The 115,343-nt window shown below is 42.7% G+C and carries 100 protein-coding genes, 1 other RNA gene and 1 riboswitch (1 of these 102 cut by a window edge); of the genes, 41 read left to right on the top strand and 60 right to left on the bottom strand.

Annotated features, from left to right (window positions below; genetic code table 11):
• The 13 genes from AAFF35_RS09345 to metE form a co-directional block, all read right to left on the bottom strand.
• Positions 1–225: the beginning of a transporter gene (locus tag AAFF35_RS09345; RefSeq protein ID WP_342332172.1), read on the bottom strand. 699 nt of this gene lie to the left of the window's left edge; only the first 225 of its 924 coding nucleotides appear in the window; the start codon lies at positions 223–225; its stop codon lies beyond the left edge, outside the window.
• A gap of 38 nt (positions 226–263) precedes the next feature.
• Positions 264–1,325, bottom strand: a complete 1,062-nt coding sequence (locus AAFF35_RS09340; protein ID WP_342332171.1) for a cytochrome c peroxidase — start codon at positions 1,323–1,325, stop codon at positions 264–266.
• Positions 1,326–1,330: 5 nt separating this feature from the next.
• A complete protein-coding gene (locus tag AAFF35_RS09335) occupies positions 1,331–2,182 on the bottom strand; it encodes an MbnP family protein (RefSeq protein ID WP_342332170.1) in 852 nt (283 codons plus the stop codon).
• A 53-nt stretch (positions 2,183–2,235) separates the two neighbouring features.
• Positions 2,236–3,312, bottom strand: a complete 1,077-nt coding sequence (locus AAFF35_RS09330) for a cytochrome c peroxidase (RefSeq protein ID WP_342332169.1) — start codon at positions 3,310–3,312, stop codon at positions 2,236–2,238.
• Between the two features lie 5 nt (positions 3,313–3,317).
• On the bottom strand, positions 3,318–4,118 hold the full coding sequence (locus AAFF35_RS09325; RefSeq protein WP_342332168.1) for an MbnP family protein: 801 nt from the start codon (positions 4,116–4,118) through the stop codon (positions 3,318–3,320).
• Between the two features lie 201 nt (positions 4,119–4,319).
• The gene (locus AAFF35_RS09320) at positions 4,320–4,685 is read right to left on the bottom strand and encodes a hypothetical protein (RefSeq protein WP_342332167.1); all 366 of its coding nucleotides are present in this window, start codon (positions 4,683–4,685) and stop codon (positions 4,320–4,322) included.
• 39 nt (positions 4,686–4,724) lie between these two features.
• Complete coding sequence (locus AAFF35_RS09315) at positions 4,725–4,985, bottom strand: YHS domain-containing protein (protein WP_342332166.1); 261 nt, start codon at positions 4,983–4,985, stop codon at positions 4,725–4,727.
• A complete protein-coding gene (locus AAFF35_RS09310) occupies positions 4,982–5,620 on the bottom strand; it encodes an SCO family protein (protein WP_342332165.1) in 639 nt (212 codons plus the stop codon). The genes AAFF35_RS09315 and AAFF35_RS09310 overlap by 4 nt, the downstream gene beginning before the upstream one ends.
• A complete protein-coding gene (locus AAFF35_RS09305) occupies positions 5,620–6,054 on the bottom strand; it encodes a hypothetical protein (RefSeq protein ID WP_342332163.1) in 435 nt (144 codons plus the stop codon). The genes AAFF35_RS09310 and AAFF35_RS09305 overlap by 1 nt, the downstream gene beginning before the upstream one ends.
• Before the next feature lie 147 nt (positions 6,055–6,201).
• The gene (locus tag AAFF35_RS09300) at positions 6,202–6,576 is read right to left on the bottom strand and encodes a hypothetical protein (protein WP_342332162.1); all 375 of its coding nucleotides are present in this window, start codon (positions 6,574–6,576) and stop codon (positions 6,202–6,204) included.
• 82 nt (positions 6,577–6,658) lie between these two features.
• Positions 6,659–7,045 (bottom strand): acyl-CoA thioesterase, encoded by a 387-nt coding sequence (locus AAFF35_RS09295; protein WP_073234650.1) that lies wholly within the window; start codon positions 7,043–7,045, stop codon positions 6,659–6,661.
• A gap of 35 nt (positions 7,046–7,080) precedes the next feature.
• The gene (locus AAFF35_RS09290) at positions 7,081–8,085 is read right to left on the bottom strand and encodes a beta-ketoacyl-ACP synthase III (RefSeq protein ID WP_342332160.1); all 1,005 of its coding nucleotides are present in this window, start codon (positions 8,083–8,085) and stop codon (positions 7,081–7,083) included.
• 58 nt (positions 8,086–8,143) lie between these two features.
• Positions 8,144–10,462, bottom strand: coding sequence for a 5-methyltetrahydropteroyltriglutamate--homocysteine S-methyltransferase (gene metE / locus AAFF35_RS09285; RefSeq protein WP_342332159.1), 2,319 nt, complete (start codon positions 10,460–10,462; stop codon positions 8,144–8,146).
• A 165-nt stretch (positions 10,463–10,627) separates the two neighbouring features.
• Positions 10,628–10,820: riboswitch (cobalamin riboswitch) on the bottom strand.
• Between the two features lie 282 nt (positions 10,821–11,102).
• Here metE and AAFF35_RS09280 point away from each other — a divergent pair.
• Positions 11,103–11,999, top strand: coding sequence for a DMT family transporter (locus AAFF35_RS09280; RefSeq protein ID WP_342332158.1), 897 nt, complete (start codon positions 11,103–11,105; stop codon positions 11,997–11,999).
• A 74-nt stretch (positions 12,000–12,073) separates the two neighbouring features.
• Here AAFF35_RS09280 and AAFF35_RS09275 read toward each other — a convergent pair whose 3' ends face one another.
• The 10 genes from AAFF35_RS09275 to AAFF35_RS09230 form a co-directional block, all read right to left on the bottom strand.
• On the bottom strand, positions 12,074–13,834 hold the full coding sequence (locus AAFF35_RS09275) for an ATP-binding protein (RefSeq protein WP_342332157.1): 1,761 nt from the start codon (positions 13,832–13,834) through the stop codon (positions 12,074–12,076).
• A 76-nt stretch (positions 13,835–13,910) separates the two neighbouring features.
• Positions 13,911–15,038, bottom strand: coding sequence for a sensor protein KdpD (locus AAFF35_RS09270; protein WP_342332156.1), 1,128 nt, complete (start codon positions 15,036–15,038; stop codon positions 13,911–13,913).
• Between the two features lie 262 nt (positions 15,039–15,300).
• Positions 15,301–16,371 (bottom strand): porin, encoded by a 1,071-nt coding sequence (locus tag AAFF35_RS09265; RefSeq protein ID WP_074610709.1) that lies wholly within the window; start codon positions 16,369–16,371, stop codon positions 15,301–15,303.
• 159 nt (positions 16,372–16,530) lie between these two features.
• A complete protein-coding gene (locus tag AAFF35_RS09260; RefSeq protein ID WP_342332155.1) occupies positions 16,531–17,097 on the bottom strand; it encodes a K(+)-transporting ATPase subunit C in 567 nt (188 codons plus the stop codon).
• 46 nt (positions 17,098–17,143) lie between these two features.
• Entirely contained in the window at positions 17,144–19,177 is a 2,034-nt protein-coding gene (gene kdpB, locus AAFF35_RS09255; protein WP_143010512.1) for a potassium-transporting ATPase subunit KdpB, read from the bottom strand.
• An 84-nt stretch (positions 19,178–19,261) separates the two neighbouring features.
• Positions 19,262–20,980 (bottom strand): potassium-transporting ATPase subunit KdpA, encoded by a 1,719-nt coding sequence (kdpA, locus tag AAFF35_RS09250; protein WP_342332154.1) that lies wholly within the window; start codon positions 20,978–20,980, stop codon positions 19,262–19,264.
• A 10-nt stretch (positions 20,981–20,990) separates the two neighbouring features.
• Complete coding sequence (locus AAFF35_RS09245) at positions 20,991–21,068, bottom strand: potassium-transporting ATPase subunit F (protein WP_073235656.1); 78 nt, start codon at positions 21,066–21,068, stop codon at positions 20,991–20,993.
• A gap of 269 nt (positions 21,069–21,337) precedes the next feature.
• Positions 21,338–22,669 carry a sigma-54 dependent transcriptional regulator gene (locus tag AAFF35_RS09240; protein ID WP_342332153.1) on the bottom strand — a complete coding sequence of 444 codons (1,332 nt, stop codon included), beginning with the start codon at positions 22,667–22,669 and terminating at the stop codon, positions 21,338–21,340.
• A gap of 20 nt (positions 22,670–22,689) precedes the next feature.
• The gene (locus AAFF35_RS09235) at positions 22,690–23,832 is read right to left on the bottom strand and encodes a M20/M25/M40 family metallo-hydrolase (protein ID WP_342332152.1); all 1,143 of its coding nucleotides are present in this window, start codon (positions 23,830–23,832) and stop codon (positions 22,690–22,692) included.
• 169 nt (positions 23,833–24,001) lie between these two features.
• Positions 24,002–24,610, bottom strand: coding sequence for a GNAT family N-acetyltransferase (locus tag AAFF35_RS09230; protein WP_342332151.1), 609 nt, complete (start codon positions 24,608–24,610; stop codon positions 24,002–24,004).
• A gap of 194 nt (positions 24,611–24,804) precedes the next feature.
• Here AAFF35_RS09230 and AAFF35_RS09225 point away from each other — a divergent pair, with 194 nt between their 5' ends.
• From AAFF35_RS09225 to AAFF35_RS09195, 7 genes are all read left to right on the top strand, one after another.
• Complete coding sequence (locus AAFF35_RS09225) at positions 24,805–25,458, top strand: SCO family protein (RefSeq protein ID WP_342332150.1); 654 nt, start codon at positions 24,805–24,807, stop codon at positions 25,456–25,458.
• Between the two features lie 2 nt (positions 25,459–25,460).
• The gene (locus tag AAFF35_RS09220; RefSeq protein WP_342332149.1) at positions 25,461–25,883 is read left to right on the top strand and encodes a cytochrome c; all 423 of its coding nucleotides are present in this window, start codon (positions 25,461–25,463) and stop codon (positions 25,881–25,883) included.
• Positions 25,884–26,199: 316 nt separating this feature from the next.
• Positions 26,200–26,844 carry a hypothetical protein gene (locus AAFF35_RS09215; RefSeq protein ID WP_342332147.1) on the top strand — a complete coding sequence of 215 codons (645 nt, stop codon included), beginning with the start codon at positions 26,200–26,202 and terminating at the stop codon, positions 26,842–26,844.
• A gap of 143 nt (positions 26,845–26,987) precedes the next feature.
• The gene (locus AAFF35_RS09210) at positions 26,988–27,617 is read left to right on the top strand and encodes a hypothetical protein (protein WP_342332146.1); all 630 of its coding nucleotides are present in this window, start codon (positions 26,988–26,990) and stop codon (positions 27,615–27,617) included.
• Between the two features lie 84 nt (positions 27,618–27,701).
• Positions 27,702–28,340, top strand: coding sequence for a hypothetical protein (locus AAFF35_RS09205; protein ID WP_342332145.1), 639 nt, complete (start codon positions 27,702–27,704; stop codon positions 28,338–28,340).
• A gap of 32 nt (positions 28,341–28,372) precedes the next feature.
• An RNA gene (gene rnpB, locus AAFF35_RS09200) (RNase P RNA component class A) lies at positions 28,373–28,747 on the top strand.
• Positions 28,748–28,811: 64 nt separating this feature from the next.
• Positions 28,812–30,215 carry a sigma-54 dependent transcriptional regulator gene (locus AAFF35_RS09195; protein ID WP_342332144.1) on the top strand — a complete coding sequence of 468 codons (1,404 nt, stop codon included), beginning with the start codon at positions 28,812–28,814 and terminating at the stop codon, positions 30,213–30,215.
• 71 nt (positions 30,216–30,286) lie between these two features.
• Here the strand turns inward: AAFF35_RS09195 and AAFF35_RS09190 are convergent, their stop codons facing one another.
• The 15 genes from AAFF35_RS09190 to AAFF35_RS09120 all read right to left on the bottom strand — a co-directional run bounded on the left by AAFF35_RS09190 (position 30,287) and on the right by AAFF35_RS09120 (position 45,918).
• Positions 30,287–32,080 carry a chloride channel protein gene (locus AAFF35_RS09190; protein ID WP_342332143.1) on the bottom strand — a complete coding sequence of 598 codons (1,794 nt, stop codon included), beginning with the start codon at positions 32,078–32,080 and terminating at the stop codon, positions 30,287–30,289.
• Between the two features lie 10 nt (positions 32,081–32,090).
• A complete protein-coding gene (locus tag AAFF35_RS09185; protein ID WP_124577345.1) occupies positions 32,091–32,813 on the bottom strand; it encodes an RluA family pseudouridine synthase in 723 nt (240 codons plus the stop codon).
• A 29-nt stretch (positions 32,814–32,842) separates the two neighbouring features.
• Complete coding sequence (locus AAFF35_RS09180; RefSeq protein WP_069380689.1) at positions 32,843–33,532, bottom strand: response regulator transcription factor; 690 nt, start codon at positions 33,530–33,532, stop codon at positions 32,843–32,845.
• Between the two features lie 105 nt (positions 33,533–33,637).
• The gene (locus AAFF35_RS09175; protein ID WP_342332142.1) at positions 33,638–34,744 is read right to left on the bottom strand and encodes a TlpA disulfide reductase family protein; all 1,107 of its coding nucleotides are present in this window, start codon (positions 34,742–34,744) and stop codon (positions 33,638–33,640) included.
• Positions 34,745–34,748: 4 nt separating this feature from the next.
• Entirely contained in the window at positions 34,749–36,212 is a 1,464-nt protein-coding gene (gene gatB / locus AAFF35_RS09170; protein ID WP_342332141.1) for an Asp-tRNA(Asn)/Glu-tRNA(Gln) amidotransferase subunit GatB, read from the bottom strand.
• A gap of 108 nt (positions 36,213–36,320) precedes the next feature.
• Entirely contained in the window at positions 36,321–37,319 is a 999-nt protein-coding gene (locus AAFF35_RS09165; protein ID WP_342332140.1) for an AraC family transcriptional regulator, read from the bottom strand.
• An 8-nt stretch (positions 37,320–37,327) separates the two neighbouring features.
• Positions 37,328–37,648, bottom strand: a complete 321-nt coding sequence (locus AAFF35_RS09160; RefSeq protein ID WP_342332139.1) for a DUF6686 family protein — start codon at positions 37,646–37,648, stop codon at positions 37,328–37,330.
• A gap of 19 nt (positions 37,649–37,667) precedes the next feature.
• Positions 37,668–39,218: a S41 family peptidase gene (locus AAFF35_RS09155; protein ID WP_342332138.1), complete on the bottom strand. Its 1,551-nt coding sequence runs from the start codon at positions 39,216–39,218 to the stop codon at positions 37,668–37,670.
• A 35-nt stretch (positions 39,219–39,253) separates the two neighbouring features.
• Complete coding sequence (locus AAFF35_RS09150; RefSeq protein ID WP_342332137.1) at positions 39,254–39,967, bottom strand: HmuY family protein; 714 nt, start codon at positions 39,965–39,967, stop codon at positions 39,254–39,256.
• 81 nt (positions 39,968–40,048) lie between these two features.
• Entirely contained in the window at positions 40,049–40,897 is an 849-nt protein-coding gene (locus AAFF35_RS09145; protein WP_342332136.1) for a hypothetical protein, read from the bottom strand.
• Between the two features lie 36 nt (positions 40,898–40,933).
• A complete protein-coding gene (locus AAFF35_RS09140) occupies positions 40,934–41,143 on the bottom strand; it encodes a hypothetical protein (protein ID WP_342332135.1) in 210 nt (69 codons plus the stop codon).
• Positions 41,144–41,170: 27 nt separating this feature from the next.
• Positions 41,171–42,001 carry a hypothetical protein gene (locus AAFF35_RS09135; protein ID WP_342332134.1) on the bottom strand — a complete coding sequence of 277 codons (831 nt, stop codon included), beginning with the start codon at positions 41,999–42,001 and terminating at the stop codon, positions 41,171–41,173.
• Positions 42,002–42,005: 4 nt separating this feature from the next.
• On the bottom strand, positions 42,006–42,845 hold the full coding sequence (locus tag AAFF35_RS09130; RefSeq protein WP_342332133.1) for an HmuY family protein: 840 nt from the start codon (positions 42,843–42,845) through the stop codon (positions 42,006–42,008).
• Positions 42,846–42,856: 11 nt separating this feature from the next.
• The gene (locus tag AAFF35_RS09125; RefSeq protein WP_342332131.1) at positions 42,857–43,540 is read right to left on the bottom strand and encodes an HmuY family protein; all 684 of its coding nucleotides are present in this window, start codon (positions 43,538–43,540) and stop codon (positions 42,857–42,859) included.
• 11 nt (positions 43,541–43,551) lie between these two features.
• On the bottom strand, positions 43,552–45,918 hold the full coding sequence (locus tag AAFF35_RS09120; RefSeq protein ID WP_342332129.1) for a TonB-dependent receptor: 2,367 nt from the start codon (positions 45,916–45,918) through the stop codon (positions 43,552–43,554).
• Between the two features lie 357 nt (positions 45,919–46,275).
• Between AAFF35_RS09120 and AAFF35_RS09115 the strand changes: the two genes are divergently transcribed.
• From AAFF35_RS09115 to AAFF35_RS09100, 4 genes are read left to right on the top strand one after another with little or no spacing between them, the layout of a single operon-like run.
• Positions 46,276–47,106, top strand: a complete 831-nt coding sequence (locus AAFF35_RS09115) for an ABC transporter substrate-binding protein (protein WP_342332128.1) — start codon at positions 46,276–46,278, stop codon at positions 47,104–47,106.
• Positions 47,100–48,146 (top strand): iron ABC transporter permease, encoded by a 1,047-nt coding sequence (locus AAFF35_RS09110; RefSeq protein WP_342332127.1) that lies wholly within the window; start codon positions 47,100–47,102, stop codon positions 48,144–48,146. The genes AAFF35_RS09115 and AAFF35_RS09110 overlap by 7 nt, the downstream gene beginning before the upstream one ends.
• On the top strand, positions 48,146–48,946 hold the full coding sequence (locus tag AAFF35_RS09105) for a heme ABC transporter ATP-binding protein (RefSeq protein WP_342332126.1): 801 nt from the start codon (positions 48,146–48,148) through the stop codon (positions 48,944–48,946). Before AAFF35_RS09110 ends, AAFF35_RS09105 begins: the two co-directional genes overlap by 1 nt.
• A gap of 11 nt (positions 48,947–48,957) precedes the next feature.
• Positions 48,958–49,983 (top strand): ChuX/HutX family heme-like substrate-binding protein, encoded by a 1,026-nt coding sequence (locus AAFF35_RS09100; RefSeq protein ID WP_342332125.1) that lies wholly within the window; start codon positions 48,958–48,960, stop codon positions 49,981–49,983.
• A gap of 190 nt (positions 49,984–50,173) precedes the next feature.
• On the opposite strand, the gene AAFF35_RS09095 is transcribed toward AAFF35_RS09100, so the two are convergent.
• Together AAFF35_RS09095 and alaS are read right to left on the bottom strand one after the other, a co-directional pair.
• A complete protein-coding gene (locus AAFF35_RS09095; RefSeq protein ID WP_342332124.1) occupies positions 50,174–50,611 on the bottom strand; it encodes a hypothetical protein in 438 nt (145 codons plus the stop codon).
• Between the two features lie 181 nt (positions 50,612–50,792).
• Complete coding sequence (gene alaS / locus AAFF35_RS09090) at positions 50,793–53,498, bottom strand: alanine--tRNA ligase (protein ID WP_342332123.1); 2,706 nt, start codon at positions 53,496–53,498, stop codon at positions 50,793–50,795.
• Positions 53,499–53,616: 118 nt separating this feature from the next.
• Here alaS and AAFF35_RS09085 point away from each other — a divergent pair, with 118 nt between their 5' ends.
• The 3 genes from AAFF35_RS09085 to AAFF35_RS09075 are packed head-to-tail and all read left to right on the top strand — an operon-like array spanning position 53,617 to position 57,857.
• Positions 53,617–53,952, top strand: coding sequence for a MerR family transcriptional regulator (locus AAFF35_RS09085; RefSeq protein ID WP_069380672.1), 336 nt, complete (start codon positions 53,617–53,619; stop codon positions 53,950–53,952).
• A 53-nt stretch (positions 53,953–54,005) separates the two neighbouring features.
• The gene (locus AAFF35_RS09080; RefSeq protein WP_342332121.1) at positions 54,006–56,045 is read left to right on the top strand and encodes a helix-hairpin-helix domain-containing protein; all 2,040 of its coding nucleotides are present in this window, start codon (positions 54,006–54,008) and stop codon (positions 56,043–56,045) included.
• A gap of 3 nt (positions 56,046–56,048) precedes the next feature.
• Positions 56,049–57,857: a ComEC/Rec2 family competence protein gene (locus tag AAFF35_RS09075; protein ID WP_342332120.1), complete on the top strand. Its 1,809-nt coding sequence runs from the start codon at positions 56,049–56,051 to the stop codon at positions 57,855–57,857.
• 271 nt (positions 57,858–58,128) lie between these two features.
• On the opposite strand, the gene AAFF35_RS09070 is transcribed toward AAFF35_RS09075, so the two are convergent.
• Positions 58,129–59,064, bottom strand: a complete 936-nt coding sequence (locus tag AAFF35_RS09070; RefSeq protein ID WP_342328044.1) for an IS3 family transposase — start codon at positions 59,062–59,064, stop codon at positions 58,129–58,131.
• Complete coding sequence (locus AAFF35_RS09065; RefSeq protein ID WP_342328045.1) at positions 59,061–59,603, bottom strand: hypothetical protein; 543 nt, start codon at positions 59,601–59,603, stop codon at positions 59,061–59,063. The genes AAFF35_RS09070 and AAFF35_RS09065 overlap by 4 nt, the downstream gene beginning before the upstream one ends.
• Before the next feature lie 321 nt (positions 59,604–59,924).
• Here AAFF35_RS09065 and AAFF35_RS09060 point away from each other — a divergent pair, with 321 nt between their 5' ends.
• The 7 genes from AAFF35_RS09060 (at position 59,925) to AAFF35_RS09030 (ending at position 68,235) form a co-directional block, all read left to right on the top strand.
• Positions 59,925–60,704: an enoyl-CoA hydratase-related protein gene (locus AAFF35_RS09060; protein WP_342332119.1), complete on the top strand. Its 780-nt coding sequence runs from the start codon at positions 59,925–59,927 to the stop codon at positions 60,702–60,704.
• Positions 60,705–60,730: 26 nt separating this feature from the next.
• Positions 60,731–61,408 carry a hypothetical protein gene (locus AAFF35_RS09055; protein ID WP_342332118.1) on the top strand — a complete coding sequence of 226 codons (678 nt, stop codon included), beginning with the start codon at positions 60,731–60,733 and terminating at the stop codon, positions 61,406–61,408.
• 116 nt (positions 61,409–61,524) lie between these two features.
• Positions 61,525–63,285: a sulfatase-like hydrolase/transferase gene (locus AAFF35_RS09050; protein ID WP_342332117.1), complete on the top strand. Its 1,761-nt coding sequence runs from the start codon at positions 61,525–61,527 to the stop codon at positions 63,283–63,285.
• Between the two features lie 2 nt (positions 63,286–63,287).
• A complete protein-coding gene (locus AAFF35_RS09045) occupies positions 63,288–65,462 on the top strand; it encodes a S9 family peptidase (RefSeq protein ID WP_342332116.1) in 2,175 nt (724 codons plus the stop codon).
• A gap of 178 nt (positions 65,463–65,640) precedes the next feature.
• Positions 65,641–66,450: an ABC transporter permease gene (locus AAFF35_RS09040; RefSeq protein ID WP_342332115.1), complete on the top strand. Its 810-nt coding sequence runs from the start codon at positions 65,641–65,643 to the stop codon at positions 66,448–66,450.
• An 11-nt stretch (positions 66,451–66,461) separates the two neighbouring features.
• Entirely contained in the window at positions 66,462–67,235 is a 774-nt protein-coding gene (locus tag AAFF35_RS09035; RefSeq protein WP_342332114.1) for an ATP-binding cassette domain-containing protein, read from the top strand.
• 4 nt (positions 67,236–67,239) lie between these two features.
• Entirely contained in the window at positions 67,240–68,235 is a 996-nt protein-coding gene (locus AAFF35_RS09030) for an MlaD family protein (RefSeq protein WP_342332113.1), read from the top strand.
• Positions 68,236–68,377: 142 nt separating this feature from the next.
• Here AAFF35_RS09030 and AAFF35_RS09025 read toward each other — a convergent pair whose 3' ends face one another.
• Positions 68,378–68,842, bottom strand: coding sequence for an Lrp/AsnC family transcriptional regulator (locus tag AAFF35_RS09025; RefSeq protein WP_342332112.1), 465 nt, complete (start codon positions 68,840–68,842; stop codon positions 68,378–68,380).
• A 178-nt stretch (positions 68,843–69,020) separates the two neighbouring features.
• Here AAFF35_RS09025 and AAFF35_RS09020 point away from each other — a divergent pair, with 178 nt between their 5' ends.
• Genes AAFF35_RS09020 through AAFF35_RS09010 form a run of 3 tightly spaced genes read left to right on the top strand, consistent with a single transcriptional unit; the run spans position 69,021 to position 72,280 of the window.
• Positions 69,021–70,070 carry a PLP-dependent cysteine synthase family protein gene (locus AAFF35_RS09020; RefSeq protein WP_342332111.1) on the top strand — a complete coding sequence of 350 codons (1,050 nt, stop codon included), beginning with the start codon at positions 69,021–69,023 and terminating at the stop codon, positions 70,068–70,070.
• A 27-nt stretch (positions 70,071–70,097) separates the two neighbouring features.
• Positions 70,098–70,550, top strand: a complete 453-nt coding sequence (locus AAFF35_RS09015) for a protein-disulfide reductase DsbD N-terminal domain-containing protein (RefSeq protein WP_342332110.1) — start codon at positions 70,098–70,100, stop codon at positions 70,548–70,550.
• 5 nt (positions 70,551–70,555) lie between these two features.
• A complete protein-coding gene (locus tag AAFF35_RS09010) occupies positions 70,556–72,280 on the top strand; it encodes a cytochrome c biogenesis protein CcdA (protein WP_342332109.1) in 1,725 nt (574 codons plus the stop codon).
• A 77-nt stretch (positions 72,281–72,357) separates the two neighbouring features.
• Here AAFF35_RS09010 and AAFF35_RS09005 read toward each other — a convergent pair whose 3' ends face one another.
• Positions 72,358–73,260, bottom strand: coding sequence for a hypothetical protein (locus tag AAFF35_RS09005; RefSeq protein ID WP_342332108.1), 903 nt, complete (start codon positions 73,258–73,260; stop codon positions 72,358–72,360).
• A 157-nt stretch (positions 73,261–73,417) separates the two neighbouring features.
• Here AAFF35_RS09005 and AAFF35_RS09000 point away from each other — a divergent pair, with 157 nt between their 5' ends.
• The 3 genes from AAFF35_RS09000 to AAFF35_RS08990 all read left to right on the top strand — a co-directional run bounded on the left by AAFF35_RS09000 (position 73,418) and on the right by AAFF35_RS08990 (position 78,270).
• Positions 73,418–75,331 (top strand): SPFH domain-containing protein, encoded by a 1,914-nt coding sequence (locus AAFF35_RS09000; RefSeq protein WP_342332107.1) that lies wholly within the window; start codon positions 73,418–73,420, stop codon positions 75,329–75,331.
• Positions 75,332–75,336: 5 nt separating this feature from the next.
• The gene (locus AAFF35_RS08995; RefSeq protein ID WP_342332106.1) at positions 75,337–75,957 is read left to right on the top strand and encodes a carbonic anhydrase; all 621 of its coding nucleotides are present in this window, start codon (positions 75,337–75,339) and stop codon (positions 75,955–75,957) included.
• 135 nt (positions 75,958–76,092) lie between these two features.
• Positions 76,093–78,270 (top strand): outer membrane beta-barrel family protein, encoded by a 2,178-nt coding sequence (locus AAFF35_RS08990; RefSeq protein WP_342332105.1) that lies wholly within the window; start codon positions 76,093–76,095, stop codon positions 78,268–78,270.
• 55 nt (positions 78,271–78,325) lie between these two features.
• On the opposite strand, the gene AAFF35_RS08985 is transcribed toward AAFF35_RS08990, so the two are convergent.
• The 5 genes from AAFF35_RS08985 to AAFF35_RS08965 form a co-directional block, all read right to left on the bottom strand.
• Positions 78,326–78,700, bottom strand: coding sequence for a hypothetical protein (locus AAFF35_RS08985; RefSeq protein ID WP_342332104.1), 375 nt, complete (start codon positions 78,698–78,700; stop codon positions 78,326–78,328).
• A gap of 94 nt (positions 78,701–78,794) precedes the next feature.
• On the bottom strand, positions 78,795–80,312 hold the full coding sequence (locus AAFF35_RS08980; RefSeq protein WP_342332103.1) for a SusD/RagB family nutrient-binding outer membrane lipoprotein: 1,518 nt from the start codon (positions 80,310–80,312) through the stop codon (positions 78,795–78,797).
• A 10-nt stretch (positions 80,313–80,322) separates the two neighbouring features.
• Positions 80,323–83,763, bottom strand: coding sequence for a SusC/RagA family TonB-linked outer membrane protein (locus tag AAFF35_RS08975; protein WP_342332102.1), 3,441 nt, complete (start codon positions 83,761–83,763; stop codon positions 80,323–80,325).
• A gap of 49 nt (positions 83,764–83,812) precedes the next feature.
• Complete coding sequence (locus AAFF35_RS08970; RefSeq protein ID WP_342332101.1) at positions 83,813–84,595, bottom strand: RNA polymerase sigma-70 factor; 783 nt, start codon at positions 84,593–84,595, stop codon at positions 83,813–83,815.
• Between the two features lie 96 nt (positions 84,596–84,691).
• The gene (locus AAFF35_RS08965) at positions 84,692–85,837 is read right to left on the bottom strand and encodes a FecR domain-containing protein (protein ID WP_342332100.1); all 1,146 of its coding nucleotides are present in this window, start codon (positions 85,835–85,837) and stop codon (positions 84,692–84,694) included.
• A gap of 158 nt (positions 85,838–85,995) precedes the next feature.
• Here AAFF35_RS08965 and AAFF35_RS08960 point away from each other — a divergent pair, with 158 nt between their 5' ends.
• The 8 genes from AAFF35_RS08960 to AAFF35_RS08925 all read left to right on the top strand — a co-directional run bounded on the left by AAFF35_RS08960 (position 85,996) and on the right by AAFF35_RS08925 (position 95,304).
• Entirely contained in the window at positions 85,996–86,193 is a 198-nt protein-coding gene (locus AAFF35_RS08960; protein WP_342332099.1) for a YtxH domain-containing protein, read from the top strand.
• Positions 86,194–86,455: 262 nt separating this feature from the next.
• Complete coding sequence (locus tag AAFF35_RS08955) at positions 86,456–87,025, top strand: porin family protein (protein ID WP_342332098.1); 570 nt, start codon at positions 86,456–86,458, stop codon at positions 87,023–87,025.
• 80 nt (positions 87,026–87,105) lie between these two features.
• Positions 87,106–87,444 (top strand): hypothetical protein, encoded by a 339-nt coding sequence (locus tag AAFF35_RS08950; RefSeq protein WP_342332097.1) that lies wholly within the window; start codon positions 87,106–87,108, stop codon positions 87,442–87,444.
• A 32-nt stretch (positions 87,445–87,476) separates the two neighbouring features.
• Positions 87,477–88,571, top strand: coding sequence for a histidine kinase (locus AAFF35_RS08945; protein WP_342332096.1), 1,095 nt, complete (start codon positions 87,477–87,479; stop codon positions 88,569–88,571).
• Positions 88,572–88,610: 39 nt separating this feature from the next.
• On the top strand, positions 88,611–89,369 hold the full coding sequence (locus tag AAFF35_RS08940; RefSeq protein WP_342332095.1) for a LytTR family DNA-binding domain-containing protein: 759 nt from the start codon (positions 88,611–88,613) through the stop codon (positions 89,367–89,369).
• Between the two features lie 146 nt (positions 89,370–89,515).
• Positions 89,516–90,703, top strand: coding sequence for an efflux RND transporter periplasmic adaptor subunit (locus AAFF35_RS08935; protein WP_342332094.1), 1,188 nt, complete (start codon positions 89,516–89,518; stop codon positions 90,701–90,703).
• A gap of 24 nt (positions 90,704–90,727) precedes the next feature.
• Positions 90,728–93,883 carry an efflux RND transporter permease subunit gene (locus AAFF35_RS08930; RefSeq protein ID WP_342332093.1) on the top strand — a complete coding sequence of 1,052 codons (3,156 nt, stop codon included), beginning with the start codon at positions 90,728–90,730 and terminating at the stop codon, positions 93,881–93,883.
• 2 nt (positions 93,884–93,885) lie between these two features.
• Complete coding sequence (locus tag AAFF35_RS08925) at positions 93,886–95,304, top strand: efflux transporter outer membrane subunit (protein ID WP_342332092.1); 1,419 nt, start codon at positions 93,886–93,888, stop codon at positions 95,302–95,304.
• Between the two features lie 48 nt (positions 95,305–95,352).
• Here the strand turns inward: AAFF35_RS08925 and AAFF35_RS08920 are convergent, their stop codons facing one another.
• Positions 95,353–97,740, bottom strand: a complete 2,388-nt coding sequence (locus AAFF35_RS08920; protein ID WP_342332091.1) for a PAS domain S-box protein — start codon at positions 97,738–97,740, stop codon at positions 95,353–95,355.
• Positions 97,741–97,765: 25 nt separating this feature from the next.
• On the opposite strand from AAFF35_RS08920, the gene AAFF35_RS08915 reads away from it, so the two are divergent.
• Entirely contained in the window at positions 97,766–98,632 is an 867-nt protein-coding gene (locus tag AAFF35_RS08915; RefSeq protein ID WP_342332089.1) for an aldose 1-epimerase family protein, read from the top strand.
• Here the strand turns inward: AAFF35_RS08915 and AAFF35_RS08910 are convergent.
• From AAFF35_RS08910 to AAFF35_RS08885, 6 genes are all read right to left on the bottom strand, one after another.
• Positions 98,629–99,837, bottom strand: a complete 1,209-nt coding sequence (locus AAFF35_RS08910) for a GAF domain-containing sensor histidine kinase (RefSeq protein ID WP_342332088.1) — start codon at positions 99,835–99,837, stop codon at positions 98,629–98,631. The genes AAFF35_RS08915 and AAFF35_RS08910 overlap by 4 nt on opposite strands.
• A gap of 126 nt (positions 99,838–99,963) precedes the next feature.
• Positions 99,964–100,803 carry an oxidoreductase gene (locus AAFF35_RS08905; RefSeq protein WP_342332087.1) on the bottom strand — a complete coding sequence of 280 codons (840 nt, stop codon included), beginning with the start codon at positions 100,801–100,803 and terminating at the stop codon, positions 99,964–99,966.
• A gap of 82 nt (positions 100,804–100,885) precedes the next feature.
• Positions 100,886–101,788 carry a helix-turn-helix transcriptional regulator gene (locus AAFF35_RS08900; protein ID WP_342332086.1) on the bottom strand — a complete coding sequence of 301 codons (903 nt, stop codon included), beginning with the start codon at positions 101,786–101,788 and terminating at the stop codon, positions 100,886–100,888.
• 38 nt (positions 101,789–101,826) lie between these two features.
• Complete coding sequence (locus tag AAFF35_RS08895) at positions 101,827–102,735, bottom strand: NAD(P)/FAD-dependent oxidoreductase (RefSeq protein ID WP_342332085.1); 909 nt, start codon at positions 102,733–102,735, stop codon at positions 101,827–101,829.
• A gap of 109 nt (positions 102,736–102,844) precedes the next feature.
• Positions 102,845–103,654 carry a DUF4249 domain-containing protein gene (locus AAFF35_RS08890; protein WP_342332084.1) on the bottom strand — a complete coding sequence of 270 codons (810 nt, stop codon included), beginning with the start codon at positions 103,652–103,654 and terminating at the stop codon, positions 102,845–102,847.
• 23 nt (positions 103,655–103,677) lie between these two features.
• Positions 103,678–106,005: a TonB-dependent receptor gene (locus AAFF35_RS08885; protein ID WP_342332083.1), complete on the bottom strand. Its 2,328-nt coding sequence runs from the start codon at positions 106,003–106,005 to the stop codon at positions 103,678–103,680.
• 114 nt (positions 106,006–106,119) lie between these two features.
• Here AAFF35_RS08885 and AAFF35_RS08880 point away from each other — a divergent pair, with 114 nt between their 5' ends.
• Genes AAFF35_RS08880 through pdeM form a run of 4 tightly spaced genes read left to right on the top strand, consistent with a single transcriptional unit; the run spans position 106,120 to position 111,909 of the window.
• A complete protein-coding gene (locus tag AAFF35_RS08880) occupies positions 106,120–107,160 on the top strand; it encodes a ligase-associated DNA damage response exonuclease (RefSeq protein ID WP_342332082.1) in 1,041 nt (346 codons plus the stop codon).
• Positions 107,157–108,749 carry an ATP-dependent DNA ligase gene (locus AAFF35_RS08875; RefSeq protein ID WP_342332081.1) on the top strand — a complete coding sequence of 531 codons (1,593 nt, stop codon included), beginning with the start codon at positions 107,157–107,159 and terminating at the stop codon, positions 108,747–108,749. The genes AAFF35_RS08880 and AAFF35_RS08875 overlap by 4 nt, the downstream gene beginning before the upstream one ends.
• Positions 108,750–111,290, top strand: a complete 2,541-nt coding sequence (locus AAFF35_RS08870; RefSeq protein WP_342332080.1) for a ligase-associated DNA damage response DEXH box helicase — start codon at positions 108,750–108,752, stop codon at positions 111,288–111,290.
• A complete protein-coding gene (gene pdeM / locus AAFF35_RS08865; protein ID WP_342332079.1) occupies positions 111,274–111,909 on the top strand; it encodes a ligase-associated DNA damage response endonuclease PdeM in 636 nt (211 codons plus the stop codon). The genes AAFF35_RS08870 and pdeM overlap by 17 nt, the downstream gene beginning before the upstream one ends.
• Positions 111,910–111,922: 13 nt before the next feature.
• Here pdeM and AAFF35_RS08860 read toward each other — a convergent pair whose 3' ends face one another.
• Genes AAFF35_RS08860 through AAFF35_RS08845 form a run of 4 tightly spaced genes read right to left on the bottom strand, consistent with a single transcriptional unit; the run spans position 111,923 to position 115,176 of the window.
• Positions 111,923–112,552, bottom strand: a complete 630-nt coding sequence (locus AAFF35_RS08860; RefSeq protein ID WP_342332078.1) for a hypothetical protein — start codon at positions 112,550–112,552, stop codon at positions 111,923–111,925.
• 1 nt (position 112,553) lies between these two features.
• Positions 112,554–113,822, bottom strand: a complete 1,269-nt coding sequence (gene bioA / locus AAFF35_RS08855; protein ID WP_342332077.1) for an adenosylmethionine--8-amino-7-oxononanoate transaminase — start codon at positions 113,820–113,822, stop codon at positions 112,554–112,556.
• Positions 113,819–114,259 carry an NUDIX hydrolase gene (locus AAFF35_RS08850; RefSeq protein ID WP_342332075.1) on the bottom strand — a complete coding sequence of 147 codons (441 nt, stop codon included), beginning with the start codon at positions 114,257–114,259 and terminating at the stop codon, positions 113,819–113,821. The genes bioA and AAFF35_RS08850 overlap by 4 nt, the downstream gene beginning before the upstream one ends.
• On the bottom strand, positions 114,256–115,176 hold the full coding sequence (locus AAFF35_RS08845; protein ID WP_342333358.1) for a cation diffusion facilitator family transporter: 921 nt from the start codon (positions 115,174–115,176) through the stop codon (positions 114,256–114,258). Before AAFF35_RS08845 ends, AAFF35_RS08850 begins: the two co-directional genes overlap by 4 nt.
• Positions 115,177–115,343: the final 167 nt, after the last annotated feature.

The raw sequence follows: 115,343 nt of genomic DNA, 5'->3' as shown, positions 1-115,343 counted from the left end.
GGCACTCTGGTAAGTTTCATCGGCAGTGATCGGCGTCCTTTGTCCCAACGGCCCCAGATGAGTCTGTAAGCTCTTATGCTGATACCTCAACCCTATAAATCTTTTATTAAACTCGGGCAGGATCCCCAGGTAATAACTTCCTACGCCACAACCGCAAATGTCGCAGGCAAAGCTGGCAAATGTAGTGGAGCACAACAGCATCAAGCTAATTATTATTCTCTTCATCATCATTATCATTGTTGTTTGATCGTTATAAAACCTTGTTATTGTTCAGACAAAAGTTTGTTATTGATAAACTCTTCGTCATTTAAAGTGGATAAGAAAGCAGTTAGCTTTGTCTTATCATTTTCTGTTAAAGTGATTCCCCGGCGGTCTCCCTGCTGGAGTAAGGGATCCAGATTGGGGGTTGCCTGCACTTCCGAATTGTAATGTTCCAGCACGCCGCCCAGGCTCAAAAACCGCCCGTCGTGCATGTAAGGAGCGGTATAGCGCAGGTTCCTCAAAGAAGGCACCTTAAACTTATACTTATCCGTACTGATGAGGGTAGCGAGGTATAAACCCTGGTCGTTGATCGGGCTTGGCCCCAAGCCATTGTTCCGGAAAGTGCCATCGGTAAACAGGGGTTCGCTATGGCAGGAAGCACATTTCTGCTTAAACAAAGTATATCCCTCCTGTTCATCGGCTGTAAAAACAGCATTCCCCTCTTTTCTCATTACCTTATCATATTTTGAATTACTACTGACACATAGGAGCATGAACTGCGACAAAGCCTTCATAAACCTCGCAGTGCTGATCTCTTCGCTTCCAAAAGCACGCTTAAACATTTCCGTATACTTCGGCAGCTGCCGGAGTTTATTGAATACATTTTCCAGCTTCTCGTCCATTTCCTCATGCGTGGTAATGGGTGCAATGGGCTGTAAATCCAGGTCGTAAATTCCACCTCCCCACATGAACGATTTGTTCCAGGCCAGGTTCATAATCGGCGGGGAATTGCGCGTTCCCAGGCGGTCGTCTATCCCATGGCTCACGTCATGTCCGTGCTGCGTGAAAGCAGAAGATTGAATGTGACAGGAACCACAGGTGATGGTATTGTTCCGGGAGAGCCGGGGCTCATAAAACAAGGCCCTTCCCAATTCAAAGCCCTCTTTAGTGATCTTATTGTTGGCAAAATTATAGACTGGCTCCGGGAAGTTTGCAGGCTGCCGAAAGCCCAGAAAATCTGCAATCTTATCGATCACAAGGTTGTCTTTGAGGACCACATCCTTCTTACAGGCCAGAATAAAAATGCCCATCAGAAAAAGCGTTATCCAGTGTTTTTTATTCATGGCGACTAATTTTCGGTATGGTCATGTCTGAACATTTCGCTCAGGTTATTGGCAATGTTCGCACTAAAGTCACCAAACATGACGTTCGGATGCGCCGCGATACTAAAGGCATTTTTTCCGTTAAAGACTTTCATCAGGTCTACAAAGAGGTGCACATTGCTCTGACGGTCCTTCCTCACCTTCGCAATTCCGGCCGCTTTCAGGTCCAAAGTGACTGTCCTGATGTTGTTTAATGTTGGGGCATTATAACCGCCAAAACCACCAATATGGTATTTGAACTGCTTTTTACCGGAAGGGTCGCCACTTTGATCGTCAGAGATCACCGCAGAATTCCCTTCGAATTTGAAAAAGATATAGCCGTTTTGCCAGCCCCAATACATCCCACCTGAATCATGGCCACCACCATAGGCAGGATCCAGGATTCCGGTCCGCTTTTCCACCGGCATGGTACTTCTTAAACTGTCTACCCCTACGGTAAAGGTTAAGCGGGTATAATCTCCCTCCGGAACATTGACCTTGGCAAAACGGGTCGTTTTATCGGCACCATTGATCAGGAAATAGCTATCGTCCTGTTTTACGGTGTATTCCTGACCGGAAGCAGTCGCCACCTTAATGTTGCTGATGAAATATTGCAGAAAAGAAATAGAAAACTTCTCTCCTGCAGCATTGGTATATGGACTTCCGGTATTGTTAATAGAAAAAGTCCGTTCTCCGACAATATTATCAAACTCTACGGAAAAGGGGGCCAGATTTGCGGCTACAAATTCCGGAGCAGCATCTTCCTTTTTAGAACAGGCAGATAAGATCAGAAAGATACCGCCCAGCAGTATCGATTTAAAGTTTTTTAGGTTGTTCATCTTTGTTTTTTTATCATTAGAAAACCAATTTGAGGCCATTAATGGCAAGCGTATCAAAATGGATTTTCCTGTTTTTTATTGGTTATAAATGATTCGTCAGTTAATGTTCCCAGAAAAGCAATCAGCTCCTCTTTCTCGGTTTCGGTAAGCGGAATACCTATTGTCCCATGGTCCTGATAAAGGATGGGATCAACAGTCGGAGTAGCTTTTATTCCGGAATTGTAATGCTCCAGCACTTCTGCTATCGTATTGAACCTTCCATCGTGCATGTATGGTGCAGTAAGCAAGACGTTTCTCAGGGAAGGGGTTTTGAATTTTCCCAGATCGGCAGGGTTAAAACTCACCCTGAAATGACCCTGATAAATCCCCTCCTTTTCATCGCCGAAAACGACATCAAGGCCATTGTTATGGAAAGCCTGATCGGTAAATAATGCGCCCTTATGACAAGCGCTACATTTTTCGCGGTACAGGTTCATGCCATTCAGCTCTGGTATGGAAAGCATTACCTCTTTACGCAGGTATTGATCGTAGCGTGAGTTGGCAGAGATCAGCGTCCGTTGAAATTGCGACAAAGCTTTTACCACATCTGTTGACCGGATTTCTTGCTTAAAGACCCGTTTAAACCGATTCACATAATCCGGTACCGCCTTCAGTTCTGCTTCCAGTTCATAGAGGTCCTGATGCATTTCATCCTCAGCTGTAAGCGGGCCAAAAGCCTGAGATTCCAGGTTTTTAGCTCCTCCATCCCAGAAAAGTCCCTGATTTGCCCATGCCAGATTAAACAATACCGGGGCATGCCGCAACAGCGGACGTCCGGAAAAACCTTTATTGCTCAGGACTAAGCCATCCGAAAAGGCCAGTTCCTGCCGGTGACAGGAAGCACAGGAAATCCGGTTGTTACCAGATAACCTGGTGTCGTAAAAAAGCCTTCTCCCCAGCTCAATTCCTTCTTCCGTTAAAGGGTTGTCGGGATCTGTCTCGATTGGAGGAAATTCCTTTGGCAGCTGGAGCTGAACTTCATGAAGCCGTACAGGATTTTCTTCCTGCGGCGTCTCCTTTTTACAGGAAATCAGCACCGCACAGAAGAAAAGTCCGGCAGCAATACGTAGAAAAGCAGAATTGCTGGTCATGCGTTTTAGTTCAGCGATTTGATACTGAATACTTTCGTCGCATAGTTTCCTGCTACCGCAGTCATTGCAGTGGCTTGCGCCGCTCCCACGACAGGAGTCGTCATGACATCCAGTCCGTCGAGTGCTTTGGCCACATCTACATTAAGAACGAGACGACTTGATGTTGCGGCGCTGATGCTTAATGTTCTCGGCAGATCCAACGCAACAGTTTTGTAATTGGCATTGAGCCCCGTTTCTATTTTCAGTGTTTTCGAATTCTCCCCTTCCGTAACTTTACCCGTTACAGAAGTAAAAATATAGCTCGTCAGCCACATCCAGGAAACGTTCGTCATCCCGTTTAAAGGAGACAATTCTCCGGAAAGCATGCTCAGGTTATCATTGTATTTAGAATCTACACCTACCGAGAATTTTATGGCTTTATAATCCCCGGCAGGAATGTCTTTCAGCACGATATCTTCTCTTTTCGTAGCGGGATAAACGGTAGTAGGGAGGTCATTGTTAACCCCTTTCAGGTTGATCACCCCTGTTTCTTCGAGTAAATAATAAGATCCCGGAACTTTAAATTCTGCGCCTGTATTGTTTACCAGTACCACATTGCTGATCCAATACCTGAATTTATTGAAATTATAGATTTTTCCGGAAGCAGTAAAGTCGGTATTAAGGGCAAAGTCCTGATTCCCAAAGACCGCATCAAAGGTCAGGGTAGTTTTTCCATTTGCATCGATGGCATTGATGGGATCTTTATCTTTTGAGCAGGCGGTAAATAAGAGTACTGATAAGCTAAGGATGGTTAATATTTTCTTCATTTTATTTAAAAATTATGGGTCATACCGCTCCCATTCCATGGGAATGAGCTCGCAGGCAGGATTAAAAAAATTGAAAATTTTGTTTACAGCCAGTCCTCCGGTGTTGTGAAACACCAGGACATTTCCATATACAGATGATGGTCCGAAATAACGGTTATTCGCCGAAATGACGGTGATTTTCCTGATGATGAAAAAAGAAAACTAGGCTGTTAAATAAGCGGAAATGAAGAAAGCCGCGGGTGGAGGATGAAGAATTTCAGTGATACTTTCCGGCAGGTGGAAAGGTCTTTCTTTTGAAAAATCTTTCCTGATAAACCAGGCAGGAAAAACAAGCAATACATTTGACTTCATGAAGAAGGTATCTCCTGCATTTTTCTTTTGTGCTTCTCTTTCCTGCCTTTTCTCTTTTTCTTCTGCCTGTCTGAGTTTATTGGTCAGGTAACATTTACCATTGCAATGCATTTCTGGTTTGTCCCTGTTCTCGCAAAGCGTATTGGCAATGTATTGCTGATTGAGTTCAAAACCCGCATAAATGAAGACCCTGCTAAACTGAGTCAGCAGTATCATGGTCAACAAAAACATAGCGGTAAAACTCCTGAACATCATTTATTTCTTAAGGTATTTGTCCGGATTGTTTACGAAACTTTTTTTACAGCCTGCACTGCAAAAGCCATACACCACCTTATTATGTGTGTGGGTAAGGGTGCTTCCCTTTTTCACTTTCATTCCGCAAACCGGATCTCTGGCATCGGTTTTCAGGGTATCTGCCTGGGCTTGCGGAGCAGAAAACAGCTCCGGATTTCCGGAGGATTTAAAGGCCGCGCTGCTGAGTAAAAGCAGCAAGATGCAGGTGGTCAGTTTTCTCATTTCTTATACTCATTTAATAAAATATCCATGTCCTCCATGAGCTTTTTGACTTCTTTATCCAGAGTCCCATCATAGGCACCCCGAATGCGTTTTTCTTTGTCTACCAGGATGAGGTATCCCTGGTGCATAAAACCGCCGGGCGCTTTACTATCTTCCTTTGCTGCAACGATATAATTACGTTCCGCAAGGGCATAAATCTCTTCCTTAGCTCCCCAAAGGTATTCCCATTGGGTTCCTTTAACACCTAGTTTATCTGCGTATGCTTTCATTCTCGAAGGAACATCATACTTCACATCAATGGTATGAGAAGCCAGTTTCACTTCCGGATTGCCTTCATACTTTTTGTACACCTTCAATAAATTTCGGTGCATGGTCGGACAAATGGTTGGACAAGAGGTAAAAAAGAAATCCGCCACATAGATCGCTCCATTGAAGTCTTTATCCGTTACGGCCACACTATCCTGATTTAAGAGTTTAAATGCGGGAATCGTTCTAAAAACAGTATCTATCACTGTTTTACCATCAACAACCTTCTCCTGTTGTTCCATTTGCAGAAATGGCAGCCGTTTTGGCTTTTCTTTACAGCTAAAAAGAAACAAAAGAAAAAAGGAAAGACAGGTGATATTTAATCTCATTATTTTTTGAATTTACTGAGGTAAGCTTCGGACGATTTGATTTCTTTTTTGTAGAGGCTGTCGACGCGTTGAATCTTCGCTTTTTCTTCCTTGAAATATTTGACAGATTCTTCGTTTGACTTACCTGTTACATCAGGTTCAAACTTGTGCATCCAATCGTTCATGCTGTCTTCGGCCGTAGTCAGGTCCTGCAACAAGGCCTTCATCGATTCTTTTTCTTTTAAGGTATCGAGCTCAGGATATTTTGCTTTAAGCCCTTTCAGGTCTTTCAATAAGGTATCCAGCTTCATCTGGTAGTTAACGATGGCCGTTTGATCACCCATTACCAGGTCATGAAACTTCATCACTTCATCGCGTTCTTTTTTGTAATCTGCGTTTTGCGTACATGCAGCTGCTCCAAGAGCCAGCAGCACTATTCCAACTAATTTCTTCATCTTAATTTTTAAAAATATTCGGGTATGGTTAGCCATCAAATTTCCAATATGCGGCATAAGGGCAATTCAAGGGATATCAATACCCCCTTCCCTTGCCAGACATAAAAAAAATGGATGGTCTGACCCGGAGGGCCAGCAACTTCGGGACTATACGCTCAACTGCGGAGGGTGGAAAATCGCATTCAAAATAGATTGCGGCATTCCCGTAGACAGCGGAATATGAAAATGAATTTCCGCGAAGGCATATTGTTTAAATTCCAGGGCGTTGACTACGATGGCGTCCTGAATGGGTGTTTTCTGTGCTTGTCTTTCCTGTTTCTGTTCTTTGTCCTGCGCCTGCTTTAACTTATTCATTAAATAGCACTTTCCATTACAGTGAAGCTGAGGTTTATCTTTATTCACACAAAGCTCGGCAGCGATGTATTTCTCGTTCATTTCAAAACCAACGAACACAAAAGCGTTGGAGAAGTTTACCGTAAGTAAACTCAACAAAAGCAATATGGCTGTTGGTTTGATTAACATTGGCGCAAAGATAGGGAACAATTATCGGGATTTACCAGATAAAGCATAAAAAAAAGCAGGCCTGAGCCTGCTTTTCCATATATTATTTCAATATTTTTATTGGTTTCTTGTGTTCGTCAATGGCCACAAAAGAAAACTCTCCTGTAACGGCCTTTTCCCGGTCTTCAGAATACATTTGTTCAATGTAAATCTCCACTCTTACTTTCAGACTGGTATTTCCGATATGACTTACTGTGCCGATGAGCTCTACAATTGTTCCTGCAGGGATCGGTTTTTTAAAATCAATCCGGTCACTACTAACAGTTACCATGATTTGTCTGCTGAAACGGGTGGCCGTAATAAAGGCAACTTCATCCATCATGTGCATGGCTGTCCCGCCAAATAAGGTATCGTAATGATTGGTGGTATTGGGAAACACGGCTTTAAAAATGCGTGTTTCCGACGCTTTAATTTTATCTTCTACTGTCATTTATTTTTCTTTAATCACTCATTCCAGGGGAAAATCTATTTCCCTCTCAGTTTGCCCCATTTTAAATAGGTAGCACCCCATGAGAATCCTGCTCCAAAAGCCGTTAATAAAAGTTTATCACCGTATTTGAAGTCATCTTTAAAATCCCATAAGCACAATGGAATCGTTGCTGCGGTGGTATTTCCGTACCTGCCGATGTTCACTTTCACCTGTGATTCTGTAAGGTTCAATTGCTCCCCTACGGCCTGAATGATCCTTAAATTTGCCTGGTGAGGAATCAGATAGTTGATTTGTTTAATGTCAAGGTCATTTGCCCTCAGGATCTCTCTGCAAGTATCCGTCATGCCTTGAATCGCTGCTTTAAATACCACGCGGCCATCCTGACGAACATAATGCAAGTTCTGATCCAATGTATCCTGCGATGCAGGATATTTGGAACCTCCGGCAGTAACGATCAGGTTTTCCTTCCCGCTGCCATCTGTTCTGAAATAACTATCTATTAATCCTACTTCTTCTTCTGTTTGTTCCAATAAAACTGCTCCGGCACCATCTCCAAAAAGAATACAGGTATTGCGGTCTTTATAGTTGACGATCGAGCTGTTTTTATCAGCACCAATCACGACTACACGTTTGCAACGTCCGCTTTCGATCATGCTTGCCCCAAGAGTCAAAGCATAAAGGAAACCGCTGCAGGCAGCATTGGTATCTATTCCCCAGGCATTCTTTAATCCTGCTTTTTCACACACCATACTTCCGGTAGAGACCATTACATAGTCTGGCGTAGAAGTGGATACAATCACACAGTCAATTTCGTCAGGGTGTACATTTCCATCTTCAAGCAATCTTTTCAAGGCATTTGTTGCCAGGTCAGAAGTGGCCACATTGGCATCGTTCACGATTCTTCTCTCCCTGATCCCGGTTCTGGAAACGATCCATTCATCATTCGTTTCCACCATTTTTTCCAGGTCCTTGTTGCTCAAAACAGTTTCCGGAACATAACCACCAACTCCGGTTATCACCGCATTTTTACGTATTCTCATTCTGTGTGCTGTATCTATTAAAACAGGCAAGCGTACCACTTGCCTGTTTGATTTTTTTTTACAAAGTTACAGCTTCTTCAACATATTCCCGCAGTACTTTTGCAGCAGCGACCATTTCTGTCAATGCTTTTTTTGTTTCGTCCCAATGTCTGGTCTTCAAACCGCAATCCGGATTTACCCAAAGTTGTGCCGAAGGGATCACTGAGCGTGCCTTTTCCAACAGAAAAACCATCTCTTCTTTGGCTGGAACACGAGGCGAATGAATGTCGTAAACCCCTGGTCCTATTTCATTTGGATATTTGAAGTCCGCAAAAGCATCCAGCAATTCCATTTGTGAACGGGAACATTCAATCGTGATGACATCCGCATCCATGTCTGCGATATTTTGAATAATGTCATTAAATTCAGAATAGCACATATGGGTATGAATTTGTGTTTCATCCTGTACGCCACTGGCAGAAATGCGGAAAGCACGTACTGCCCAGCGCAAATAATTCTGCCAATCGGCCTTTCTCAAAGGCAAACCTTCGCGAATTGCAGGCTCATCAATCTGAATAATTTTTATTCCTGCGCTTTCCAGATCCAGCACCTCATCTCTGATGGCCAATGCAATCTGGGTACAGGTTTCGGAACGTGGCTGATCATTGCGCACAAAAGACCATTGCAAAATCGTAACCGGTCCGGTTAACATGCCTTTCACCCATTTCTCCGTCAGCGATTGCGCAAAAGACGACCACCTGATGGTCATTGGTGCAGGGCGATGAACGTCTCCATAAATGATAGGCGGTTTCACACACCTGCTTCCATAACTTTGGACCCATCCATTTTTAGTAAACGTAAATCCAGCCAGCTGCTCACCGAAGTATTCCACCATGTCATTGCGTTCAAATTCTCCATGAACAAGTACATCAATCCCTGTTTCTTCCTGGAAAAGGATTGTTTCTTTGGTTTCCTTTTCAATCAATGCATCATATTCTTCCTGGCTCAGTTCTCCTTTTTTGAACTTTGCCCTCCAGCTTCTTACTTCTGCAGTTTGCGGAAAGGAACCGATGGTAGTGGTTGGGAAGGAAGGTAATTTCAAGGCTTCTTTTTGAGCAACACTTCTTAGTGCATAGGGATTTAAGCGCTGCTCATCTTTTTCAGTAACCCCTGATACCCTTTGCTTTACGCCAGGGTTATGGATCAAAGTAGATGTTTTCCTGTTGCTATTGGCTTGTACATTACTTTCCAGCTGTGTCTGGGCCTGGGCATCGCCTTCTGCCAATTGCTTTAAAATCACCAGCTCTTCTACCTTCTGCTTCGCAAAAGATAGCCATTGTTTGATCTCCGGCGTTAGTGTAGCCTCATTCGTTTCCAGATCAAGGTCACATGGTGAATGGATCAGAGAACAAGAAGGACTAATGATCAGACGGTTTACACCAATCTTCTCTTTTGCGGTTTCAATCAATTGCAAGGATGCACGAAAATCATTTTTCCAGATGTTCCGGCCATCAACCACACCGATAGAAAGGACAAGCCTAGCAGGAATTACGGCTAAAACAGTCGACAATTGTTCCGGATTTCTCACAAGATCGATATGTAAAGCATGTACAGGAAGTCCAACCGCCAGTTCTGTATTGTCTTTTAAAGCTTCGAAATAAGTAGCCAGAAGCGTTTTAAGTCTGGGAAACTGTTTTTTGATTTCAGCATACACATATTTAAATGCCGCTTTATCTTTCTCTGTCAGGTCTAAAGAAAGAAAGGGCTCATCAAACTGTACCCATTCTACCTGTTGTTCTTCCAGTTTTTTAAGAATCTCTATGTAGACTGGCAACAGGTTTTTGATCAGGTCAATCCGATCAAACCCAGCTTCTTTCTCTTTACCTAACAATAAATAAGATACCGGGCCAATCAGCACTGGCTTGGTTTGAATGCCCAGTCTTTTGCTCTCCTGATATTCATCCAGTAATTTAGTGGAGAACAGTTTGAACTGTTGATCTTTGGTAAATTCCGGTACGATATAATGGTAATTGGTATCAAACCATTTGGTCATTTCCATGGCAGTGATGTCCAGTCCTTCTTTTTGATAACCTCTGGCCATCGCAAAGTAAAGGTCCAGCTCTGTATTTGACTTGTTGAGAATCACCTCATGGTAGCGCTTAGGAATGGCACCTACGGTAAGGGACAAATCCAATACCTGATCATAAAATGAGAAGTCGTTGGAAGGAATCAAGTCGATTCCTTTCTCTTTTTGCAGCTCCCAGTTCTGCTGGCGGATGTTTTTCCCTACCTGTACCAGATTTTGAATGGTACTTTTCCCTGCCCAAAATTGCTCACAGGCTTTTTTGAGTTCTCTGTTACTACCTATACGCGGGTAGCCTAGATTGTTTGTTAGCATTGTCTTGCTTTTTAATTGATGAAAAGATCAGTTAAAAGTTCTTTGCTGAAATCGCAATGCTGACGGAAAGAAGGAAAAGGAAAAATAAATGTACAGACACACGCCTTCCGAAGAAGGTATGTATTGGATATACACCTACCTGACCCATGCTTCAGATCGCGAAAGCAATGTCAATTCGGTAAAGGCAGGTCTCCTGACTTGTAACATTTTTACCATCCTTCCCATTCCTGGATTGGAACAGTGGATATTCTTGGGTAAAAACCTTTTTGTGTTACTTACAGTTGCGCGACAGCTCGTGATTTACACACGATTCCCTATTAATCTACAGCTAAGTAAAACCTCTTCCGGTTGATGATGAAATAAAGTAAAGAACTTATCAGAACAAAGGTAAGGAAAAATCCAGCTCCCCTGGTATACCTTAACGGGAGCATCGGATTTCCAGATATTTTATTTATTTTTATCAAAATCGATCATATGAATAGAAAGAGCTGTCTTCCTCCCCCTAGATATTAATATTTAACCTACAAGGTATCCTTTGATTTTGCCAATGAAATAACTGGCACTCTTCGGTATACCTACGTGTTTTCAGTTTATTTATTAATATTTATTTCCTGTGTTAGAACAGGAAGACAATTCTTTTATGAAAAAATCATATTTGTTATTACACTTTGCGGTAATACTTGCCGGCTTCACCGGTATATTCGGTAAACTCATTTCCCTGAACGAAGGGCTTCTGGTTTGGTACAGAGTATTTTTCTCTTCGATTATTCTGTTTTTGATCCTGAAACTTTTCAAAGTCCGGGACTGCAACACTTCAAAAGAAAAATTTGATATTGCTAAAATTGGGCTCTTTATAACCATTCATTGGGTATTCTTCTACGCCAGTATAAAATATTCGAATATTTCAATCGGTGTCGTATGTTATTGTTTAACCAGTTTTTTTACTGCAGTATTCAGTCCGCTGATTAACCGCCAGCGATTCAATATAAGCGAGCTGTTGTTAAGCTTGCTAACGCTTATCGGCATTGCATTAATCTTCCATTTCGACGCTTCCTATCAGCTGGGAATCATACTCGGTGTCATATCCTCGGCTTTCGCCGCCCTCTACACCATTTACAACGAGCGGATTGTAAGAAAATACGACAGCAGGATCATCAATTACTACCAGATGATTGGAGGTACAGTTGCTTTGGGTGTCTTTCTCCCGCTCTATCTCCATTATTTCCCTGCACCATCGCTTATTCCGGATTTGAAAGATACCGGATATCTGATCCTGCTGGCTTCGTTTTGCACCGTAGGACTTTATATTATTTTTGCGGAATCATTAAAGCGCATATCTGCATTTACTGTAAACTTAAGTTTTAATCTTGAACCAGTATATGCCATCATCATTGCCTTTCTTTTCTTCAACGAAAGTAAAGAGCTCAACTTTTCCTTTTATATAGGTCTGCTTTTTGTAATGTCGTCCGTAGTTTTACAGACCATATTTTCGTTGAAACCATCCAATAAGCAGACCGATGTTTTAGCGTCTGATTGAATCAGTTATAAGATTTAAAAGAGATGAAAAGGGTCGTAAGAAGTGATTACACTTCTGCGGCCCATTTCGAACAATTAACCATTGACATCAATAGGCAAGGAAAAACAGAATTTACTGCCTTCACCCAATGCGCTTTCTACCCAGATCTTTCCACTTTCTGCTTCAATAAAATCTTTAGAAATGGCCAGTCCCAATCCCGATCCGGACTTGTTATTGCCATCTGTAGGAACCTGAAAATACTTATCAAATAATCTCTTTTGATAAATCTCCTCGATTCCTTTTCCAAAATCGCGCACAGAAAACTCGATGTCTTCTGCATTTTCGATCACCTGAATCACGACTTTCGATTTCTCCGCACTGTAACGAAGTGCATTAGAGAGGAAATTTACCAGGACCCATGCTGTTTTTTCTACATCTACATTCACCTTAGGCAAATTATTCCTGCTGATCAGTTCCAATTCAATATTTTTCTGCTCTGCCTGAAAGCGGACAGAATCCATGGCATAGATCGCAATCTTTCGGGGGTCGGATTTCACGAAATTCAGCTGAAGGTTTCCCGTTTCTACCTGTGCAAGGTCCAGCAATTCACTCGTGATCTTTAGCAGGCGGCCACAATCTTCGCGGATGTGCTGCACCAGTTCTTTCTGTTCTACATTCATCATGCCTACCCGTTCATCGTCCATTAGCTTTAAACTCATTTTAATGGAAGAAATCGGGGTTTTCAATTCATGGGATACCGTAGCGATAAAATTGGTCTTCGCTTCATCCAGCTCTTTAAACTGCGTGATATTTTTTAAGATGTAGACCTCTCCTGCAGCTTTTGCCGTCTGGTTCATGGCCACATCTGTCTGTCCTTCGTAAACAGGAACCGTGATTTCCCGTTTTTCCAGCTGGAAATAAGATTCTTTATTGTCTGCATAGATCTTCATGGCTTTCTCCGTCTGTTTGCCCTGGAGAATGCGGTTCAGCAAATCGTTCTTTTTCATTAATACTTCTGCATTCTGGCCGATCACCGCTTCTCCATTCAGGTTCAACAGTTCTCCTGCAACCTTATTAAAAAAGAGAATTTCTTTACGCTCATTCAAACCGATAATCGCATCCTGCATTTGCTCAATGATCGCTTCAATCCTTAATTTCTCCGATTGAATCTTAGAAAGGTTGCTGTTTTCCCATTTATTGAGCTCGTGGGCCATCGCATTGAAAGACACGGCGAGCTCCGCGAATTCATCAGAACCATTAAATTCCAGGCGTTGTTTATAGTTTTTGCGACTGATCTCGCGGATCGCTTCCGAAAACTCCCTTAATGGATTGGCCACGAAACCAGGAAAATTAACGATAAAAGAAAACAAGATCAGAAAACAAATTGAAGCGGCAAAGATCACATACATGGCCGCTTTTTCTATCGCCTTTTGCGCGGTGTCATTTTTACGGACGATGGCATCCATATTCAATTTATCGATGATCCGGAGCTCTGACCTCAGCTTAGTCACTGCAGCCTGCATATCAGACAGGCTCGCAGCAGGGTTGTTTATATTTTCATAAGCTTTGCGCAAGGCCGCAACCGCCTCCCCCTCTCCTTTTTCCGTCACGTTCTTTCCTTCCAGTTCCAGGTAGTTTTCAAAATCTTTCTTTGCAGCAACAGAAAGGGGCAGTTGATGTTCATCCAATACTGCACGCATATTGCTCGTATAGTTCAGTGTTTCATAATTGTCTTTCAGGATCACTTTGGAACTCAGCGAGATTTTATTCATGTAAAACAAAGAAATTGCTCCAAAGAAGATAACCACCACAAACAGGAATCCGAATCCGAGGCGGAGTTTGGTTTTGATTTTCATGACACTATTTTTTTTAATACTTGTTTTTATATTTTTAAAGGGATAACCCTCGTGTTTTCTGATGTTAACTGACCGGTTATGATAAAATCACCAGGTCCGTTTCTGTGGTGGAAATATGCTTCAGCAACTGGTTAAAAATTGCCGTTCGCATGATCACCTGAAAAAGGTTTAAATGCGGTTTTCCAATACATATTGTCGTAATTTCTTTTTCATCTGCCATCCTCGTAATCGTGCCGGTAACGTCATCACTTTTCACTTTGATCACTTCTGCACCCAGCTCTGTTGCAAGCTTAAAATTATTGATCAGATGGCGTTGCAAATCTAATTTAATTCTATCACCACTTTCCTTACTATTCTGCACATATAACACAATCCATGGAGAACGGTAATAGGAAGCCAGCCTTGCTGTTTTACGGATCACAATTTTAGCAGTTTTATTGTTCGTGGAAATGCAGGCCATAAAGCGTTCCTGACGCAGTTTGATCTGTTTGGGAATTTCAATGCTGATCTTTCTTTCCACATGATGAGCCACTTCTTTTAGTGCCATTTCCCGCAATTGCAGGATCTTTTCCGATTGAAAAAAATTATCTAAGGCCCTGGAAATTTTGCTCTCATCATAGATCTTTCCGGCTTTCAGGCGGTCGATCAATTCATCGGCAGTTAAATCGATGTTTACAATTTCATCTGCCAGCTCTAATATCTTATCCGGAATCCTTTCTGTGATTGGAATTCCGGTGATCTTTTCGATCTCTTCATTCATGCTTTCCAGGTGCTGGATATTTACGGCAGAGATCACACTGATCCCAGCTTCTAAAATATCTACGACATCCTGCCAGCGTTTGGTGTTTTTACTTCCTTCTATATTTGTATGGGCCAGTTCATCCACAATCACCACTTCCGGATGAATGTTGATGATGCCCTGCACATCCATTTCTTCCAGTTCTTTGCCTTTATAAAAGATCTTTCTTCTCGGAATCACCGGAACACCAGCCAATAGCGCATGGGTTTCCAGCCTGTTGTGTGTTTCGATATAGCCAATCTGCAGGTCTATTCCATTTTTTAAGAGTGCATGGGATTCCTGCAGCATTCTGTAGGTCTTGCCCACTCCTGCACTCATGCCGATGTACACCTTAAATTTCCCTCTCCTTGACCGTTTCACCAGATCAAGAAAATCTTTTACAGAACCTGACTTATTATCTTCCATTGCTGTTTACCATTTAAGAATCACATAATCCTTACTCACCAAATACCACAGTACCATAAGCAGCACTAAACCAACACTTAACAAGGGAATAAGTTTAATTGAACGTGTATTGTAGTTTCTCTTTTCCATGAGTTATTCCGTTTTTAGAAGAGCTACCTGTCATCCCAGGCTGTTCCTGATTGCGTCATTTTTTTCATCATGTCCCGTTCGCTTTCTGGTTCAGCACACCGGTCCGGGATGACGGGTATCTCTTTATTTATTGTTAGAACGATACTGCAATACTTGCTGTCATTGCCGCATTGTAATTTACTGCGCTTTGTTCACGAACAAAGATTTTATCCTTGCTGTCGTATACTTTTCCTTCCAGTCTGACTACCGCATTTGGAAATGGTGCATAATCTACATTCAGCGAATAACCCGTGGTTTTAAATCCATTCGTTGTTCCTGTTGCAATAAAAACACCATTTTTATCCTGGTAATGTTCTACCCTACCTGCCAGCGCCCAATTGCTGTTAAACCGATACTGAGCAATAGCGACAGGTGAAAACACTTCATTCTTCGCGGAACTTCCTTTGGCTTTTTGTTGCGTTCCGTAATCAATTCCAAGCGTTACACCAAAATGATCTGTGACCTGGAAAATTCCATATACATTATGGTAAAAACGGCGGACACGAACAGAATCTGCTCCCTCAGTTCCTAAGAAATTACTGTAATTCACGGTAATTTTATCGGTAGGTTTCCAGGTCAACTGAACACCTCCCGCAGGCTGGCTGTTTGCATTCTGACGGTTGATGCGTTGCCATCCATTCAGGTAGAGCGCTGTTGCTGTAAATTTCCCGTCATTAGTGCCATAAGTAAGTTTAGCTCCGGATTCGTAATATGGTGTGTTTTCCGAAGAGATGTTTCGGGTCAGTACCCAGCAATCTTTTGATACGGCACTTTCAAAACCGATATGAGAAGAGAAAATCCCGGCATCGATCCAAAGGTTTGCGGTTTTAGAAATTTTAATCCCAGCGTTTGCTTCCAGTACATTTTTCAATACACCTGGTTCGGCCGCTAAATTCGCATTCGAATAGGTTCCTGCCATCAATGCCACATTCGCTCTGATGTTTCCATTGTCGTAACTGCCTTTGATAAATCCCAGGTTTAAGTTCACTTCGTTATGACGGTTATGGGAATAGATAAATCCCGGTCTGTTGTTATCTGATGGTTTATTAAAGTCGTATCCATAGTAAGTTTCCAGGTAACCTGTTACTTTAATTTTAGATTCTTCCTGTCCGTAAGAGCATAATGCAGTACCTAATACCGCTGATAATGTAAGTAGTTTCTTCATGTCAATTTTTATTCTTTCGTATCTTTTCGAAGCGATCATCAACACCTTCATTTTTTTAGCAAAGGCTGATGATCGTTTCCTTTTTTATTTCCCGTTTAGCTGCCTTTTCCAGATTCGGCAAACGCATCTGGATTGGGCAGCACCATCGGGCGGGGGGAATTATTTCTTTAATTCGTCAAGGGCAACATTGAGTTTCAGCACGTTCACTTTTGAAGGGCCAAATAAGCCGAACAAGGGGCCTTCGGTGTTTTTCACTACCGCTTCAGCAACCACTCTTTCGTCAAGTTTGCGGTATGCCGCAACTCTTTTGATTTGCATGATTGCTCCTGCTTCTGAAATGTTAGGATCAAGACCACTACCGGAAGCGGTCACCATATCCGCAGGGATATCAGATTTTTTCAGGTAAGGGTGGTATTTTAGCAGCGTATCAATTCTTCCGGAAACCTCTTTCAGGTACTCCGCATTTGATGGTCCTTTGTTAGAACCTCCTGAACCTGCTGCGTTGTAGCCTACGGCTGATGGCCTTCCCCAGAAATATTCCGGTTTGGTAAAAGACTGACCGATTAGTGCATAACCGACTACTTTACCATTTTTGGTTACTTTTTCACCACTTCCTTCACCTGGGGTAAATTTTCCGGCATAAGCGATGGCTAATGGATAGATGACACATAACAGTACCATAAGTACGCCTGTTAATCTCAACGATTGTATGATGTATTTTTTCATAACTTTTTTTATTTATTTCAATGATCTCTTTCTATGAATCCGGCGACTATGCCATCAAAGAAATCAACATATCAATTAATTTTATTCCGATAAATGGAGCAATTACCCCTCCTATTCCATAAATAAGCAGGTTTCTACGCAATAAGGCGCTCGCACCAATTGGCTTATAAGACACCCCGCGTAAGGCAACCGGAATCAACAATGGAATCACGAGTGCATTGAAAATAACTGCCGACAGGATCGCTGTTTCCGGGCTGTGCAGGTTCATGATGTTCAGGCTGCGCAATGCCGGGATGGAGACGATAAATAAAGCCGGAACGATGGCGAAATATTTGGCCACGTCATTGGCAATGGAAAAGGTAGTCAGCGTTCCTCTGGTGATCAGCAACTGTTTTCCGATCTCTACAATCTCAATCAGCTTAGTTGGATCATTGTCCAGGTCGACCATATTACCCGCCTCTTTAGCGGCTTGTGTACCACTGTTCATAGCCACACCCACATCTGCCTGTGCAAGCGCTGGTGCATCATTTGTACCATCACCCATCATCGCTACCAGCTTACCCTGTGCCTGTTCTTCTTTGATATAGTTCATTTTATCCTCAGGCTTAGCCTCAGCAATAAAATCATCTACACCTGCTTTCTGAGCAATAAACTTAGCAGTCAAAGGATTATCTCCGGTTACCATCACCGTTTTCACACCCATTTTACGAAGGCGTTCAAAACGTTCACTGATGCCCGGTTTGATGATGTCCTGCAGCTCAATTACGCCTAATGCTTTTTCATTTTCGGCCACTACGAGCGGCGTACCACCATTGCTGGCGATTCTTTTCACCTGCTCTTCGATGTCCATTGGAAAAGGATTTCCTGCAGTCAGCACAATGTTGCGGATGGAATCAAAAGCACCTTTTCTGATTCTTCTGCCATCTGCAGTATCTAAACCGCTGGACCTGGTTTCTGCGGTAAACTTGATAAATTTAGAACCTTCAGGTGCTGTGGTCATCAGTTTATCGTCTTGCGAAGCGGCCAGTTCAATGATCGATTTACCTTCAGGCGTTTCATCGGCTAAAGAGCTCAAAACACAAGCATCAGTAAAGCTTTTGATGATGATGCCTGCCGTAGGGTAAAAGTTGGTGGCTTTACGGTTACCGATGGTGATCGTTCCTGTTTTATCCAGCAACAATACATCAATATCTCCGGCAGTTTCTACCGCTTTACCTGATTTAGTGATCACGTTGGCCCTTAATGCCCTGTCCATTCCGGCAATACCAATGGCAGAAAGTAAACCTCCGATGGTGGTTGGAATCAGGCAGACAAATAAAGAGATGAATGCAGCAATCGTAATTGGTGTATTTGAATAATCTGCAAAAGGTTTTAAGGTGATACATACAATGATGAAAACCAGGGTAAAACCAGCCAACAGGATCGTTAAAGCGATCTCATTTGGTGTTTTCTGACGGGAAGCACCTTCTACCAGCGCGATCATTTTATCCAGGAAGCTTTCACCCGGCTGAGTGGTCACCTGAACTTTAATCTGATCTGAAAGCACTTTTGTGCCGCCTGTTACCGAAGATTTATCACCGCCGGATTCGCGGATCACAGGAGCAGATTCTCCGGTAATGGCCGATTCATCAATCGTTGCAATCCCTTCAATAATCTCTCCGTCAGTAGGAATGGTATCTCCGGTTTCGCAGATAAACACATCTCCTTTTTTCAATTGATTAGAAGAACGGACTTCAATCTTTCCATTGCTCAACACTACTTTTGCAGGTGTCTCTTCCCTGGTTTTACGTAAACTGTCTGCCTGTGCTTTACCTCTTGCCTCTGCAATTGCTTCCGCGAAGTTGGCAAATAAGACAGTTAGCAAAAGTACGATAAACACAATGAGGTTATATCCGAACGAACCCTGACTGCTGTTGCTTATAGAGTAAAGCGTAACGAACAGCATCACGAATGTTCCGATCTCCACGGTAAACATCACCGGATTGCGGATCATCAAACGTGGATCAAGTTTGATAAACGATTGCTTTAACGCAGTATTCACTAAAGCAGGTTCAAATAATATATTAGATTTATTTTTCATGTTTTCTTATTCTATTGATTTTGCATCTTTTGATCCATTGCAGCTATTTCTGCGATATTTCTTTTGATGCAGCGCTTCATTCCGTTATTTAATAAGGGTAAAATATTCAGCTACCGGACCTAAAGTCAATGCAGGGAAAAACGCAAGTGCAGCGATGATCACAATGACTACAAACGTCATCATTCCAAAGGTTAACGTATCCGTTTTTAGGGTTCCTGCTGATTCCGGAATGTATTTTTTCGAAGCCAGTAATCCAGCGATTGCCACAGGGCCGATGATCGGAAGGAAACGTCCAAGGATCAGCACAAAACCTGTCAACACGTTCCAGAAGGTATTGTTATCGCCAAGTCCTTCAAAGCCTGAACCGTTATTCGCAGCTGCCGAAGTGTTTTCATATAACATTTCAGAGAAGCCATGGAAGCCCGGATTGTTTAACCAGCTGGCCGGTTTCACTGCCCAGCTTGCATCCGGAAAATAAGTAATGGTATAAGCAGCCAATGCAGTTCCGACCAGGATAATAAAAGGATGCAGTAAGGCAATGATCGAAGCGATCTTCACTTCTCTTGCTTCAACTTTATGTCCTAGGAATTCTGGTGTTCGCCCAACCATCAGTCCGGAAATAAAGACCGCGATAATGATAAAGATGAAGTAGTTCAGAATCCCTACCCCACAACCTCCGTAGAAACAGTTCATCATCATGGCAATCAATTGATACATTCCAGTCAATGGCATTGCACTGTCGTGCATCGAATTAACAGAACCTGTAGAAATGATCGTGGTGACCGTGCTCCAATAGGCAGTAGCAGTGGGGCCAAACCTGACCTCTTTCCCTTCCATTGCTCCCGTTAACTGGGAAACACCCATTTTTGCAATCGCAGGACTGCCTCCGGTTTCACTGATAACGGTAGGAACAAGTAGGAGCATCATTCCCAGGGTCATGATCCCAAAGATCACCCAGGCCATTTTCTTCCTGCGTATAAAGTATCCAAAGGCAAAGATCATCGCCACGGGAATGATTACCTGAGAGATGGCTTCTGTCATATTGGTCAGGTAACTTGGGTTTTCCAATGGATGTGAGCTGTTTACTCCAAACCAACCACCACCATTGGTACCAAGGTGTTTAATGGCTACGAAAGCAGCAGCAGGACCTCTGGAAACGCCTACCGTATCTCCCTGAAGAGAAACGTATTGGTCTTTACCTTCATAACTTGTTGTGGTACCATTAAAGGCTAAAATAATCGCTACCACTACAGATAGCGGCAATAATAAGCGGGTGATAGAACGGGTAAAGAATACCCAGAAGTTACCAAGGCTGGTCGTTGTTTTATCCCTGAAGGCTTTAAATAAGACCACTGCAGCAGCGATTCCTGTAGCCGCACTTACAAATTGTAAGAACATGAATACGAAGTGCTGCGTGAAGTAAGTTGCTCCGCTTTCTCCTGAATAGTGTTGTAAATTACAGTTGACCACAAAGCTGATGATACTGTTAAAGGCAAGATCCGGCGACTGACCCAGGTTTCCGTCCGGGTTTAAGGGAAGTTTATCCTGATAAATCAGGGCAAAGAATCCGTATACCAACCAAACCATATTAATGGTCAACAGCGCTTTCATGTGCTGTTTCCAGTTCATCGACTCTTCCGGATTAATTCCGGATAATTTATAAATACCCTTTTCAAGGGGTTTTAGAAAGTCTGTCCAGACTTTCTCACCTGCAAACATCTTTGCCAGGTAAATACCTAGTGGTATTCCAATCAGCAAGGTCAGTCCATAGGTGGCAATAATGCCAAGTAATTCAGTGTTCATAATAAATTAATTAAAATTTTTCAGGTTTAATCAGCACGTATACCATGTAGATAAATACTGCGATTGCGATAAGAAATAATGCGATCATAATTGTTAGATTTTTTCGAACCAGTCGATTGATTTGTAGAATACCCAGCACATCAGTAGCAGGGCGAGAAGTAGTGCGATTGTTAACATAAATTAGCTATTTTAGATAGCCATAGCCAATTGGCATACCAGAGAAAGGATCAAAGTGCTAAAACACTGATTACAAGCCAATAAATCAACAAAACCGGTAAATGCCAAAAATCGTAAACGAAAAAACCCTTCCAAAATGGAAGGGTTTTTTATCATAATGAACGGTATTGGTTTTCTGGCTTAGCTGATCTTATACTCTTCCATTTTACGGTATAGGGTGGTCAGACCAATCCCCAATAACCTGGCGGTTTCCGTTTTATTACCCCGGGTATGTTTCAATACCTTATTGATGTGTTGCTTTTCGATTACCTGCATCTTCATAGAATCTCCCTCCTGTGTTTCCGCATGAAACTCATAGGGCAGCAAACTGGGGGTCACTATATTTCCATCGGCAAGGATCACCACCCTTTCCATTACATTTTTCAGTTCCCGGATGTTTCCCTTCCATACATGCTTCATCAGCAGTTCAGAAAAACCATCATCCATTACAAAATCAGGCTTATTCACTTTGAAGGCAAATTCTTTCAAATAATGCTTTGCAATCATGAGGATATCCGTTTTCCGCTGGGAAAGGTTGGGCAGTTCAATGGAAAACACGGAGAGCCTGAAATAAAGGTCCAACCTGAACCTTCCTGCTTCCGCTTCTTCTTTAAGGTTCCTGTTGGTTGCCGCAATGATCCTGACATTGACTTTACTTGTATGCGTATCCCCGACCTTAATAAAGGTTTGATTTTCCAGGACCCGCAAAAGCTTAGCCTGAAGGTCAAGGTTCATCTCGCCGATCTCATCCAGGAAAAGGGTCCCTTCATTCGCTTCTTCCAGTAAACCTCTTTTGTCTTTCATGGCCCCTGTAAAAGCACCCTGTTTGTATCCAAAAAGCTCACTTTCCAAAAGCTCAGGATTGAAGCCGCTACAGTTCAGGGCAACAAAAGGTTTCATCTTCCTGGGACTTTCATAATGAATCGCCTGGGCAAAAACTTCTTTTCCCGTTCCGGTCTCTCCCAGTAACAATACCGTAGTATCCGTTGCAGAAACTTTCTGTGCCAGGTCCAGGGCCTCTTTCATCGCCTTGGACTGACCGAGAATGCTACTGAAACTGTGTTTTTTGATGATCTTATTTTCCAGCTCATAAACCCTGCGCTGGAGTTTTACCTTGTCCATTGCCTTATAGACCAATGGAATGATTTTATCGTTGTCGTCACCTTTGGTGATGTAATCAAAAGCACCGTTCCTCATCGCCATGACCCCATCCGAAATGGTTCCAAAAGCCGTGAGGTTGATCACTTCCACATAAGGTTTGATCTTTTTGATTTCTTTTACCAGCTCCACGCCATTGATATCGGGTAGTTTTACATCGCTGATCACTACATCGACCTCCTGCATGGTCAGGGTCTTCAGTCCTTCCTTTCCGGTATTTGCCTGAAACACCTTAAATCCCTCCAGTTCTATAATCCTCGCCAGGAGGCTACAGATTTTCTTTTCGTCGTCTATTATGAGGACCGTATCTTGCATAGCTGATAATTTAGACAATATTAATAATTATCTGAGACAAGTAAGTTTTTCTTCCTTCCATGATTGCTAAATAAAGTCTCCAGCAACCAGATATAGGTGGCAATACCTTCCCTGATCTCATCCACAAAGATAAACTCATCTGCCATATGTGACCTTGCCGAGTCGCCGGGTCCCATTTTCATAGAAGGAACTTCCAGCCAGCCCTGGTCAGAACTGGTGGGCGAACAATAGGTGGTCTTTCCGATCTCTTTTCCAGCCATGACCAAAGGGTGATGTCCGTCAATAAAAGAAGGGTTCATAATGTTTGGCCTTACGCTGATTTTACAGGTGGTATGGTTGTAAATGGTCGTTAATATTTCTTTGGGTGTCCAGGCATGCGTAAAACGAATGTCCACGGTAAAATTGCATTCTCCAGGAACGATATTGTGCTGAATTCCTGCGTTTACTTCTGTAACGGTCATCTTTACCGGACTTTGCAAATCTCCTTCAATCGGGAAGATAAATTCGGAAAACCATTGCATATCGGCAAAGGCTTTATAGATCGCATTGTCGCCCTCTTCCCTTGCTGCATGTCCGGGCTTGCCAAAACTGGTACAATCCAGGACCATTGACCCCTTTTCAGCAACAGCCATTTCCATTTTTGTCGGCTCTCCGACGATGGCAAAGGCAATGTTCTGAAGTTCCGGCAGGATACATTTGAGCCCTTTCTCTCCGGAGGTTTCTTCTTCCGCTGTGGCGGCCAGACAAAGGTTATAGGGAAGATCCGTAAAATCATGAAAATGAAGAAAAACAGCAGTTAAAGAAACCAGACATCCCCCGGCATCATTGCTGCCAAGTCCATGCAGTTTCCCATCTTTTATAAAAGGATGAAAAGGATCATGCTGATAAGCTTTTGAGGGCCTAACGGTATCGTGATGGGAGTTTAGTAAAAGGGTGGGTTTGGAGGGGTCGAAATTTTTGTTGTAACACCAGATGTTATTGAATTTTCTGAAGGTAAACACATCATGGTGATTCAGGAAGGACTCAATCTGGTCGGCAGTATTGATTTCTTCGCCGCTGAAGGAAGGGATGGCTATTAATTTTCTTAACAACTGGACCGGGTCTTCAGCTAAAGTATACAGGTCGGGAAGACTGCCGGCACTTTTTTCGGAATTGGGATTCATATGCTTTTGATTTGATGATTCGATTTTAGGATTTGATTTAATAACTCGATTTTAGGATTCGATAATTTAAATTTGATGACTCGGTAATTCGATTTTAGAGTTCGATGATTTGATGTTAAGATTTTAAAATTTGAGCAAACACCTTCCTGCTAAAAGTATTGCCGACCACCTAATTGGTTTTGGACAGATACCGCTGAAAAGATTCCAATGGCATGGCCGGCTGTTGTTCCTGTTTAACTTTTAAAGGATCGAACAGCATCGCCGTACACAGGCAATTGCACTTTTTCTTGCCTTCCAGAATGTCGTAGTTGACACAGCTTTTACAGCCTTCCCAAAAGGAGGGATCATGGGTGATCTCGGCAAAGGTGACTGGTTCAAAGCCGAGTTGGGTATTCATTTTCATGATGGCTATACCCGAGGTAATGCTGAAAATTTTTGCATCCGGATACCGGCGGCGCGAGATTCTGAAGACCCTGTCCTTAATGGCTTTGGCCACTCCGGAATTGCGGAATTTCGGAGAGACAATCAGTCCGGAGTTGGAAATGAACTTACCGTTCTCCCAGGTTTCAAAATAAGCAAAGCCGACCCATTCTCCGGCAGTGGTTACGGCAATAACGGCCTTCTCGTCCCTCATTTTCTGAGCTAAAGATTCCGGACTTCTTTTTGAAATCCCCGATCCTCTTGCAATGGCAGAGGATTCCGTTTCCTGAATTATTTCATCGACGTATTTTATATCATTTATGGTAGCAATACGCACAAAGATCATTGGATTTTCCATTATTAAATTATTTTACCAGAGCTCTGGTCAAACCGGGTGCCCAATCGTGCCAGAAAGAACAAAAGCAGCTTTGAAGATTAATTGGGGGTTGAATAATAATTTCATGACGCTATTGTGGCAATAGTGGACCTTATCAAAATGGCAGGGTTAATTTCATTTTAGCTACCTTTGGCGGATTCAATAATAATAAAATTATGAAGCTGAACTTTTCCCTCCCGTTATCGTTTTTATTTGCGCTCGCAATCTTTATCTCTTCTTGTCAGGACACCAAAAAATTACCTATCCTTGGCCCCAGAGAAGCGGTATCTGTTAAAAATGAAGATGGCTCCATGGGCGTAGACACCGTATATCAGACCATTCCTGCATTTCGTTTCTTAAACCAGGACAGTGTTTACATTACCAACGATCAGTTCAAAGACAAAATCTATATCGCGGACTTCTTTTTCACTTCCTGCACCACCATCTGCCCAACGATGCACAGGAATATGAAAACCATATTTGAAAAATATAAAGACAATCCAGAGGTGATGTACCTTTCACATACCATCGATTTTAAATATGATAAACCTTCAGTATTGAAAAAATACGCACAGAAACTAGGTGTAGATGGCAATAAATGGCAATTTGTATACGGGTCAAAAGACAGCGTCTATAAACTGGCAGAGCGCAATTACCTGGTTGCCGTGATGGAAGATACCACAGCAAGAGATGGTTATATTCACCAGGGATGGTTGGTGCTGATTGACAAGCAAAAACGCATTCGCGGTGCCTATGATGGAACGGATCCAAAACAGGTAGAACAACTGACGAAAGATATTCCTGTGTTACTTGCTGAAGACAAAAAATAACCATGCGAAAATTACTCATCAGTACCATTGTCTTATTTACCCTGCTTACGATGATCTACTCTTGTCAGAGTGCAGATCAGGTAAAACAAGACATCTATTATACCAATGGCCGGGACTATTACATCAAATATTGCCAGAATTGCCATGGCGCCAAAGGTGAAGGCCTGGGCGCTTTAGCCCCTCCCCTTACCGATAGTGTCTTTTTAAAAGAAAACAAACAGAAACTAGCCTGTTATATCAAAAACGGAATGAGTGAGGCCATCACCATTCATGGTCAGAAATATGAAGGCAAAATGCCCGATTTTCAAACCCTTGCTGCGATAGATATCGCACAGATTGTCGTTTACATTACCAACTCCTTCGGGAATAAACAAGGGATGTATACTTTAGAACAAACCTCCAACGATCTGAAGAACTGCAAATAATTCTTGCTTTAAAAGCAAACCAAACTCAGCTTATGGGGGCTAATCTAGCCCCCTCAGCAAGCCTCTGCTGAATTTCACTAAAATATTACAAATGCCAATCTCCCGAAAAACAGAGTTTTTTCAGGGATAATAACGTTTTAGCATTTCATCTCCCTTAAAAATTAGCTACCTAAAATTCCATAGTGTTTATTTATTTCATAATAATGTAAAAAATTCTACATAATATTGTTTACACACACAAATGAAATCATGATGAGTTCCTCCTCCATTAACCCCGGACTAAAAACACATTGATGATTTTTTAAAAATCTATCAAATGAAAAAAACATTGTTATTATTTGTAGCGATGGTGACTGGTATGGCCGCCAATGCTCAGTACGAAAATGCCAAACAGGTATTCAGTAGTCCAAAACTGCAGGAAGCAGTAAAAACCCACAAATTGGTCGCTATTTTACCTTTTGAGGTAAAGATGACCTACAAAAAGCAACCCCGGGATTTCGATATAGAAACCAACCGGGAGAAGGAAAGAGAAAAGGCTTATTCTATTCAGTCCAGCATCTATACTTTTTTGCTTCGTAAAGCCTCAAAATATACGGTAGAATTCCAGGACGTGGAAAAAACCAATGTGCTGTTAAAGAAAGCAGGAATGACCGACAAATTGGGAGAATTTACCAAAGATGAAATCGCGAAGGCCCTGAATGTAGACGCAGTCATTGCGGGTAAATTTGAAGCCGAACAGTCGAAATCTGAAGCAGGAGCCATCGTAACCACCGTATTGTTTGGTGGTGCAGGAAGCAAGACCGGTTCCGGAGCATTGACAATGATGGTAAATGATGGTCCTACCGGAGATTTATTATGGAGGTTTTACAAAAGCATGAACGACGATGTCTTCAGCTCCAGCGATGAACTTATCGACCGGATGATGAGAAAAGTTTCTAGAAACTTCCCTTATACCAGATAATTATTTTGATACCCCTGAATTGGTTTGGTGGTTCTGTTTCTCCCCCCCTAAACGAATCACCAGCCAATTCTAATTTCTTAATCTAATCAATAGATCTACTGATGAAACGATCATAATTTTACAGATCAACTAAAGAAATGAACATGAAAAAATCTCTTTTATTATTCATAAGCATGTCAATCGGTATGATTGCACAGGCACAATTCACTACAAAACAAGTATACACCAATCCTGATCTGAAAAAAGCAATGAAGGACTATAAGGTCATTGCCATTTTGCCGGTAGGAACACAATTGAGCTTTAAAAGTCAGGTTCCTTACCTCAATGAACGAAATCAGGCCAGCGAAAGGATAAATACAGGATTGGCCAATCAGTCCAGGATATACAGTTATCTTTTGCCCAGATCCAATCGGATGAAAGTAGAAATCCAGGACATAGAAAAAACCAATCTTCTGCTCCTGAAATCAGAAATGAGTGCCAGGCCGGATCAGTATACAAAAGAAGAAATTGCAAAAATACTGGGTGTAGATGCCGTGCTGTCCGGATTTTATGAAAGTGATGCTTTTCTTACAGAGGAACAGGTAGCGAGAGACTCCACTTCCAGAAGGATACCAAGAATTTTTACCTCTGTTAAAAATGTACTTACACTGACGCTTTATGACGGCCAAACCGGAAAACAAATGTGGAGATACTACGATTATCAAACACAATCCAGCTATATCTCCGATGATTTAATAGAAGGAGCCGTAAGAAACTTGCCTTTTATCCAATAAACGCTGTTTTTTAATAGCTTTGCAACACAAAAGTGAACCTCGCTTGCGAGCTCATGAGTACCATTGAAAAACAAATCTACACCGATGAAAAAATACTTTTTATTATTAATTGCAATGACCATCGGAACGATCGCCAATGCACAACTATTCAGTAACAAACAGATCTTCAACAGCCCTGACTTAAAGAAAGTAACGGAAAAACATCAGATCATCGCCATTTTACCTATCGGAACAAAATTGAGTTACAGAAGCCAGATCCCTTATCGGATTGAAGGTGATGAAAATACGGACAGAATAAATACAGGTCTGGCCATTCAATCCAGATTCTTTAGTTATATCCTGCCTAAATCAGGTAAAATGAAAATCGAAATTCAGGACATTGAAAAAACCAACCTTTTATTGACAAGAGCGGGAATGGACAATCGGCTGGATCAATATACGAAAGAGGAGATCGCAAAAGCCCTGGGTGTAGATGCCATTGTTTCCGGCCTATATGAAAAAGACACCTTTATTTCAGAAGACAGGAGCACTACCGATTCTGCTGCTGTCATCAGACACTTGTCCAAGACCTCTATTTCTGTCAGGACAGCCACTACTTTTACGCTTTATGACGGGCAATCGGGAAAACAACTATGGAGATACTATAATTTTTTCACGAACACTGCAGATCAGGCAGATTATTTGATAGATGTAGCCGTAAGAAACTTCCCTTATATCAAATAAGCGCTGTTTTTTTATATCTTTGCAGCGTAAAAAATGCAAGCCGTTCTATCGCTGCGATTTATCGGAGAGGAAAGTCCGGGCAACACAGAGCATCCCGCTTCCTAACGGGAAGAGGCTTAGGATTGAAAACCTGAGTTATGGAAAGTGCCGCAGAAAACATACCGCCGATGGCTTTTAAGCACAGGTAAGGTTGAAAACGTGAGGTAAGAGCTCACGAGTATTCCGGGCAACCGGATTGCTGGTAAACCCCGGGAGTTGAAAGACCAAATAGGCTAACGCATGTAGGGCTGCTCGTCCGATGTTAGCGGGTAGGTCGTTAGAGATAAATGGCAACATTTATAGTGGATTAATGGTAGAAAGGCTGAGCAATCAGTTTACAGAACCCGGCTTACAGGCTTGCATTTTTTATTTATCACTCCTTGTTGATAAAAGTAATATATTCGTATCTAATAAAAATGATGAGCACTACCTATGGCAAAATTATTAATAATTGATGATGAACGGGCAATAAGAAGCACTTTACGCGAAATCTTAGAGTATGAGAACTACGATGTTGACGATATTGATAATGGTGTAGACGGTCTGGAACTGATTAAGAAAAAGAAATTCGATCTGGTATTATGTGATATCAAGATGAATAAAATGGACGGAATGGAAGTGCTGGAACAAGCACTGGCCTATAGTCCTGATCTTCCTTTCATCATGATCTCCGGTCATGGAACAGTGGAAACCGCTATCGAAGCCAGCAAGAAGGGAGCATTTGACTTCATCTCCAAACCACCTGATTTAAACAGGCTGTTAATTACCGTAAGAAATGCGCTCGACAGAGGTACATTGGTTACTGAAACTAAAGTCCTTAAAAGAAAAGCAAGTAAAACAAGAGATATCTTAGGCAGTTCCGAAAGCATTGGAAAGATCAAAGAAACCATTGAACGTGTTGCCCCTACTGATGCCCGTGTATTGATTACCGGTGCAAATGGTAGTGGTAAGGAACTTGTTGCAAGATGGTTACATGAGAAATCAAACCGTGCGGACAGCCCTTTAATAGAAGTTAACTGTGCTGCAATCCCCTCAGAACTAATTGAGAGTGAATTGTTCGGTCATGAGAAAGGATCTTTTACCTCTGCGGTAAAACAAAGGATTGGTAAATTTGAACTGGCAAACGGTGGAACACTTTTTCTGGATGAGATTGGCGATATGAGCCTTTCTGCACAGGCAAAGGTATTGCGCGCTTTGCAGGAACACAAAATCAGTCGTGTAGGTGGCGAGAAAGAACTGGAAGTGAACGTGAGGGTACTTGCAGCAACCAATAAAGACCTGCTGAAAGAAATCGAAGACGGCAACTTCAGGATGGACTTATACCACCGCTTAAATGTAATCAATATCCATGTTCCTCATTTAACAGAGCGTGTGGAAGATATTCCGGAGATTGCTCAAAACTTTCTGGAGGAAATCTGTAAAGATTACGGCATGCCGGTTAAAAAGATCGGTGATGCAGCGATGGCTGCGCTTCAGGCTTTACCATGGACAGGAAATGTACGTGAGCTGCACAATATGATCGAGCGTTTGATCATCCTGAGCGACAAAGCCATTACAGAACATGATGTTGCGGCCTTTGCAAATCCTGGTGGTGGAACAAATATCGGCGCTGCAAACAGTTCATCAGCGAGTACGGTTACACGTACGGCAACGCCAAATTATGATAATTTCAATAATTTCCAGGATTATAAGGATTATGCAGAAAAAGAATTCATCAAATTCAAACTGGAAAAGAACAACTGGAATGTTTCCAAAACTGCAGACGACATTGACATTCAGCGCAGTCACCTTTACAGTAAGATTGAGAAATTCGGATTAAAAAGATCCACTGAATAAAGATACAAGACCTACGAAAAAGCCAGCTTCTGATATCGGAAGCTGGCTTTTTTATATGCAAAACATTTCTTTTATTCCATGTAATCGGCCTGTCTGCTCAACAAAGCACGGTACTTATTGAAGATCGCCGTTTTGGAGACAAAGCCAATGTACTTATCCTGATTATTTAAAACAGGCAACAGCCAGGCATTTTCCTTTTCCATTTTCTGCAACACGATTTTCATCGGATCATCAAGGTGTAAAGTATCCGGAGCGGCAACCATTAATTCCTCCACCTTCATCTCCTGCTGATCCGTATGGTTAATACCTTTCTTCAGCACATCTTCCACATAAATCAATCCTTTAAAACACAGCTCCTCCCCTCCGATCACCGGAAAAATATTCCGTTTGGATTGCAGAATTTCATTTAACCTTTCGCCAATGACATCTTCTTCATTCAGCACCAGGTAATCACGCTCTACCAGGTACTTCAATTTCATCATGTTCAATACCGTAGTGTCTTTATCTTCATGAGAAGACAGCTCCCCTTTCTCTGCCAGTGGCTTGGTATAAATAGAATACTTATTTGCACTCCTGTTGATCAGGTAAGAGATCGCCGAAGTGATCATCAAAGGAACCATTAACACGTAACCGCCCGTAATTTCCGCAATCAGGAAGATCCCGGTCAGCGGGGCATGCATAATCGCACTGAGTGAGGCTGCCATTCCTGCCACAATAAAATTGGCCACATTCAAATGAGCGATTCCGAGGGTATTGACGGTATAAGCCACCATAAAGCCCATTAATCCGCCCATAATCAGACTCGGGGCAAAAATCCCCCCATTTCCACCGGCACCTAAAGTAATGAGTGTGGCTGCAGATTTAGCAAAAAGTGTGATCAATGTAAACAATAACACCACCCATGGCAGGTTACTATAAGAAGAAAAAATGCTGTTATTGATAACCGCAAAGTAATTTCCCCCTAACAGATTCTTAATCGTAATGTAACCTTCCCCGTACAAAGTAGGGAATAAAAACACGAGTAATCCGAGCATCAAACCACCCAGCACTACTTTTTTATAAGGATGATTGATCTTATAAAAGAAACCTTTTATGAAGCTGTTTGCCTTAGTAAAATAAATGGAAAAGAAACCGATTAAAGCTGCCAGGATCACATAATAGATCAGGGCATCCATTTTCCATCCTTCCGTAACGAGGAAAAACAATTGCTCATTGTAAAACAGCCTCGCCACGACCGCTGCTGTAGCAGAAGCAAGCAACAAAGGAATAAAGGCCGGAATCGTGAATTCAGGCAACAAAATTTCAATAGCGAACACAATCCCTGCAATCGGACTGTTAAATGCACCAGCGATCCCCGCAGCGGCGCCACAGGCCAATAACATCGTCGTCTCCCTGTAAGATAAACCCAGGAAGCGGCCAACCACAGAACCAATTCCGGCACCACTCGTTACAATCGGTGCTTCCAACCCTGTTGATCCACCAAAACCAACTGTCATGGCGGCAGTAATGATCTGGGAATAAATGTTATGGGGTTCTACCTTACTTGATTTCCTGGAAATGGTGTACAGCAAAGGCGTTAAGCCGGTTTCAAACTTCCCCTTTCTAATGAACCTGCGGACATACATGACCGACAATAAGATTCCTATAAAAGGAAAGAAGAAAAAAAGATAATACTTGTATTCCCAATGAAATCCTGTTTGCAGGAAATCCTCAATATGGTGTGTGATGGTCTTCAGCAGTGATGCAGCAAGCCCGGCAAGAACGCCGACAATCAATGCTGCAATCACTAAAAAGTTTCTGTTTGAGATCTTCGTCCTCCGGTATTGGTTAATTGCGTCTACATAATTTACCAGCCGTACGTACATATCTGTTTATTTAAGCGTCAAATTTATCGAGTAATTTGATGAGCGTTGCAAAGTCTTTCGGATAAGGGGCTTCGATCACAATATCAGTGCCATCCAGTCCTTTAAATACCAGATGTCTGGCATGTAGGGCAAAGCGCTTCATAATCGGTAACTCTTCATCATCTTTCGCAATGCGGTATCCTTTTTTCATGCTGGAAAGGAAAACCGGTTTTCCACGGTACATGTCATCCCCGGCAATCGCTGCCCTTTGAGTGGCCAGGTGAATCCTGATCTGGTGCATGCGACCAGTAATCGGCTTACATTCTACCAGGGTGTAATGACGGTAATTTTTTATGGAATTAAAGATAGTTTCTGCACGTTTACCCTCTTTTCTGTCGATGGTAACGCTCTTATTCCCATCATTGAGGATGGGAAGGTCGATAAATAGCTCGTTAAAAGTAAACTGTCCGTCTACCACTGCATGGTACACTTTGTTCACTTTACGTTTTTCAAATTGCATCGCTACAGAGCGATAAGCTTCAGGTGTTTTTGCTATAATAATCGCACCTGAAGTTTCTTTGTCTAAACGATGACATACCTGTGCGTCAGCAGAATACTGCTTTGCCAAACGTAATATATTGACCTCGCCTGATCCGCCACGCTCATCCAGCGAGGCTACAAATGGAGGTTTATTTACAACGATATAATCATCGTTTTCGAATAGGATAAGATCTTTAAAAGAAGGATATTTCAATACAGTAGATTTAATACTGTACAAAAATACTAAGAAAGTTCGAATTTATAGCCTACACCCTTCACTGTTGCCACATATCGTTCCCCTAATTTTTCACGAAGCTTACGAATATGCACATCAATGGTCCGGTTGGTAACCACTACAGAGTCTTCCCAGATGTTTTTCAAAATAGATTCTCTGGTGTATACTTTTCCCGGTTTAGAAGCCAGTAAGTACAATAATTCAAATTCTTTTTTGGCTAAAACCACTTTCTGTCCGCCTTGAAAAACAAGGTAAGCTTCTCTGTCGATCACAAGATCGCCAATTTCTACTTTATTATCAGAAACTTCATCCGCACTGGAATTTCTTCTTAATATGGCATTAATCCTACTAATCAATGCTCTCGGCTTAATCGGCTTCGCAATGTAATCGTCCGCACCAACGTTAAAACCGGCAATCTCTGAATACTCCTCACTTCTGGCCGTTAAAAATACCATAAATGTGTTTTTAAACTCCGGAATCGCACGCATTAACCTGCAGGCTTCGATCCCATCCATTTTAGGCATCATGATGTCGAGAATGATCAGATCGGGATGAACTTTCTTAGCAACCGTAATCCCTTCCTGGCCGTTGCTGGCCAAAAAAACCTGATAACCTTCTTTTTTCAAGTTATATTCTATTAACTCTAAAATATCTGGTTCATCATCAACAATAAGTATCTTCTGTTTTACGGTGCTCATAGCTTTAATTATTTGTTACGAAATTAGGTAATCAATTATAATATACCGTTAGCGTAAAGTTAACAAATTGTTAAGTACCTTCTATATATTAACATGAATTTAGGGTTATCGTAAAGTTTTATTTAAGAATGCCTCCAACTCTTCACCACGTAGGTTTTTAGCCAGAATTTTACCGTTAGGGTCTAATAAAAAGGAACTTGGAATCGCTTCAATCTGATACAACCTTACTGTTGGACCTTCAAAATCTTTCAATTCTCCGGCATGTGACCAGGCCAGTTGATCCGCAGCAATGGCGTTTTTCCAGGCACCGAGGTCTTTATCTAAAGAAATTCCAAGCACTGTAAAATTCTTTCCTTTATAAGTATTGTATGCTTTTACCAGGTTTGGATTCTCCTGGCGACAAGGCATACACCAGGAAGCCCAGAAATCCAGCAATACATATTTACCTTTGAAATCGGTTAATTTCATTGGTTTTCCGTCTAAACCATTAATGGTAAAGTCAGGTGCCTGCTGTCCGATCTGTAAAGCTTTCAGCTTCGCCATCTTCACCAAAAACTCAGTTACCGCCGCATTGTCGTTGAAACTGCTTTTAATCTTGTCAGAATAAGCCACCATCTCTTTCTCATATTCCGATGGATTCAATAAGTTAATGGCATAAAAACCTGCTAAAGAGCTGGAATTATCCTGAGCAAACTTTAAAACTGCTTTATTCAATCCATCGATCTCTTCTGTATATTTTGGCCTCATCTGCTCCATGATCATATCTCTGTTCTGAGGTTGTGATGCTACCGTCTCGTCAAACTGGGTTTGAATCGCCGCAATCCTCGTCATATACTGATGTTTGGTCACATTCAGTTCTTCCAGTTTATCTGCTTCAGCAGCACCAGATAATTTATAGGCTAAATTTTTATCGGATAAATCAGCAGAGATCTTAATGTCATCTCCGTTTTTAGCAATGATCATGTATTCACTGTTTCCGGCAGAGATCCTGAAAAAATCTACACCAGGAGTGCTGTGAGAGAATTTAAACTCCCCTTTTTCCGAAAATACGGTAGAATCTAAAGGCAGTACATTGTCTTTTTGTAAACCAAATAAGTAAACTTTACTTTTTGGGGTTGCATTTTTAAACTCCCCGCTGATCATAAATTTACTTTTGTCTTTACATGCGGCAAAGGCAAGACATACCAATAATAGATAACTGATTCTTTTCATCTCTTTACTTTAATTTATCCTGTAACAATTCATTTATTTTCTGAGCATCGGCTTTTCCTTTGGCAAGTTTCATCACTTCACCAACAAAAAGACCCAATACTCCCTTTTTACCTTTTTTATACGCTTCTACCTGGGGCTGATATTTCGACAGTACTTCGGCTACAAAACCAGACAGCTCATCCCCATTTTCCGCAATCAGCAGGTTTAACGATGCTGCCAGTTCAGCCGCTACCGAATCCGGTTGTTTGATCAATTCCGGAAGCAGTTGTTGCAAGGCGATCTGCTGGGTAATTTTTTTATCATCTACAAGGTTGATCAATCCAGCCAGTTGTACCGGTGCCAGTTTAAAATCGGCAATGCTGATTCCCTGTTCATTCAATAAAGCCCTGATCGCTCCTGTTAGCCAGTTTACCAGGCTTTTCTGATGATTTACATGGGCTAAGGCCCCGTTAAAATAGGTTAGTAACTCATGATCTTCGGAAAGCATGGCCGCTTCAGAAGCATTCACTCCAAATTCTGCCACCAGACGTTTAGAAATTTCCGCTGGTAATGCAGGCATTTCTGCCTTGATCTGTGCCAGCCATTCATCAGAAATATGGATGGGTGGAAGATCCGGATCAGGGAAATAACGGTAATCGTTGGCCTCTTCCTTAGTCCGCATTGGCGAGGTTGTTCCCTGCTCAGCATCAAAATTAAGCGTGCTTTGAATGATGCGTCCGCCCTCAGTAATCACTTGCTCCTGACGGCTAAATTCAAATTCCATCGCCCTGCGCACATTACGGATAGAGTTCAGGTTTTTCACTTCACAACGCGTTCCAAATTCCGTGGTTCCTTTTTTACGGATCGAGATGTTCGCATCGCAACGCAAACTGCCTTCTTCCATATTGCCATCACTCACATTCAGGTGACGCACAAGCTTCCTCATTTCCGTTAATAAAGCCGAAGCTTCTTCCGCAGAGCGGATATCAGGCTCCGTCACAATCTCAATAAGTGGCACTCCTGCCCTGTTCAGGTCGACAAAAGAATACTGATCGTCCTGATCATGTAAGCTTTTTCCTGCGTCTTCTTCCAGGTGAATCCGGTTGATCCCGATTCTCTTTTCTTCTCCATTGGCCAGGGTCACCATCAGGAATCCATTCTGACAAATGGGCTTGTTGTCCTGAGTAATCTGGTACCCCTTAGGCAAATCTGCATAGAAATAATTCTTCCGGTCGAAGTAATTCAACTGGTTAATCGTACAGTTTAAGGCAAGTCCCATGCGGACTGCTTTGGCAACCACCTCCCTGTTGAGCTTCGGCAGTGCACCGGGCAAGGCAAGGGAAACTGTAGAAATGTGTTCATTAGGTTTAGCACCAAAAGAAGCACTATCTGAAGAGAAGATCTTTGTTTGTGTATTTAGCTGTACGTGGATTTCCAGACCAGATACCAATTCAAATTCTGATGAAGAAACTAGGGTATTCGTACTCATTTATCGGCAATGATTTAACTTAAATTTCGATGGATTAGATAGACAAATATAACCAATTGTGCGTTACATAAGCATGTTCAACGTATTATTACCATTGCCATAATCCCCTCAGGACTCCTGTCCCTGGTTTACCTCACTTGGTAAAATGCCGAAATAGCGCTTAAATGCGTCCGTTAAATGACTCTGATGGTTAAAACCTACGGCATTTGCCACCTGCCCTATGCTCATTTTCTCTTCCAGAATCAGGCTTTTAGCTTGCTCCATTCTCAATCTCGTTACATAACCATAAATCGTTGTTCCGTAGTATTCTTTAAATCCACGCTTGAGCTTAAATTCATTTAAAGCCACTAATTTCGACAGCTCAATAATGGTGGGCGGATAGCGGTAACTTTCTTCCAGAACGGCTCTGGCATGCTCAATCTTTTTCAGGTCATCTTGTTTAATCAGGTATTTTTCTACCTCTACGCCCGATTGCATCTGTTCGAGCTGCAACATCAGCAATTCCAGAATTTTTGATTCGGTATGTAAACGCTTCAATTCTCCTGTCCTTTTACATTCACAAATATCATTGATCACCCGCCTCATTTCGCCGGTTACAGAAAGATCTTTGGCCGCAAATGAAGTGTATTTTCCCTTTAGGATCTCCCGCACGAAATCGGTATGCAGCATGGAGTGCTGATCAATCAAATGAAAATAATACGACCTGGAAAGCACGAGTAAAAAGTATTTATATTCAATGTCCGGCAGCATGGGATATTTCCCTTTCAGGGAAGGAATATAACGGATGTTATGCCTGCTTCCCGTCCGCCTGCTGCTTTTTGCAATCGTTTTATCCCCCGCAGCATTCGAACCATAAAAGATAAACTGAGAGGTGATGGTCTCCCCTTCCACTTCGGAAAGCACTTTTACCGGCTCATTAAACTGCATGGTAGAATGCACCAAAAAAAGTCCTCCCGCGCTCAGCTGGTAATTGACCAGCTTCTGTACGGCAGGAATCCGGATGTTAATGTTCTTTTCTGAAAGCGGCGTATTGGGCGCATACATTTCCGGAATTTCTTCTATAAACAACCAATCTTCTGAACCCTCTATTTTCGATTTAATCTTCATGTTTTCTTTTACTTACTCATCAGCACATACACTTCATTCATGTATATGGCTTCATCGATTGCCTGCTTAAACGTTTCAAATTCATCATAACAAAAGGCAAAGCAGATGTCATCATTCGGGGTATGTAAGATGATCCTTTCTTCATCGTCGGGAAAAGGAAGACTGTTCTTATGGAAAGGAAGACTGTTTACCACCTCTCTAAAGGACTCAAAAGCTTCCGAAGTAAAGTTCAGCAGTAAATTATTATGCCACAGATAATACATCTTACAACCCATACAACTGCTCACTACGGTATCCCCTTTAGTACTCAATACTCTTGTTTTACACATGACTCCTCCATTTTAGTTTTCAATTTATTCTTAATTTCAATCCTTGTTCTATCATTCCGGGAATCCCTTTTCCTGTCGAAATGTGCTTTACAGGACTAGAAAAGGAAGCCGCAGCATCCGGCTCCTTAACCGACATCTTTTTGGCCTGACTCTTTTGGCCATTCCCAGGTATGGTCTTCAAAACCGCATTCATACAAGCTTCATTCTCCTCCCCAAAATCATGGGTCACATCGTCATTGGCCGAAATATCGACCGGTATACCATCAAAATAATCGCTAAAGCCTGCTGAATTCCGAATGAGAAAACTGGATAAGTACAGCTCGTACCGGTCTATTTTTATTCCAAAGAACCCTACCGGTTTACCATAAGTCTGTTGTCCGATCAAAGTCACCTTAAAATAGGGTTTCAAACTATTGATCAGCATTTCACTTGCCGAAGCAGTCTGACTGCCGACAATAAAATACAGGTTTTTAACCGTCTCCAAACCACCTGCTTTTTCGAAATTATAGGTATTGCCTTTCACCGAAAAATCTACATCGGCATAAGTAGCCCTCCTTCCGTTCAGGTAGACCGGCTGATTGTTCTCGTCAGCATAAAGCTGATGCTTCAAAATACTGGCTTTTCCCTCCTGCATTTGTGTATTGAAATGCTCGGTAAACATCACCTTCCCGTTTAAATTGCGGGAAGCAATTAAGTTCGCCAGGTATTTAGCCGTTCCCACGTATCCACCCAAATTGTAACGCAGGTCAATCACCAGATCAGTGATCCCGGAACCTGCAAACTGCGCAAAAGCCTGGTCCAGTGCGGTTTTTGAACTGTTCAGATGGTTAAACTGGCTGATGGCAAGGTAGCCGAGTTTTGTGCCATTCAAAAGGTATTCAGCAGTTTTCAATACCGGATTGCTTTGGTAAGCGGATTTATTCAATGTCACATCCCGCAGACTTCCGTCTTTCTTCTGCAATGTTAAGCTCAGGGTCTGACCTTCCAGCGCAGACAAAATTAGTCCTGCGGTAGCTGGCTGGCCGTTCACTTTGAGCAGCTGATCCCCTCTTTGCAATCCGGAAGCAGCAGCTGCCGAACCAGGATAAACGATTCTGAGGTATAAGTCATTGCCAACACTGCTGACTTCTATGCCAAAATCAGTTCCTTCTCCTTCCGAATTAACCGCGGCCAGTATGCCTGAAGCACCATTTAGCGATTGTATATAAGAATATTTAGGATGCCCCTCAAAACTTGCTTTCTCATAAGCCTTTCCCGTAGCCGGGTTTATTTTAGACTGGCTGATTGAAAAAACAATTTGCTTAAAATTTAACAGATCTGAACCTGAAGCCATATAGCTCCTTGGATTAAAAATCTGATAATCGGGCAAAACATCATTCCATAGATAGGTCTGACGGGCATATAAAAAGATGGAATCAGCAGTAAACTGACTTCTGGTACCCGTTGTTGGAGAAACAGGAGCTTCGTCCCTGACCGGCTCGTTTTTCTTACACGCAACAAAGCTGCTGACCAGCAAAGCCAGCAGCAGCAATAAACAGGGATGATTGCTTATTTTTTCTGTAGAATTCAAATTTGAATATACTTTATGTCTTAAATCTCCGTAGGTTAATTCGTTTTCAAATCCCTGCTACCCGGCTTTCCGACAAAATAACGGAAGCTCAGATAACCTGGTACCGACTTACTGTTGTTTGCGTCAGGTGCATTATTATAGACATTGCTCATCTCAAACTTTACAAAACGTCCGTCGTCCAGTTTCCAGATAAAAACTTTTCCCTTCCAGGCCTGAAAATGGGAGAAACCACCATCTACATCAAATGCCATAAAGCCCCAATAAATGGGGTTTTTCCGGCTTTCGTCGTTATCAAATTCAGCAGTACTTAAATTGCTCTTTCCGCCAGGAAAAACAAAATTATCAGGCAAGGCAGTTACTTCGTCAAATGGCTTTACAATCCCGCTGAACTGAACTTTAGCATCGTTCCCAAACCATGGAAACTCTTCTTCTGTCGTTCCATTGTTGGGAAAAACAGTCGCCGCGTACAAACTTTCAAATACAATATCCCATTCCTTTGTTTTCACTTTTCCGGCATCAACAAAAGACATTTTATCAAAGTTGAAGAATCCTCTGCTGCTAGGATCCTTGAGATCGGGCATTGGGAGCCGGGTCACCTCAACCATTCCGTTTTTATACTTTTTAATCTGAGGAGATACCTGCACGAAATCCGGTTCCTGAATCGGTTCTGCTGCTTTATCCTTTTTACAAGCCATTAAACAACCCGCAGAAAGGGTCAGTAAAACCAGTACACTCTTTATTTTATTCATTCTCATCCCTGTATTTTTATGGTTTATGTTTATTAAAAGCCATGTATGAGGGCCGCTCATACATGGCTGGTATTCTAATTGTTATGGTAATTTTTTATACTCAAGTTTTAACCATGAGTAGTTTGTAGGAGGAGTTCCTACCGGGGTTGCATTTTCGTAAGTACTGAAGATATGCACTGCATAAACGCTTCCTGCAAAATCTTTAACCAGAATGGTCAGGTCAGTAGTACCGAACAAAGTGTGCGTTCCGAAATAGTAGTTGTACCATCCTTTAATCACATGACCAGGAGCAGCAGCCAGGTAATCAGTTGGCGTAGCAGCAGCAACAGTCCTGTTATGTCCGAAAGGTACAGATGGAGGAGTTGTTCCTGCAGTCCATGCAGTAGCCGCAGAACCGGCAGTAGTATAAGTACCGATTACTGTTGCAAAAGACTGGTTGATGTACTTGATTTGAGAAGCCTGAGTAGGAAAAGCATTTACTCTAAGGTCAGCATTACCAGTTCCTGAGAACGAAAGATCCCAGATTTTAGAACTTGGCTCAGTAGTGGCGGAAGCACCTTTTTTATTATCATTGACACTGAAGTCAAAATAATAATTCCCGTTTGGTCTGTGGTTCGCTGTTCCGGAATAAATTCCCTGATCTACAAAATAGTTTTTCACCGTGTACACCCCATTGGTAGCCAGTTCTACAGTACCGGTAGCATCAGAAAGATTCAATGCTGCTCCACCAGCAACCGGGGCTAATGCTTGTTCTGTATTCAGCTTCAGGGAAGGAGATCCGGGCTCATTGCCCTCTTTTTTACATGAAGTTAACACAGATGCAGCAGCGATTCCGGCCATTAGTCCGAACATGGTGATTTTTTTACTTAAATTGCGGACTGTTAGCAGACCGGTGTTTTGGCTTTGTACGCCTGATTGGTAATTTTTCATTTTAAAAGAATGATTTTAGGATTAAAAAATTATGGATTAAAGCGATATCAAAAGCCGTTCTGATATCACAGGCCCGGGGGTTAGGGTATGGTCAATTCCACGAAAACTGACTGTCCCTCCTACCTGGCATTCCGGCTTATTCAAAGCCTGTTCTAAACCTTCAATTTGTGCATACAGGTATAAAGCCGAATCTTCCTTTCCATTAAATGGAGAGCATTGCGCAATGAGCTGTCTACGTTGTACCATTGGATCCTGAGGTTTAAAATATTTTACTTATCTCGTTTTTAAGTTTCTATCGTTTGGCGTTTGCTGGATATAGTACCTGAAATTATAAAAGGGTGCCTGGAACTCGTACTTGTCGTTCACCACTTTAGGATTGCTCCTGTACAGGTTCACCAGCTGGTATTTCACATAACGTCCATCCTTCAGCTGGAAAATAATCGTCCGGTCTTTATAGGGTCTGAGGATGTGGTCACTTAAGCGGTAGGTTCCCCATCCATCGGTAGTTACAAACTCATCCATTTCTATCTCCACTGTGTTTCTGATCATTGGCGTTGCCAATGCTTCATCCAGCTCATCGAAAGGGGTACGGACCACGCGGACCTTACCTAAACCTGGTTGTCCGGCAGGGGTAACTGCATCGGTAAACATATAGGCATTATAGATGTCATAATGTTTTACATGCCATGGTTTGGTTCCTGCCAGCGCATCGGCCACCGCTACGGTATCACGGGTATCGAAGTTGAAATAGAAAGGCCGGTGTCCTCCCTGAGAGGCCGTTGTAGCCTGATCACCTGGCCAGTCGACCACATAGACTACTTTATATTTTTCATCATAATAGATGTATCCTTTTCCGTTCCGTTTCTCCGACTTGGTTTTATCATAGATGAGCTTTCCATCTGCACCTTTATAAGGGATTACCTGATCATAGGTATAACTCGTTTCTTTCACCTTTAAAGCCCTTGCAGGCACCCAATTGGTTCCGATCATTTTCATCGTATCCAGCGGAACAACCGGCTGCTCGGGTTCGGAATTGTTTTTACTGCAGGCAAACAGCACGATGCTACAGCTTATCGTAAGTATTCCAAGTTTCAATAGTCTCATATTTTTATTTGCTTGTTTTAGTAAAATCTTTGGAACCATCTTTCAGGATCGTGTATTTAAAGGTCAGGTATGGTGCTTCCGAAGCCAGTGTAGGGCTCAGCGGGCTTCCTTTATAAAAGCTATACAGGATCACTTTCGCATAATTTCCTTTGGCGGTCTTTACGATGATCGCCCTTGGCAGGTTATAGACAATATGTGCCCTGGTTTTATCTCCCGGAAACATCGCCCCATAGAAATCGTAAAAAGCATAACCGGATCCGCTGCCCAGAAAATAATCCAATGTCAGGAAGCCTCTGGAAAGCAACTGGTCATCCGCAACAGGAACAGTCTTCACGTTCTGATAAGCCTCATCCAGCAACGCCTTGTCAATTGGAACCTGACGGGGCTGGTGTTTGGCCTCATCATAATACTTTGCGTCAATGGATTTATCCACCACCAGGTACAGGCCTCCACGTCCCGGGCTGCCAAATCCTGGCCCGGCATTGCCATTTTCAAACTTCACCGTACCGTCGTTTGCCCAGACGCTGCTGTTGTAAATGCCGCTAAAAGCCAGGTCCCATTTGTCGGTATTTGCATATTCGGCCGGGACTACCCTACCGTCTTCCAGGCTATAATAAACAGGTTTAAAATTTCCGGTTCCTTCCATGCCCTGACCTTCCATCTTAGCTGTGAGATCACCCGGAAGATTGTTTACCGTATATTCTCCGCTTACCGTAACCGTTACCGGGTTTAATGCTGGCAGCACCTTTTCCGGCTCAGCGGGTGTTTCGTTTTTTGAGCAGGACAGCAATCCGAAAGCGCAACTGAAAATCAGGGCCCATATTTTTAATCGAGAGTTCTTCATTTCTTTAAATTTTAATTGGTCTTTAGGTTTCTGCTTCCGTCTTCCTGAATAAAATAGCGGAAGGTGAAATAAGGTGCAGGCCAATGTAAGTCACTCACACTTGCCGGATTTCCTTTGTAGATATTTTTCATTTCCAGCTTGGCAAACTTGCCATCCGCGGTAAGCAAGACAAAGGTCCGTCCCTTAACAGGCACTGAAATATGGGTTCTCATGTCGTAGAAATACCAACCCCTGTTGTCGGGTTGCGGATAGGCATCCCAGCCCACAAAAGACAGGTTTTTAGTTTTCATCTCTTCCAGGCTGGGTGCTTCAGTCACTTCAGCATAGTTTTTCTCCAGCGCGATGATCAACCCTTTTCCCTGTCCGCCATACCCCGGACTTTTCGGATTGCTGCCATTGTTGATCACGATCATAGAATTGTAGATCCCGGTAAACCCGATATCCCAATTCATGGTCTTCGCATGTTTCACCGTATCTTTCAACTGTTCCTTCGTTCTGAGGTTAAAGTACCAGTCCTCGAAAGGGCGTTTTACTTTGCCATCTATTCCTTCTGCCATGGAAGCACCAAGATCGCCGGCAAGGTCTTGAATGACCGTACTTTTTCCATCTTCCAACGCTGGTTTTACTTCGTCTTTAGTACAGGAGCCAAAGCACAATACCACGAGGCTCAATAACACTACTGATTTTATAGTCATATTTCTTTATATTAATCTTTAAAAAATCTCCAGCTCAGTCCCAGCAAAATAGCACGGCCCTGTTGGGCAGGCATGAGCTGGTCCCGATAATTCATCAGGTTATCTCCGGTCAGTTGTAACTGTAAATGTTTATGATAAAAAGTCTTCTGCAAGGCCGCGTTAAAAAGAAAATAACCTGCCACAAACGTATCATAAGGGTCTAGAAAGTTATTTGCTCTGTTGGCTTCCATAAATCCGTACTTCCCTCTGTAGCTGACCCTAACTGAGCCTGAGATTCCCGTTTTTTCTTCCGCATAAGCCAACTTCAGGTTTAGCATATGTCTGGAACGATTGCTCATGCCCACATAATCCTTTCTGGTGGAAGTTCTCAATTGATTCTGGCGCGTATCGTAAACATCAGCATATAACCCTGTTCCATTTTTTATAGAATCCACCACCCCTTTATCTACCGCATACAACAACTGGTAACCCGCAGAAACTGTCAGCGATTTTGTGGCCGACCAGTTCAATCCGATCTCCGTTCCCGCCGTATAGGCTTTAGCGATGTTCATATAAGAGAAAATCTGCTGATCGTTATTTTTAACCGCCACCTGCTCAGAGTTGATGAAATTCTTCAAATCGTTATAGAACACATTGACATCGAGCTTCAGCGTACTCACCGGCTGATACGCAAAACCAGCACTATAGGAAACCGAACGTTCAGGTTTCAGCGTGCCCACCTGTTTTGAAACAGGGAAAACACTTTTGATCTGTCCTGCTTCTTTTAACAGCTGCAATTCTCTCCAGAATTCCTCTGCTCCCAATACCGTATATCCTGTTTGCACATTGGTAAACACCAGGTACAGCTGCTGGAAATTCGGTGTTTTAAACCCTGTTCCTACCGCAGCACGAAAGGTCAGGTTGGGCAAAAGCCGATATTGTAAGCCCAGGCTGGGATTTAATTTTGAGCCATATTTATCATGATAATCATACCTGGCCCCTGCCGTAACGTTCAGTTCGTTGTTCAGTTTCCAATCGGCCTGTCCATAAGCGAAATAATTGCTCATGCTTTTTCTCCCGCGATAAGCAGAATGGTTCAAAAGTTCATAAGCAGCTCCCGTTCCTCCGGTGAGTTCCACATTTGCAAACAGCTGATGTGCGGCCTGAACCTCTGCCCGGTGCAGGTATTGCTCAAAGCGGCTGCCTGGCATGATCCGACTCGTATTCAGGTCTGTAATGTCCTGGGCAGTCTGATAACGGGTCAGGTAATATTGTGTTTTTAGCTTTGTTCCATTGTTAAAATGATGATTCAGGGAAACCGAACCATTGAGGTCATGCTCATCCATTACGTCTTTAGTTGGCTTTACCCCATAAGACACTTCATTTACCGAATGTCGGTTTACATACCTTCCATTGAAATTCAGGGTACTGTTTTCGCCAAGAAGATAGCGCCCCCTGCCCTGAAAAGTATAACTATCAAAGGGAGGTGCCGTTTTTCCTTCTTTCAGATAAGGATTAGAATTGAATCCATCGGTGCGGTAATAATTGGCGGACAAGTAAGCAGAACCTCTTTTACCTGCAAAAGGAGTTTCTCCCTCCAATGTGGCATCTACCATATTAAAACTACCGTAACGCAATGCTGCCATGCCTTGCGGTGCTGTAATATTTTTACGGGTCACGATGTTGATCACCCCTGCCAGGGCTTCACTGCCAAACAAACAGGAAGAAGCACCTTTAATAATCTCTATTCTTTCAATATTGGAGACGGTAATCCTTGACAAATCAAAATTTCCGTTGTTTCTGCCCACCATGGGTTGCCCGTCGATCATGATCATGGTATAGCCACTGTCAAAACCCTGCATTTGTAAGCCAACCGCCCTGTTTCCAGAACCAATATCGTTGACAATCGCCAAACCGGTTTGTTCTTTCAGTACTTCATCCAGTCTCCGGCTCCCCATTTGCTCAATTTCCTTGCGTGTAATCACGGTGCTGGGCATGGCTGTCCTGGTCATGTCGATGAAATTATCCGGATTTCCGTGAACACCGGTCACACTCACCTCATTTAGAGATTCATTTTTTCGGGTTAACCTGATGGTAATGGTATTCTTTTTTCCTGCCTCAATCACCACTTCCTGTGTATGCGTTCCAAATCCAATGGCAGAAATTTTCAAAGTATAAGTTCCCGCATATAGTCGGTCGATCTCAAATGCTCCTTTTTTATCGGTCAAAGCACGATGCATATCCGGCTCCAAAGCAACTGTAATTCCCGCAAGAGGCTTATTGGCATCGTCATAAACTACTCCGCTCAATTTCCCTTTAATCTCCTTTGCCATCACAGCATTGGTAAAGAAAAACAGCAGCGCCAATAAACAATTCTTTTTAGAGATGTAGTTGTACATTCAAGTATACTGTGTTATTTTTAATGAGTCTAAATAAAGTAGGCAAATATGCTTAGATTTACTAATATCTGCACAACGAAAAAGGGATTATTTTTAACCTTTTCGGGATAACATTTACGGATTCGGGATATATTATAGGAAGAATTAAAAGAAAAGCAGCAATTACGACACCTAACAAAAAGACCACAAATAACTAAACAACAACTACTTAACTGTAAAAAACGGCTAAAAAAACACCCATTTTACCCCCTAAAAGAGAAAACATACCAATACCGACAATAAAAAAATAATTATTTGGAATGAGTATAATTAAAGGTTTCTTTGCATCGTTATAAATGTCAATACCCCCAACAAAAAATGATCAAAACGTTCCATACCTTTCTATTGGTAATATTATGTTATTACAGTTCTTCGGCAATTGCGCCTAAACGGATTATCACTTTAAGCGCCGCACTAACAGAAACAGTAGATGCCTTAGGCTTTGGAAGTCAGATTGTAGCAGTAGATGTAACCAGTATTTACCCGGCCTATGTTTCTAAATTACCCAGAGTAAGTCAGAATCGCGTATTATCTGCAGAGGGCATCATCTCCTTTTCGCCAGACCTGGTCATTGCCCCAGAGGGCGATGTATCTAAAGCCATCGAATATCAGTTAAAATCCGCTGGAATAAAGCTGATCAGTATCAAACAGGAATATAGTGTAAAAGGTGCTTCAAAATTCATCAGATTCGTTGCAGCAGCACTGGAAGTCGCCCAAAAGGGGGAGACCTTGGTAAAACATATGGAAAATAATATGATACAGTCGCTGGATTTGGTAAAGAAAAACCCAAAACATCCTAAAGTATTGTTCGTCTATGCCCGTGGAACAGGTGTGATGATGGTTGCCGGAAAAAACACCAATATGGATGCGATGATTACCCTTGCAGGCGGAAAAAATGCTGCACAGGGCTTTTCGAGTTATAAACCTTATACCACAGAAGCTCTGGTCAATGCCAATCCTGATGTGATCCTGATGTTTGATTTCGGGTATAAAAGTCTTGGAGGCATCAATAGTATTTTAAAAATGCCCGGAGTTAGTTTAACCAATGCCGGAAAAAATAAAAGAGTGATCCAAATGGACGGAGAGTTGATGGTCAGCTTCTCTGTCAGACTTCCACAAGCCATCAAAGAACTCAACAGTAAATGGTAATTCAGAAAGCAACGCTCTATGTGCTGCTGACTGTAGCCTTATTTTTAGCCGCGGCATTTTCACTCGGATTGGGTGCCGTAAAAATCCCGGTCACTGATGTCATGATCATCCTCGCGAAGAAGATCGGTTTCTTTTCCGGTTCAGCGGTTTCCATCCAACATGAAGGTGTTTTAAATATCGTCCGTCTGCCAAGAGTGGTCCTGGGTATTCTCGTAGGTGCCGCATTGGGCATCTCCGGAGCCGCAATACAAGGCATCTTCCGGAACCCTTTGGCAGAACCAGGATTGATTGGAATCTCTGCCGGCGCTTCGTTAATGGCGGTAATTGTGATTGTATTAGAGATGGCACTTTTTGCCGGACTGAGTAATCTTCTCGGTTATTACCTATTGGCTTTTGGCGCCTTTGCAGGTGCCGGAATTGCTGCAATGCTCGTTTATCAGATCTCCCGGACCGATGGAAAATCCAATGTGGCCACCATGCTGCTTGCCGGAATCGCCATCAATTCACTCGCTGGTGCATTGACAGGGTTGATCACTTACATGGCCGACGACCAGCAGCTGAGGAACATTACTTTCTGGATGCTGGGCAGCTTAGCCGGAGCTACCTGGGAAACCGTCCTTGCCATCACTCCTTTTGTACTCCTACCGGTATTGATCCTTCCTCATATGGGCAAAGCCCTGAATGCTTTTGCATTGGGAGAAACGCAGGCCAATCAGCTTGGGCTCCGCATTAACCGGATCAAAAGAAATGTCGTGATCTTGTCGACCATGGCTGTAGGTGCCGCTGTAGCCGTTTCCGGAATCATCGGATTTGTAGGTTTACTTGTTCCACATACGATCAGGCTACTGGTTGGCGTTGATAATAAATACGTATTGCCTGCATCTGCATTGATGGGCGCCTTAATGCTGACCCTGGCGGATATGCTTTGCAGAACGATCATTGCCCCGATTGAACTTCCTATCGGAGTGATTACGGCTTTATTAGGAACCCCACTCTTCTTATATATTTTAATTAAGGACAAGAAAAAACTGACCCTATAATGTTAATAGCAGATCATATCAGTTACGAAACAGGAAAGCGCATGCTGGTAAAGGATGTTTCTTTCAGCATCCGCCCCGGCGAGATGCTCGTGATTTTGGGTGCAAACGGCGCGGGAAAATCGACTTTGCTGCGCATGTTGAGTGGAGAACGGAAACCTTCCAAAGGAAGCCTTACCCTGCACGATAAGGAAGTCAGCCATTATTCTTCTCCTGAACTTGCGCTAAAAAGGGCAGTACTCAATCAGCAAAACGTGGTCAATATGGCCTTTATGGCACAGGAAATTGTGATGATGGGCCGTTACCCTCATTACCAGAATAATCCTTCACCTAAAGACAAGGAAATCTGTGAAGAGGTGATGAAGCTTACCGGAACCACACACCTTTCTGAGCGTTCCTACCTGAGTTTATCCGGAGGAGAACAGCAAAGGGTACAGTTGTCCAGAATTTTGGTGCAGATCTGGGACATTCCCAATGCCTTGCTTTTAATGGATGAGCCCGTTTCAGGATTAGACCTGCAATACCAGCAACAAACTTTAGCTATTGCAAAAGCATTATCTAAACGAGGTTTTATGGTGATCAGCATTTTACACGACATCAACCTTGCCGCCCAGTATGCAGACCGGATTCTGATGCTTAAGAACGGCAGGAAATGGTATGATGGAACCGCCTCTGAAGTATTAAACACAAAAAATATTTATGAAGTATTTGAGATCGACTCTGATGTATTCACCAATCCGAAGACCCTCAAACCCTTTTTTATTCCTAAAAACACAACCGTTAATTTAAGTTCATTATCATAAAAACCAACACCATGATTACAGAAACAAACACCCTGAAGCAAAAATATGAAGCCTATAAAATCGAAAATCCTAAAAAACGCATCAGAGAAGCCGCGCAGGAACTGGAAGTAACTGAGGCTGAATTACTGATGACCGGATTAGGTCAGCAGGTCGTTTTCTTACAACCTGATTTTGAGAAGATCCTTGAATCTGTAACCTCATTGGGTTATGTGATGGCCCTGACCCGCAACGAGTATTGCGTGAACGAAAGAAAAGGCGTTTATGAAGACATTTCCTTTACCCCCCATGCCGGGTTGGTACTTGGTGCAGACATTGACCTTCGCTTATTCCTTCGCCAATGGAAACATGGTTTTGCAGTGGAAGAAGCAGGACGTAAAAGTCTTCAGTTCTTTGATGCCAACGGTACCGCCCTGCATAAAATCTACCTGACCGACCGCAGTAACCAGGAGGCTTACGATCAGCTGGTTCAAAATTTCCGCAAAGAGGATCAGGAAGCAGTAGCGATAGAAAAAGCTCCTGAGGCAGCACCTCAACCGGAACTGGCAGATGCAGAGATTGATGTAGCCGGATTTCAGGAAGCCTGGAACAATATGAAGGACAGCCATGAGTTTTTCATGCTCCTGAGAAAGTTCAAAGTAACCAGAACCCAGGCCCTGCGTCTTGCTCCTGCAGGAAGGGCAAAGGAAACCAGTATGGAAGGTTTCAGAAAAGCCATGACCAGCTGTTCGGAAAAGCAGGTTCCAGTGATGGTTTTCACTGGAAATGCAGGTTGTATCCAGATCCATACCGGAAATATTACAAAATTAGTAGATATGGGACCCTGGTTTAATGTTTTAGATCCAGAATTTAATTTGCACCTTCGTGAAGATGAAGTTCGCAGCGTATGGCAGGTCGTAAAACCTTCTACTGACGGTGATGTAAATTCTATCGAATTGTTTGACAAAAACGGAGAAATGATTGTTCAATTTTTTGGTAAACGCAAGCCTGGAATCCCTGAATTGGAAAGCTGGCGTGAAGTCCTGAAAGAATCGCTTTAATTATGACAAATACACCCACATCAGATAAAAAAGCCACCATCTTAAAATGGTTAAAGAAAGTTGGGATCTGGGGATTCCTCTTTTTTCTAATCAAAGGGCTCGTATGGCTGGCCCTTGGTTACTGGGTTTTAAAATAAAAAAAGGCCGGTTCATCACCAGCTATGACCGGAAGATTATTCTTCCGGTTTTTTTATGAGTATATCATTGTTTTTTCATCTTCTCTTTTTATTCCGTAGTAAATCAGCCCGCTAATCGTTGCCAACAACATCCATTGCCCCAGTTTCAGAAAGTTCCCCGGAAAGGAATTTGAGATCAGGAGCACAAACAGCCAAACGAGGGCATATCCAAAAAAGTAAAACGACAACAATTGCAGAACGCCTTTCTTATGGTCAAAAAAATTGCTGAAATTAACGAGCGCAAGTGCGATGGAGGCAAATAATAGATCAAATGAAATCCAATGCCAGCCGCACCTTACCATGGTCCAGATTTGCTGCTTCTCCGCCCAATTGTCTATCCCAATTGAAGGTTGAATGCTGTTTAGCTCCATATCGCCACCAAAGGTATGCGCAAAAAAAGCGAGACCAGTCAGGATGTTTGCCAGTAAAACGGGGGTATTTATCTTTCTCATTTTGTTTTTCTTCAAATGTCTTCCAAAAGAATCAAAATGCATTTGATGTACATCAAATTCGATTTCCTCAGTAAGGGAAAATCAGGAATTTCCTAAGCATAAAAAAGGCCGGAATTTCTTCCGGCCATTACCGGTTCATTACCGGTCTTTTTATATCAATTGAAAATTTTATTCCTGCAACTTATGATGCCGGGATTAAATCCGCTGCTTTAGCCAGAACGGAGGTTAAACCCTCCTTATTCTTACCACCAGCCGTTGCATAAAACGGCTGACCGCCACCACCACCCTGAATATCTTTAGCCAGTTCTCTGACGATATTCGAAGCATTTAAGCCTTTATCCTTGATCAGGTTTTCTGAAAGCATCACTGTAATTCCCGGTTTATCCTCGATCAAAGTCGTAAACACCAGGAAAAGGTCATCTACCAGGTCTTTCACTGCGAAAGCCAGATTCTTCACTGCATCTGCATTTGGCAGGTCCACATGAGTAGCAATCAGGTTTACCCCATTGATGGTTTTAAGGTGATGAACAATTTCATGCTTTAGGTTTGCAGATTGCTCCCCTACTGCTTTTTCTGCCTCTTTCTTCAGTTTGGAATTTTCTTCCAGCAATGCAGCAACTGCTGATTTCAAATCTTTATTTCCCTTAAGCAATGCTCTTAGCTCATTCAGTTCTCTGTTCTGGTCTAAAATGAAAGCTTCTGCCTTGTCAGCCGTAATCGCTTCAATACGTCTTACCCCTGCTGCAACAGCACTTTCCGAGATGATTTTAAAATATCCGATCTGGCCGGTTGCCTGAACATGTGTACCTCCACAAAGCTCTTTTGAATAATGATCATCAAAAGTGATGACACGTACAAAATCACCATATTTCTCTCCAAATAAAGCCGTTACTCCACTGGAGATCGCCTGATCGTAAGGGATGTCTCTTTGTTCTTTCAAAGGGATATTCTCTCTGATTTTTTGATTCACCAAATGCTCTACCTCTGCTAAATCATCATCGCTGATCTTTGCAAAATGTGAGAAATCGAAACGCAGGTAATCCGGATTAACCAGGGAACCTTTTTGATTCACGTGGCTTCCAAGCACCTTTTTAAGCGCCGCATGAAGTAAATGTGTTGCCGTATGGTTGTCTTGCGACAATAAGCGTTTGTCTTCGTCTATCACTGCCCAGAATAAACCATCCAAATCTTCAGGTAACGTATCGGTATAATGAACGATTACGCCATTCTCTTTTTTGGTATCTGTAACCTCTACAAAGAACAAACGGCTATGGTCTTCCAATCGCCCTGTGTCTCCTACCTGACCACCACTTTCCGCATAGAATGGCGTTTTGCTCAGCACAATCTGATATTGCTCCTTGCCTTTTGCACTCACTTTACGGTATTTTATAATTTGTGTTTCTACTTCAAAATCATCGTAGCCTACGAAATCTGTCTCGAGCTCGGCATTCACCACGATCCAGTCGCCCGTATCTACAGCCGTTGCCGCTCTTGACCTTTCCTTCTGCAGTAACAATGCCTTATTGTATTCCACCATATCAACAGTCCAGCGTTGTTCTCTGGCCATCAATTCCGTTAAATCTATTGGGAAACCATAAGTATCGTTCAATTCAAAAGCAAACTCTCCCGAAATTACCATCTGGTCTTTTAAGATGCTGTACACCCAGTTGTCTTCAAAAGATTTCTCCAGTTCGATGGCATTTTCTGACATCAGCAATTCGCCTTGTTTTTTCGTGTAATTTTCAAAGCGCTGAATACCTGTAGCCAAAGTTCTCAGGAAGGAAACTTCCTCCTCCAGTACTACTTTTTGTACAAAGTCCTGTTGTAAAACCAACTCATCAAATACCCCTTTAAACTGCTCCGCCAATACTGGTACCAACTGGTTTAAGAAAGGTTCTTTCAGGTTCAGGAAGGTATAAGCATACCTTACCGCACGGCGGAGGATTCTACGGATCACATAACCCGCTTTATTGTTCGAGGGCAATTGTCCGTCTGCAATGACAAAAGAAATCGCACGGATATGATCGGCCATCACGCGCATCGCGATATCGGTTTTTTCGTCTGTACCATAGGCAATTCCTGCATGCCTTGCAATAAACTGGATCAATGGCTGAAACACATCGGTATCGTAGTTAGAAGATTTCTCCTGTAACACCCGTACCAGACGTTCAAATCCCATTCCTGTATCCACATGCTGTGCAGGCAAGGGTTGTAGTGAACCATCTTTCAGACGGTTAAACTGCATAAATACATTGTTCCAGATTTCGATCACCTGTGGGTGATCTGCATTCACCAGGTCTTTTCCGTTAACGGCTTTACGTTCTTCTTCGCTCCTGCAATCTACATGGATTTCTGAACACGGTCCGCAGGGACCAGTATCTCCCATTTCCCAGAAGTTGTCTTTCTTGTTTCCAAGAATGATCTTTTCTTCAGGAACAAATTGTTTCCAAAGTTCATACGCTTCGGTATCTCTTGGTAATCCTTCTTTGTCGTCTCCTTCAAAGATGGAAACATATAGTTTATCCTTAGGGATTTTGTATACTTCTGTCAATAATTCCCAGCTCCAGGCGATGGCTTCTTTTTTGAAGTAATCCCCAAAGCTCCAGTTACCCAACATTTCGAACATGGTATGGTGATAGGTATCAATCCCTACTTCTTCCAGGTCATTGTGTTTACCGGAAACACGTAAACAACGTTGTGTATCTGTTACCCGTGGGTATTTTATCGGTGCTTCTCCAAGGAACAAATCTTTAAACTGATTCATTCCTGCATTAGTGAACATCAGCGTAGGATCGTTTTTCACTACAATTGGTGCAGATGGAACGATATGATGTTGTTTCGATTCAAAAAATTTTAAGTATGCCTGTCTGATTTCCTTAGCTGTCATCCTTCTCTATATTAATGGTGAACAAAATTAAAATTTTATTGCGGTATTCTACTAAAATCCCTTTACATTTGAACACTTTATATAAAAGCCGTAAACCACTAATAATCAAGATCAAACTATGCCTTACAAAGAACGGGAAATTAATAAAATGTATTATACGATGGGTGAGGTGACCGAAATGTTTGGCGTAAATGCATCACAGATCCGCTTTTACGAAAAGGAATTTGACGTTTTGCAACCTAAAAAAAACAAGAAGGGCAACCGTTTATTTACCCCTGAAGACATTGAAAACTTAAAAATCATTTTCCACCTTGTAGACGATAAGGGCTTTACCCTTAAAGGAGCTAAAGAGCATTTAAAGAACAATACTTCCGAAGTAAAAGAAAACCAAAAGATCATTGCTTCACTGGAGAAACTAAAAGATTTCTTGCTAAAGCTAAACGAGGAAATATAAATTATTAGTTAAATAATTTTTTATTAAGAGAAATAATATAGTGATTAGGCATTATGATGCCAGCTTCACTTCGATTGCTCTTCCTCCTCCTTCTGACTTCCTCAGCCCTTCCCCTCTCCGCACAGGAAGGGGAACAGGTAAAAGACCTTAAAGAAAGCCTTGCCGAAAATGGGAATGAGGAAGAAGACCTTTCTGACGTTACAGATCAGCTTGATTTTTTCAGGAAACATCCGGTAGACCTGAACCATACCCATCCGGAGGATTTAAAGAAGCTGATTTGCTTATCTCCGCTTCAAATCAGCAGCTTTTTCAGATATCTCTCGCTGAATGGTAAGTTAATAGACCTGCTCGAATTACAGTCCATTCCCGATTTCGATCTGGAAACGATAGACCGGCTCCTGCCCTTCGTGACCTTGAATCCTGCCACCGCATATAGTCAGCTAAACCTGAAGAGCCTCTACCAACAGGGCAGCAGTCAGATCATGTTCAGATATGGCAGGCTTCTGGAACAACAAAAAGGTTTCCGAAACCTGGCCGGAAGCCGATACCTTGGGAGCCCTGATAAACTGCTGCTGCGTTATAAATATCAATATTCAGAACTGCTGTCCGCGTCGCTGCTTTTGAAGAAAGACGCCGGAGAAAGCCTGTTTAACGCAAAGCAGGCCATAGATTTTCTTTCCGGAAATATTGCCCTTTATAAATACCGGCGCATCCGCAAGCTGGTCATCGGAGATTATAGCCTGCAATTCGGACAAGGACTTAGCCTTTGGTCTGGATTTTCTTTTGGAAAAGGTCCGGATGTGACCAGCGTAGCGAGTAAAGATGTCGGTCTGAAAACCTATACTTCCACTAATGAAGGTTCATTTTTCAGGGGCATTGCCGGCACGGTTCAACTCTACGGCAATCTCTCCTTTAGTCCATTTTTTTCTTACAGAAAGCGTGATGCCAGCCTGAAGATCATGCCGGATGGCAGCATTAGCCTCAGCACCATTAGCGAAAGTGGTCTTCACCGGACTCAGACAGAGCTAAAGAACAGAAAAACACTTAGTCAGCAGGTCTATGGCCTTGCCCTGCAATATCTGGGTGAGCAGTTCAGCGCAGGTTTTACAGCTTATCAATCCGGTTATGGATATCCATTTACCAATGGTACCCCAGCTTACAAGAAGTATCATTTTTCGGGAGATAAGCTCAGCAATATTGGCTTTCATTACAATTATACCTTCCGGAACGTTTATTTTTACGGGGAGGTATCCCGGAGTTTTCCTGGAGGCACTGCCATCCTGCAGGGATTGATGGCCAGTATCTCTCCCCACTGGTCTGCGGTCTTTGTCTATAGAAATTACGGAAAGGATCACCATAATTTCTTTAGTCAGGCGATAGGCGAAGCCTCAGAAACGGCCAACGAGAAGGGTGCCTATCTGGGATTAAATTTCAGTCCTCATTCCCATTGGAAGCTTTCAGTTTACTTCGATTACTTTAAGTTTCCATGGCTAAAATACAGGGTAGATTCTGCTTCCTCCGGATTCGAGGTATTGGCTCAGTTAAGGTATACGCCGACTAAAAAGCTCCAGATTACTGCCCGGTTTAAAACGGAACACAAACAACAGAACCCAGATGCCGGAAGTCTCGTCCCGGCGCTTGTCTCCTTACTAAAAACAAACTACCGACTGGAATGTAACTGGCAATTTCATAGAAAATTCAAGTCACAGCAACGCATAGAACTCCTGCAATATCAGAAGGGCAGAAAAAATGCAGAATTGGGCTATCTCCTATACCAGGACCTTGATTATTCGCCCTTATCTTCAAAATTATCAGGCAATGTCAGACTCGCTTATTTTAATACCGTTTCTTACAATTCCCGGATTTATGCTTATGAAGATGATGTATTGTCAGGTTCAGGTTCCGGTGGCTATTATGGTAAGGGCATCAGAACCTATCTGAACCTCCGCTACCGTTTACTGAGGTCGCTAGATCTTTGGGGAAGGTACGCCCTGTATTTTTATGGCGATAAAACGGTTATTGGTTCTGGTCTGGATGAGATCATGGGAAGTACAAAATCGGACCTGAAATTTCAGGTACGCTATCAGTTTTAGCGGATGAGTTTTCCTTATCGAAATGCCTTAACCTTTTTGAGTATGCTGATTCCTTATGCTGCCGGAATTATCTATTTCTACGACTTTAATTCCATCCTTAGCAGCAAAGTTTTAATCTGGATCAATCTGGGCTTATTTATCATCCTGCTGATCATAAACAGCTACTATAAGGAATTCAAAGCTTATCATTTCAAAACCTTTACCGGATTCGTTTTCCAATTGCTTCTTTTCTTTTTTGGTGGATTATCCTGCAGGAGCCATTGCCAATTTCTAAAACCTGATTATTTCACAAAAATCCCTTCCGGGTATTTGAAGCTGAGGATCAATGATGAGCCTCAATATAAGGGCGGGCTATTGAGGTTCAAAGCCAGTGTATTGTTAGCCTACCAGGTCAAGGCAGCGTCTGATCAGCGAGGGAAATATCTCCTTTCTACTCCTGTTTCAGGAAGCATCATGGTCGCTCTAAAAATGCCTCTTGCAGCTTCATTGAAGCTGGGTTATGGGGACGAACTGATCATCGCTTCCAGATTTTCGGAAGTCAAGCCCCCGGATCAACCCTCCGAATTTGATTTTAAGTCCTGGCTCGCCGCACAAAACATCTATCAGCAAACTTTCCTCAAAGCACACCAATACTTAAAAATAAGAGGAAATAATGGCAACCCAGTCCTGAGATTCGCTTTAGAGCTCAGGAAGAAACAGGTAAAACGGTACACCGGTCTGATCAAAAGTAAGGAGGCCATCGCCCTGGCCTCCACACTAATTCTGGGTTACCGTACAGATTTGAGTAAGGAAACCCTGGATATTTATTCCAAAACAGGCACCATTCATGCATTGTCCGTGTCAGGCATGCATGTGGGCTTGATTTATATGGTTCTAAATGTTTTATTAGGTTTCCTGAATCCCCTCAAAAAAAAGGAACTGTTGAAACTGATCCTGATCCTTCCCCTCCTTTGGTTTTATGCGCTGTTAACCGGACTCTCCCCTTCGGTACTTCGGTCTGTGCTGATGCTTTCGGTGTTTCTGGTTGCCAAATCATCCTCCAGGCCGGCAAATAGCTATAATATTGTCGCTTTCAGCGCCTTTTTCATCCTGGTTTACAATCCTTTTCTCCTTTGGGATGTTGGTTTTCAGCTTTCCTTTTTAGCCGTTACCGGTTTAATTTATCTGCAGCCCAAAATCCAGCAATGCTGGTATATTGAAAACAAATGGCTCCACAAGTTATGGGGACTGATGGCGATGTCCTTTGCAGCCCAGCTTTTTACCTTTCCCGCTTCTGTTTATTATTTTCATCAGTTCCCGCTGTATTTTCTACTCAGCAACCTGTTTATTGTGCTTCCCATTGCATTGCTGATGTATCTCGGAATCCTCCTGCTCTTTCCTGGTTTTAGTTTCCTGGCGCCTCTTTTTGAATGGCTGATCAATTTTACGAATCTGGGCCTTCAGTGGATTGCAAACCTCCCTTTCGCCAGTTTATCGGGCATCTGGATCAGCAAAATGGAGTTGGTATGGTTGTGTTCCGCCTTAATTTTTCTGGTTCTGGCGGGTGTTCATCTTCAAAAAAGAGCATTGCTCGCAGCAATCGCATCATTTCTGGTTTTACAAAGTTGCCTTAGTTATGATCAGTTGGTTGTCTACCATCAAAGAAAAATCATTAAATTTAAGATCCCTAAACAGCAGGCAACAGCTTACCTGTTTTCCAATCATGCCACGATCTGTACGACATTAAAGCAGGGCGATAAAGCGTTTGTCTATTTCATCCAACCAGCTTTGGATCAACATCAAATAAAGTTCGTAAAACTGGTCCCTCCATGAGCCTCAATTTTGGTAAAAAAGGGGAAAGGAAAATTAAGTTTTCAGCGCTTCGGCATCATGGTTTGACCTCGCCTAAAACCGGGAGCCGACCGCTTGCAGGAATACACGTTTCAAGCTCATTTTATACCAGTTGCTTACCCGCCTTTAACACGCTTCTGACCGAGTTAGCACCGAGTATAGAGCCTGCTTAGAACCTGTATAGTTAAAAGCGGTTCTGAAGCTGTCTTATCCGTGTATGGCTATACAGGTTATTGAATTAATTTTAAATTGACTATACACTCAAATTTGTTATTCCTGATCGGGTTATACAAGTTTGATTTTCCTTTGTTTTGTACTTTTTAGGCTTCCATCTTTTCTTAAAGATTCCCCGTTTAAGATGCGCCTGTTCTGGTGTGAGATAATCACAGCTTGCATGCGGTCTTAGTTGGTTATAAGTTTGAATATTCTCTCTGATTCTCTTTGTTGTTTCTTTAAAACTTGCTTTAGAACTATGCATATCAAACTCCGCTTTTAATATTCCATTTACCCGTTCTGCTATTGCATTTTCATAAGGGTCTCCATTTTCAGTCATGCTTATTGCTACCTGATTTTCGGTAAGCAGGTCCACATAGTTTTTACTACAATATTGTGATCCCCGATCAGAATGATGTATGAGCTGATCTTGGGGGTGTTTACGTGTTTTGACAGCCATATCAAGCGCGTCTATACATCCTTGAGCAGATAAATCAGTCCTAAAAGCCCATCCCATGATCTTTTTAGAATAGGCATCTGTGATAAGGCTTAGATATCCCCACTGTTTTGTCAACTGAATATAAGTAATATCACTTACCCAGACCTGTTCGGGACGGTGGATGATCAATTCCTTGATCTGGTTATTATATTTTCGCATCCAATGCCTTGAATTAGTTGTCACCGCTTTCCTTTTTCGTGTTCTGATATGGAGGCCATGCTCCCGCATTAGGCGAAATAAATAGTCCCTTCCAATTTTAATATCGTGCGCTGACAACACTTCCTGCAGCATAAAATGCAGTTTCAACGTACCTATTCGCTTTTGCTTTTCCCGAATACGCAGTACATGCTGCAAAATGATCTCATCTTTTAAACCCTCATCCTGTACTCGCCACTGGTGGTCGTAATACGCATGTCTTGTTTTGCCAAACAGTCTGCACAGCAACCTGATCCCAAGTTTTGGGAAGTCCTGTTTCATTTTGATGACTGCCTGGCACCAGACTTTTTTCTGATGTCGATTTTAAGCTGTTCTTCTGCAATATCGATCAGAGTATCAAGGGCCTGGATTTTCAAATTGGCCTCTGCCAAAGCTTTTTGTAAAGCTTCGAGTTCTGTACTACTGGAATCAGTTGTCGTGTTTTTGGCCACTTCTAGAGGTTTGAGAAGGCTAATCTCTACATTTTCTTCCTTATTTTTCTTGATCCAGTGTCTTATAATACTTGGATGGGAAATATTATATGAAACCTGGGCCTCCCGAATGCTCATACCGTTTTCTACCGCCCGAATTACCGAACGTCTTTCTGACGGTGTATAGGATTTACGTTTTGAACCCGATAAACCCGAGTTTCCCAGCCATTCTACAAGCGTGCTGCTTGACATACCGTATTCTTCCATAAGATCTCTACGGGGAACGCCTTGGGCTTCGAGCTCCACAATATGCGCTATTAATCGCTTGTCATAACGCTGATTTTTACTCCTTCTTTCTGAAATGATAAATTCTGTTTCTGTTATTTCCATACACTGTTTTTTTGTATAGCCTTTTTAGGAATGGACAAGCTGTCTTTTGGCTGTCTCGTCCGGCTCTGGACTAGACAATCCTCTATATATGCTCTATACTTGCTCTTAGGTTGGAAGGCCATTGGAAGGCTATCGGGAGGTGGTTCGAAGCCTCTGTAAGGTTGTTTTAGCCTTGCAATAATCTTCCAACCACCTCCCAACCACCTTCCAACCCAAGAGTAAGTATAGAGCGTTCCCGCAGCCATATATCAACGTGTATGATACGTCTTTGACTTAGTTTATTTACTTTTGGTGTAAATAAATATTTATTCACGAACGATCATGACAGCGCCTTTAGTTTTATATTCAGTTGAACAACGCATTGCGACCATCTCCATTAACCGCCCCGAAAAGCGCAACGCTTTAAATCCGGAGCTGGTGAGCCTGTTAACAGAAACCTTAATACGCGCTTCAGAAGATGAAGAGGTTAAAGTGATTGTGCTCAGGGCGAATGGAACAACCTTCAGTGCAGGAGCTGACCTGGCCTATCTTCAGCAGTTGCAACAAAACAGCTATGAGGAAAACCTGGCAGATTCAGAAAATCTGAAACGCTTGTTTACCACCATTTACTATTTACCCAAGGTAGTTATTGCCCAGGTGGAAGGGCATGCCATCGCCGGAGGGTGTGGATTAGCTACCGTATGTGACATTACCTTCGCTGTTCCTGAGGCGAGCTTTGGTTATACCGAGGTGAAACTGGGTTTTGTACCTGCAATTGTATCCTGCTTTCTGCTTAGAAAAACGTCAGAAACCATTGCCAAAAGAATCCTGTTTACCGGCGAATTGTTCTCTGCACAGCAGGCATTCGACTATGGTCTGATTACTTTTGTAACAAACAAGGAGGATATTCATCTTAAAGTGAAAGAATTTGCATTAAGTTTGTGTACTGAAGCCTCTGCAAATTCGTTAATGGTAACCAAACAACTGATTGGGCAAACCACCAACCCGGAATTGGAAAACAGCCTTTCACTCGCTGTACAGATCAATGCAAGGGTTAGAGAAAGTGCCGATTTCAAAAAAGGTGTTGCTGCCTTTATCAGCAAAGAGAAAATTAATTGGTAAGTTTAAATAAACAAAAAAACTATTATATGTTAACATCTATCAAAACCGGCGTTTTAGCTGCAATCCTAGTAAGTACAGCCATCTTCGCTCACGCTCAAAAGAAAATCACTGAAGGAACTGTGACCATGGGAATCAGCTACGCATTGACCCCTGAACAGGAACCGATGGCGGCCATGTTACCTACTGAAACCAAAGTTAAATTCAACGGCAACATGTCTAGATTTGAATTGCAACAAGGTCCGGCTACAATTACCGTGATTTCTGATAATACCGCGTTGAATTCTCTGGTATTAATTGATGTTCCGGTAGCGCAAATGCAAATTGCCGTAAAAGGAACCAAAGAAGATTATGAAAAAGAAAAAGCCAATGACCCTAAGTTCAGTGACTTTAAAGCAACAGGAGAAAAACAAACCATTTTAACCTACAGTGCAGAAAAATATACTTACAAAGACGATAAAGGTGCTACTTATGAATTGTGGGCAACCAACGACATCGAACTTCCTGCAGGATTAATGGGACAGGAATTTAAAGACGTAAAAGGTACACCAATCAAGTTCACCAGATTCAACCGCGGTGTAAAATCTACAGCAACTATAAAAGCTTTTACAGAAGAAAAAGCAGGTCCGTTTACCTTAGATGTTCCTAAAGGATACGAACTTAAAACGATGGAAGAAGTAATGCAAATGCAAGGTGGAGGTCAATAACATCCGCTAAAATGTTCAAAAGCCTTATTTTTTTTATTAGATTCTACATTTTCTGGTTGTTATTTTTCTTTCTCGACCGGCTGATGTTCCTTCTTATTTATCATAAAAAGCTTGCCATGGTTCCCCTTTCGGAGACCATGGCAACTTTCTATCATGCCCTTTCGTTAGACCTTTCCATGACGGCTTATCTGGCCATCATTCCACTCGCCGGTTATACTTACTGGTTCTTAAGTGGCAGGAAAGTAGTGGAACTGAAATGGATCTCTACCTACAACATTGTCCTGATTGTGCTGTTCAGCATCATCTCGGTCATTAACTTCAACATTTACAGAGAATGGGGAAGTAAGGTCAATGCCAAAGCCGTTGGTTTTGCCATTTCGACACCTACGGAGGCCCTGGCCTCCAGTGCTTCCTCTCCTATCGGATTATCCCTTGCTTTATTGGTGTTAATCATTGCCCTGAGTCTGTTTATGCAGCGATGGGTCGTGTCCAGAAAACTGACCTTTGGCAACAATCCGGTTTGGTTACGTGCAGTCGTTTCCATTCTGTTGGTTGCCTTGACCTTTCTCCTGATCCGTGGAGGCCTAAGAGGCTCTCCCATTACTCAGAGTATGGCTTATTTTTCGAAAGAACAACTGCTCAACCAGGCCGCGGTGAATACAGAATGGAACCTCCTCAGAAGCTCACTTTCTGAGCGAATGGCCAGAACAAATCCATACGTTTATCTGGATCCTAAAAATGCAGATCGGCTGGTTAAGGAACTTTATACGCCGGAAAAAGACAGTACCATTCAAATTCTTAAAACCAGCAAACCCAATGTCGTCCTGGTCATCATCGAAAGCTTTACCGCTGACCTGACCCAAACGCTGGGGAACGAAACCGGCATTACGCCACACTTCGACACCCTGATGCACAAGGGAATATTGTTCGATCGCATTTATGCCTCCGGAAACAGAACTGACAAAGGAATTATTGCTTCTTTAGCGGGTTTCCCTACCCTGGCCTCGGGTAGTGTCGTAAAATGGCCGGAGAAAATGCAGAAATTACCTGCGATCTCCCAGTCGCTTTACAAGAACGGCTACCAAACCTCTTTCTATTATGGAGGAGAATCTGAATTCGACAATTACAAAGCTTTTATCCTCAGTCATGATTACCAGAGGTTAATTGATAAAAATAACTTCAAAGAAACGGAATTGCAGTCCACCTGGGGAAAATATGATGAAACTGTATTTGCCAGGCAGTTAACGGACATGAATTCAGAAAAACAACCTTTCTTTTCTACCTTGCTAACCCTGACCAATCATGAACCTTACAGCCTTCCGGGGAAAGCAAAGTTCGGGAATTCCGATAATGCAGCTAAATTTAAAAGCACGGCATATTACACGGATTCCTGCATCAATGCTTACCTGAACAATGCAAAAAAAGAAAGCTGGTATCCCAATACCCTGTTCATATTTGTAGCAGATCATGGCCATGTACTTCCAAAACAGGCACATGAAATTTACAGTCCTGAGCGCTATCATATTCCGCTTCTTTTTTATGGAGACGTGATCAAAGATGAATTTAAAGGACGCAAGTTCAGCAATGTAGGTTCACAGATAGACATTGCAGCCACCCTATTGGCACAATTAAAAATCCCTTCCAAAGAATTTGTCTGGAGCAAAAACCTGCTCAACCCCTATACCAAACCTTTCGCTTATTTTAGCTGGGACAACGGAATGGGCTTTATCGATAACCAGCAATGTGTTACCTTTGATAATGTAGGTAAAATGATCTTAGACAATAGCAATCCTAAAGACAAGGTCAAAACAGCTCAGCTACTTGATCATGCGAAAGCATACCTTCAAAAAGTATATCAGCAATTTATAGAATTATAAAAATGAATTTTAAAAACCTCTTTTTTAAGCTGACCGTCATTATCTTTCTTGGATATTGCGGACAAAGCCATGCACAGAAACAGTCTGATCTAAAATGGGCTAAAGATGGTAATTCTTACTATCAGGAGAAAGACGGTGACATCATCTCTGTCACTTTACCAAAAAATGAGCAAAAGGTGATCCTCGACAGAGGCTTCCTTTACTCCAATGCTGCCAGTGGACTGGGGGAGATCAAAGATTTTCAAATCTCTGAAGATGGCAGTAAAATATTGCTTTACACCAATAGTAAAAAGGTTTGGAGATACGAGACCAGAGGTGATTATTTTGTCGCCGATCTGAAAACCAGAGAACTGATCAAGATTGGAAAAGACAAACCTGCTTCTTCTTTAATGTTCGCGAAGTTTTCTCCGGACGGAAGCAAAGTAGCTTATGTAAGTAAACATAACCTATACGTAGATGACCTGGCTTCCCGCAGCACAAAAACCCTGACCACAGATGGTACAGATCGACTGATCAATGGTACATTTGATTGGGTTTATGAGGAAGAATTTGATTGCAGAGATGGATTCAGATGGAGCCCTGATGGAAAGACAATTGCCTACTGGCAGTTGGATGCCAATAAAATCAGAAACTTCCTGATGATCAACAACACGGATTCTATTTATTCGTTTAACGTTCCTGTAGAATACCCTAAAGTTGGACAGGATCCTTCTTCCTGCAAAGTAGGTGTGGTAGATATCAATACGGCTACGACCAAATGGCTGGACGTTCCGGGAGATCATATCCAGAACTATATTCCAAGAATGGACTGGATTCCAAACACGAATGAAGTCATCCTTCAACAGCTAAACAGGGAGCAAAATGTAAGTAAACTTTTTGTGGCCGATGCGCAGTCTGGAGCTGTAAAAAACATTTATACAGAAACGGATAAGGCATGGATTGATGTGGCTCAGGGATGGGAATGGATCAATGGAGGCAAGGAATTCATTTGGGCAAGTGAAAAAGACGGATGGCGTCACCATTACCGCATTAGTAAAGACGGTAAAAAAGAAACATTGATCACCAAAGGTGATTATGATGTGATCGAAAGGTCATTGATCGATGAGAAAAATAATTTATTTTATTTCATGGCATCACCAGAGAATGCCACTCAGAAATACCTGTTTAAAACAAAACTAAGTGGTGGTGGTAAAGCAGAAATGGTTACCCCTTCTATCCTGCCGGGAACGCATAACTATGAGATCTCTCCGAATGGTATTTTTGCACGCCATCAGTACACCAATGCGACAGTTCCTCCACTCACAGAATGGATGAAGCTGACGACTTTAAACCCTTTCACCATGGATGGCAGCATTACCAACCAGCTGGGAAGGGTAAAACCAGCAAAAAATCAGGTAGAGTTTTTTAAAGTAACCACCGAGGATGGGGTGATTCTGGATGGCTGGATGAAAAAACCGGATAATTTTGACCGTACTAAAAAATACCCTGTTGTATTTTATGTGTATGGTGAACCTGCTTCACAAACCGTAACAGACACCTATGGTGCCGGACGCAACTTCCTTTATGCAGGCGATATGGCTAAAGATGGTTACATCTATATTTCGATAGAAAACCGTGGGGCCCCTGCTCCAAAAGGCAGAGAATGGCGCAAAAGTATTTATAAAAACATTGGTACGCTGAACATCCGTGATCAGGCAATGGCCGCCAAAAAGATTCTGGAATGGCCATTTGTAGATAAAGACAGGGTTGCGGTATGGGGATGGAGCGGCGGTGGCTCTTCCACGTTAAACCTGTTGTTCCAATATCCTGAAATCTATAAAACAGGAATTGCAATTGCAGCAGTAGCCAATCAGCTGACCTACGATAATGTTTACCAGGAACGATATATGGGCTCTCCTTTAAAATCAACTGAAGCGTATGTAAAAGGATCTCCGATCAGCTATGCAAAGAACTTAAAGGGAAATCTTTTGTACATCCATGGTACAGGTGACGACAATGTCCATTATCAAAATGCAGAAATGCTGATCAATGAACTCATCAAATACGGAAAAGTATTCCAGATGATGTCTTATCCGAACAGGACACACAGCATTAGCGAAGGGCAGGGAACCTTCCAGCATCTGGCCCTGACTTACACGCAGTTCCTTCAGAAAAACTGCCCTCCGGGAGGAAAATAAAACAACAAAGTAAAAGGATGGTCTGTAATTTACAGGCCATTTTTTTATGTTAAAAACACGAAAATCGGGAATATATCGTTAATATGGCGCAAATTTTGATATGTGTTGCACATCTCTGTTATAACACATAATATAAAAGGAGTTTTTTAATATAATCTGATCATACCTACACTAATTAATGGATAAAACAGCTGAAACTCCAGCCCATATAAGAAAAGAAGTCAAAACTCCCGGAAAGCTCAGCAGGATGTTTTTGTCATTCTATGATGTATGTCAATTCGTCACGCGCTTCTTTAAGGAAGGTTTCCTTCCTCCTTATGAAGGAAGAGAGCTCATGAGGCAATGTTATGATATTGGTTACCGCTCATTGGCTTTAATCTCTTTGACCGGATTTATTACCGGTATCGTATTTACCAAACAGTCCAGGCCTTCACTGGCCGAATTTGGAGCCACTTCCTGGCTTCCCTCATTGGTTGGTATTGCCTTACTCAGAACCCTTGCTCCCCTCCTGACCTCACTTATTGCTGCAGGAAAAGTAGGTTCCAGTATTGGCGCCGAACTGGGTTCCATGCGGGTAACAGAACAAATTGATGCAATGGAAGTTTCGGCAACGAACCCTTTCAAATTCCTGGTCACCACCAGGGTACTGGCAGCCACCATCACCATTCCGATCCTGACCTTCTACACCGCAATGGTGGGCATGTTGGGTGCTTTATTAAATGTCTCTCTTTTTGAAGATACCAGTGCCAGGGCATTTTTTCAGATGTCATTGGAATCGATTACCTTTCTGGACATTACTGCTTCCACAGTTAAAGCGATCATCTTTGGCTTTACCATCGGTATTGTAGGATGCTACCAAGGCTATAATTCGTCAAAAGGAACAGAAGGTGTGGGTAAAGCAGCCAACTCAGCAGTAGTGATTGGCATGTTCCTCATCTTCGTTGAAGAGATCATCTCCGTACAGTTTTTTAGTCTATTCAGAACCTGATCTTTTAAATAATGGAACAAAAGAAAACAACTGATATAGGTCAGGAAAAAGTAATAGAAGTCAAAGGGCTTTATAAAGCCTTTGGCAATTATGAGGTGCTTAAAGGTGTTGACCTGGATCTTTACCGACGGGAAAACCTCGTTGTACTTGGAAAATCAGGGACCGGAAAATCGGTATTGATTAAAATCCTTGTTGGCTTACTTAGCCCCGACGAAGGAGAGGTAAAAGTATTGGGTCAGCATGTAGATCAGATCAGCTATAAAGAACTCCTGGCATTGCGACTGAAAGTAGGCTTTTCTTTTCAAAACAGCGCTTTATATGATAGTATGACCGTTAGACAAAACCTGGAATTCCCTCTCGTAAGAAACCAGCGAAAGCTGACCAAAGGAGAAGTAAACCAGGCGGTAGAAAGGGTGCTTGATGCCGTGGGCTTATTGCAAACCATTAACCAGATGCCTTCGGAACTTTCCGGCGGACAAAGGAAAAGGGTGGGTATTGCCAGGACCTTGATCCTTCAGCCGGAAGTGATGCTTTATGATGAACCCACCGCAGGACTGGATCCCATTACCTGCCTGGAAATCAATAGCCTGATCAATGAAGTACAGGAACGCTTTCATACCAGCTCGATTGTCATCACCCATGACCTTACCTGCGCAAAAGCAGTAGGAAACAGGGTAGCCATGCTGCTGGACGGTAAATTTGAACGTCAGGGCACCTTTGAAGAAGTATTTAACACCAGTGATGAACGGGTGAAACCATTTTACGATTATAATTTTATACAATAACAATATGCAGGTAACAGACACGCGTCGCAAAATAACAGTGGGAGTATTCGTATTCCTTGGATTGGTTATTTTTGTATTAGGAATTTTTACGCTGGGCAGTCAAAAAAAGTCTTTTGTAAAGAGCTTCACTGTTGATGTTGTTTTTAATGATATCCAGGGATTAAAAGCAGGAAACAATGTTTGGTTTTCGGGCGTAAAAATCGGAACGATCAGAAAGATTCAGTTCTTCGGAACCTCACAGGTGCAGGTTTTCCTGAACATCGAAGAAGAAGCACATAAATACATTCACAAGGATGCAACCGCAACCATCAGCTCAGATGGGTTAATCGGAAACAAAATTATTGTAGTAACAGGTGGAACACCTAAATTTCCTTTTGTAGAAGATGGAGACCGCCTGAAAGCGAGCAATGCCCTCTCTACTGACGACATTATGAAAACTTTCCAGGTGAACAATAAAAACCTGGTTGATGTGACTTCAGACTTTAAGATCCTTGCCAAAAATCTGGTAGAGGGAAAAGGTGCTGCCGGCGCTTTACTTTCCGATCAGCAGATCGCAGATAATTTCAAAGCGATTGTACAAAACTTGAAGGTGACCACAGAATCTGCCAATAAAATGGCGGTAGACCTGAATGCCTTTACCAGAAAAATGAATTCTAAAGGTGGTCTGGCAGATAAAATGCTGACCGATACGATGGTATTTTCACAGCTTCAGGCTTCGGTAAATGAACTGAAGAAAACAGCAAGTTCGGCCGCAGCGATGACAGAGAACTTAAACAAAGCTTCGTCAAAACTTACCCAATCGGATAATGCAGCGGGAATGCTGTTAAACGATCAGAAAACTGCTGATCAGATCAAAGCGATCATGCAGAACCTGGAAGGCAGCAGCAAGAAACTGGATCAGAATATGGAAGCTTTACAACACAACTTCCTGTTAAGGGGATTCTTTAAGAAAAAAGCCAAAGCAGAAGCTGAGGCTGCAAAAGCAACGGAAAAACAGTAAGACTCAGGTTGAACCTGGAATCATTCTGACAGAAATGATCAGGATAAAAAAAAGCAGTTTTCGATATGAAAACTGCTTTTTTGTGATCTGCTTTTCACCGGGTATCCAGTCTATGGCGCAAAGTGATCAGATGTAAATTTCCTTATAGTGGATAGGCCGTTTCACTCTTTGTTTCCGACAATACAAAGAAGCTCTGGACGGTGCTTACGTTTGGAAGCGTAGCTAACTTATGACGTAAAAAAAGATGATAAGCATCCATATCACTCGTGGCGATGCGCAAAATAAAATCATAAGCACCTGTCATCTGAAAGCATTCCATCACCTCTTCAAACTTTGCCACTTCAGTTTCAAACTCCCCCAGGGTTTCCGCAGTATGTTCTTTTAAGAAGACATGTGAAAATGCAATCAGGCTTCTATCGATCTTTTTCCGGTCGAGAATGGCCACAATGCGCTTGATATAACCTTGCTCTTTCAGCTTTCTGATCCGCTCATGGACGGTAGCAATAGATTTTCTGATCTCAAAAGCGATCTCTTTATTGTTGAGTGTTGCGTCTTGCTGAAGCAACCTTAGAATTTCAACATCTGTAGGGTCAAGGCTATTTTGCATGTCTTTTATAAAATAGAGGTGTCGAAAAAAGAGACAATCAACTTAGTTAAATAAAGATGTAACTGTAAATAATTATATAAAATTAGTCATTTTCCATAAAATATTCAGCAAATAGCACTAACCATTGTCACAAAAATCATAAATACAGAGTTTTGTCAGAAATAAACTCAACATAAAAATGCTAACTAAAGAGAAAACCACCTCCGGTTTAACAGCTGCACTGGCCGAGAAATTTGAACATTTATGGCACCTGGTAGGCAATACACCTATGCTTGAACTTCATTACAACTATAACAACAAAGCAGGAAAGATCTACGTTAAATGTGAACATTATAACCTTACGGGTAGCGTAAAAGATAGAATGGCTCTGAATATTATGTACGAAGCCTATTGTTCCGGTGCGATAAACCCTGGTGATACCATCATTGAAGCCACCAGCGGAAATACAGGAATTGCCTTTGCCGCTATAGGTCGTGCACTTGGGCATCCTGTTAAAATCATCATGCCGAATTGGTTGAGCAAGGAAAGAATAGACATCATCCGAAGCATGGGTGCAGAGGTGATTCTGGTGAGCAAAGAAGAAGGTGGTTTCCTGGGCAGTATCAAAATGTGTGAAGAACTGGCGGCAAACGGAGGTGTATTTCTGCCAAGACAGTTTGAGAACCGTTACAATGAAGAAGCTCATGAAAAAACAACCGGAATGGAGATCTGGGAGCAATTAAAATCGATCGAGTTAAGACCTGATGCTTTTGTAGCCGGAGTAGGTACAGGCGGCACCGTTATGGGCGTAGGCAAAAGACTAAAACAACATCACCCATCCATCAAAATCCATCCATTGGAACCAGCGGAAAGTCCAACATTAACGACCGGATATAAAGTCGGCAGCCATAGAATCCAGGGAATCTCTGATGAATTTATTCCTGAGATCGTAAAGCTGGATGAATTAGATGAAATTATACAGGCAAATGATGGAGATTCGATCATCATGGCGCAAAAGCTGGCAAAAGAGCTGGGACTTGCCGTAGGGATTTCTTCCGGTGCCAACGTCATCGGCGCCATTAAGATTAAAGAACAAATGGGTGAGGATGCAGTTGTCGTAACCTTACTTTGCGATAGCAATAAAAAATACCTGAGCACAGATCTGGTAAAAGAAGAAGCCATTCAGGAATCCTTCCTTTCCACGGAGGTAACTTTCACCGGATACCACCCGATCTGTCGTTTAAAATAACAACCTAAACCTAATACCACCAATTAAATGAAACAATTAGTTCTATTCAGTCTCGGGCTATTATTTAGCCTTTCGGTAAGCAGCCAAATTCTGAAACCCGTAAAATGGAGTTATGCAGCAAAGAAAACGGGAAAAAAAACTGCTGTGTTATACCTTAAAGCCACTATTGAGGATGGATGGCACCTTTATTCCCAGAATATGGCTGATGGCGGACCTATAAAAACAAGCTTCAGCTTTAGTCCGGCTAAAAACTACCAGATCACGGGAAAAACAACTGAGCCTAAAGCCACTGTAAAATTCGAGAAGTCCTTCAATATGAATGTAAGCTATTTCGAAAAATCAGTGATTTTCCAACAGCAGGTTACATTAACCGAAGCCGGAACCCATCCTGCGGTAAAAGGAAGTGTGGAATTTATGGTTTGTAATGACCAGCAGTGTCTTCCACCGGAAACTGTCGAATTTTCAGTCCCTGTAAAATAATAGCAATGGATTTAAGAAAGTATAGTACTGGCATCAAAACACTTGCCATTGGCATTCTCCTGAGCATCACGACCTTAACACCTGGCCGGGCTCAGGAAACAGACAGCAGTTTAAGCAATCTGGAATTTACAGAGATCAGTCCGGATAGTTCCCCGGTGATCCATAAAGATACGGCTTCTTCTGAATTCAAGGCGACAGATACGGCTGGAAATGAGGTAAAAAACGCTACAAACGCTAAAGCGACAACCTCAGAAACTGGGGGTTCAGAAAAGGAAAAAACTTTATGGGAAACTTTTATTGCAGGCTTACTTGGCGGCTTTCTCGCCTTCCTGATGCCCTGCATATTCCCAATGGTTCCCCTAACGGTAAGTTACTTCACTAAACGTGCCGGAAGCCGGCAAAAGGGAATTGGTCAGGCTTTAATCTATGGTCTTTCTATCATCGTCATCTATGTAGCATTTGGTTTGCTGATCACCATCTTCTTTGGTTCTGCAAAATTGAATGAACTCAGCAGTAGCGGATGGTTTAACTTTGTGTTCTTCCTCCTTCTGCTCACGTTTGCCATTTCCTTTTTCGGCGCATTTGAGATCACTCTTCCAAATTCATTGGTGAATAAAATAGATCAGAAAGCAGACGACAGTAAAGGTCTTGGCGGTATTTTCTTTATGGCTGCCTCTCTGGCACTCGTTTCCTTTTCCTGCACCGGACCAATTATAGGAACCTTATTGGTACAGGCAAGTTCAAAAGGAGAATATTTGGCCCCTGCGATCGGAATGTTTGGATTCGCATTCGCCCTTGCCCTCCCCTTTACCTTATCCGCCATATTTCCGGGATTTCTGAACAGTATGCCTAAATCAGGTGGCTGGTTAAATACCGTAAAAGTATGTCTGGGTTTTCTGGAACTTGCACTGGCCTTAAAATTTCTTTCGGCAGCAGATCTGGTATGGCATTGGGAATGGTTTGACAGGGAGATTTTCCTGGTGCTATGGATCGTCATCTTTGCACTGATGGGATTGTATATTCTGGGGAAACTGAAGTTCTCTCATGACAGTGATGTCAGTTATGTTTCTGTTCCAAGGTTATTTTTCGCCATCTTTTCTCTTTCTTTTGCCGTTTACCTGATTCCAGGTCTATGGGGAGCACCAGTTAATATATTAAGTGGGATAGCTCCGCCGATGAACACGCAGGACTTCATATTGAACAGTAATGGTTCATCATCGGGTAATGCCGTTGCGGCAGATTTCCCAGCTAAAGTGAAACATAGTGAGATTTTAAAAGCACCTGTTGGCTTTAGCCCGTTCTTTGATTTAGAAGAGGGGGTTGCCTATGCAAAGAAGGTCAATAAACCTATTCTTATAGATTTCACCGGACATGCCTGTGTCAACTGTCGCAAGATGGAAGATAAGGTCTGGATCGATAAAGAAGTTGGCAGAATCATCAAAGAAAAATATGTACTCATTCAACTGTATGTAGATGAAAGGAATATAAAAATGCCAAAGGATAAGGTCCATTATTCTGAAATATTAAGAACAAATACAGATGACCTAGGAAGGTGGAATGGAGATTTCCAGGCCAGCAAATACGGGTCAAATTCACAGCCCTTTTATGTTTTGGCCGGACATGACCTGAATCCTCTGGTCACTCCGGGTGGAGCAATATTTGACGCAAAACAATATGCAGCATACTTACAGAGCGGAGTTGATGCATTTGATCAAAAGAAATCCGATTAAGTCTTTGCCGACTTGTCGAGGTTAGTTAATAGTTAATAGTAAGGAGGAGTCCAAAATAATGGGCGCCTCCTTTTTTGTTATCTGTAATTAATTCTGTTTCCTTCTGTATCCCTCAAATAGGCGACTACCGAAGCCGGAAGTTCCTTACTTTCAATTGGAAAGCTCACCGAATCTGCAACATAATTTCTTGTCGTATTTACCTTTTGAAAAATTTCGAACAAAGCAATCGGTTCCTGGTTAAAACTAATGCAGGTACTGATGAAATGCATCTCCTCAATCTTGTAATTTGGCTGTTTTAATTTCTCCCCAATATCTTTCAGTCTGGAGATAAAGTGCCGTTGCCGGATAAAAGTATTGCTGTTCATGATGATGAAAATATAATCAGCATAGGAAGTTATTTTTCCATAGTACTTATGGTTATCCCCTCCACTCCTTTCAATAAAATATTCGCCGGTAGATTCAGATTTATAAATCTCCACAGAAGAACGCCAGATTCTTTCCTCATTAATCTTTTCCGGATTATCAGGCAGGTTCCGGTTAAAGGAATACCATAGGCCCACCAGCTCGTCCAGCAGTTTATGGTTAACTGTTGCTTTGGGAATGTCAATCTTCAAATCGTTAAAACTGAAATCTGAGTGATGTGAATTGATAAAATCGATGTAATTATCATAACCAAGCAGCTGTACAATGCGACTCAGCTTACTCAGGCTGGGCTTGCTTGATCCGCTCAGGTCTTTTTTCTTTTCGTAGGCTTTTAGCTTATTGATCACCAAATGTTCGTACAGGTAATTTGCCCCGAATAAGTCGTCTTCCTTTTTTATTTTCTGCTTCCTGTTGCGCTCCTGCAACAGTCCGTTTAATTCGTCAACAATATAAGTCCATTCAGATTTAGAAACATCTTTCCAGCTCTTTTTCTTTAGAAAGTTACTGGCCAGAAAGTTCATCAGCTTCTCCAGATGTAGCAGGTCTTCTTTATTCATAATACTAATATAAGATTAAAAGAACACCTTATAATACAGGTGTAAGACTTTTATATTTTCTTATTTCATCAAGTTTGATTAGAAAAAAAAGGAAACCAGTTATTGTAAAAATTAACAAATCAATCAGATCACTCAAAACAACCTAAAACCAACAATCATGGACTATTATCAAATCTTTCTGAACTACTGGTGGATATCTGCTACCCTGTTCACACTTTTATTCTACAAATTTATCTTACGTGTTTTCCTGGGAATGGTCATCGTACCTGAAAACAAAGTCGGACTCGTGACCAAGAAATTTGTGCTTTTCGGCAGAGAAAAAGCCCTTCCTGATGGCCGTATTATCGCCACCAGAGGAGAAGCCGGGTTTCAGGCAAAGGCACTTGCCCCCGGGCTTTACTGGGGCATGTGGCCATGGCAATACTCCGTAGGCATGCAAGGCTTTACCATTATCCCCGAAGGGAAAATAGGATTGATTCTCGCTAATGACGGAGCCGAAATACCAACAGGTGCCATCCTTGCCCGCAGAGTAGAATCAGATAATTTTCAGGACACAGAAAAATTCCTGAACAACAATGGACAAAAAGGGCGTCAGACTTCTTACATCACTGCCGGGACTTACCGCATCAACCTGTTTGCTTTCACGGTAACGATTGCCGATATGGTCAGCATCAAAGAAAACATGGTCGGCATTGTGACTACGCTCGACGGCATTCCCATTGAAGGCGGACAAATTGCAGGTAAGCAAATTACAGGACACAATAATTTCCAGGACATTGATGTCTTTCTAAAGAACAATGGGAACCGCGGTTTACAACCCAGCATCATTTTAGCAGGGAGTTACAACATCAATCCATGGGCCATCCAGATCGAAGAAATACCGATGACCGATGTGCCTATAGGCTTCGTGGGGGTAGTGATCAGTTATATTGGAGAAGATGGTAAGGACCTTAGCGGGGAAAGCTTTAAACATGGCAACATCGTGAGCAAAGGCCAGCGTGGTGTTTGGATGGAAGCTTATGGTCCCGGCAAATACCCTTTCAATAAATACATTATGAAGGTAGAGCTGGTCCCTACGACCAATCTCGTGCTCAACTGGGCCAATGCCAGGAACGAGTCCCATCAGCTGGACAAGAACTTAAGTACCATTACGGTCCGTTCCAGAGATGGCTTCCCTTTTAACCTGGATGTTTCCCAGATCATTCATATTCCTGCTACCGAAGCACCCAAAGTCATTGCCCGCTTCGGCAGCATGAGCAACCTGGTAAGCCAGGTGCTGGAACCCACCATCGGCAACTATTTCCGAAACTCGGCGCAGGACAGCGATGTGATCAGTTTCCTCATCAGCCGTAAAGAAAGACAGCAATCTGCAAAAGAACACATTAAAGCGGTGTTAGACGATTACAACGTCAATGCCGTAGATACGCTGATCGGCGACATTCTTCCACCTGAATCTTTAATGAAAACCCTGACGGATCGTAAGATCGCTGAAGAAGAGCAAAAGACCTATCAGATCCAAAGAATGGCACAGGAACAACGCCAGGGCATGGAAAAAGAAACCGCCATTGCAGACATGCAAAAGGAGATTGTCAAAGCACAACAAAACGTAGAAATTGCCCAGCGTACTGCTGATGCCACCGTAAAAAAAGCGGAAGGTGATGCCAATAGCTTAAAACTGCAAGTCGATGCGGAAGCTACGGCCACTAAAATGCGTGCTGGAGCAGAAGCAGAAGCCACCAAAGCCCGTGCCGGCGCACAAGCAGAAGCAACCAGGCTCAACGCCAGTGCCGATGCAGAGAAAATCGCAAAGACAGGTCTGGCCGAAGCGGAGAAAATTATGGCCATCGGTAAATCTACCGCAGATGCTTATGACCTGCAGGTAAAAGCCATGGGTGGCGATAACTTCACCAGGTTTAAAATAACCGAGGAAATTGGCAAAGGAAGGATTAAGATCATACCAGACCTCATCGTAAGTGGTGGCAACGGTACTGATGGAAGCCTAAGCGGACTGATGGGCATGCAACTCATGCAAATGATGCAACAGGAAAAAGGACAAACCAACGAAAAGTAAATTTTATGGACACCAAACTACCGCATCCTCTGGAAATGAGTCCCGACCTGGCCCTTCAATTGCTCCAGGACGGGCATGAGCGATTCCAAAAAGGAAATACTGCCCGCTGCAGCCTGTTACAGAAAGTGCAGGAAACAAAAGACGAACCCAAACCATTTGCAGCAATATTGAGCTGCATGGATTCCCGGGTTGCCGCAGAACTGATCTTCGATCAAAGTATAGGCGATATTTTCAATATCCGGATAGCAGGAAACGTCGTTTCCCAACATATTCTGGGCTCACTGGAATATACGATTACCGTTGCTGGCGCCAAACTGATCGTCGTGATGGGGCATACCAGCTGCGGCGCTGTAAAAGGCGCCTGCAACCATGTGATGATAGAAAACCTGTCAGGTTTATTGAGAGAGGTAAAGATCAGCATCCCACAGGAGCTGACTGAAAATGATGACCGGACCGGAGAAAATGAATCTTTTGTCAATAAAGTGGCGGTGCTCAATGTGTATCGCTCTGTGCAACAAATATTGGAACAGAGCAGCACCATCAGGCAACTTACCGATTCGGGGGAAATAAAAATTATCCCGGCAATGTATGATGTCTCTGTTGGTCAGGTCACCTTTTACCCCTAAAATATTACACGTTTTTTCTATCGTTTTTTGTTTTAGACAACAATCTCCTGTTTTTTAAAGAAACTGCACTGATAATTATGGTAAATTGCGCCTACACACCAAGCCTTTTTTTGAAACCTAAAACCATCATAAACCTTGAAACCACTACTTGCTTTGCTGGCATTGATGATGCTCCATGTCCATCTTCATGCCCAAATTGACACGAACCTAAAAGAAATTGAAATCATTGCAGTTAAATCAACTGTTAAAAACAACTCCGACAAACTTGTTTACAATGTAGCGACCAGTATTACTGCTACCGGAACTGACGCTTTAAATGCGCTCAGTAAAATTCCCGGAATAAAAATCGGCGATGGTACTGTCGGCATTGCCGGGAAGGGCAATGTCAGGGTAATGATCAATGACCAGATCGTGCAGCTCTCCGGAATCGAGCTGACGCGATACTTAAAAACCATTCCCGCCGGACAAATTTCCAGAATAGAGCTCATTAAAAATCCGGGCGCCAATTACGATGCCGAAGGAAATGCCGGGCTGATCAATATCATTACGAAAAAGAGCAATCAGCAAGGCTATCAGGTAAATATTCAGACCAGCGGAAAAAAATGGCTGCACAACCCTGCCAAGGTCTATAACACCCGCGGTTATCAGGCGGGGAATATTGCAGGAGACATCAGTTATAATTCCAACAAATTATCCGCCCGTGCAGGGATTAATTTCGACCGTTCTCACCTGCTGGAAGGCTTCCGGACAGATTTAAGCTATCCTAAACAAGCCTGGATGCAATCTGATACCGGCGACTATAAATACAGAAATCTAAGCTATGAGGCAGGCCTGGACTATAAACTCAACTCCAAAGCATCGATAGGTTTTAATTATATGGGTGGGAAGAATACTTACGAGGGTTTCGACCATGTCTATAATACCTTTACCACTCCGGGCAACAGCACGCCAGACTCCAGCATAAGGACACTTGCAAGCTATTATCCGATCTCCCGCATCAATTCCATAAACCTCCACAGTGTGATAAATTTTGATACCAGCGGCAGAAAACTCTTATTGAACGCAGATTATTTTAACCATTACCGCACTGATGTTTCAAATTTCGACAGCAAAAGCTATAGACCTGATGGCAGTGCCAACCCAGGCGGAAATACCAGGTTCTATGACACCAATAAACAAAACATTAATATTTATACGTTTAAAGCGGATGCAATCCTTCCGACCCGTTTTGCCCAGTTTGCTTTTGGAGGAAAACTAAGCTTCATTGACAATTACAGCAATGCTTTTTATTATCACAAAAATCCGGAGAATGAACTGACTTTTGATCCGGGCCTGAGCAGTGAATTTGATTACAATGAAAATACGCAGTCGTTCTACGGCAGCATGAATATAGACCACAATGAATGGAAATATAAAATCGGTCTTCGCACAGAGCTGACTCAAACAAAGGGCTACTCTCCGATCCTTAAACAGCACACCACCAACAATTATTTTAAATTCTTCCCTTCCTTATCCATCAATTACCAGCCAAACACAGATCACAGCCTGGCCTTTAATTTTGGGAGACGCATCAACCGTCCTACTTTCTGGAACCTGAACCCGTATAAATCATTATATACCGCCTATAGTTACGGACAAGGGAATCCTTACCTGCAACCGGAGTACAACAGTAATTTCGAAGTATCACATAGTTACAGGAACATCCTCAGCTCCTCGTTATTTTTTAACATGACAGACAACGGCTTCAGCAATGTCATCCTCGCTGATGCAGGTACTAACATTGTTTATACCACGCCTTTAAATTTCATCAAGACCTATCGTTACGGAATTTCGGAAAACCTGTCTGTTCCACTTACCTCCTGGCTGGATAATAACAACCAGGTGACCCTATCTTATACGCATGCGAAGTCAAAAATGGCCAATATCAAGGATGTGAAAGGTTTTGGCTTATACCTGGCCAGCAACAACAACATTTATCTGAATGAGCAAAAAACATTAGCAGCGGCGGTTAATTTCTGGTATCAGTTTCCGGAGGTAGATCACATCAGCAGGACAGATGGCTATTACAAACTTGACCTGGGGGTCAAAGCGTCTGCTTTTAAAAAGAAAGTGGATCTTGCCTTAACGATTAATGATGTGTTTTTAAGCAGTGCACCATCGATTACCACAACGGTGAACAACATTAAACAGCAGTTCAGTAATTTTCAACTCAACCGCTTTGCATTGTTGAGCATCAGTTATCGTTTCGGAAACAGCAGTGCTAAATCAGGAGACAAAACTACCGGTAATGCGGAGGAACGTGGCCGATTGTAATTAGTATTAAATAGAAAAAGACCCTCTCCTGATTTAGAAGAGGGTCTTTTTTTTGCTAGTTTTCTTTTCTCCTGACGCCAGTCAGGTTAAACTGACTGTTGATTTGCCCGGTCAGGTTGTCTGCATCCTTTTTCAGGAGGTTCATATCGACCTCACCACTACTGTGGTCAAATTTCACCGTAACGACCGAATCTTTTAAGGAAACCTCCGTAAAAGGCATATCTTTCTGTTCGGCTTTATCGGTAATGCTGCCGCTGAGTTTTCCATCTTTCAGTTCAAACTTCAGCAACGCTTCTTTATCTCCCTCCGGCAGTCCCTTGATGAGGATATCCCACTTACCAACAAAGTAAGTTTCATTTTTCTGGGCCTGTACCTCAGGGGCAAAAAATAGTAGTAAAACAAATGAGAAAACGAAACTTACTTTTTTCATAACGGGTAGATTATAGGGTTTATATTTACCTAAATATAAAAAATATTCAGGTAAATACATCCTGGACAATCATCATTAAATTGTTAATTATCTGTTAGTTGACATCCCAGAAGATCCGGCTTGTAAACTGATCGATAATACCCTGAGCCCTGATATTGTCCGGATTTGAGCTCAACTCTGAGGTTGGATATAACAAGCGCACCGGCAGTTTATCAGGTCTGGTAGAATTTGATTCCAGGGAAGCCGGCAGATTTTTAGGGAATCCGGTCCTTCTATATTCGTTCCATCCTTCGATGTTAGTCACCGCATTCAGCGCCAGGTATTTCTGATAAATGATCGTTTCCTGTTTATCCGGAGAGGCGGCAAAATCAATCAGCGGGTTTCCGATATTCGATGCTAAATAAGTATTTGCATCTATGACCGCCTGTGCTGCCGTTAACGTTGCCGATCCTTTGTACAGATACTGGTAAGATTTCTGAATCCCATCGGTATACTCTGCCTGTCCGTCTCCTCCTGAAATCAGGTTTCTGGCTTTTGCTTCTGCCAGTAGAAAGGAACTTTCTGCAGCAAGCATCAACACAGCAGGCATGTCAAAAGACTTAAATATTCCTCCCGCGAAAGCCGATAGTTTGGTATGTGCCAATGGTGCATTTTCGCCAAGTACAACGCCAACATAAGCGCCTCCGACCTTGGTATACAACCTTGGTAAACGGCCATCCTTCACTGCATTTACATATTGGCTGATGATAAAAGTGGTTCCTCTGACATATTTGAAATTGTTGGTCGCCACATCTGTAGCAGAGAGGTTATAACTTTCCCAGAATGGGTTTAGCTTTCCGGAGCTTTTCAGGTATCCGGGATTGCTCGTCACATCCTCCGTAACATAGGCCGCTGCAGTAGTGGGAAGTTTGGCAAATTCAGCAGCCAATGCTCCTTGCAAGGCAGGGACCTGAGATTGTCTCAGCAAAACCCGTAACCTCAAAGTATTGGCCAGCTGTTTCCATTTGCTCATCACGCCTTTAAACACGATGTCATCTGCGGATTTAACGGGTGGCGTGTTGGCTGTTCCCCCGTCGATCAAAGCAACCGCAGCCGTCAGCTGCACATTCAGGTCTGTATAAATGGCTTCTGCCTTATCATATTCCGGTTTTAGATTTTCACTTCCCAGTAAAGCCTTTGAATAAGGCAGGTTTCCATATTGATCCACCAATTGCTGGAACCAGAAAGCTTTCATGATCTTTGCGATCGCAGCATGGTAAACCAAACCTTTTTCTGCTCCATTCTTTTCAATATAATGGAAATCTTCCAGGTTCCTGTAGGTATCATTCCACAATGCCTGATAGGAATTGGACGTATAAGAATAGGTTCTTTCTGCATCGAATCCGTTTACGGTTCCTGTTTTCCCAAAATAGCCGCCGGTCCAGCCACCAAAAGCGTTATAATCGCGGGAATAGATCAAAGCCGCAGTATTTAATGCTCCGGGTAAAATAGACTCCGGAGTGGCTGCAAGGATGTTATTTGGATTGGTATTGATGTCAAGGTAATTCTTTTCACAACCTGTAAACAACAACATTGTTGTCAGCATTGCGATGATGTGATATGATGTTTTCATGAGTTAAATGCTAAAAAGTGAATGAGATGTTTCCTCCGTAAAATCTGGTTGGCGGCGTTTGCGCATTGGTATTGATCCCTACCCCGTTGCCAGCAGTAAAACTGTATTCCGGATCGGTATAGATGTTTTCCTTAGGCAGAACGGTAAGCAGGTTTCTGGCCATTACACCGATGGTTGCTGATTTGATGATCCTCGTTTTCGACATCCATTTGGCAGGCAGCTGATAGGATAAGGTTACCTCTCTGATTTTAAAATACTTTCCTGAGGTCACATAGTTCTCTCCGATCCCGCGGTTGGCCGCTGAATTGGCCCAGAATTCTGCTCCACCAGGTGTTTTAACACTGGTATTTGGCACATAATTTCCATTGGCATCTTTAACCGATGAATTCGGCATAATGAAAGGCTCGCGGTTATAAGTCGTACTTCTGGTACCACTTCCGGTAAAATCAAGGTCTGCTCCGATAGAGTTGTAAATGTTATAACCCGTGCGGAATTCCAGAACCGCAGCTAAAGTCAGGCCTGCATAACGTAAACTCGTATTCATTCCAAAGAGGTGTTTAGGATTCGTATTTCCAAATTCCTTTAGTTCTGGATCCTTTGAAGGCATCCCTGCGGAATTCAAAATGATCCTGTTCTCTGCATCTCTTAAATAGGCCGTTCCTTTAATGATTGGAAAAGGCTTCCCTACTACCGCATACACCTGTGTGTTTCCACCAGTGGTAAGGGCGATCTCCGGCAAACCATCATTTAGGGAAATCACTTTGTTGTCTCTGTAATTGTAATTAAAGGCGATGTCCCAGCGCACTTTTCCGGCCCTGAAAGGGGCTAGTTTCAAATCAAATTCAAATCCATTGTTAGACAATTCTCCTGCATTCAGCAGGTATCTTGAAAAGCCGGAAGCAAAGGATATGGCACCGGTAAGGGTCTGGTCTACGGATTTTTGTTTGTAATAACTCGCTTCTACGATGATGGCATTTTGTAAAAAACCAAGCTCAATACCCAACTCTAAGGAAGTGGTAAATTCAGGTGTGAGGTCTGAATTCACCAGCGTATTTCCGATGGTCAGTGCCGTTAATGATCCATAAGGAAAACCAGCCGCCGTACCAAAAGTCGGATCTAAGCGGTAGGCACCAAAATCACTTGTAGTTCCCAGGTTGACCTGGCCGACTTTGGAATAACCTGCTCTTAATTTTGCGAAGTTCAGGACCTTATTGTCTTTTAATGCGGCAATTGCTGCTGTAGGAATGAAAGAGATATCGGCACTTGGATAGAAAAAGGAACGGTTCTTTTTACTTAAAATGGAAACCCAGTCATTTCTACCCGTTGCATGCAGAAATAAATAGTCTTTATAACCAATGGTTAAATCTCCAAATACCGCATAAGAACGTTTTCTATAATTGACTTCAGATCCGGACAACTCTCCAAGCCTGTTTGAGACGTTGAAAACACCGGGTACATTCAATGCACTGGCGGAAACTGATTGTTCTTTAGAAGTGCCCTGATTGATGTTATTTCCTAAGATTAATTTGGTCGTAAAATTGGAGAAATCCTTTTTAATATTGATAAAAAAGTCGGAATTCACACGGGTAGAAAAAGAGCTTTCATCACTTACACTTCCTGCAATATCGGCCTTGCTTCCTTCATCATTTGCCAAAGTATAAGGGCTGTAATTGAATTTTTCCTCCCAATCTTTTGAGGAAGCATTTGCCGTATTGATGCCCAGGCGGTAATCAAAGCTCAACCAGGACAACGCTTTCAGATTCAGGTCAATATTACTGTTCAGGTAATCATTTCTCCCCAGGGTCCTGTTGTTGTCAATTTGATAATAAGGGTTGCGGTAAAAACCGTTTGCATATCCGTTAGGGTTCGCAAACTTATTATTTCTCCAGTCTTTGTAAGCGGTAATAGGGATAAAACTCGGGGTATTGAAAACATTCCAATACACCGCAGCAAGCCCTCTGTCTGTTCTGTTTTGCGTATAGCTGACATTGAAACCTGCCGTCAGTTTCCCCATATTTTTTGAGGTATTCAAACGAAAAGTATTTCTGTTGTAGCGGTCTTTCGGGGTAATCCCTGCGATTTTCAGGTTCAGGGCAGAGAAATAAATGTTCTCCTTTTCATTTCCGGAAGAAAGGGAAATGTTGTTCTGAATGTTATATCCCAGGTCAAAAAACTTCCTTTTTTCCCCTACCCGGTTTTCATAGGTAATTTGCTGGATGGATCCGTCTTCCAGTTTTTGTCCGACATCAACCAGCTTCCCATCGTATGCCGGTCCATATTGCTGATTTTCTATAGGATCATAGACACCTGGCGTACCATTTGTCGAGCCGCTACCAAAACCTCCCTGAAATTCGGGAAGAAAGGAAAGTTGTTCAAACTGGGTACTATTGCCCACGGTAATTTTCAATCCGCCGGCTGTTCCTTTTTTAGTGGTAATGATCAATGCCCCATTGGAAGCAGAAGAGCCGTATAAGGCAGAAGCGTTCGCCCCTTTCAGGACCGATACATTGTCTACATCATCGGCATTTAGAGAAGACAATACTGCTGAGGGAACAGGAACCCCATCCAACACAATCAAGGCTTCATTATTTCCAAGGATAGACCTGTTTCCACGAAGAATGACTTTTACTCCGGGATTGACACCATTGTTGATCGTCGTGATCTGAAGTCCTGAAACTTTACCGGCAAGTCCGGAAACGACGTTTGTTACCTTTGCCTGGTTAATTTTATCCCCTTTAACGGTTTCATTTGCATAACCAAGTTCTCTTGCTTTCCGGGTAATACCACCGGCGGTAACGACTACCTCCGACAACTCCCGTTCATCTTCTTCCAGACTTAAAGTATAAGTATTTGAATTTCCAATCGGAACTTCGAGATTGCGATATCCCAGGGAACGTACCATCAGTATCGTTCCTCCCGCAGGGACATTGATGGAGAATTTTCCGGCAGCATTTGTTTGTGTGGCGACTTTAGCTCCCTTCACGGAAACCGTTGCTCCGGGAATTGGCAGCTGGTCTGCTTTACTATAAACGACTCCGGTGATCGTCCGGTCGGCGATGACCATGCTTCGTTCTCTGATGACGATTGCATTGTCTTTTATTTCATATTCTAATGCCTGATTGTCCATGCAACGGTCTAAGACCTCTGTTAATATGGCATTGCTGACGCTGATATTTATTTTACCTGATAACTTATGCAGAGGCGCGGCATACACAAAATCGTATCCACTTTGTTTTCTGATTTCTCTGAAGACTTCTGTCAGGGAAGCATCGATTTTCGACATGCGGATTCTTTGAGTGGATACAACAGCCACTGCATCAAGAAAGCAGAAGTTCAGTAAAAGCACCAGGGCTATTTTAGAAAAACGCATAAAAACCGCCTTTACATTTTGCAAAAACGGCAGATCTGCACAGGTAAAAAACCTGTGCTTTAATAACGTAAAAAATTTCATACTAATGGTTTTAGGCCTTGAGTGGTTCTTGGCCAGTGGTTTAGGTCAGTTAATTGTTTTCTCCGAAAGAGCTGGAGCGCAAGCCCTGATGAAGGTCCGGCGGAGCGTCCGGATGGTGTAGATTTATTGCATCAGAAAGTCCTCCTTTCCGGAAACTGGCATTTCTTTTTTCGTCTCTCTCATATACTTGCAGGTTTGAGTGTACAAATGCATCGCATTCAAACTCTAAAGACGAACAAGGAAGGCTATGGGGGTAAAGAAAATAAAAAAACAATAGAAATATTTTCCCAAGTCTTACACGTAAAACCCGGAGCGCATTGTTAACGGTAGTTTTCACCGTTTGTTCTGAAATATTTAGTACTACGGCGATTTCCTTATGAGACAGAAAACCTTTTCGGCTCATCTCAAATATCTCGCGGGTACGGGCAGGCAAATCTGCCAGCTCCTGCTCAATGATGGCAGAAAGCTGGTGTTGTCTCACCATGTGGTCTGTGGTCACCTGTCCTTCCTCCGCAAAACGCTGGATAGATACCACATATTCCTGCTTCAGGTATTTCCTGGCCAGAAGGTCAAAGATTCTGTTTCTTACCGACATATACAGGTAGCCGGACAGGGTACTGTTAAAAGTCGTTTCCGCATGTTTCTGCCAAAGTGCGGTAAAGATCTCCTGCACAATATCTCGGCATTCTTCCCTATCCTGAAGCCTTTTAAAAGCGTGAATATATAAAGCAGCGTGGTAACGGTTGTATATTTCTGAATAAGCCCGGGAATCTCCTTTACGGAGAAAGTCCGACAATTCCAGGTCTGTAAATTTATGATATGGTCCCTTCATTTTTCCTGATATTTATGCTGCTGCAATTCGTTCTATTGTTTTTAGGCCCCCGATGTGAACCAGGGGCCTGTAAGTGTGCTGCGGTGAAAAGGAAGTTTATCGGGTCACGATCACCTTCCTTCCTTCAATTTTAAAATGTACCTGTCCGGTATGTTCCAAAAGCTCCAATACTTCTGAAAGCTTTTTAGACCTGGAGATTTCCCCGCCAAAAACTACGGCAGGAACGGCTCCTTTGTATTCAATTTCTACATTATACCAGCGGGAAAGCTTCTTCATGATGCGTTGAATACTTTCATTGTAAAAATAGAAATTGCCATTTTTCCAATCCACAATTGTCTCCAGATCAACATCAAGCACTTCAATACCAGCTCCGAGAACCGATTGTTGTCCGGGTTTTAAGATTCGAAATCCGGCAGTCTTACCCGTCATTTTCACTTTAATACTTCCCTTCAACAAAGTAGTTTTTGTAAGCCCATCATCATCATAACTGTTCACATTAAAATGCGTGCCCAGCACTTCAACCTCCTGCTGGTTGCTGATCACTTTAAAGGGTCTCTTTTTATCCGGAGCCACTTCAAAATAGGCCTCACCTGTCAGCCTTACCGTCCGGCTATCGGATGGATTAAAAGCAGAGGGAAACCTTAGAGAGGAAGCCGAGTTCAGCCAAACCCTGGAACCATCAGGAAGCGTGACCTGATATTGCCCGCCTATCGGAGTTTCCACCGTATTATAAGAGATCAGTTCCTCATTAACTGCCCCCTTTCCAGTCAGTTCATACTTCAATTGCCCATCGGCAGTTTTGGAGATCACCAGACCAGACTCCTTCGCAACTTCCCCTTTTCCGATATCTGTCAGGGAGATCCTTGCACCATTTGAGAGCGTCAGGATCGCTTTTTGCCCGCCCGGAACAATTTCCTGCGCGGGAACTTTTGTCATTTGCTTTTCGATGTCCTGATCGGCCCCCTTGTTTAAATAAAAGGAAATTCCTGCTGCCACGATGAACAGTGCTACCGCTGCTGCCATGAGCTTAGGCCAAAGGTCCAACCTTTTCGGGTCTCCCTTCAAATCCGGCGTATGTGCCTTGATTAAAAGCAGGTCGCTGCTCAGCTCCTGGCTCGTTAATCCGAGTGGCCGTTCTTTATTCCATTGCATATACCAGCCCTCTAAAAAAGCATGTTCCTCCGGACTAGAATTTCCTTCAGCATGTTTTTTTAAGAGGCTTTTTATTTTCGCTTCTTCCATGTCCTTTACGATGATTGTATAGATGTTTTGTTTTCAAGCACTAAAGACGAACAAAGCAGATCATGGGGGTAAAGAAAATAAAAGTATTTATTCCTGCAAACTATTGGTTCCGAATCTTGTTTAATCAGGAGACAGAATAAATCATTAAAAAAACAATTATGGGCCTACTTAAATCTCTTCTCATCGGTGCCGCAGTTTATGGGGCAGTTAAATATGTCACAAAAAAAGGTGTCAATGGCAAATCTCTTGTAGATGAGCTGAAAGAACAGGCACCGGAATGGCTGGATAAGGCAAAGGAATTTGGGAACGATGTCAAACAACAATATCGCCAATCCACTGATCCTTATACGGAATAAGTATTTTTTACGACGAATGAACCCTGCTATTGACCAATAGCGGGGTTTTCTTTTTTCAGGCCCGATCAGTTGAGGATTTAATTTATACGGTTGAGTTGCAAATTTAGTCAGCTGAGTCTCTTTCCGGTATTGGCCGGCAGGAACATTCCCTATCATTGCATCAACAAAATAAATAATCATGAATCCATCATGATCTTGCAAATCACGAAATGACTACAAAGATCATGATCGCTTCATTACCATTAAACAACAATATATTCTAATGAAAAAATTATTATTATCAACTGTAATGGTTTTGAGTATCGGAGCTGTGAAAGCCCAGAAGATTGAACTGATTCCTAAAGCAGGGATTAGCATCAGCAAACAATCCATCAGCAATACGAATGGAGAAAAAAACAAAGTAGGTTTCAGCGCCGGATTAGGCGTTAATTTTCAGGTTGCTAAAAGTGACTTCTCCATTCAGCCAGAGCTAAACTATGTGAGTGAAGGAACGAAAATTAAAAACGGGAACATTACCGTAAAACAAAATCTGAACTACCTCGAACTGCCGGTACTGGCAAAATATAGCTTTGGACCAGTCTATGTAAATGCAGGTCCGTCAATCTCCCTTTTATTGTCTGATAAAGACAAATTGCAGGCATTTTATGGAGGTAAAGTTCAGAAACTAGACTTTGGTATCCAGATGGGTGCAGGTGTAGCGATTCCTGCAGGCCCTGGAAAGTTCATCGTAGACGGCAGATATGCACTAGGATTAACCGACCTCAGCAAAGCGGCTAACAAAGTAAAAAACAGAGGAATTATTGCCACTATCGGCTATGCAATCCCTTTGTAAACCTTATTAATTGATTTTCTCAAAGCAGGTCGGATTGTGGGTATAAAACCACAATCCGATCTGCTGTTTTCCAAAAAAATATGATCATTCCTATCTTCACTTTCATCAGGATCTACCTCCAGCTCAACCTCCTACTTAAAATGGAATTCGGGACGGATAAGCCTGGTCTTCTAAATCCTGATCCGGAGAAAAAGCTGGAACTCCTTCCTTATGAGCGGAGCCGGTTGTTCAACAGACTGGAAGACTGTTTCCACATCTCTTTTAGTTTTCCGGAGGAGCAAGCCATAAAAACACCTTACGACCTGATCAATGCGATTATGGAGAAAAGAATGCAAAACGGCTCGGAGTTCATCAACCATTTTCTATTTTCCGGCAGGAATACCTTGTTAAACACCAGCGATCACTCTCATTTTATGTAATTTTGGAGAATAAAAGAACATTTAACCGTACAATGAGCAAGTCAAAAGACCTATTCCCAAGACCAGTCAACAAATACCTCAGGTTTATCACGATCCCCCTGTTGTTTCTTGTTTTGAATCTGTTGTCCTACCTGCTCAACCCTTACAGTGCTTATTACAAACATTATTTTAGCAGACCGGTTTTAGAGATGCTAACGGATGCCGGGCTGACCATGATCTTCTGCGGATTGATCTTTGAATTGAGTGTCCTGAATTCGGTGATGCTGGATAAAATCATTCCCTGGACGGAGAAACCATTTACGCGTTTCAGCATCCAGCTACTCCTTCAGATCATTTTCGTCATCATTTTGATGATCCTGTTGTATTTTGTCGGCTCTTTCATTTATACTTATGAAGAAAAACTCACTTTTGAGGAAGAACTTAACAGTCTTCAGTTTGTCTATGTATGTGTCATCATGGGCATTTTGATCAGTGCGGTAACCACCGGAAATTTCCTGCTGCAAAAATGGAAAACCACCATGATTGAAGCCACAGAATTAAAACTAAAAACAGCGGAATTTAAAGAAATTGCAATGCAGGCTGAGCTGCAATCGCTGAAACTGCAGCTTGATCCTCATTTTATGTTTAATAACTTCAGCACCTTATCCGAGCTGATTTCAGAAGATCAGTTAAAAGCAGAAGTTTTTCTAAGGAACCTTTCCCGGGTATACCGGTATATGATTGTGAACCTGAATAAAAACATTGTTTCCCTGGAGGAAGAATTGATTTTCGTAGATGCTTATTTATACCTGATCCGCATCAGGTACGGAGAAAATGTGACGATCTCTGTGGACATTACCAATGATGACGGAAGAGGGATCCCTCCTATCACGCTGCAACTGCTGATTGAAAATGCCATTAAACACAATGCGGCAACAAAAACCAATCCCCTGCACATCAAAATTTACAATACAGACGCACACATTGTAGTGAGTAATAACCTGCAAAGGATAAAACTGGCCATTCCTTCCGCCCGTATCGGCCTTCAGAACATCAGGAGCAGATATGCCCTGCTATCAGAAAACCTGCCTTCTATCATAGAAGACGAAAATTCTTTTGCTGTTTACCTACCTTTACTTCCGTTATAGCTTCGCAACATTATAGCTCCGCAACTTAGCTCCCGAAATATGAATATTCTAATCATCGAAGACGAAAAACCAAATGCCAACCGACTGATCAAATTACTGGCAGAGATCAGAGACGATGCGGTCATTACGGGTGTCTTGGCCAGTGTAGAAGAAAGTGTAAACTACCTGACACAAAATCCTCATCCCGACCTGATCATGATGGACATCAGACTCGGAGACGGATTATGCTTTGAAATATTTCCAAAAGTAGAATTACATTGCCCGGTAATCTTTACCACGGCTTACGATGAATATGCCCTCCGTGCTTTCAAAATCTACAGCCTCGCCTATCTGTTAAAACCGATAGAAAAAAACGAACTGAAAGATGCGCTGGGTTTGTACGACCATATCTTGCAGGAGAGTAATCCCAATAAAGCGTTGGATCAGCTGGTAGATTATATCAAATCCAAATCTGTCATTTACCGCTCCCGCTTTTTGTTACCTTATAAGGACGGCTACAAAACCATTCTTGTTTCTTCCATTGACTATATTTATTCCGAGCATAAGATCACCCATCTTGTGCTGGACGACAATACCGATATCATCGTTCCCTTTACGATGGACGAGCTGGAAGACCAGCTGGATCCGGTCTGCTTTTTTCGCGCCAACCGTCAGCATATGATTTTTGTGAACAGTATTCTTTCGATTCATAATTATTTTAATGGTAAATTGAAGGTGATTCTGAAGAGCAAGAGCGCCGGCGAAATCATCATTAGTAAGGAAAAATCGGGGCAATTCAAGGCCTGGCTTGACCGCTAACACCAAGCGATATCTTCAGAATTTCAGTTATTGATTTTTACCGTTTCAGTAACGATTATGGCCATTTCGGTCATTTAATAAGAATAGCGCGCGTGTAAGATTTTATTTTTGCATTCATTTTTAAAAGAACATAAATTATAAAAGCAATGTCTTTCCCTCCAACCCCCAAAAATCAAAAGCGATACTTACTATTATTATCCTTGCTTTTCCCTGCAGCTCTTTTAAGCAGTTGCGGTTCGAAAGGAGCAAACGAACAGGCAGCTGGTGCAGGAGCTCCCCCTCCGGCAGAAATCCCGGTTATCAGTGTGATGGAACAGCCTGCGGTCACCTTTACGGATTACTCCGCTTCGATTGAAGGAAAGGTGAATGTAGACATCCGTCCTCAGGTAGACGGTTACCTGGACAAAATATTTGTCGACGAAGGTGCCCATGTACAAGCCGGACAACCTTTATTTAAAATCAATGACCGGGTATATCAGGAACAACTGAATACCGCAAATGCCAGTATGGAGTCTGCAAAAGCAAGATTGCGCACTGCACAGATTGAAGTGGATAAGATCACCCCATTGGTTAAAAATAAAGTGGTTTCAGAAGTACAGCTGAGCACTGCTCAAGCCAACTTCAGCGAAGCCCAGGCCGCAGTATCACAGGCGAAATCAACGATTGCTTCGGCAAAGATCAATATTGGGTTCTCCCTGATTAAAGCTCCGATCTCCGGTTTTATTGGTAAAATCCCTAAAAGAGTAGGTAACCTGATCAGCAAAGGTGATGCAGAGCCGATGACTACCTTATCTGATACCAGAGAAGTGTATACTTATTTCGCAATGAGCGAACCTGCATTCCTGCATTTCAACGCACAGATTCCAGGATCTTCCATGGCAGAGAAATTGAAAAAACTACCTCCGGTAAGTTTAATCCTTGCCGATGGAACGACTTATCCTCAAAAAGGAAAGATTCAGATTGTAGATGGTCAGTTTGACAAAAACACGGGTTCCATTAGTTTAAGGGCAGTCTTCCCTAACCCTCAGGGTCTTTTACGTTCGGGCAATACCGGAAAAGTACGTTTAGAAGAAACTCATGCTCAGGCATTGATGGTTCCTAAGGCCTCTACGATGGATGTACAGGACAAAATCTTTGTCTACTTCGTTGGACCAGGCAATAAACTGCAACGCAGGGCGATTACGGTTTCCGGAAAAAGCGGCAACAATTACCTGATCAGTGATGGTCTGAAAAAAGGAGAAACCATTGTGTTTTCAGGACTTGATGGTCTGGCTGAAGAAGCAGTAATTAAACCTAAGCCTCTGAATACGGACAGCGTTTACCGCGCACAATAATTTACATTTTAATACGAAATCAACATGTTACAATCTATTATAAGAAGGCCGGTATTGGCTACGGTAATCTCTATCCTGCTGGTCTTGCTGGGGATCGTAGGTCTGACCCGTCTTCCAATTACCCAGTTTCCCGACATCGCCCCGCCCACGGTGATGGTTTCAGGGAGTTATCCCGGAGGAAACAGTGAGGCGGTAGTCCGTTCCGTAATTACGCCTTTAGAGGAATCCATCAATGGAGTGGAAAACATGGATTACATGAAATCTTCCGCCAGTAATGACGGTTCCTTCTCCATCTCAATTGTTTTTAAACAAGGTACCAACCCCGATCAGGCCGCAGTAAACGTGCAGAACAGGGTTTCACAGATCAATAGTCAGATGCCTGCAGAGGTATTACTGGCGGGGATCAGTACATCGAAACAACAGAACAGTAACGTCATGTACTTCAACATTTACAGTGAAGACAAAGCGAAATACGATGAGAAGTTCCTTCAGAATTACACCAAGATCAACCTTGTTCCTGAATTAAAAAGGATTCAGGGTGTAGGTCAGGTACAGATCTTCGGTTCCAAAGATTACTCGATGAGGGTTTGGTTGAATCCGCAGAAAATGTCGGCCAACAACCTTACTCCAGGCGAAGTAACCGCAGCGATAAATGACCAGAGTTTGGAAACTGCTCCGGGAAAGTTTGGGGAAGAATCTAAAGAGGCGATAGAATATGTAGTGAAGTATAAAGGAAAGTTAAACCTTCCTGAGCAATATGAAGACCTGATCATTAAATCCAATCCGGATGGCGGTATCCTTCGTTTAAAGGATGTGGCCAGGATTGAATTTGGTGCAGCGAGTTATAGCAGTGACTCCAAAATGAACGGTAAAGATGCCGTAACTTTAGGGATCCTGCAGGCCAGTGGTTCCAATGCGAACGACATTGAAATTCAGGTTCGTAAATCACTGATCAAAGCGGAGAAATCATTTCCAAAAGGGATAAAATATGACATCTTACAAAGTACCAAGGAAAGACTGGACGAGTCGATCAGCCAGGTAAAAACAACCCTGATTGAAGCCTTCGTGCTGGTATTTATTGTGGTATTTATTTTCCTTCAGGATTTCCGGTCTACCCTGATCCCTGCGATTGCGGTTCCGGTAGCGATCATCGGTACCTTCTTCTTCCTGCAAATGATTGGTTTTACCGTCAACGTATTGACACTTTTCGCACTGGTACTGGCCATTGGGATTGTAGTCGATGATGCGATTGTGGTGGTGGAAGCGGTCCATGCGAAGATGGAAGGCACACATATGACCGCCCGTGAAGCCACATATTCCGCGATGAGTGAGATTACAGGCGCCATTGTATCCATTACCCTGGTGATGGCCGCAGTGTTCCTTCCTATCGGATTTATGGAAGGTTCATCCGGGATTTTCTATAAGCAGTTTGCCTTTACCCTGGCGATTGCGATTCTGATCTCGGCAGTAAATGCCTTGACTTTAAGTCCGGCTTTATGTGCACTGTTCTTAAAAAATAACCATGCCGAAAAAGCAGGTAAAAAAGAAGGCTTCTCTAAAAGGTTCTTCAGTGCATTCAATACTTCATTCAACAGAATGACAGATAAATATATCGGAAGCCTGAAATTCCTGATCAGATTCAAATGGTTGAGTCTGGCTGCGCTGGCCCTGGTAACCGGTATTACGTTCTATATGATGAACACGACGCCTAAAGGATTTGTTCCAAATGAGGATGATAGTTTCATTATCTATTCCTTAACGATGCCTTCCGGTACCGGATTAGACCGGACTACGAAATTCATCAAAAGGGTCGATTCTACCTTGAGAACATTTGATGCCGTGAAAAACGTAACGAGTGTATCTGGTTTCAACATCATGAGTAATTCATCGAGTCCGGCTTATGGCTTAGGTTTCAGTAAACTGAAAGCGCCTAAAGAAAGAGGTGAAGTACAGGACATGGACGGGGTAATTGGCCTCATCAATGCGAAAATGGCGACCTTAAAAGAAGGTACCGTAAGTGTATTCAGAATGCCTCCCGTAGCAGGTTATGGTGCGATTGGTGGTGCTGAGTTTGTATTACAGGACAGAACGGGTGGTAACCTTCAGAAATTCAGTGGTGTGGCCAATGGGATTGTCGGACAGTTGTTCGGACTGGATGGGATTGCCGTAGCCTTTACCACTTTTAAAGCAGATTATCCGCAGTTTGAACTGGAAGTAAATGATGAAAAAGCAAAACAACTGGGTGTTAGTGTGAGAGAATTGCTCAATACCATTCAGGTGTATTATGGTGGTGCACAGGCATCAGACTTTAACCGTTTCGGTAAATATTACCGGGTGAATGTGAAAGCTGATGGAATGTACAGAACCGATAAAGAATCCCTGAATATGGTGTTTGTAAAAAATGCGCAGGGTAAAATGGTTCCTGCAAGTGAGCTGGTAGCCGTAAAAAGAGTATACGGACCAGAATCTGTAGACCGTTATAACCTGTTCAATTCCATTACGGTCAACGCAATTGCGAAACCGGGAGTCAGCAATGGTAAAATCATGGAGCAGATTGAAACCCTGCTGGCTGAGAAACTACCTAACGGATACAGTTATGAATGGAACGGACTTTCCAGAGAAGAGAAATCTTCAGGTTCTCAAACCCTTTTCATTTTGAGTTTGAGTCTCCTGTTTGTTTACTTCCTGCTGGCCGCACAATATGAAAGTTATATTTTGCCACTGGCCGTAATGCTTTCTATTCCTACTGGATTATTAGGGGTATTTATTGCCATCAAGATTGCCGGAATCGACAACAACATCTATGTGCAGGTAGGATTGATCATGCTGATTGGATTGCTGGCAAAAAATGCCATTTTGATCATTGAATTTGCCTTACAACGCAGGAAAGAAGGTATGGAGCTGATTGCTGCTGCCCTGGAAGGTTCCAGACTTCGTCTGAGACCGATCCTGATGACTTCCCTGGCTTTCGTAGCAGGAATGATCCCGCTGATGATTGCTACAGGTGGTTCGGCCATGGGTAACCGCTCGATCAGTACAGGTGCTGCCGGCGGAATGCTTGCAGGGGTAGTACTCGGACTGTTTATCATTCCGGTATTATTTGTAGTCTTCCAGTCTTTACAGGAAAAAGTAACCGGAAAACCGGTAGTTGAAACAAAAAAAGAGGACAAATCACATTAACAATGAATCACTTACATAAATTATATACCGTTACCGCCTTAGCCATCCTGATTACAGGATGCAAGGTCGGTAAGGAATATGTCCGACCAGGCATGAATCTTCCACAGCAATTCAGAACTGAAGATACCAAGACAGATTCCAGCAGTGTCGCGGCATTGAGCACTAAAGTGTTTTTTAACGATACAGAATTACAATCGCTGATCGACAGTGCGAATGCCCGCAATTTCGACCTGCTGATCGCCCTAAAAAATATAGAACAGGCAGATCAGAGCCTTCGTGAAGCAAAAGTGAATTTCCTTCCGGAACTGGGCTTAAATATTCAGGCGAATTCCAGTACCCCTTCAAAAAACAGCTTAAACGGCTTGAGTATCGGCCAGTTTATCGGTTCAAGGTCGGTACAGGATTACAATGCTGCTTTAAACCTTTCCTGGGAAATCGGTTTCTTTGGTAAGTTAAAGGGGATGAAAGCCAAGGCCTTATCGGAATACCTTCAGACACGTGAAGCTTCTAAAGCCATCCGTAGTAAACTCGTATCCGGAGTAGCCACTGGTTATTACAACCTGTTGATGCTGGATGAGCAATTACAGATCGCCAACAGAACACTTGCTTTGAACGACAGCACCTTAAGGATGACCAAATTACAATGGGATGCAGGTTTGACTACCATATTGGCGGTTCAACAGGCAGAAGCACAAAAGTTAAGTTCGGCACAGCTGATCCCTTCCCTTCAGCAAGGCATCAGCATTCAGGAAAATGCCCTCAGTCTGTTAACAGGCACAGTCCCTTCTTCCATTAACCGGATGAAGAAACTGAATGAGATCGCGCCTGCTCAGCAAATGCCGACTGGTTATCCGGTTGCCCTGCTGAACAACCGTCCGGATGTAAAGGCGAGTGAATATGCACTTCGTGCTGCCAATGAATCTGTAGGCATTGCACAGGCAAGTATGTATCCATCGTTGAACATTACGGCCAATGGCGGACTCAACTCCTTCAAAGCAAGTAACTGGTTTAACATCCCTGGTTCCTTATTCGGAATGGTTGCAGGATCAGTAACACAGCCTATTTTTCAACGCAGAAAACTGAAAACAGCTTTTGAAATTGCAAAGTTGGAAAGAGAAAAATCTGTTTTACAATTCAGACAAACGGTGCTGACGGCAGTGACTGAAGTTTCAGATGCACTGGTAAAATCAAACCGATTAAAAGAACAGGTTGCCATTGCCGAAAATCGGGTTAACACCCTCCGCTCGGCCATAAAAAATGCGAATATGCTTTTCGGAAGCGGCATGGCAACTTATTTAGAAGTTATCCTTGCTCAGGGAAATCTATTGCAAAGTGAATTAGAGCTGAGCAATCTGAAACGTCAGCGTTTAGCTGCTGATGTGGAACTTTATACGGCTTTAGGCGGCGGTATAAACGAGTAAAAAACGCACTGCGGAGGTTTTATTTCCAGCCTCCGCAGTTTGATAAAATTACTTGAAGTAGATCTTAAAGGTCGTTCCGGTGCCCACTTCACTTTCTACGACCACCCTTCCTCCCATCGCATCAATCTGGTTCTTGGAAATGAATAAGCCCAGCCCTTTGGAATCTGGATTCCCGTTAAAGGTTTTATACATTCCAAACAGTTCATCCCCATACCTTTCCAGGTTCATTCCGATTCCATTGTCTGAAATCTGCAGCACCAGCTGACCTTCATGGTGACAGCTCAGTTCAATCAAAGGGGTACGTTTCGGATGGCTGTAGCGGATGGCATTGAAAACAAAATTCAACAGAATACTTTCCAGGTAGGCCGGGTTGTAATTTACAATCACATCTTCCTTTACCTGGTTCACAATGACTGCCTGCTTTAGAACGATCTGATCGTTCAGGACATTCAGCGTTCTCTCAATATATTTATTCAGGTTGAGCGGCTCTACAACAATGTTAATATTGGTCTGAATATTCACTACCTCATTTAAATTCAACAACGTTTCATTCAGGTTATCGGAAACCGTTTTTAAAAGTCCAATCATCTCGTTTCGCTCCTCTTCTGACTTCGTCGTATCAATCAGAACAGAAATCGACTGAATGTTACTGGTATGAGAACGGAGGTTATGAGACACAATATAAGAGAAATTCAACAAGCGTTTATTTTGTTCATTCACCAGGTCAAAGGAATGGTTCAGGTCCTTTTGTGCCTGTTTATTCCTGGTGATATCAATCATAATTCCCCTCAGCAGTACTGCCTTTCCCTCTTCCACAATCACATTGACGATGTCCCGTAACCAGACTACATTTCCTCCCTTAGCAATCATCCGGTACTCAAAATCATGTTGTTCCAGATTGTTTGTACAGACCGTGCAATAGTCGACCACCCAGTTTTTATCGTCCGGATGGACATGGTCTGCCCAAAAACTCGGGGAAGACAGCCATTCTTCGGCAGTATAGCCTAAAATATCCTCCGATTTTTTACTGATAAAAGTAAAATTAAAGGTCACCGGGTCCGACTCCCAAACGATACCATCAATGGTGTTGATTAAGGATTCTATCCGGTACTGGTACTCCTCCGCAACCTGTTCGGCTTCAATTCTGGCGGTTACGTCTTCAATAACCGTAATATGGCTGCTTGGTATATCTCCTACTTTCCACAATGGGGTGATCATTAAATTTACCCAGACCACCTGCCCATCTTTTCGAAAATACCTTTTCAACAGCTCAAACTCCCTGATCGTGCCGGACCTCAGTAGCTGAAAATACCTCAGGTCTTCCTTTAAATCATCAGGATGGGTGATCGACTGAAAGTTGGTATGCTGTAATTCGGCTTCCGTATACCCCAGTATTTTACAGAACTTTCCATTAATCCTCAAAAAACTGCCTGTATTGGAGTCTACTTCCGCAATGCCGATGGCCGCCTGATCAAATATCGTTTTAAACTTAATTTCGTTTTCCAGTAAGCGGGTAGCCTGCTCATAAATGAGCAGTTGCAGTTCGGCAGGTTTCTTTAAAACACGGTAAACTAAAAAACCGGTAAGTGCAGCCAGCAACACGCTGAATATGGTGGGAAAAATAATTTTTAAATACGGCTTATAAGTAGGAACCGCCGCTACGTAAATCTTCCAGTCGCCATCCGGAAAATTTATGGTTTCAGAAGAAGCGACAGAAAAGTCAGAAAATAAAGGCAGAAAGAACTCTTCCTTAGCGCTTACAGGATTCAGTTTTGACAATTGAAAACGAAACCTGTTGTGCATATTTTCATATACCCCGGCTTGTTTCAGAAATACGTCCAGCTTAATCACGACCGCAGAGAATCCCCAAAACTTATTGTTAAAGAATAAGGGCATCCGACCTACAATCCCCATCCCGCCCTGTCGCAGCGCAATGGGCCCTGCGAAATACATCTTCCGGGATTCAATGGCCTTATTGGCCTCCATAGAGATGATTTTGGAGTCTTTAAGGACATTCAGATTTAACGCTTTTTCATTCCCTTTTAAAGGATAGATGTATTTAATCACCCCGTCTGGTACCAGCTCAACAGCAGATAAAGTCCGGTTGGAATTGATGAGCTGTGCAGCCACAGTATCAAAATTTTTAGGAACTCCATCCCCATTTATAGTGAGTCCAATTGTCAGTGCTGCAGTATAACTGTTTTTAAGAGCCTGATCAACATTGTGTTTCACGGAGGCCAATATCCTGGACATTTCCAGTCGTCGGTCTTCTACAACCATCTGGTATCTTTGGTTGGCAACAAAAAGGATGATCATGGTCAGGATCAGGAATACAAAGATTCCCATAGCTTTAGGCTTCCGAAACAGGATGTTTGTGGTAGCGGATAAATTCTTGTCTATATTCATTTTTTCCCAGGCAGGTCTTAAATATAACAAAATTTAATTTTTACTTTTATCCAATATGATTTCCCTAGAAAACACCAAGATCCATGCTTCCTTCTCTTCCAAAGGCGGAGAGTTACAAAGTTTAAGACATAAAGAAACAAACCTGGAGTACCTCTGGAGCGGCAATCCGGATTACTGGGGTAAATTTAGTCCGATCCTTTTCCCCATTGTTGGAGGTTTAAAAAACAACACCTATTATTTTAGGGATGAAGCATTTACCCTCCCCCGCCATGGCCTGGCCAGAGACAGGGAGTTTAAACTGAGCCAAATCTCTGAAACAGAAATTCTCTTTACCCTGGAACAGGATGAAGAAAGTCTGAAGGTATATCCATTTGAGTTCCGCCTGGGACTGCGCTATACCCTCTCAGAAGATACGCTGAGCTGCACCTATGAAGTTACAAACACAGGAAATCAGGCATTATGGTTTTCTATTGGAGGCCATCCTGCTTTCGCTGTACCTTTAAAAGATGGATTAACATACGATGATTACTACCTGCAGTTTAATAAAGACCATCAGCTCATTTCGAATAAGATCAAGCAGGACCTGATCGACGATGAAACCGACATCATCGGATTAACTGATGGAAAACTTCCTTTGAAACATGAATTGTTTTATGAAGATGCGCTCGTCTTTAAAAACCTGAAAAGTGATTCCATTTCTTTAAAAAGTGATGCAGATGCTCATGGTCTTGAATTTCAATTCAGGAATTTCCCTTTCTTTGGAATATGGTCTGCGAAAGATGCTGATTTTGTATGTCTGGAACCCTGGTGTGGCATCGCCGATGGCATTCATCACCAACAAAAACTGGAAGAGAAAGAAGGTATAATATCTTTACCCCCAAAGGCAGAATGGACCAGACAATGGCAGGTAACTTGCTTTTAGCTATTCCTTGCCGGTAATTCAACGATAAACTTACAGCCCTTGCCTTTTCCTTCGCTCTCTGCGCGGATGGTTCCTTCATGAGCCTCCACCAGGACTTTTACGATGGAAAGCCCAAGGCCTGTAGAGTTTTCTCCTCCGGTAGGTTGGGCACTTAAACGGGTGAAACGCTGGTATAGTTTACTTTGATCTTCTCTGGTCAGACCTAAGCCCTGATCTTCCACCTCAATCAGCACGTTATGGTTTTCTTCTTTTACACGAACAAAAATATTGGTGCCCATGGGCGAATATTTGATGGCATTATTGACCAGGTTGTCGACGATCTCTGTTAGCTTCCCTTCATCAGCATTCACATACAGGTCCTTTTCATAACTGAAATTTAAGGTCTGGCTTTTTCTTTCCGCGAGGGGCAGGTTCATAGAAACCACATTGCTGACTAAAAATGATGCATTCACTTTAATCAACATCAAATGAATTTTCCCAGCTTCCATACTTCCTACCTGCAACAGTTCATCAATAATGCGAACCATGTTCAGACTGGCAATTTTTATCTGATCGCAAAGGGTATCTACCATATCCGGATTGCTCTTCTTCATCTTGATAAGGTCAGCACGTACAGGAATGGTGGTCAATGGATTTTTAAGGTCGTGAGCAGTGGTATTTAAAATCTGGTTATGTTGAGCAAGGTTTGTTCTTGAAGCCAGTCTCAATTCGATCTGATCCATCACAATGTCCCTCAGGTCTCTCAGAATTTCCTCTTCTTCAGTGTTCAGTATTCTTGGTTCTTTACCGATGACGCAGAAAGTACCCAGGTTAAAGCCATCTTTAGTCCGCAATGGAACAGCAGCATAAAACTTTAAACCAAAAGAGCCTGCAACAAGTGGGTTGCTCAGTGTCCGGGGATCGATGGAAGCATCCTTGATCTGGTAAAGCTCATCAGCTAAGATTGCAGATGCACAAAGCCCTTCATCACGGTCAATCTGCTGCGCATCGATTCCATATTTCGACTTGAACCAAATCCTGTCTGTATCCACCAGGCTCACGATCGCAATAGGTACTTTCAATAGATTTGCAGCCAGCTTCGTTAGCCGGTCAAATGAGCCATCCGGTGGCGTGTCAAGAATATCATACCTTTTCAGGGCTTTAATTCTTTCTTCTTCTGATGAAATAATATCGAGATCTATTTGAGTCGCCATTGAGATTGCCATTGTAGATATAAAGTTAGTAATGTTCCCTCTGAAAACAAATTACTATCATTTTATCATACGAATATGACCAAAGAAAAAGATTTTTTATCATCAAAAAATAAAGGCTGCCTTGCGGCAGCCTTTATTTTAAAATCCCGTATTCACGGTGATTTCTTTAAATTGTTCCAGTGCCTGCTGAACCTGAGCAATCTTGCCGTGCGCAAGTTCATAAGCATCGGCTCCCAGAAACAGGTGTAATGGCGGCTGTTCTTCTGCTGTAATGTTGATCAGTGCAGCAACTGCTTTTTCCGGATCGCCGGCCTGGTTCCCATCAATACTGTGCTGATGTGCGTTCTGAACTTCACGCACCTCCTGATAAGCGGAAATTTCATTTTCCGGTGTCAGCAAAGAGCCTGAAGAAAGAAAGTTCGTTCTGAAATATCCAGGGTAAACTACGGTTACATGCACGCCAAATGGCTTTACTTCCGCAGCAAGAGATTCGGAGAAACCTGCTACAGCGAATTTTGTGGCGCAGTAAATTCCAAATCCGGGAAATCCGCCGGTATATCCCCCAATGGAAGCGATATTGAAGATATGTCCGGACTGCTGTGCTCTGAAATGAGGCATCACCTTTCTGATCACATTTAATGAGCCAAATACATTCACATCAAAATTCGCTCTGGCTTCTTCATCGCTTAGTTCTTCCAGGCTTCCGGCTAAACCGTATCCGGCATTGTTAACGACCACGTCGATCCTGCCAAACCGATCAATTCCCGCAGCAATCGCGGCAGCAACGCTATCTTCGTTTTTCAGGTCCAGCACCAAAGGGAGGAAGTTTGGATCATCCGCACCTACGGCATCAGTTAATTCATTTATTTTTCTTGAAGTTGCGGCTACTTTAAAGCCGTCTTTTAGCAGTTGTTTTACCAGGCTCAATCCTAATCCCTTAGAAGCGCCTGTTACCAACCATACTTTTTGATTGTCCATAATTTCAGCGTATTTACTGACACAAAATTACAGGACAGCAGGGATGGAGACCTTACATCATTCAAACCAATACTTGTAAAATTCAAACATTTCTAAATTGAGAGGGATTGAAGCGGGTATGTTTTTTGAAATAGTTGTTAAAATGGGCAGACTCTTCGAATCCAAGACACCAGGCAATCTCAGCGATGTTCCAGTCGGTATGCTTTAACAATGCCTTGGCTTCCGTTACAATCCGCTCTGTAATGTGCATTGTCGTAGTCTTTCCTGTGGTCTCTTTAATTGCCCTGTTGAGGTGGTTTACATGCACAGCAAGTTGCTCCGAAAAATCTGCAGCCGAGCGCATCGTGAAGCGCTGTCGCGGAGTCTCAATAGGAAACTGACGTTCCAGCAATTCGGTAAATACGGATGTAATCCTGGAATTGGCATCAGGATGCTGGTATAGATTTTCTGCCGGCTGAATCTTTAAAGCAAAATGAATCAGTTCAGTTACATAGTTTCTGATGAGGTCGTATTTGTACACATAATCGGAATCAAGCTCTTCCATCATTTTCAGAAAGAGGGCATTGACCTGTTTGTCCTGTTCCTCATTCAAGACAAAAGAAGGCTTACCTCCGGGAGCAAACATGGGTAACTCGGTCAGGTTACCACGGATTTTCTCCGTAAAAAAAGCATCCGTGAAGATGCAGAAATAGCCAGAGCCATCATCGTTTAAACATTCCCAGGTATAAGGAACTTTTGGATTGAAGAACATCAGTGTAGATCCGGAAATTTCCACGCTTTTATCCGCATAATGGTAAATGTTCCTTCCCCGCATAAGGCAGACTTTATAAAAGTCTCTTCGGCTGTACTTGACAGGGACCGCATTGGGGCCCAGGTGATTTTCCAGGTTAAAAACATTAAAATGTCCAATGCCTTCCTGAAGATTATCAGGAAGCCAATTGAACTTTTCGCGGTAAAAATCTTCAAGGCTCTCTGTTTTTGACATGAACCAAAGTTACACAATTCAAACCATTTATACTTTGATTACCATGACTCCACGATAAGATCATAGTTGATGGCAGCTCCGGCGCGCATTCCGGCGGCAACAGCCTGGGAAACCGCTCTCATCATCGTCGTATTGTCGCCGGCCGCATAGATCCCCGGTATATTGGTATGTTGTAATTCATCTACCTCCAGGAAGCCTTGCCCGGTCAGCGCACAACCCAGCTCCTGTGGAAGGCTGCTGTGCTGATCAAAAGGAATCCGCGCATACATGACAGCAAAAGCATGCTCCTGTCCATCTTTCAGCACCAGATGCGTCAGCTGCCCATTCTGATGTATGATATGACTTAGCGGTGCCTCAATCCAGGAAACTCCATGTTTTATTAACTGTGCTTGCTGATCGGCGTCCAGACTGATTGGACCATTGGTAAATAAAACCAGTTCTTTAGTCCAGTTGCTGAGGACCTGTGCAAAATGAAGGGCATCATTACCGTTGGCCAGCATTGCTGTCTTTTGATGACGCACTTCATATCCGTGACAATAAGGGCAATGTATCACCGAGATTCCCCAGCACTCTGCAAAACCTGGTATATCCGGCATCCTGTCCTTCAGACCGGTTGCAAATACCAGTTTTTTAGCCCTTAACTTTTTACCTGATTCAGTTTTCAGCTCAAAGGAAGCTCCGGATTTTTCAGCAGAAATGACCCGGTCATTCAAAAATTCGACAGTTGGGTATTTTAGCACCTGCGCTTTTGCTTTTCTGACAATTTCTGCGGGTGTTTCCCCATCATGGGTAATGAAATTATGCGAATGAGGGGTCTGTGCATTACAAGGCTGGCCACTGTCAATAACCAACACTTTTCGCATCGCACGACCCAAGGTCATGGCCGCGGACAGTCCGGCATAGCTTCCACCAATAATGATCACTTCCAAAGGATTGTTAATTTCCATTTCCTAAATTTTATGATTTAGCGTAAAAATAAGCATCAGTTTAATTAATGCAACAAAGTTTCATTAATTAAACTTAATCCTGACAATCCGACTGCAAATTAAATACAGGTTATTTAATTACGGCTGTTCTGGAACTTGAAGTATGGGCATTGAATACACCCAGGGCACCATTGCTGAAATTGGAAGGTGGATTTGCAGGAGAAACTGGTGGTCCTCCTTGTCCTGAATTTTGTCCGAGGCTATAAAAATAGCGGTATACATTTCTATCTACACATTGGAATTCTACATGAACACTATCGCCTTTTACCAGATCGTCCAGTTCGTAAAAAATTACATTTTCTACCTTATTGCCATCATTAAAACGATCCTCGCTCACCGCATCTTCCTCCACTACTCCTTTGGTTTTTAAGATATAACGGTATTGATTGGCAATCCCGGCGGGATCTGAAAAGTTGGCGACGATATAGCTCTTATTCCCGCCAAAAAAGTTAAAGGTTTTGAAGGTCAGTGCATCCAGTGCTACTCTTGCAGGCATAACAGAACTGGCCTCATAGGTTTTCCCTTCGCAGGTTACCATCAGGTCGTACCTGCTCCCGGGTTTTCCCTTAAATTTAGTGACACTCCGATACACTCCGGGAATCGTGCTTTCCACAAAGGCAGCCACAACATTACCATCGGCCTTCAATACGATATTGGCTTTACTGACACCATTAAATTTATTCGGATCTGTGAAATTATATGTTTTTGAGATCTTTACAACGTGATTTTCATTCAGGTCACTAATTCCCGCATCAATGACAATCACCGGAACAGCCTCATCCAGTTTAAGGTCAATAACTTTTTCGCAGGCGCTAAAAGCCCCCAGTGCGAAGATTGCAAAAACGGAGCGGGTATATTTTTTAAAATTCATGCTTTTCATGAGAATGTCTTGTTTTTGTAATGCTAAAATTTAAAGTTCCAGGTTACAGAAGGAATGATGCCAAACAGGGTTGTCCTTGTAACCTGAGTCCGGGTTGGATCATCGGGATCGTCTTTAAAATCAATAGAGAATGCATTTTGGCGGTTGTACAGGTTGTAAATCCCAAAAGACCAGCTGGATTGCAGCTTTTTCCCCGGCTTTCCTTCCAGGGTAGCTGAAACGTCGAGGCGGTGATAGGCAGGTGTCCGGTATCCGTTCTTTTCCTTGTAATAGAAAGCAGTCCTTCCATTCAACTGGTATTTGCCACTTGGATAGGTTACGGCATTTCCGGTATTGTAGACAAAAACAGAAGAGAAGGTCCAGCGTGGCCCTGCCTTATAAATTCCAACCAAAGAAAGGTCATGGGTCCGGTCTTGTTTGGCGTAAAACCACTTCCCTTCATTAATAGCATCAAACTGTCGCTCGGTTCTGGAATAGGTATAACCAATCCAGCCGTTAAATTTGCCGAAGCGCTTCTTTAAAAACAATTCAATTCCATAAGCGCGGCCATCTCCGTATAACAGGTCTGCTTCCACATTTCCGTTCCCCCTTAAATCTGTTCCGCTCCGGTATTCAATCTGGTTCTGCATCCATTTATAATATACTTCTGCAGAAAACTCATATTTATCTTCATTGAAATTCCTGAAATAGCCTAAAGCAACCTGATCTGCAACTTCCGGTTTCACATTATTACTGTTCATGATGTACAAATCCGTAGGTGAGGTGGAGGTAGAATTAGACATCAGGTGGATGTTCTGAATGTTTCTCGTATAAGCTCCTTTCAGGGAGCTGGCGGGGTTCAGCTGGTAGCTCGCAGAAAATCTGGGCTCCAGGTTGAGGTAGTTTTTCACAAAATCGCCAGATCCATAAGCTTTGGTCTGGATGGTATTCCCTTCTGCATCATAGGTTTTAAAGTTACCTGGCCCCAACAGGGAGAAAGCGCTTAATCTCAATCCGTAAACCAGGTTTAACCGGTCATTGACCGCCCACTCATCTGAAAGATACGCTGCCGATTCCAGACCTTTACGGTTTTCGTAGGTCGTTTCATTTACACTGGAACGGGCATCCGCAGTGAGCTTTCCCGGAGCAATGGTATGGTGAATAACGTTTAATCCGAATTTAAGGTGATGGTCATTACTCAGGCTATATTCAAAGTCCTGCTTCAGGTTAAAGTCTTTAATGGAGGAGTTGACTTCAAAATTATTCTCCTCCATAAAGTTCTGAATGACGTAATTGTAGTTGCTGTAAATCAGCGAGGTATTCGAGAATAATTTATTGCTGTATAAATGATTCCAGCGCAAAGTTACGGTAGCATTTCCCCAGTTGAAGCCAAAGGTTTTTGCCAGACCTAATTTGTCCCTTCCGAAATAGCCAGACAGGTATAAGGTGTTTTTATCATCCAGCTGATAGTTTGCCTTGGCATTGATATCGTAAAAATAGAGGGTATTTTGATTGATAGAGCTATCTGAGGAGAGCTTAAAAAAAGCATCCATATAGGTTCTTCGGGCACTGACCATAAAAGAACCTTTGTCCTTTACAATCGGTCCTTCCACTTTTAACCTGGAAGAAATGAGGCCTATTCCACCTTCTGCAGTAAATTCCTTACGGTTTCCATCATTCATCTTAATGTCGAGCACGGAAGCAAGTCTGCCTCCGTATTGTGCAGGCATGCCTCCTTTGTAAACGCTTACATCTTTGATGGCATCAGAGTTAAAAGTAGAGAAGAAACCCAATAAGTGGGAAGCATTGTAAACTGGCGCCTCATCCAGGAGGATCAGGTTCTGATCTGTCGACCCTCCCCTTACATAAAAACCACTGTTGCCTTCCCCTGCCGATTTTATTCCCGGCAATAGCTGCAAAGTCTTCAGGACATCCCGCTCCCCTAATAATACGGGAACATTATTGATCTCCCGCACATTTATCTTTTGAAGTCCCATCTGCGGACTGCTTACATTTTCATTTTTCTTAGTGGCAGAAATCACCACTTCATCCAGCTGATTGTCGTCCTCTAATGCAAAATTTAGCCGGATGTCTTTACTGATTTCGACTTTCCTGACCACCGTCTTATAGCCGATAAAGCTGACAGATACTTCATAATTTCCATCGGTTACATTGAGGGAATAAAAACCGTAAGCATTGGTAATTCCTCCTGCAGGAGTACTTCCTATGAGTTTAACACTCGCACCAATTAAGGTCTCTCCGGTCTTCGAATCGGTGATATTTCCATTTACCGTTCTTCTGGTTTGGGCATTTGAATATTGAAACAGGGTAGTGAGCAAAAGTATCAGTACAACTCTAATGGTGTAAGGCATAAAAAATTGAGTATATGGATGTTGTAAATATATGATTTTTATAAGCGCTTCCTAAACTAAAGCTGTCTGCATCAGTGCCTCAAACTTTATTGCTCCGGCTTTGTTGATGAAAAGATGGCTTTAATCAGATTCACTAATAAGGGCATATACTGCGAGCAGGGAGATTTTTATATCGACCCCTGGAAACCGGTAAAACTGGCTGTAACGACTCATGGACATGCAGATCATGTAAAATGGGGCAACGAAGCTTATTTATGCCATGAGCTAACGAAGCCGATTCTCCTGCATCGCTTAGGCGCTGAGTTAACGATTCAGACCCTTCGTTATAAAGAAAAAATCACCATTAATGGGGTAGAGCTGAGTATGTTTCCCGCAGGCCATGTGATCGGTTCTGCACAAATCAGACTGGAATACAAAGGAGAGATCTGCGTCATTTCCGGCGATTATAAGGTGGAGTACGATGGGATCAGCACGGCTTTTGAACCTGTAAAATGCCATACCTTTGTTTCGGAAAGCACCTTTGGTCTACCCATTTATAAATGGCTTCCTCAACAGGTCATTTTTGATCAGATCGGAACCTGGGTCGACAACAATCAGGAACAAGGAAAAACAAGCGTTTTAATTGCTTATAGTCTGGGGAAAGCGCAAAGGCTGATCAATGGACTGAGCGAAACGGATCGTCCGATCTATGTGCACCAATCTATTGCCAACCTGAACGATGCCTTTATAGAGGCAGGCGTAGCACTTCCGGAAACGATCAGAATCAGCGCGGAAACCAGAAAAGAAGAACTTCAGAAAGGGATCGTCATTGTTCCCCCTGCCCTTGCCGATGGACGTTGGATAAAGACGCTTCAACAGGCGGCAACGGGAGTTTGTTCGGGATGGATGCAGGTGAGAGCCGGAAGAAGGTGGAGGAGTGCCGATGCAGGATTTGCCCTGAGCGATCATGCGGACTGGCCGGGGTTACTTTCTGCCATCAAAGCAACCGAAGCAGAAAAAGTTTTTGTGACACATGGATTCACGGCCACCTTTTCAAAATACCTGAACGAGATCGGAATTGAGGCGGAAGAAGTGAAAACGCAATATGGAACAGAGGAAGAAGAAATAGAAATCGGCTCCCTGGGAACCCCGGAAATAAAGGAGGAAGCAGATTGAAACGATTTACAGAACTGATCGCTCAGCTGGAAATGAGCAATAAGACCAACGATAAGATCGCAGCTTTAGTGAGCTATTTTAATGAAGCCGATGACCTGGATAAACCCTACGTAATCGCGATGTTCACTGGAAAAAGGCCCCGGCGACCAGTCAGCACTGCCTTAATTAAAGCATGGGCCATTGAGCTCAGTGGACTCCCACCCTGGTTGTTTGCAGAAAGCTATCACAGTGTAGGTGACCTGAGTGAAACAATTGCCTTGATTCTTCCTCCTCCGTCAAAGACCACAGATCTCCCCTTACACCAATGGATCAATGCGCTTGGAGATTTAAATGGAAAGGACGATGAAAGCAAGAAAAACTTTATTACCAACGCCTGGGATAGCCTGGATATGCAGGAAAGATTCATCTTTAATAAACTCATTTCCGGAAATTTCAGAATCGGGGTATCCAACAAAATGCTGGTTAACGCATTGGCAAAACAAAGTCATGTAGAAAGTAATAAGATCATGCACAGCATCATGGGTAAATGGAAACCGCATGAAATCAGTTATCAGGAGCTCATTGAAGGTGCACATGTAGATACCGACCGTTCCTGGCCCTATCCCTTTTGTCTGGCTTATGCATTGGACAGTCAGCCGGAATCTTTGGGCGATGTTAAAGACTGGCAGGCAGAATGGAAATGGGATGGCATCCGCGGACAAATTGTGAAACGTGGCGGAGAATTGTTCATCTGGTCGAGAGGGGAAGAACTGGTGACAGATCAATTTCCTGAGTTACATTTCCTGGCGGAGGAACTGGAGGATGGAACAGTGCTGGATGGAGAGATCCTCTCTGTTAAAGAAGGAAAAGTGCAGTCGTTCTCTGTCCTTCAACAGCGGTTGAACCGTAAAAACATATCCAAAGGGCAGCTGGAAATGGCACCAATTGCATTTTACTGTTATGACCTTTTAGAGCAACAGGGAACCGATCAAAGGGAAAAAACTTTACTGATCCGTCGCAAAGCATTAACAGAAATCATTAAAAATATTAAAACCGCAGGAACCGTTGTCTTATCACCCGTTGTTGAAGTTGATTCCTGGGAGGACCTCGCTTTGCTCCGGGCAGATTCCAGATTGAACAATAGTGAAGGATTGATGCTCAAAAAACTGGATTCACTTTACCATAGCGGGAGAAAAAGAGGCGACTGGTGGAAATGGAAAATCAATCCTTACACCGTGGATACCGTGATGATCTATGCACAGAAAGGCAGCGGCAGAAGGGCTAACTTTTACACCGATTATACTTTTGCCGTCCGGGATGGGGAACAGCTGATCACGATTGCAAAGGCCTATTCCGGATTAACAGATCAGGAAATTAAAGAGGTGGATGCCTTTGTAAAGAAAAATGCGATCGAAAAATTTGGCCCGGTCCGTACGGTTAAACCAGAATTGGTTTTTGAGATCGCCTTTGAAGGAATCGCAGAAAGTAAACGCCACAAGGCAGGCCTGGCCTTACGATTCCCCAGAATCGCCAGATGGCGAAAAGACAAAAAAGCTGCAGAAATCAATACACTGGATGATTTACGACAGTTGTTAAATTCGACTTTATAAATGGGTATAGAAACGAGCAAAGGATATAAACAGGTGATCAAATGGCTGAAGCTGAGCAGGAAGAAACCTTTCCGCTTTCAAACTGATGCCTGGCAATATTATGCAGAAGGCTATTGCGGATTGGTCAATGCACCAACAGGATTCGGAAAAACATTCTCTCTCTTTCTCGCGGCAGTCATCGAAGAGTTGAACAGCCGCGCAGAAAAGACGAGCACCGCCTCAAAAAAGAAGAAAACAGATACCGGATTAAAACTGATCTGGATCACGCCTTTGCGTGCCCTGGCCAAAGACCTTGCACGTGCAATGCGGGAAGTATGTGCAGAATTGGAATTAGACTGGCAGGTATCGGTGAGAAATGGAGATACTACTGCCGCAGAAAAGCTAAAGCAAAAAAAGCAGATGCCGGAAGTATTGATCATCACGCCGGAAAGTATGCACCTGTTACTTGCGCAGAAAGATATCGCGATACATTTTCATCACCTCCAATGTATCGTTGCCGATGAATGGCATGAACTGATGGGAAGCAAACGTGGGGTGATGGCGGAATTGGCCATCTCCAGAATCAGAGGAATTGTTAAAGAAAAACATCCGGAAAGGCTACTCAGAATCTGGGGAATCTCTGCAACGATCGGAAATATGGAACAGGCTTTAGAAGTGCTTGTCCCCTATCCCGAGGCTCTGAAAACCATCATCAAAGCAGATATCGAAAAGAAAATCAAGATCAGATCTATCCTGCCCGATCATATTGATATGCTGCCCTGGGCTGGGCACCTCGGACATAAACTGGCGCATAAACTTTTGCCCATCATTCATAAGAGTAAAACCACCCTCATCTTTACGAATACCCGTGGACAAGCAGAATTATGGTATCAAAACCTGCTCGCACTGGACGAAAATCTGGCCGGACAAATCGCCATACACCATGGTTCTATTGATTACGAACTGCGCAACTGGATAGAAGATGCATTGCATTCGGGCATACTTAAAGCGGTCATCAGTACCTCATCCCTGGATCTTGGTGTAGATTTCAAACCAGTAGATACGGTGGTACAAATTGGTTCACCGAAGGGAGTAGCCCGTTTTTTACAACGTGCCGGCCGAAGCGGACACTCCCCTAATGAGACCTCTGTCATTTACTTTCTGCCTACTCATGCACTGGAACTGGTAGAGGCCGCAGCAATAAAGGAAGCGGCAAAAACCCAGCAGATAGAAAGCAGAGACCCGATAGTCATGGCTTTCGACACCCTGATTCAATACCTGGTCACACTGGCGGTAGGTGATGGTTTTGATGACCATAAAATCTATCTGGAAGTGAAAGAAACACATGCTTTCAACGAACTCCTGCCTTCAGAATGGGGATGGATCATGCAATTCATCAGCACTGGTGGGGACAGCCTCAGCGCCTATACAGAATTCAGCAAAGTATTAAAAAAGGATGGGCTCTGGAAAGTGGAAAGCCGGCAGGTCGCCATGCGGCACCGCCTGCATATCGGAACGATAGTCAGCGATCCCATGCTCAAAGTAAAATACCTTGGTGGTGGATATATTGGAATGGTAGAAGAGTCCTTTATCTCGAAAATGAAGCCAGGCAACAGCTTTACCCTTGCAGGAAGGGTGTTAGAGTTTATCATGGTCAAAGAGATGACTGCATTGGTTCGGCGCAGTAAACTGAAAAGAGCAATTACACCGAGCTGGATGGGTGGAAGAATCTCACTCAGTGCGAATCTGGGTAGTATCCTGAGAAAAAAATACAATGAAACACTGGACAAAGACCATGAGGACGAAGAACTGGATATCATCCTCCCTTTGTTTGAACGACAGGCGAAAGTTTCCCATGTCCCTAAAAGTGATGAGTTTTTGATCGAGCTGATCCATACGAAAGATGGCTACCATTTCTTCGCCTATCCATTTGAAGGCCGACAGGTCCATGAAGTGATGGCTGCCCTAATTGCTTACAGGCTTAGCCGTAAAACTCCGATCAGCTTCTCCATAGCCATGAACGATTATGGTTTCGAACTCCTGAGTGAATATCCGATTCCATTGGATGAAGAAAATATTAAAGCATTGTTTAGTCCGGAAAACCTGGGAGAAGATATCGTAGGCAGCATCAATTCCACAGAAATGGCGAAGCGTAAATTTAGAGACATTGCCTGTATCTCCGGCCTGGTCTTTCAAGGATTCCCGGGTAAATACACAGCCAACAAACATTTACAGTCTTCTGCTGCTTTATTTTTCAATGTTTTCACGGATTATGACAAACATAATTTATTATTGCGTCAGGCTTATGAGGAAGCTTTTTATCAGCAAATAGAAGAACCTAGGTTACTTGCGGCCTTGCAACGCATTCAGGTTAGTAAAATCATCCTGATAAAAGCAGAAAGTTATACCCCGCTGTGTTTTCCAATCAAGGTAGACAGCTTAAGGGAAAACATGAGTACGGAAGAACTGGGACAACGGATCGAAAGGATGACTGCCGAAGCTGATCAGAAAATACGTCCGGTTCACATGAAATCAAGAAAAAAGAATGACCATCACCTGTAAGGAAGAAGAATTGATATTGAGTAAGGAAAGATCCATCTACTGGGCGGCTCAAAAGATGTTGATCATCAGCGATCTCCATATCGGTAAATCGGCACACTTCCGAAAACATGGGATCCAGGTCCCTTCAGGTATTGGAGAAAGTGACCTGCAAAGACTGGCCAGATTGATTGATCTTTATGATCCTCAAACATTACTCATTACCGGAGATATGTTTCATCATAAGAGCAATACTGAGGTAACCGTATTCTCACAATGGCGAAAGGAATTCAGCAAGCTGAAATTTCAACTGATCAAGGGCAATCATGACAAATTAAGTCCGGTAGAATACGCGTCCCTGGATATTGAGCTGATTCAAAAGGAACTGATTTGTGGTCCCTTCCGCTTTATCCATGAAAAGCCGGAATCAACAGATACGACCTATACCATTTCCGGCCATATCCATCCGGGAGTAACCTTATATGGAAAAGCAAGACAACGGTTAAACTTCCCTTGTTTTTATTTTGGGGAAAACTATGCGGTACTGCCTGCATTCAGTGCGTTTACTGGGTTGAGCAGGATACAACCGCAAAAGAATGATCGCTTTTATGCGATCACTCCTTCCGGTGTTATTGCTGTTTAACCGGCGACAAGAATTAGTTGACGGCAGGGACTGCAACTCCAGTCTGCAAAGCCAGGCCCTGCATCCAGTCGCTAAACATGTCCTGCTCTATTTTGATGACCAGCTCGGCATGCTGTTCCCAATCCGGGGAAAAAGTTTTCAGCTGATTCAGCATTTCTTCCAAATGCCCTTCTTCTTCCAATATAATAGACTTGACGTTGACTTTGCTTCCCGCCTGGGTCAATACCTCCTGATAAATCGGATACAACTCATCGGCGCGAACTTCAATGGCGTAAGTCACAAACAAATAGGCGCCAAACTTCAATTCATAACCTGTCAGATTGAAGTGTTGTTTCAGGTAACGGCAAACAGCAACATCCAGTGCGTTTAAATAAAATTTGGTATAGTTAGGTGCCAGCAGCTCCTCATTTGTATAGGTTTTACACAAATCGCCATCCAGCTTATCCAATTGTTTCTTTAAATAATACGCATGGCGATGTTCCTCTGCTGCATGTTTCAGAATGATCAGGTTCACCTGCTCTTTATGTTCCGAGGCAGAGATCTTCTTTGCGCCGGCATTCTCCATGTACGACAAGGTATTTAACCATTTGGCATGCAATTGGTTATCGCTTACTATATTTTCCAGGATTGCTTTAATTTCCATGTTAGATATCGTTTAATGCTTGGTGAATAGTTTGGTAAATGTACTCCAGATCTTCATCACTAATGATATAAGGAGGTAAAATATATAGAATATTACCCAGAGGCCTCAAAATGATTCCCCGTTCTAAAAAGTAAAGGTACAACTGATTCCTGAGTCCACTTAGATAGGAAGTATCATTTCCTGTTTCCCATTCCAGTACGAGGATCGTACCTTTCTGGCGTACATCACGAACCTTAGGGTGTTCCTTTATTTCTGCTGCAAAAGCTTCATTTTTAGCTTTTATCCGTTGAATATTGGCCAGCGTTTCCGGTTTCAGCAGGATGTCCATACTGGCAAGGGAAGCAGCACAAGCCACCGGATTTGCGGTAAATGAATGTCCATGATACAGGGTCTTCAGTTTATCATCGCTTAAAAAAGCATCGAAGATCTTTTGATTACAGGTAGTGACTCCCAATGGCATAGTGCCTCCGGTAAGTCCTTTCGACAGGCAAAAAATATCTGGTTTTGCCTGCAATGTTTCACAGGCAAAATAAGTTCCCGTACGACCAAAGCCAGTCATCACTTCATCGGCAATGGTCAGGATCCCATGCTTCTGACAAGTCTCCATCAGCTGATCCAGGTATTGCCCTTCATACATCAGCATTCCTCCTGCTCCAAGTACCATCGGTTCAAAGATAAAACAGGCCACCTCATTGCTCAGGTAATTGATTTTCGACTTCAGCTGCTCTATGTTCTTTTCCGTAGGAAGGTCTATAAACTCCACGTCAAACAACATAGAATTAAAGGGATCCGTAAAAATACTACGTCCGCTGACAGACATGGCGCCAAAAGTATCACCATGATAAGCTTCTTTAAAAGCAATGATCTTTGTCCGCCCTTTATGACCGGTATTTGACCAGAACTGAAGACACATCTTCAAAGCAACCTCTACCGCAGTAGAGCCGTTATCGGTATAAAAAACCTTTTCCTGATCGCCTGGAAGTAATTCCAGCAAACGTTCTGCCAGCTGGACCGCAGGCTCATGCGTAAATCCGGCAAAGATCACATGCTCGAGTACACTCAGCTGTTCTGCCACCTTTTTTGCAATGTGCGGATGGGCGTGTCCATGGATATTTACCCACCAGCTGGACACTGCATCTATATATTTCTTCCCATCTTCGTCAAACAAGTATACCCCTTCTCCCCTAACGATGGGAATATGTGGCAAGGCATTCTTCATTTGCGTGTAGGGATGCCAGATTACTTTCTGATCTCGTTCTGTTAAACTCATGTTGTTTGTTTAATGGTCAGCAGTTCTACCACTGTCTGATCCGTTTTAAAGGTCACATCTTCCATTTTAAGTGTGGCAAGGTCCATCCATCGAAAGGATTGCAGGCTATCTCCATCAAAATCAAAGACCTTTGATTTGAAGTTAAGCTGCAAAGGATGAACTGCTTTTACGATATAGTAGATGCTTAAAATCTGGCTGTCATTAAAAGAAGATTTTTCATAAAAATCCGTGGTATAGAAGTGTTCAAGCACTTCAATTTCAGCATTACACTCCTCCATAAACTCTCTTTTCAGCGCATCAATCAGGCCTTCACCCAATTCCAGTCCGCCGCCGGGAAACTTACTGAAAATCTTCCCTCCCGACTGCTCATCACTGATCAGTACCTGTTGCTCGTCATTGATAAGAAGACCGTATACCCTTACATTAAAATAGCTCATTGGAAATGTTTTTTGTTTTTAGTTGCATTCTCTACCGTCCATCCAATTTCTTTATTAAAAGCTTCCGTCCTTACATGGCAATTCTTCATATTACAATAATTGCAACATTCCGGCAGACAAGGATCGGCATGAATAAATAGTTCTGTTTTATGTTCTGCCTTCCCATTAATTAGTTTATCGATATCAGAGATTTCCTGGTGAACTTTAACAAGATCAAAATAATACGGCAGGGTAATGTGGCAATCAATATGAAGGTCTGCGCCATACTGTTGTGCGCGCAGATTGTGGACATCAATCCAGGCATCATGCCTGTTCTCCTGCAAAATGCAGACAATATCTTTTACCAGTTCTACATTACTTTCATCCATTAATCCCCCAACAGAGCGTCTGGTGAGTTTATAGCCGTTATAAATGATGTATAGTCCAAGCGCAATAGAGATCACACTGTCCAGCCAGTAAATTTTAGTCAGCTGAATGAGGACAATACCGACCACCAGCCCGGCACTGGTAATGGCATCGGTCAATAGGTGTTTTCCGTCTGCTTCCAATGTAATAGAGCGGTGTTTCTTCCCGGTATTGATCAGGTAAAAACCAACAAGTAAATTGATCAGTCCGGTGGCCCCGATGATCGTTGCCCCCTCAAATAACTGGGTGATCACCTTTGGAAATAAAAGATCATAACCAGATTTAAAGACAATGATTAATCCAGCTAAAGCGATGAGGATGCCTTCCACAAAAGCGGAAAAGAATTCGACCTTCCCATGGCCATAAGGATGGTTTTCATCTTTCGGTAAAGTGGCGAGGTAAATGCTGTAAAATGCAAAGCCACTGGCCAGTACATTTACGATACTCTCTGCAGCATCAGTAAGTATGGCATTAGAGTGTGTCATGAAATATGCCGCAAATTTTGCAAGCATTAATAGTACACTAATGCACAAGGAAACGAGTATGGCTTTTTTCTGAGGTAACAATTGGCAGAGTTTAGCCTTCAAAAGTACATTTTAACAAGGAAATTATATTAAAAAGTATTTTTTTTAGTTTATAATTCGGTTAGGTTTCTATATTTGCTATCTCACAAAATTAT

It is taken from the genome of Pedobacter sp. FW305-3-2-15-E-R2A2, from assembly GCF_038446955.1.
GTDB lineage: Bacteria > Bacteroidota > Bacteroidia > Sphingobacteriales > Sphingobacteriaceae > Pedobacter.
This window is presented reverse-complemented; position numbering and strand designations above follow the sequence as displayed.

What these genes read in the sequence shown, in the direction of transcription:
- AAFF35_RS09340 (WP_342332171.1), bottom strand. Translation starts at nt 1,325, where the DNA reads ATGAATAAAAAACACTGGATAACGCTTTTTCTGATGGGCATTTTTATT.
- AAFF35_RS09335 (WP_342332170.1), bottom strand. Translation starts at nt 2,182, where the DNA reads ATGAACAACCTAAAAAACTTTAAATCGATACTGCTGGGCGGTATCTTT.
- AAFF35_RS09330 (WP_342332169.1), bottom strand. Translation starts at nt 3,312, where the DNA reads ATGACCAGCAATTCTGCTTTTCTACGTATTGCTGCCGGACTTTTCTTC.
- AAFF35_RS09325 (WP_342332168.1), bottom strand. Translation starts at nt 4,118, where the DNA reads ATGAAGAAAATATTAACCATCCTTAGCTTATCAGTACTCTTATTTACC.
- AAFF35_RS09320 (WP_342332167.1), bottom strand. Translation starts at nt 4,685, where the DNA reads ATGATACTGCTGACTCAGTTTAGCAGGGTCTTCATTTATGCGGGTTTT.
- AAFF35_RS09315 (WP_342332166.1), bottom strand. Translation starts at nt 4,985, where the DNA reads ATGAGAAAACTGACCACCTGCATCTTGCTGCTTTTACTCAGCAGCGCG.
- AAFF35_RS09310 (WP_342332165.1), bottom strand. Translation starts at nt 5,620, where the DNA reads ATGAGATTAAATATCACCTGTCTTTCCTTTTTTCTTTTGTTTCTTTTT.
- AAFF35_RS09305 (WP_342332163.1), bottom strand. Translation starts at nt 6,054, where the DNA reads ATGAAGAAATTAGTTGGAATAGTGCTGCTGGCTCTTGGAGCAGCTGCA.
- AAFF35_RS09300 (WP_342332162.1), bottom strand. Translation starts at nt 6,576, where the DNA reads ATGTTAATCAAACCAACAGCCATATTGCTTTTGTTGAGTTTACTTACG.
- AAFF35_RS09295 (WP_073234650.1), bottom strand. Translation starts at nt 7,045, where the DNA reads ATGACAGTAGAAGATAAAATTAAAGCGTCGGAAACACGCATTTTTAAA.
- AAFF35_RS09290 (WP_342332160.1), bottom strand. Translation starts at nt 8,085, where the DNA reads ATGAGAATACGTAAAAATGCGGTGATAACCGGAGTTGGTGGTTATGTT.
- metE (WP_342332159.1), bottom strand. Translation starts at nt 10,462, where the DNA reads ATGCTAACAAACAATCTAGGCTACCCGCGTATAGGTAGTAACAGAGAA.
- AAFF35_RS09280 (WP_342332158.1), top strand. Translation starts at nt 11,103, where the DNA reads ATGAAAAAATCATATTTGTTATTACACTTTGCGGTAATACTTGCCGGC.
- AAFF35_RS09275 (WP_342332157.1), bottom strand. Translation starts at nt 13,834, where the DNA reads ATGAAAATCAAAACCAAACTCCGCCTCGGATTCGGATTCCTGTTTGTG.
- AAFF35_RS09270 (WP_342332156.1), bottom strand. Translation starts at nt 15,038, where the DNA reads ATGGAAGATAATAAGTCAGGTTCTGTAAAAGATTTTCTTGATCTGGTG.
- AAFF35_RS09265 (WP_074610709.1), bottom strand. Translation starts at nt 16,371, where the DNA reads ATGAAGAAACTACTTACATTATCAGCGGTATTAGGTACTGCATTATGC.
- AAFF35_RS09260 (WP_342332155.1), bottom strand. Translation starts at nt 17,097, where the DNA reads ATGAAAAAATACATCATACAATCGTTGAGATTAACAGGCGTACTTATG.
- kdpB (WP_143010512.1), bottom strand. Translation starts at nt 19,177, where the DNA reads ATGAAAAATAAATCTAATATATTATTTGAACCTGCTTTAGTGAATACT.
- kdpA (WP_342332154.1), bottom strand. Translation starts at nt 20,980, where the DNA reads ATGAACACTGAATTACTTGGCATTATTGCCACCTATGGACTGACCTTG.
- AAFF35_RS09245 (WP_073235656.1), bottom strand. Translation starts at nt 21,068, where the DNA reads ATGATCGCATTATTTCTTATCGCAATCGCAGTATTTATCTACATGGTA.
- AAFF35_RS09240 (WP_342332153.1), bottom strand. Translation starts at nt 22,669, where the DNA reads ATGCAAGATACGGTCCTCATAATAGACGACGAAAAGAAAATCTGTAGC.
- AAFF35_RS09235 (WP_342332152.1), bottom strand. Translation starts at nt 23,832, where the DNA reads ATGAATCCCAATTCCGAAAAAAGTGCCGGCAGTCTTCCCGACCTGTAT.
- AAFF35_RS09230 (WP_342332151.1), bottom strand. Translation starts at nt 24,610, where the DNA reads ATGGAAAATCCAATGATCTTTGTGCGTATTGCTACCATAAATGATATA.
- AAFF35_RS09225 (WP_342332150.1), top strand. Translation starts at nt 24,805, where the DNA reads ATGAAGCTGAACTTTTCCCTCCCGTTATCGTTTTTATTTGCGCTCGCA.
- AAFF35_RS09220 (WP_342332149.1), top strand. Translation starts at nt 25,461, where the DNA reads ATGCGAAAATTACTCATCAGTACCATTGTCTTATTTACCCTGCTTACG.
- AAFF35_RS09215 (WP_342332147.1), top strand. Translation starts at nt 26,200, where the DNA reads ATGAAAAAAACATTGTTATTATTTGTAGCGATGGTGACTGGTATGGCC.
- AAFF35_RS09210 (WP_342332146.1), top strand. Translation starts at nt 26,988, where the DNA reads ATGAAAAAATCTCTTTTATTATTCATAAGCATGTCAATCGGTATGATT.
- AAFF35_RS09205 (WP_342332145.1), top strand. Translation starts at nt 27,702, where the DNA reads ATGAAAAAATACTTTTTATTATTAATTGCAATGACCATCGGAACGATC.
- AAFF35_RS09195 (WP_342332144.1), top strand. Translation starts at nt 28,812, where the DNA reads ATGGCAAAATTATTAATAATTGATGATGAACGGGCAATAAGAAGCACT.
- AAFF35_RS09190 (WP_342332143.1), bottom strand. Translation starts at nt 32,080, where the DNA reads ATGTACGTACGGCTGGTAAATTATGTAGACGCAATTAACCAATACCGG.
- AAFF35_RS09180 (WP_069380689.1), bottom strand. Translation starts at nt 33,532, where the DNA reads ATGAGCACCGTAAAACAGAAGATACTTATTGTTGATGATGAACCAGAT.
- AAFF35_RS09175 (WP_342332142.1), bottom strand. Translation starts at nt 34,744, where the DNA reads ATGAAAAGAATCAGTTATCTATTATTGGTATGTCTTGCCTTTGCCGCA.
- gatB (WP_342332141.1), bottom strand. Translation starts at nt 36,212, where the DNA reads ATGAGTACGAATACCCTAGTTTCTTCATCAGAATTTGAATTGGTATCT.
- AAFF35_RS09165 (WP_342332140.1), bottom strand. Translation starts at nt 37,319, where the DNA reads ATGAAGATTAAATCGAAAATAGAGGGTTCAGAAGATTGGTTGTTTATA.
- AAFF35_RS09160 (WP_342332139.1), bottom strand. Translation starts at nt 37,648, where the DNA reads ATGTGTAAAACAAGAGTATTGAGTACTAAAGGGGATACCGTAGTGAGC.
- AAFF35_RS09150 (WP_342332137.1), bottom strand. Translation starts at nt 39,967, where the DNA reads ATGAATAAAATAAAGAGTGTACTGGTTTTACTGACCCTTTCTGCGGGT.
- AAFF35_RS09145 (WP_342332136.1), bottom strand. Translation starts at nt 40,897, where the DNA reads ATGAAAAATTACCAATCAGGCGTACAAAGCCAAAACACCGGTCTGCTA.
- AAFF35_RS09140 (WP_342332135.1), bottom strand. Translation starts at nt 41,143, where the DNA reads ATGGTACAACGTAGACAGCTCATTGCGCAATGCTCTCCATTTAATGGA.
- AAFF35_RS09135 (WP_342332134.1), bottom strand. Translation starts at nt 42,001, where the DNA reads ATGAGACTATTGAAACTTGGAATACTTACGATAAGCTGTAGCATCGTG.
- AAFF35_RS09130 (WP_342332133.1), bottom strand. Translation starts at nt 42,845, where the DNA reads ATGAAGAACTCTCGATTAAAAATATGGGCCCTGATTTTCAGTTGCGCT.
- AAFF35_RS09125 (WP_342332131.1), bottom strand. Translation starts at nt 43,540, where the DNA reads ATGACTATAAAATCAGTAGTGTTATTGAGCCTCGTGGTATTGTGCTTT.
- AAFF35_RS09120 (WP_342332129.1), bottom strand. Translation starts at nt 45,918, where the DNA reads ATGTACAACTACATCTCTAAAAAGAATTGTTTATTGGCGCTGCTGTTT.
- AAFF35_RS09115 (WP_342332128.1), top strand. Translation starts at nt 46,276, where the DNA reads ATGATCAAAACGTTCCATACCTTTCTATTGGTAATATTATGTTATTAC.
- AAFF35_RS09110 (WP_342332127.1), top strand. Translation starts at nt 47,100, where the DNA reads ATGGTAATTCAGAAAGCAACGCTCTATGTGCTGCTGACTGTAGCCTTA.
- AAFF35_RS09105 (WP_342332126.1), top strand. Translation starts at nt 48,146, where the DNA reads ATGTTAATAGCAGATCATATCAGTTACGAAACAGGAAAGCGCATGCTG.
- AAFF35_RS09100 (WP_342332125.1), top strand. Translation starts at nt 48,958, where the DNA reads ATGATTACAGAAACAAACACCCTGAAGCAAAAATATGAAGCCTATAAA.
- AAFF35_RS09095 (WP_342332124.1), bottom strand. Translation starts at nt 50,611, where the DNA reads ATGAGAAAGATAAATACCCCCGTTTTACTGGCAAACATCCTGACTGGT.
- alaS (WP_342332123.1), bottom strand. Translation starts at nt 53,498, where the DNA reads ATGACAGCTAAGGAAATCAGACAGGCATACTTAAAATTTTTTGAATCG.
- AAFF35_RS09085 (WP_069380672.1), top strand. Translation starts at nt 53,617, where the DNA reads ATGCCTTACAAAGAACGGGAAATTAATAAAATGTATTATACGATGGGT.
- AAFF35_RS09080 (WP_342332121.1), top strand. Translation starts at nt 54,006, where the DNA reads ATGATGCCAGCTTCACTTCGATTGCTCTTCCTCCTCCTTCTGACTTCC.
- AAFF35_RS09075 (WP_342332120.1), top strand. Translation starts at nt 56,049, where the DNA reads ATGAGTTTTCCTTATCGAAATGCCTTAACCTTTTTGAGTATGCTGATT.
- AAFF35_RS09070 (WP_342328044.1), bottom strand. Translation starts at nt 59,064, where the DNA reads ATGAAACAGGACTTCCCAAAACTTGGGATCAGGTTGCTGTGCAGACTG.
- AAFF35_RS09065 (WP_342328045.1), bottom strand. Translation starts at nt 59,603, where the DNA reads ATGGAAATAACAGAAACAGAATTTATCATTTCAGAAAGAAGGAGTAAA.
- AAFF35_RS09060 (WP_342332119.1), top strand. Translation starts at nt 59,925, where the DNA reads ATGACAGCGCCTTTAGTTTTATATTCAGTTGAACAACGCATTGCGACC.
- AAFF35_RS09055 (WP_342332118.1), top strand. Translation starts at nt 60,731, where the DNA reads ATGTTAACATCTATCAAAACCGGCGTTTTAGCTGCAATCCTAGTAAGT.
- AAFF35_RS09050 (WP_342332117.1), top strand. Translation starts at nt 61,525, where the DNA reads ATGGTTCCCCTTTCGGAGACCATGGCAACTTTCTATCATGCCCTTTCG.
- AAFF35_RS09045 (WP_342332116.1), top strand. Translation starts at nt 63,288, where the DNA reads ATGAATTTTAAAAACCTCTTTTTTAAGCTGACCGTCATTATCTTTCTT.
- AAFF35_RS09040 (WP_342332115.1), top strand. Translation starts at nt 65,641, where the DNA reads ATGGATAAAACAGCTGAAACTCCAGCCCATATAAGAAAAGAAGTCAAA.
- AAFF35_RS09035 (WP_342332114.1), top strand. Translation starts at nt 66,462, where the DNA reads ATGGAACAAAAGAAAACAACTGATATAGGTCAGGAAAAAGTAATAGAA.
- AAFF35_RS09030 (WP_342332113.1), top strand. Translation starts at nt 67,240, where the DNA reads ATGCAGGTAACAGACACGCGTCGCAAAATAACAGTGGGAGTATTCGTA.
- AAFF35_RS09025 (WP_342332112.1), bottom strand. Translation starts at nt 68,842, where the DNA reads ATGCAAAATAGCCTTGACCCTACAGATGTTGAAATTCTAAGGTTGCTT.
- AAFF35_RS09020 (WP_342332111.1), top strand. Translation starts at nt 69,021, where the DNA reads ATGCTAACTAAAGAGAAAACCACCTCCGGTTTAACAGCTGCACTGGCC.
- AAFF35_RS09015 (WP_342332110.1), top strand. Translation starts at nt 70,098, where the DNA reads ATGAAACAATTAGTTCTATTCAGTCTCGGGCTATTATTTAGCCTTTCG.
- AAFF35_RS09010 (WP_342332109.1), top strand. Translation starts at nt 70,556, where the DNA reads ATGGATTTAAGAAAGTATAGTACTGGCATCAAAACACTTGCCATTGGC.
- AAFF35_RS09005 (WP_342332108.1), bottom strand. Translation starts at nt 73,260, where the DNA reads ATGAATAAAGAAGACCTGCTACATCTGGAGAAGCTGATGAACTTTCTG.
- AAFF35_RS09000 (WP_342332107.1), top strand. Translation starts at nt 73,418, where the DNA reads ATGGACTATTATCAAATCTTTCTGAACTACTGGTGGATATCTGCTACC.
- AAFF35_RS08995 (WP_342332106.1), top strand. Translation starts at nt 75,337, where the DNA reads ATGGACACCAAACTACCGCATCCTCTGGAAATGAGTCCCGACCTGGCC.
- AAFF35_RS08985 (WP_342332104.1), bottom strand. Translation starts at nt 78,700, where the DNA reads ATGAAAAAAGTAAGTTTCGTTTTCTCATTTGTTTTACTACTATTTTTT.
- AAFF35_RS08980 (WP_342332103.1), bottom strand. Translation starts at nt 80,312, where the DNA reads ATGAAAACATCATATCACATCATCGCAATGCTGACAACAATGTTGTTG.
- AAFF35_RS08975 (WP_342332102.1), bottom strand. Translation starts at nt 83,763, where the DNA reads ATGAAATTTTTTACGTTATTAAAGCACAGGTTTTTTACCTGTGCAGAT.
- AAFF35_RS08970 (WP_342332101.1), bottom strand. Translation starts at nt 84,595, where the DNA reads ATGAAGGGACCATATCATAAATTTACAGACCTGGAATTGTCGGACTTT.
- AAFF35_RS08965 (WP_342332100.1), bottom strand. Translation starts at nt 85,837, where the DNA reads ATGGAAGAAGCGAAAATAAAAAGCCTCTTAAAAAAACATGCTGAAGGA.
- AAFF35_RS08960 (WP_342332099.1), top strand. Translation starts at nt 85,996, where the DNA reads ATGGGCCTACTTAAATCTCTTCTCATCGGTGCCGCAGTTTATGGGGCA.
- AAFF35_RS08955 (WP_342332098.1), top strand. Translation starts at nt 86,456, where the DNA reads ATGAAAAAATTATTATTATCAACTGTAATGGTTTTGAGTATCGGAGCT.
- AAFF35_RS08950 (WP_342332097.1), top strand. Translation starts at nt 87,106, where the DNA reads ATGATCATTCCTATCTTCACTTTCATCAGGATCTACCTCCAGCTCAAC.
- AAFF35_RS08945 (WP_342332096.1), top strand. Translation starts at nt 87,477, where the DNA reads ATGAGCAAGTCAAAAGACCTATTCCCAAGACCAGTCAACAAATACCTC.
- AAFF35_RS08940 (WP_342332095.1), top strand. Translation starts at nt 88,611, where the DNA reads ATGAATATTCTAATCATCGAAGACGAAAAACCAAATGCCAACCGACTG.
- AAFF35_RS08935 (WP_342332094.1), top strand. Translation starts at nt 89,516, where the DNA reads ATGTCTTTCCCTCCAACCCCCAAAAATCAAAAGCGATACTTACTATTA.
- AAFF35_RS08930 (WP_342332093.1), top strand. Translation starts at nt 90,728, where the DNA reads ATGTTACAATCTATTATAAGAAGGCCGGTATTGGCTACGGTAATCTCT.
- AAFF35_RS08925 (WP_342332092.1), top strand. Translation starts at nt 93,886, where the DNA reads ATGAATCACTTACATAAATTATATACCGTTACCGCCTTAGCCATCCTG.
- AAFF35_RS08915 (WP_342332089.1), top strand. Translation starts at nt 97,766, where the DNA reads ATGATTTCCCTAGAAAACACCAAGATCCATGCTTCCTTCTCTTCCAAA.
- AAFF35_RS08910 (WP_342332088.1), bottom strand. Translation starts at nt 99,837, where the DNA reads ATGGCAATCTCAATGGCGACTCAAATAGATCTCGATATTATTTCATCA.
- AAFF35_RS08905 (WP_342332087.1), bottom strand. Translation starts at nt 100,803, where the DNA reads ATGGACAATCAAAAAGTATGGTTGGTAACAGGCGCTTCTAAGGGATTA.
- AAFF35_RS08900 (WP_342332086.1), bottom strand. Translation starts at nt 101,788, where the DNA reads ATGTCAAAAACAGAGAGCCTTGAAGATTTTTACCGCGAAAAGTTCAAT.
- AAFF35_RS08895 (WP_342332085.1), bottom strand. Translation starts at nt 102,735, where the DNA reads ATGGAAATTAACAATCCTTTGGAAGTGATCATTATTGGTGGAAGCTAT.
- AAFF35_RS08890 (WP_342332084.1), bottom strand. Translation starts at nt 103,654, where the DNA reads ATGAAAAGCATGAATTTTAAAAAATATACCCGCTCCGTTTTTGCAATC.
- AAFF35_RS08885 (WP_342332083.1), bottom strand. Translation starts at nt 106,005, where the DNA reads ATGCCTTACACCATTAGAGTTGTACTGATACTTTTGCTCACTACCCTG.
- AAFF35_RS08880 (WP_342332082.1), top strand. Translation starts at nt 106,120, where the DNA reads ATGGCTTTAATCAGATTCACTAATAAGGGCATATACTGCGAGCAGGGA.
- AAFF35_RS08870 (WP_342332080.1), top strand. Translation starts at nt 108,750, where the DNA reads ATGGGTATAGAAACGAGCAAAGGATATAAACAGGTGATCAAATGGCTG.
- pdeM (WP_342332079.1), top strand. Translation starts at nt 111,274, where the DNA reads ATGACCATCACCTGTAAGGAAGAAGAATTGATATTGAGTAAGGAAAGA.
- AAFF35_RS08860 (WP_342332078.1), bottom strand. Translation starts at nt 112,552, where the DNA reads ATGGAAATTAAAGCAATCCTGGAAAATATAGTAAGCGATAACCAATTG.
- bioA (WP_342332077.1), bottom strand. Translation starts at nt 113,822, where the DNA reads ATGAGTTTAACAGAACGAGATCAGAAAGTAATCTGGCATCCCTACACG.
- AAFF35_RS08850 (WP_342332075.1), bottom strand. Translation starts at nt 114,259, where the DNA reads ATGAGCTATTTTAATGTAAGGGTATACGGTCTTCTTATCAATGACGAG.
- AAFF35_RS08845 (WP_342333358.1), bottom strand. Translation starts at nt 115,176, where the DNA reads ATGCTTGCAAAATTTGCGGCATATTTCATGACACACTCTAATGCCATA.